We start from the raw sequence: 115343 nt of genomic DNA, 5'->3' as shown, positions 1-115343 counted from the left end.
ATTGGCACAACTACGCCATTGCGCATAAAAGGAATAAGGATAATGAGCAATAGGAGTGAAATGATAATAGTTAAACCTACATTGCCCCAAAAATACCGGCCAAAACCCTTAAAGTTTTTTCGAAGATTTGGAATGATATAATAAATAGCGCAAAAGGCAAAGAAAATATTTACCGGTGGTACAAGTAACCAAACGATCAGCAATTCATAATCGATTTTTAAAGAGAGTACTGCCGCAAATACCATGAGCGTAATCAGCCAGATTTTTGTACTCACGAATATCTCTGAAACAATATTTTTATTATAAGTTTTTAAAAAATGGATTCTATTAAAAAGCTCCATGCCACGCTCGTTAAAATAGGCGTAAGCGTTAAAAAGCAGGTAAATAAAAAATATATAGGTAAAAGCTTCTCCAAAAAACATGTCATAACCGCGGTCTATATCATCATATTCCACCAGACGGTAAGCTTCCGAATAGGTATTGGCTATCATCCATCCAATAATAGAAAACGCTGTAACAGCAATGGTCATGATCAGGTTCATGGTTAAGTTACGGCCCTTTGCCAGTTGAGGCATTGAAACAAAATTGAAAAGCAAAAAACTGAAGTAAATGATACTGATCTTAAATATTTCGGGAAGAAAGAAATTTGCCATGATGCTGTATTCAACTGAATTTTCAGAAAAACGGTACGATCCGCCAGATCCGTAAGTAATTTGTGTACAAATACTGATCAATGCAAGAATGTATAATGTTGTAGAAATCCAAAACTCAAGCTGGTTGATGTTTTTAGATTTGATAGCAGATGAATTACCTGAAAGAATTTCCATTTTTGTTTTAATTAATGGTACAATTTTACAAAGAGAATCGGCTACAATATTTAAAATGTGATAGATGGGGCTAAAAATGTGACGAATGATCAGGATTTATACGATTGTGGGATTTTAAGATTGAGTTTTTTCGTTCATCGTGCAGTCAGATGTTACCATCTGATTGTTCGCGAAAATCAATTGTTCAACTTTGTGTCGGATAGCAATATCGAACACCACGGATAAACAATTTTATTATCTTTGAAACGGATTGCTGGATTGGCTTCCCTATCATCCACTATACATTTTCCATCTTACATTATTATATATGACCGTTTACGGAATTCCAAATTGCAATACAGTTAAAAAATCGCTCGATTGGTTAAAAGCACATCAGGTAGATTTCGAATTTCACGATTTTAAGAAAAAAGGCATTACCGAAGAAAAATTAAACGAATGGTGTAATACTTTCGGCTGGGAAACGGTATTGAACCGTAAAGGTTTAACCTGGAAAAAACTCACCAAAGAGGAGCAGGCAAAAATTGATAACCAGAATTTGGCAATCGCTTATTTAAAAGAAAATACCAGCGCTATAAAACGCCCGATTATTGAGCAGAATGGCAAAGCCATATTAATTGGATTTGACGATGACAATTATTTAAAAACACTAGCCTGATTCATTTGTTCTAATGTTAAAGTTTGTTAAAAGCAGATTTTAAATGTCGAACTAAGTTACTTTTGAGTATGTACAAACTGATCATTTTTCTATTACTTGCCTTACCTATGGGCGTTTTTGCACAAACGGTAACTACGGGTACAGTTTTCGATTATTCGAAAAAAACACTCTCACTGCCTGGCGTTTCCATCAGAAACCTGAACAGTAAAAAATCTACCAGTACCAACAAAGAGGGTAAATATACCATTGCAGCCAACATTGGTGATCTGATTGAATTTTCTGCCGTAGGTTACCATACCGACACGCTTTATTTAACCAATCTCCTAAACAGGACCATCTACCTGCCTGTTAAATCAAATAGTTTAAAAGATGTTGATATTACCGCAGTGCGGATGAACAGCCAGGTAACCGATGCAAAGGATCCACTGGCAGAGAAATATACTTTATTAAATACCGGGGGCAACCTAAACCGTAAGCGCATGAAAGATAAGGTTGGAGGTTTAAACCTGAATTTAGGTTATGGTAAATATAAAAGACAACAGCGTAAAGAAGCCGATTTAGAAGAAAAGGAAATGTACCAGGATGAAATCGACGAAAACTTTACGCCAAAGGCCATCACTGATCTTACCAAGCTGGAAGGCGAAGAACTTAAAAACTTTATGATCATTTACAGGCCTTCGATCGAAGCCGTAAAGGCCGAAAGACCGTTTAAATATTCGTTTTACATTTCACGTGCCTTTGTAGCGTGGAAAAAATTAACTCCGCAGGAAAGAAAATTGCAAGATCTGCCAAAATTAAAGGCTAATTAAGTCTTTTTACAGATGTTAATTACATTATAACCATTATTGGTAACATTATAACCACATATAAATCTATATGTGGTTATTTTTTATATTTACAGCAGTATTACAACCTTATTATGATCATGAAATTGACTAAACTGATTAATTTTGGTTTGGTTTGTTGTGTTTTTGCTTTTTCAGCATCGGCCCAACAGGCTACACCCCCTGTACCAGCAACCAACTATAATCCTGCTGAAGCATTTGGACCACTATTTTATACCCAAAACGGAAATGAATTCCGCTCGGCAATTGGTGCACCAGGGCCAAAATACTGGCAAAACCACGTAGATTATAACATTACCGCCAACCTTGATGAAATCAAGAATATGGTGAGCGGAACAGTTACCATTACCTACAAAAACAACAGTCCTGATAAGTTGCCTTATTTATGGTTACAATTAGATCAGAATACCTTTAAAGAAACTTCGCGTGGTTATGCCATTACCCCTTCACGCAGCCGTTACGGTGCTCAGGGTGAAAAATTTGATGGTGGCTATAAAATCCAGAACATCAGCGTAGCACAAAAAGCAGGTGCTGTAAAATTCACATCTATTGTTGAGGATACCCGTATGCAGATCCGTTTAGATCAGCCTTTGGCCGCTAATGGCGATTTGGTAACCATCAAAATGGATTATTCATACATTGTACCAAAAGAAGGATCGGACAGGACCGGGCATTTAACCACCAAAAACGGAGAAATTTTTGCCATTGCACAATGGTTTCCACGTATGTGTGTATATGACGACGTAATCGGTTGGAATACTTTGCCTTACTGGGGAGGTGGTGAGTTTTATTGCGAATATGGTGATATTAACTTTGCTATTACTGCACCTGCAAGTCATATTGTGATGGGTTCAGGCGAATTATTAAACCCTGCTGAAGTTTTCACTCCGGAGCAATTAAAAAGGTGGAATGCAGCTAAACTGAGCGATGCTACCGTGCACATCCGTAGCGAAGCTGAGGTAACCGATCCGAAATCACGTCCGGCGAAAGATAAATTAACCTGGAAGTTTAAGATTACCAATGCGCGCGATGCGGCCTGGGCTTCATCAAAAGCATTCGTTTTAGATGCGGCAAGGTATAAACTGCCTAGTGGTAAAACAGGTTTGGCTGTTTCTGCGCAACCGGTAGAGAGCAACGGTGTTGATTCTTATGGTCGTGGGGTAGAATATGTAAAATCTACAATCGAACATTATTCATCAAAATGGTTCGAATATCCTTATCCAATGGCTGTTAACGTAGCGACCAATATTGGTGGTATGGAATATCCTGGCATTGTTTTCTGTGGATGGACTGCTAAAAAAGCCAGCGCATGGGGAGTAATCGATCACGAATTTGGGCACACCTGGTTCCCTATGATCGTGGGTTCTAACGAGCGTAAATACGGTTGGATGGACGAAGGATTTAATACTTTCATCAACGGTATTTCTAAGAAAAACTTTAATAATGGAGAATACGCTGGTCCTCCGGCTGATCTACATAGAATTGGTAAAAGTGTAATCGGTAACCCGATTTACGAAAACATCATGCAGATGCCTGATGGTATGGCCGAAAGAAATATTGGTGTTAACCTGTACAGCAAACCAGGATGGGGCCTGGATATTTTGAGAAACCAGATCTTAGGCGAAGACCGTTTTGATTATGCTTTCCGCCAGTACATTAAAAACTGGGCATTTAAACATCCAACACCATTTGATTTCTTCCGTTCGATGGAAAATGGAGCGGGCGAAGATTTAGCCTGGTTCTGGAGAAGTTGGTGGTTAAATAGCTGGAAAATGGATCAGGGCATTGCTGGTGTTGAGGCCGTTAAAAAAGATGATAAATTGGTAGGCTATAACATTAAAGTGGTGAACTTAGAGAAAATGCCGATGCCGATCATTCTTCAGATCAAAACCAAAAGCGGAAAAACTGAAACCGTAAAAGTTCCTGTTGATGTTTGGATGAAAAATGCGAGCTGGTTGGTTCGTTTCCCAACAACAGAAGAAATTGAATCGGTTACTTTGGATCCGGATAAAGTATTGCCAGATTCAAACCCTGATAACGATACGTGGACCGCTACGGGCAACTAAGCTAATGTCATTAAGTTAAGCGCCGCGATTGTCAGTCTGAGCGTAGTCGAAGACTTCTCGAGATTGATAAATCGCAAATAAATGCCCTTAGAATACGCTCAGGATGACATCTTTTAGAGATTTATCCTTTAATCAATGACATTGGGGCAACTAGCTTACCTTAAATAATTCCAGACCTCCTGATTTTAAAAGATCAGGAGGTTTTTTATTGCAAACTACCGACGGTTTACGAGAAACTATCAGATAATTTAGCGATCATAAATTTTACAGATATGGAAAAACCTACATTAGAAATCACCAATCCAGAAGGCATATACGATCCGCGTCCACATGGTTATTCTCATCTTGCCTCCGTTCCTGCAAATAGTCAGCTGGTATTTGTTGCCGGTCAGGGCGGTAGCAGAACAGATGGTATTTTAAGTGATGATTTTAGGACGCAGGTAAGCATCGTTTTCGAAAATATTGCCTTAGCTTTAAAAAGCAAAAAATTAACGATGGCCAACATTGCAAAACTGACTACTTTGGTAGTAGATTATGATGAGGCTAAGCATCACGTGTTGATCGATGAATCGAACAGAATATGGCCTGATCAGAAATTCCCGGTAAATACCCTTATCCCGGTACAAAGACTGGCCTTAAACGGTATGATGATCGAAATTGATGCTACCGCTGTTGGTTAATTTATAAACCCGGTTGCAATTATTGTTAACTGATATTATTTTTTGGGAAATGAAAGGTTCTGTTTCTCTTGGAGTTTTCAGTCCCGCTTTCCGTTCAAAGTCCTCGCTTCGCTGCGGGCTTCCACTTCAATCAGGTTTAAAAACATCAGTTCGATACCTTTAGCGCCATGCTGGAAGCAGACCGTTCATCCTAAACCTGACAGGAGCGGGCATCCCGATAAAATCGGGATAAAGCGGATGGCAGGGCTGCATTTGCCAGGAACCATTGTACGTTTGTTTCCAAAAAAAATAAAATATGATTAATTTGGTGTTACTAAAGCATGAGGTGATGTTCCGGATATTTTAAAACTTTGAATTAAAAATTAACATTGATAACCGAAAATTTATACGGATGGAAAAAGGAGAACGCAAAAATGTTTACCAAGTTTACAATAAGATAGGCTACTGGTTTGCCGAAAACCGTTATGCCGATTCGGTAGAAAAAGCTTATTTAAATGATATCCTCCAATACTTTCCAAAAAATGCAAAGGTTTTGGACCTGGGCTGCGGTAATGGGAAACCTATATTGGAATATTTTATCAACCATGGGATAAATGTTTTAGGAGTTGATGCCAGCGAGCAAATGATTGGGCTGGCAAAAATCAATTTCCCTTCTAACAGGTTTCTGCTAAAAGATATGCGTGAACTGGATCTTGATGAAAAATTTGATGCGATAATTGCCTGGCATAGTTTTTTTCATCTCCCTGCCGATGACCAGCCGGATATGTTTGCTATTTTTAAACGTCACCTTAAACCCAGCGGTATTTTACTGTTTACATCTGGAACGGAAAGGGGAGAAGTATGGGGCATGAATGGTGGCGAAAATCTTTTTCATGCTTCTTTGGCTACTGCTGAATATCAAACCTTGCTTCAGGCAAACCAATTTGAAGTGCTCAGGCACAAAATAAACGATCCCGATTGCGGCGGTGCAAATGTTTGGATGGCTCAGTACAAACCCTGATAATTTTGCTTTAACTTTGCTCCATGGCCGAACAGCAAAAAAACAATCCCTTACACGGTATCACCTTAGAAAAAATAGTAACCGATCTGCAAACGCATTACGGTTGGGAAAAACTGGGATCATTAATCAGGATCGATTGTTTCAATAATAATCAAACCATCAAATCGAGTTTAAAATTTTTAAGAAGAATGCCCTGGGCCAGAAAAAAGGTAGAGGATTTATACCTCGATACTTTTAATAAATGATGGAATGATTGCTTTTAGAATGATAAAATGAGTGAGTGGGCGAGTCTAATCCAATATTCTCTCATTCGATCCTTCTGTCATCCAATCATTGAGTCATTCTCTCATTCAATCATTTCTATTTCCCTTGCAACCTTTTCTCTAAAGCCATCGTCATCTTGATCTAAACCTTATCAAATGAAAAATATTTTCTACTGTTTTTTGCTTACGCTTATGTTAAGCAGCTGTGCCCTTGGAGTCGCGACAACATTTTATTCCATGTCGAGAGGTAAATTAGATGTTCCTCAGAAAGAAACTTATAATGTGGTTTATCAGGCTAATTTTGGCGATCGATTAAGTGCTGATGTTGCCTATACCAATGAAAGCGGAAAACAGACCGAATTAAAAGAAGTAAACGGGGCCTGGGAAAAGGCTGTTACTTTAAAATCGGGCACACACGTTCAGCTTAAAACTTTAGCTACCGCTAAATCAAAATCAAGGGGCGAATACAAAATCCTGGTGGATGGTAAAGTAGTTTCTGAATACGTTTTGAGTGGGAAAAGACTCAATTATACTTTCTCATTTGATTTACCTTAAGAAGCTAAATTTTACTCAATTATTCTTGCATCCAATCATTCTCTAATTCAGTCATTTAATAATTAATTATTCATAAAATCTTCATATTGATTTTCGAGATTTAATAAACAAAATAACAAGGTTTATTCATCATTAATCAATGTAAAAATGAAAGCAATTAAAGTTTTAGTAATCGCCATAATAGCCGCTTTTACCATTAATACCGTAAGCGCTCAAACCACCACTCCGGCAAAAGCAGGAACAGAAAAAACACAGACCAAAAAAGGTCATAAAAAACACCATCATAAAAAACATACAAAAAAAGTAGCTAAAGCTTAAAAAAGGAAAGTCTTTCAGGTAAAACTGGAAGACTTTTTTGTTTGTTGCCCCAGACCTCTGAAGTTGTCTCTTTCCCACAGCCTCTTTTAAACTCCGGAAGAAAAAAAATATTTTTCTGTCACACTTTCCACTTTTTCGTGTCTTATAGTTGAAACCCTGAAAAAGGTTAATCAAACAAATTAATAAAAAACAGAATTTTAGCTATGAAAACCTATTTATGGATGTTGCTGTGTGTATTATCTACGAAGGCTTTCGCACAACAGCCGGGCAATATAAATGGAAAAATTGTGGATGGGAAAACGAACCAGCCCATTGAATATGTGGGGATTATCTTATCAAATAAAGCCGATTCGGCCAAAAAAGTAGGTATGGTAACCAACAAAGCCGGAGAATTTTCTTTTAGTGCGGTTGCCAATGGTGACTATAAAATCAGGATTTCTGCAATGGGCTACAACCCCATCACCAAAAACATCAATGTGAACGGAAAGGCTGTTCACATTGGCACTCTAAAATTGCTGGAAGATGCCATTGCCCTAAAAGATGTGGCGGTAAGTGGCCGTTATGCTTTGGCTACGGTAAAAAAGGATACGGTAGAATTTAACGCCGACGCTTATAAAACCAGGCCAAATGCGGCTGTAGAAGATTTGCTGAAAAAACTGCCTGGTGTAACCGTTGATAAAGATGGAAGTATTTTGGTGCAGGGGCAAAAAGTTACGCGCTTAACGGTTGATGGTAAAGATTTTTTCGGCACTGACCCTAAAACGGCAACCAAAAACCTTCCTGCCGATGCCATTGCGAAAGTTCAGCTGATTGATAGTAAAACACAAGAAGCGAAGGCAACCGGAATTGATGATGGTCAGCGTGAAAAAGTGCTGAACTTAACCATTAAAGAAGATAAGAAAAAAGGATGGTTCGGAAACGCTAACCTTGCAGGAGGAACAACTGATAAATACGGAAGTTATTTAAGCGCCAATCATTTTAATAAAAACCTGCAGTTTGCTGTTTTGGGTATGAGCAACAATACCAATGATGCCAGTTTCGGTTATGACGACCTCAGTAGCTTCAGTGGAGGCAACATCGGCAATATTTTCGCGCCACCGGCCGGGGGAAGTTTCTCAATCAACAACAATAACGGTAAAACTACCATTGGTGGCAGCGGTGTTTTTGATAACAATGCCATCGGATTGTATACCACCCACAGTGGGGGCGTAAATTATAGCAACTCCTGGGGCAAAAATAACAAGCTGGCTATTAGCGGAAGTTATTTCACTTATTTTTCTTCTGGTTTAGGTAATAGACTATCCAATATTCAGGACTTGAGTGCTGGCGATATTTTGCGTACGCTGGATAATACCGACCGCAATAGCAATAACCAGGCACACCGCTTTAATTTTAAGGCAGAATATCATCCCGATTCGTTAACAGACATGGTATTCCGGCCTAATGTAATTTTGAACAGTACCACCAATATCAATAACCGCACCTTCAACGCTAACTTTGATGCTGCAGGAAAAGCAAATGATGGAAGTCAATATTATAACCAGCATAATTTCACTCCATCTTTATTTGGAGAGTTTACGGTATTGAGGAGGTTGGCGAATAAAAAAGGCTCGGTCTCGCTCCGGTTAAACGGTACACAGAATACCTTTAATTCTGATTGGTTAAATCAATCTTTGCTCAACCAATATATAAATGGGGATACTACGGTTACCAATATCAACCAGCAGGCCAATCAGGAAAATGCCTCAAAAACCTATACCATTAATGGCAATTATGCCAGGCAGTTAAGCCAAAAATGGAGTACCAACCTTGCATATAGTTATACAAGAAGCGTTGTTGACGCGCAGCAGATCACCTTTGATTATAATCCAACTACCGATCGTTACGAAACCATTGTTCCATCTTTAACCAATACTTTTGATAACCATAACAGTTTGCAAACAGCTGGATTGGGTTTTATTTATACCGGAAAAGACTGGACATATAATTTCGGGTTAAATGCACAGGAGAGTTTATTGAATGCCAATGCATTTAATAACATAGGTGCCAACATTGGCAATATTGAAAAATCATATTACAATCTATTACCAAGGTTAACGGTCAACTTTAAAAACAAGGCCAACCAAACCATCGCCATCAATTACCGGGCGAGCGTTAATTTGCCCTCAGTAACCGATCTGCAACCTGTTCAGAACAATACCAATCTGTTATATCAAAGAATAGGAAACCCTGATCTCGAAGCCAGGAAAAACCATCGCCTGTCGGTGAACTTTAATACTTTTAGTCCGGATAATAACCGCTATTGGAATGGTTATTTTCTTTACAACCTATCATTTGATGATACCGGAAATGATATTACCTATAATAACGGCATCCAAACCGTTAAGCCTGTTAATGTGGACGGTAATTATTATTTACGCGCCGGGACATTTTTTGGTATGCCATCGAAACTTAAAGGTTTAAGGATGAATTACGGTGCAAATTTCTTTACCGAGCATAGAACAAACTTTATCAGCGGCACAAAAAACATTACAAACAGGTTTGAAATCGGTCCGAATATTAACTGGAGTTACGATATAGATGATAAATTTAATGCAGGTATTTATGCTTATCTGGGCTATACCAGGGTAAATAACACGGCAGAATCAGCCATCAACAATAAATATTTCAGTCTCGAAAATACCCTCAACCTCAGTTACGAGTTTATAAAAGATTTAAGGGTAGAGGCAGATGTAAACCACATTGGCTCTGCAGGCCGTGCCGATGGCTTTAACAATAATTACTTTTTGCTTAATGCCGGTATCAATAAATATTTGATGAAACGAAGGGTAACCTTAAGCTTAAAGGGTTTTGATATTTTAAACCAGAATACCAGTATCGATAGGATTGTAAACAGTAGCCGGATAGAAGATGTTCGTTACAACAATATCACCCGTTATTTTTACCTGTCGTTAAATTATAAATTAACCAAGGTTGGGGCGAATAACGAAAGAAGTAATCCGCGTAATACGGTGAATTAGTTTATTTTAAGCCCTTAACATTTCTATCAGAATAGAATGTTGAGGGCTTTTTATGTTTTTATATAATTAAGTTTTAAAAGCAAATTTACCATTTGCTTTTTTTATATGCCTTTAGAAAAACACCGGGCATTGGCCACCGAAATTATCGATGAGCAGTATTTTGAAGTTTTTTTAGACTGCTCCTTGACCATTTACCAGGAAAGAGATGTAAAAGGTTTATTTGGAAATGCCGGCCTAAACCTGATTAAAAACTTTACCGGTGTTATGTTAAGTTCGAACGGGCTGTCAACGTTATAAGAAGTATAACTTTTATTCCTAAAGTGAATTTTTAAAGTTTTTTATCTGTGTTAGGTTAAAAATCTTAACGCAAACGTTTGTTAGTTGTTTTATCCCTGGATGAACATCTATTTTCTTAGACAGATTTCTTTAATTATTGGTTCTAAAAAACAATTTCAATAATATTAAGAGGATGTTCTCTTAATAAGTTTCTATCGCTATCCGGTAAGAGGTATAAAATTGGCCAATTTCCTTATTTATAATCAAACGTTTGCGTGGTGTTTGAAGATTTTGCATGCTTCAAATCGTTTAAATTAGGTTTGAAAATAGAAAATATGGAGTTTAACCAGCCTCTGCAAGTATTTGTTTTTCAACGAGCGAGCAAAAATAACATTCTGAAATTCTTATGTATTTAAAAAAGATAGTTAGCCTATGATTTAAAAAGCAAATCTGGATTATCTCGCAACAACCTATCAACTAACTTAAAAACAACAATAATATGAAGATTAAATCTTTACTGATTTTTGGTGCAGTTGGCTTATTATGGCTTAACGAAAGTAAAGCTTTTGCCGATCTAAACCATCACACAAACCTTAATCACGAGGCAATGGGGCCGAACCACTTCGCCGATATTACCGTTAAAGGGAAAATAACCGATAAATCTGGTCCGGTTCCTGGAGCAACCATCACTTTAAAATCAAATCCGGGTATCGGCACCTCTACTAATGGATCTGGTAATTTTGCAATCACTGTGCCTGCTGATGGCATTTTAATTATTAAATCTGTCGGTTATAAAACACAGGAAATTCCTGTGCAGGGCAAAACTACAATCAACATTAGCCTTGAAGAAGAAAATAATAACCTTAGCGATGTAGTAGTGGTTGGTTATTCGTCAAAAAAGCAGGGAGAATTGTCGAGTTCTGTTTCAGTTATTTCTGCAGAAAAATTAAAGGGTGTAGCCTCTAATGATGTAATTTCTATGATTCAGGGTAAAGCCCCGGGTGTAGTGGTTTCTTCTGGCTCAGGAGACCCGACTTCTGCACCTAAAATGACAATAAGAGGTATTGGAAGTATTAATGGCGGAACAGCACCGTTGTTAGTGGTAGATGGAAATATTCTTGGTGCTTATGGTACCGAAGGTGCTACCTATAGTCCAAATGATGTGGAATCTGTTACTATCTTAAAAGACGCTGCGGCTACCGGATTGTATGGCTCACGTGCAGGTAGTGGCGTTATCATCGTAACTACTAAAACAGGTAAAGCGGGAGAAGCAAAAATAGAATTCAGTTCAACAGTAGGTTTTAACTCACCTTCTACCGGTCATTTCAAATTGATGAACAGTCAGCAATTGTATGATTATCAAAAAACATTTTCCAACCCCGATCCATCTGTTTTAAAAAATGATACCAATTGGTGGGATTTGGCTACCCAAAACGGAATGACGCAGAATTATACCCTGTCTGCATCAGGAGGTACAGAAAAAACAAGGTATTACATTGCCGGTAACTTTTATAGAGAACAGGGTACCGTAATCAATAACGATAAAAATGCCTATAACTTAAGGGCGAATTTAAATAGCCAGTTAACCAAAAAACTTAAATTGAGTTTATTGTTGAACGGGGTATTTACCAGAAATAACTATGCTAACAGTAATTCTTTAGGCGATGGATACCTGAACCTCCCTTTCGACCCTGCTTACAATGCAGATGGAACACCTGTTGATCCACGGATTACACCAACCTGGAAAGGCCGCGATGTAGAAAATTTTCTTCATTCTACGCAATATAATCTTTCCTATCAAAGAAGTTTAAACTTAAGTGCCGATGTAAATTTAGATTATAACATTGTAAAGAACTTAACTTTTTCCAGCTACAACAGAACCACTTTTTATAACACCTTTGCAGTAGATTATTATGATAAAAGAACTAAAGAGGGGGGTGCAACCAACGGCTCACTTTATAACTCCACAACATATAAAAACAGGTTATTAAGCTCAAACAGACTGAAATATGAGAATAGTTTTGGCGAAAATCATTTAACCGTACTGGCTGTTGGCGAAACGGAAAAATCGTACTATGATGATGCTTACTCAAATGGGAAAAATTTACCTGCCGGCCGTCCGGTAATGTCTACCGCAACCGATATTATCAGCAATCCATCCGGTGGGACAAATGAGTATAATTTTAGCAAATATTTAAGCCAGGTTGATTACAATTATGCAGGTAAATACTTTGCAATTGCCTCCTTTGTGCACGAAAATTCTTCGCGTTTTGGTTTAAATAAAAGTGGCGGCGATTTTTATCAGTTAGGTGCGTCATGGATTTTGAGCAATGAACAATTTTTAAAAGGCGTAAAACCAATTAGTTTCTTAAAATTAAGAGCAAGTTATGGTACAACGGGTAATGCCGAAATTGGTGATTATCCTTCATTAGGATTATATGCCATTGATGCGTCGGCCAGTTATGGCGGTCTACCCGGTGCAAGGCCTGATCAAAAAGGCAATCCCGACTTAACCTGGGAAAAGCAAAAAACAGCCAATATTGGTTTAGATATCGGATTTTGGAATAGGATAGATTTAACTGTTGATTTATATGATAAACGCTCTGATGCGCTATTGTTTAAAGTGCCTTTACCTTCAACTGATGGTTACGGATATATTTTCCAAAACGTTGGTGCCTTAAAAAATAGAGGGCTTGAGTTCAGCATCAATACTAAAAACTTTACAGGCCAGTTTCAATGGGAAACCAATTTCAATATGGCCTTTAACCGCAATACCATCTTAGGCCTTACTGAAGGAAAGGATGCTATTAACCCAGGTGGTTCTCAGCCAAAGGCGATAGGTCGCGATATTTATGATTGGAAAATGCCGATTTGGGCAGGAGTAGATCCGAACAATGGCGATCCGCTTTGGGAAAAAGTAATTACTGATGCAGATGGGGTAAACCATATTGCGGTAACCAATACTTACGCTCTGGCTACCCGCCAGTATACCGGTACATCGGCTTCACCGAAATTTACTGGAGGTTTTACCAATACCTTTAGCTATAAAGGTGTTTCACTAAGCGCATTTTTCAATTTTGTTTATGGTAACGAAGTGTATAACAATAGCCGTGCTTATTTTGATAATGATGGTTTGTACGAAAGTTATAATGCGATGGTATTAAAGTCGGGATGGAGCAGATGGGAAAAAGTTGGTGATGTTGCTACACACCCTAAACCGGTTTTAGGTGGTAACCATGATTCTAATCAACAATCATCACGTTACCTGGAAGATGGAAGTTATATCCGTTTGCGCAACGTTACACTCGGCTATCAAATTCCAACCAGCTGGTTAAGTAAAATTAAAATAAGTAGTGCCCGGATTTTTGTTAGTGGAGATAATTTATGGACAGGGACTAAATTTTCGGGTATAGATCCTGAAGTTGTACTGGCGCCAGATGATAATGATCCAAATGTTGTCCCGGGAAGTTCAAGTTTTAGATACCCGATCAGCAAAAAAATATTGTTTGGTGTAAACATTAGTTTATAGGAGAGGAAAAATATGAAAGCGAATCAAATTAAAATATATATAGTTGCACTTGCACTTATTTTTAGTGTAAGTAGTTGTAAAAAGGAAGTAAAACCATCAACAGCCATTGATGACGAATCTGCATTGACGAACCCTGGTGACATTGAGACTGCAACGATTGGTACTTATGCTGTACTGAGAAATGCTACTTATGTGAGAAGTGCTCATTTTTTAACAGAATTTCAGGGGGATAATGTGGCTCAGGGACAGCCATCTTCTGATGATCTTTCGAGGTGCTACCGCTATACCCATATTCCCACAGGGACACATGGTGCTAACTTTTGGAAACAGGCCTATTACGTTATTGTTGCTGCAAATAAGATTATAGCAGCTATTCCAGATAATTCGGGTGTAGATTTAAAACAGCTTAAAGGCGAAAATCTTTACCTAAAGGGAATGATGGAGTTTAACCTGGTTCGGGTATTTGGAAGGCCATATACACAGGGCAACGGCGAAAATCCGGGAGTTCCCGTTTTAAAGGAGGGTGTGCCTGCAGGTACACCAGCAAGAAATACCGTTAAAGAAGTATATGCCGCAGCTATTGCAGATTTATTAAAAGCAGCCGATTTGATGACTGTAGCAAAAGCGGATATTTTTGCATCGAAGGAAGTTGCTTATGCTTTGCTATCTCGTATTTACTTAAATATGGGCGATAATGCCAATGCCATAAAATATGCCGATCTGGTAATTGCTTCTGGTCGTTATAAATTGCTTCAGGGTGCAGATTATGCCAGTTACTTCACTAAAACTCCGGAAGCCAATCCGGAAACTATTTTTGCCATCCGTTATGCCAAAACAGAAGATCAGGATTTTGGTGCCATTGGCTCCATGTACTACAGCGGTACACCAGGTGCATTATCTACCCCGGGTGCTCAGGGCAATACCGGCTATGGCGAAATTTATGCTTCTCAGCAATATGTGGCAGAGCTGGATAAAAATCCGGCAGATTTAAGACACAGTTTTATTGCGCCTTATAAAATTAACGGTGTGTTGCAGGTAAATACTAAGATAGCCCCAAATGTACCGATGTATTATGTAACCAAATACAATTTACAGGAAGGGATCGCAAATTTAAGCTCACCGGTTTACCTGCGTTTGGCAGAAATGTATCTGAATAAAGCTGAAGCAAATGCCAAACTCGGCAATGCACAATTGGCACTTGATGATGTAAACCTGATCCGTACCAGGGCCGGAATTCCGGTTTTAACACTTGAAGGCATTGCTGCAGCAAATAAAACGGCTTTGGATGTTGTTTTAGAAGAACGCAGGCTTGAATTTGCTTTTGAAGGACAGCGCGCGTACGATCTGTTCAGGAATAACAGACCGATGACAAGAAATTATCCGGGTACGCACGCCTTAAATAACACGCCCAATACAAACATCACGCAAACCATTTTGCCTACCGATGCCCGTGTTATTTTTTACGTTCCGCAGTATGAGATAGACAATAACAAAAATCTAACTCAGAATCCTTAGCTCATTCGTGATAATAATGAGGGCTTTATCACCATTGAAATCAAAATTTAAGAGATGAAAAATATAAAAATATATGCCATTTGCCTCCTTTTTGCAGGTTTGGCAATAAGTTGTAAAAAGGACAAAAGTGCTGAACTTACGTCCAATTTAGAAGAGGTTGTGTTAGACCGCTCGGGCTGGAGTGCCACAGCTTCAAGCCAAGAAACAGCTAATCTGCCGGTAACCATTTTGGATGGTAATACGAATACTTTTTGGAGTTCGAATGCTACTGCTGCATTTCCACATTGGTTATTAATCGATATGAAAAAACAGACGGTAGTAACAAAAATCGGTTTAACTACAAAACAGGGCGATCCGAAAGGTTTTACCAAATTTAGGCTGGAAGGCAGTAATGATGGATCCAGTTTTACAGCTATTGGCGAGCTTACTTTTAATCCTGCCACTTATACCGAACAGGCATTTGCCTTATCGCCCGCCAGGAATGTGCGTTACCTTAAATTAACCGCTTTAGAAAAAGCCGCAACGCAAACGAGCAATGTTACTTTTTTAGCAGAGTTTAGCGTGACCGGCCTGCAGGAAAGAAAACCGCTTACCGATATTGCGTTGAGCAAAACAGGATGGACGGCAACAGCTTCGAGTGAAGTAAATTATCCTGGCGATGAAACTAATTTAGCAGCTTATGTGGTAGATGTAATTTCGGCCAAAAGTCCAACTGCGCCAACTGTTCCATCATTCTGGCAGGCCGATTACGATATATTGCATCCATATCCACATTGGATTATTGTTGATATGAAAAAGGCAAGTTTACTTTCTTATATCGGTCTTAATGCCCATACCGATCCAAAACAAGGTTTTAGCAAATTTTCTATTTCGGGAAGTGTAGATGGCGTTACCTTTACTCAATTGGGCGATGACCGGAATTTCAATCCAACTACAGTTAATGAGCAAAAATTTGCTGTTTCGCCAACAGCTCCGATCCGTTATGTGAAAATTACGCTGCTAGAAGGTACCAGTTACCCTTGCCTGGCAAATTTTGAGGGATATGTGAAACTCTAAAATTGTGGTGATTCGAAGAAAGCGATCTTAATTTTGATCGCTTTCTTTGTTTATGGCGCTTTTGTATTATAGGTTAGTAACGGATAAACAATATCTTTGAGGGTGTATTTTGTCCCTTATCTATGAAGAAAATTTTACAAATCATTCTTACGTTAGCCTTAATTACATCCGGTTTTAGCTGCAAAAAAGGCAATATTAAAAACCTGAACAGCATTGCCTATGGCTCATCATTCGGCATGTGCGCAGGCTATTGTTCCAACAACTTACTCATTAGCGATTTAAAGCTTACCTTTTCCAAATCGAAGAATGGCCAGTCTGCCGATACCAAAACCTGTAGCAAGACCATTTCGGAAGCGGATGTTACCGCCATTAAAAATGAGTTGAACATCAGTAAGATTTCGAACCTGCCAGAAGTGATCGGTTACCCAGATTGTGCTGATGGCGGAGCCGAGTGGATCTCGATCAATGCCGACGGTAAGCAATACAAAGTAACTTATGAGTATGGTAAAGCCCCAAAAGAACTGGAGGCCGCAGTTGCGCGGTTAAAAGTACTTAAAGATAGTTTTAAGGATTGCAATTAATAGCGCGCGGGCTCTCATTAACTTGAATCCGTCCTTTTCAATGACGATAACTTGATTTTTTTAAACCTGAGGGGAAAACGTAAATAGCAGTGATTTGCTGTGCCACCTAAACCCGATATACGTGGATGCCGGTTTTTCATCGGCAGAAACATTAGCGGGACGGAACCCAGACTAAGGATTGCTGCAGTTGCTTTCCAAGATATCAGTTGTTAACTATGAGATGATGTTATAATTGATTCAATGTTTAAGCTGAGATAGATTGCTTCATGCCATCACAATTCCTCCGCTTCGGTTCGGCAATGACAATGACCCGGAAGAAAAATTACAACTCCTTAATCCTGAACTGAAAACCGGTAATTGCCAACTGAAAACTTTTTACGCTAACCCCTTGATTTTTAAAAAGAATTGTTCTACTTTTGCAGTCCGTTTTATGGGCTATCTGTAAGGATGCCGGGGGAGCGGTAAATTTTTTAAATAAAAAACATAAAAAAGCACAATGCCAACCATTCAACAATTAGTTAGAAAAGGTAGAGTAGCACTGGAGTTCAAGAGTAAGTCTCCAGCGTTGGACAGCTGTCCACAGCGAAGAGGTGTATGTACACGTGTGTACACCACTACCCCTAAAAAACCAAACTCAGCAATGCGTAAAGTAGCCCGTGTTCGTTTAACGAACGGTAAAGAGGTGAATGCTTACATTCCTGGAGAAGGTCACAACTTACAGGAGCACTCAATCGTATTGATCCGTGGTGGTCGTGTTAAAGATTTACCAGGTGTACGTTACCACATCATCCGTGGTGCATTAGATACATCAGGTGTGGCTGGTCGTAACCAACGTCGTTCTAAATATGGTACTAAACGTCCTAAGCCAGGACAAGTAGCTGCGGCGCCAACAAAAGGTAAAAAGAAATAATCGGGAGGAAATAAGAAATGAGAAAGTCAAAACCAAAAAAGAGAATTATTCTTCCTGATCCAAAATTTAATGATGTTCAGGTAACTCGTTTTGTAAACAACATGATGTACGATGGAAAAAAATCTATCGCTTATTCAATTTTTTATGATGCTGTTGAAATTGCTGAGAAAAAAGCAGGTGAAAACGGTTTAGAGATATTCAAACGCGCATTAACTAACATTATGCCAGCTGTAGAGGTTAAATCTCGTCGTGTTGGTGGTGCTAACTTCCAGGTTCCAACTGAGGTTAGACCAGAGCGTAAAACAGCTTTAGGTATGAAATGGTTAATTTTATACGCTCGTCGTCGTGGTGAAAAAACCATGAAAGAGAAATTAGCTGGTGAAATCGTAGCTGCTGCTAAAGGTGAAGGTGCTGCTGTTAAGAAGAAAGAAGATACGCACAAAATGGCTGAGGCTAACAAAGCGTTCTCTCACTTCAGATTCTAATTTAGGATTAACAGATTAGTAAGATTACACAGATTTAATTAGAAGATTATACTGATTAGATAAATTACACCGATTTGTTTTAACATAATCGGTGTAATCATTTAAAATCAGATAAATCAAAAACATAACATGGCAAGAGATTTAAAATTTACAAGAAATATTGGAATTGCGGCTCACATTGATGCGGGTAAAACTACAACAACTGAGCGTATCCTTTATTATGCTGGTGTAAGTCATAAAATTGGTGAGGTGCACGAAGGTGCTGCAACAATGGACTGGATGGCACAAGAGCAAGAGCGTGGTATTACCATTACTTCTGCTGCAACTACAGTTAACTGGAAATACAGAAACCAGAACTATCACATGAATATTATCGATACACCCGGACACGTGGATTTTACCGTAGAGGTAAACCGCTCGTTACGTGTATTAGATGGTTTAGTGTTCTTGTTTTCGGCTGTTGATGGTGTTGAGCCTCAATCAGAAACCAACTGGCGTTTAGCGAATAACTACAATGTTGCCCGTATCGGTTTCGTGAATAAAATGGACCGTTCTGGTGCTGACTTCTTAAAAGTTGTTAAGCAAGTTAAAGACATGCTGGGTAGTAACGCAGTTCCTTTGCAGTTGCCTATCGGTTCTGAAGATAACTTCAAAGGTGTGGTTGATTTGATCAACAACCGTGGTATCGTTTGGAATGAACACGATAAAGGTATGACCTTTACTGAAGTGCCAATTCCTGATGATATGATTGATGAGGTTGCGGAGTGGAGAGAGAAACTGTTAGAATCAGTTGCTGATTATGATGAGTCTCTTATGGAGAAATTCTTCGATGCTCCTGAAACCATCACTGAGCGCGAAGTTTTAGACGCTTTACGTGCAGCTGTTTTAGATGCTAAAATCGTTCCGATGGTTTGTGGTTCATCTTTCAAAAACAAAGGTGTTCAAACCATGTTGGATTACGTGATGGAATTATTGCCTTCACCTCTTGATTCAGAAGGTGTAACAGGTACTAACCCAGATACAGGTGCTGAAGTTTTATTAAAACCAAGTATCAATGAGCCATTTGCAGCTTTAGCATTTAAAATTGCAACTGACCCATTTGTAGGCCGTTTATGTTTTATCCGTGTTTACTCGGGTAATTTAGAAGCTGGTTCTTACGTTTATAATACACGTTCAGAAAGCAAAGAGCGTATTTCACGTATCTTCCAAATGCATGCTAACAAGCAAAATCCTGTACCTAATGTGGCTGCTGGTGATATTGCTGCTGTAGTAGGATTTAAAGATATCAAAACTGGTGATACACTTTGTGAAGAGAAAAACCCAATCATTCTTGAGTCGATGAACTTCCCTGAGCCAGTTATCGGTTTAGCTATTGAGCCTAAAACTCAGGCTGACGTTGATAAATTAGGTATGGGCTTATCTAAATTAGCTGAAGAAGATCCTACATTCAGAGTTCAAACAGATCAGGAAACTGGTCAGACTGTAATTTCTGGTATGGGTGAGCTTCACTTAGATATCTTAATTGACCGTTTAAAACGCGAATTTAAAGTAGAAGTTAACCAGGGTGCGCCGCAGGTAGCATACAAAGAGGCAATCTTCGGTACTACTGAACACCGCGAAGTTTACAAAAAACAATCAGGTGGTCGTGGTAAATTCGCCGATATCAAAGTTGTAATCTCTCCAATTGATGCTGACTTTGAAAAAGGTGGTTTACAATTCGTCAATGAAATTGTAGGTGGTTCAATTCCTCGTGAATTTATTCCTTCAGTTGAAAAAGGATTTGCATCTGCAATGTCAAATGGTGTGTTAGCTGGTTATCCGCTTCCTGATATGAAAGTACGTTTGATTGATGGTTCATTCCACGCAGTCGATTCAGATGCTTTATCATTCGAGCTTGCAGCCCGTATGGCATACCGTGAGGCTTTACCTAAATGTAAACCATCCTTGATGGAGCCAATCATGAAAATCGAAATCTTAACCCCTGAAGAAAACATGGGTGATGTTATCGGTGATATGAACCGTCGTCGTGGTCAGTTACAAGGTATGGATACCCGTAATGGATCTCAGGTAATTAAAGCATTGGTTCCACTTTCTGAAATGTTTGGTTATGTAACGCAGTTACGTACCATTACTTCAGGCCGTGCAACTTCTACCATGGAATTTGATCACTATGAGCCAGCGCCTAAAAACGTTCAGGACGAAGTAGTAGCTAAATCTAAAGGCAGAATTAAATCTGAAGACTAGTTAGAACAAGTATTTTAGTATCAAGTGTCAAGACGGATTGTTCAATCTTGATACTCGGTAATTGTATCTTGATACTACAAATGATAAATCCGGTTTCTGTTGTTAATAGCTCTAACAGGAAACCATAAATAAAAATAAGATGAGCCAAAGAATCAGAATTAAATTAAAATCTTACGATTACAACTTAGTAGATAAATCTGCTGAGAAAATCGTAAAAACTGTTAAACCTACGGGTGCAGTGGTTAGTGGTCCGATTCCACTTCCTACAGAGAAAAAAATCTTTACTGTTTTACGTTCTCCACACGTAAACAAAAAAGCTAGAGAGCAATTCCAATTGTGCGCCTACAAACGTTTATTGGATATTTATAGCTCTAACTCTAAAACAGTTGATGCTTTAATGAAACTTGAATTACCTAGCGGTGTTGAAGTTGAAATCAAAGTTTAATTGATTTTAAAAGAACAGAAAAGGTCTCGATGAAAATCGGGGCCTTTTTTTATATACCCAAACTCCAAAACAAAAATTGAGCTGGCTGGTTCTACTGATATGACGAGTAAAGATAAGAAACAAGAAGGGTTACCTGTTGAGGGACAGGATTTTGCTGATCCTAAAGAAGAACTGACAGATAAACCATCCTCACATGGTGAGGTGGCCAATCAAAAAGGTGGTGATTTTTCTGAACTGGAAGAAAGCAGAATGGAAAATCCACCTAAACATCGTGATGAAAACGGGTCAACCAAAGACGATTTGGATAGTGGTACTGAGATTGATCAAAGTGAAGGTGTGCAGTAACTGCAATTGATTGCAGGACTGGTAACGCTAGAGGAAAAGACTGGGCAATAATAATAGGATCTGATTAAACTTTTTTATCGTACCAATGTTGTTAAAGGAGATTGACTACAAAGAAAATGGCTATGGAAAGTAATGAAAACAAAAATGTTGATCCTAATGGGGATGTTAACCACAATGACGAGTATATAGAGTGGGATAACGGAGAGGCTACTTATGGCCATAAACGCACTGATTTTAAACGTAAAGACGAACCAGAGGCTTCTCATTTATTGAAAACAGAAAATGATCCTAAGCATGCCGTAAATGAAAATTTAAATAACTCGAATTTAAGTCGCGGTGAAGACATTGGAAACAGAAACAAGAATAACGAGAAGGGGTTAAGGGGTAAAGATTTATGATTTAATTATAAAGAGACTATTCTTATAGAATAATCCCTTTACAAGATTTATGCCTTTTCCGGTAGATGGAAATTATTTAGGATTCGACAACTGTAATGCGTTAATCAAGTAGCGAATGCCCTCAAATAGTTAGTCAATGATTTTTTTTAATCTTTGTCGCGAATCCTACAGCGCAGCAAATTTCAGTAACTTATAGCCAATTCACAAAGTAATATGGTTTTAATACATTGATATATGTCAAATATGATGTGTTTTTTTGTGTTCGATTAATTATTAACCCGAAATTGGTTAATAAAATGCCGTTGAAGATTTTCTGTACATATTTTCAACTTACTGTCTTCACCCTGATCTATAGCCCATCGGAAAAATAGTTACTCAACCGAGCCTTAAGTAATCTTAACGAAGACAATTTATTTCAGGGTCTGTCTCATTGTGGAGATAATTGCAAGGAGGTGTCACCCTCAACGTAGTTGAAGAACATTTATTAGCAATTTACCAAATATCAAGAAGTCTTGGACTACGCAGAATGCCATCGCATTACTTAATTTAATAACATGATTAATATAAATCATTCGTTTGCCGATAATCCCGTCTTATTCTTTCTGCATAATTATTAACCTCATCCAGATATTCAGGAACTCTTTTCTTAAAATCATCAATTAAAGATTTTCCGTCCGTTGTACGCTTTTTTGTGACATATTTAAGGCCATAGAAGGCTGTTGCGCCTAAAATTGCATATTTTAATAATCCCATAATCGTCTCTTTTATATTCCCGTATTTAATGCATGGTTTTCATCATCTTCATTGATGCCTGTATTCGTTTTAAAATCATCAGATGAACTTCCGGTATGACTTTCAGCACTCTTTATGCCAGGGTTTTTATCAGCACTGTTATAGGCATCATCGCTAAGCGAATCTTTACCCTGTGTGCCAGAATTATCGAAACCATCCTTTGCTAAAGGATTGCCTTTAATCAGTTCATCTGGTTCCTTTCCATAAGCGGTTACAACATGAGTATCGTTGCTTTCTTCGAATGCTTTTTGGACATCAGATTTTTCTGATTGCTCATCACCTGATCCTACATAACCTTCAATATGCTCTTTTTTGTTATATATGCTCGTTTTCATAGAAATAAATTAAATGTCACTTAAACAACGTTTCTGAAACAAAAAGGTTTGTATTTTATTATTGAGTTCGTGACATAAAACTTAGGATATATTTAATTTAATCATGGATATTTAACTTCACATTAATAAGCTGAAAGTTACCGGGCAATTGCTGTGATTTTAGCAAATAGCTGATGAATTAATATTTGAGTATGAGCAAGGCAGAGCAAAATAGGGTTAATCAACAATATGCCGGTCAAAAAGCATGGCTTAAGTGGGGGCCATACCTTACCGAGCGACAGTGGGGAACCGTGAGGGAAGATTATAGCCCCGGTGGAAATGCCTGGGATTATACAACGCATGATACGGCGAGGAGTAAAGTTTTTAGGTGGGGAGAGGAAGGTATTGCGGGCATAAGTGATGATCAGCAAGTGCTTTGTGTAGGATTAGCTTTGTGGAATGGCAAGGATGCTATTTTAAAGGAACGGCTTTTTGGTTTGAATAATGGAGAGGGGAATCATGGGGAAGATGTAAAGGAACTTTATTATTATCTGGATAATACACCCATGCATACCTATATGCAGATGTTGTATAAATATCCACATTCTGCTTTCCCTTATGCCAGGCTAGTAGAAGAAAATGCCAAACGATCAAGGCAGGAGCCTGAATTTGAATTGATGGATACAGGCATCTTTGATGAAGATAAATATTTTGATGTTTTTATCAGTTATGCAAAAAATGATGTAGATGATTTGCTCATTAATTACACCATTTTCAATAGAAGCAATGAAGATGCCGGGCTTCATATTTTACCACAATTATGGTACCGTAACAACTGGAATTTGAATGGCGAAATCGCTAAACCTGCAATTAGCAGCATCGGACAAGATAAATTGCTTTTACATTCAGAAAAGCATGGTAAATTGTATTGTTATACGGATGGCAAACCTGAATTTTTATTTACCGATAATGAAACCAACAATGAACGTTTGTATCAATCGGCCAATGCATCAGATTTTGTAAAGGATGGTATAAACGATTATTGATACACGGAAATAAGAAAGCGATAAATCCTGCCAAAACAGGAACCAAAGTAGCAGTTCATTATACCAAAATTATTCCGGCAAAACAAAGCATCAGCATAAAATTAAGATTAAGCCGTAGTCAGTTAAAAGCACCATTTGAAGATTATGATCAGATTTTTGAAGATCGTAAAAAAGAAGCCAATGAGTTTTATGCCGATAAATACGCGGTGGATGGTAATGATGAAGAAAAAATGGTGCAACGACAGGCTTGGGCCGGTATTTTGTGGAATAAACAGTATTATAATTATGATGTAAATGCCTGGCTAAAGGGCGATGTGGGTTTACCTAAACCGGCAAATGAAAGAGCCTGTGGTAGAAATTACCACTGGAGCCATTTTATGGCCAATGATATTATTTTAATGCCTGATAAGTGGGAATACCCTTGGTTTGCTGCCTGGGATCTTGCTTTTCATTGCATAGCGCTTGCGCCTGTAGATCCCGATTTTGCCAAACAGCAATTGCGATTGTTATTAAACAATAGTTATATCCATCCAAACGGACAGTTACCCGCATACGAATGGGATTTTACAGATGCAAATCCGCCAGTGCATGCATTAGCTTCTTACAAGGTTTACCTGGTAGATAAGAAAATAAAAGGAACCGGTGATTTAAAGTTTTTAGAAGAGGTATTTCAGCGCCTGCTTCTCAACTTCACCTGGTGGGTTAACCAAAAAGATAGCGAGGGTAATAATATTTTTGAAGGCGGCTTTCTGGGGCTTGATAATATTGGAGTGTTTAACCGCAGTGAGCCAGTACCCGGAGGTGGGTTTTTGGAGCAGGCTGATGGCACCAGCTGGATGGCGATGTACGCTTTGAATATGCTCCAAATAAGTATAGAACTTGCCTTGCAAAATCGATTGTATGAAGACATGGCTATAAAATTTGCACAACATTTTTTATTCATTGCCGGATCAATTGATAATATGGGCGATCATCACATTGGATTATGGGATGATCATGATGGTTTTTACTACGATTTATTACGTAATCCTAATGGAGATTGGGATCGGTTACGACTTCGCTCTCTTGTCGGTTTGATCCCCATGTTCGCGGTAATCGTTTTTAGCGATAAAGATTGGAAAGACTTGCCAAGACTTAGGTCTCATTTGGAAGCTTTTATGCTTCAACGACCTGATTTGGTACAGCTAGTGAGCCATTGGGCAGATAAAAGTGGAAATGATAAACACCTGTTTTCGCTTTTGCGTGGCCATAGGATGAAAATGCTTTTGCGCAGAATGTTGGATACTACCGAGTTTCTCTCTGATTTTGGTATTCGATCAGTTTCTAAAATTTATGAAGAACATCCTTATAGTTACTGGTTAAATGGAAGCGATTATTCTGTAAAATACATTCCTGCAGAAAGTGATACCGGTATGTTTGGTGGCAATAGCAATTGGCGTGGACCAATTTGGATGCCTTTAAACTATTTATTAGTTGAATCCATAAAACACTTTCACGAATATTATACAGACGATTTTAGGGTAGAATACCCCACCGGCTCCAACGAATATTTCTCATTAAACGAAATCGCAGATTTATTGGGCAAAAGGATGAAGAATTTATTCCTTAAAAATGAAAAAGGCGAGCGTGCGGTATTTGGAGATTATCCCAAATTAAACCACGACGAACATTTTAAAGATTACATTTTATATTACGAATACTTTAACGGTGAAAATGGAGAAGGCCTGGGGGCTAGCCATCAAACGGGGTGGACTGCTTTGATTGCCCTTTTATAGAATTAAAACTATCCATGCGATGTATTACACTTGGCAGGCATAAAAAATCAGAGGTTTTAAAAACGAATCTTTTTATTAAAGCACCTGAATCATTAACTTCGCCCCAAATTAATTGAACGCATGGAATGGAAATATTTACTTTCGAATAAACGGTACGGACAGGAACAATATGGTGCCAGTACCGATCGTGCGCGTTCAGATTTTCAGCGCGATTACGACCGTTTAATTTTTTCATCCCCGTTTAGAAGATTGCAGAATAAAACCCAGGTTTTCCCATTACCTGGAAGTGTTTTTGTGCACAACCGGTTAACCCACAGCTTAGAAGTGGCAAGTGTGGCCCGTTCAATGGCAAATATATTTTTAAAAAGCATAGAAGAACATCAGCCGCAACTCATTAAAGATGTTCCTTTAATTAATGAAGTAGGTAATATTGTGGCTGCGGCTGCTTTAGCGCACGATTTGGGTAATCCAGCTTTTGGACATTCAGGAGAAGCAGCCATCTCGCGCTATTTTACCGATGGTGATGGTAAGGTTTACCAGAAAGAAATGAGCGAAACGCAATGGCACGACTTGATTAATTTCGAAGGAAACGCCAATGCCATCCGCATTCTTACTCATCCGTTGAAGGGAAAAGGAAATGATGCTTATGCGCTTACTTATTCTACTTTAGCCTCTATTGCCAAATATCCATGTGCCTCAATTGCAGGCAAACAAAAGGGGCTTTTGCACCGTAAAAAATATGGTTTCTTCCAGTCAGAAGAAGAGAGTTTCAAAAAGATTGCAGCCGAACTTCACCTGGAGCAGGAAGATAATGAATACCTCATTTATAAACGCCATCCTTTAGTTTACCTGGTAGAAGCTGCCGATGATATCTGTTACAGTATCATTGATCTGGAAGATGCACACCGTTTAAAAATCCTGTCGTACGAAGAGGTAAAAAACTACCTGTTGCCTTTTGCCAATTCAATCACAATTGAAGAGCGTTTAAAAAACGATTACGAAGACGATGATGCCAAAATTGGCCTGCTCCGCGCTAAAGCGATTAATACCTTAACAAACCAATGTGCAGCCATATTTTTTAGAGAACAAGAAAAACTACTAAAGGGTGAACTCAACCATAGTTTAACCGATTTACTGCCCGAACCCTATATCTCGGCCTGGAAAGCTGTAGAAAAAATCTCAGTGGAACGCATATATAATTTCTCGTCGGTTATACAGAAAGAGGTGGCAGGTTATAAAATTATGGCTGGTTTATTAGAAGAGTTTGTTCCTGCACTTATTCATAACAATACACACTATTACAAAAAACTGGTTAAACTTATTCCTAAACAATATCATACCGATTTGACCGATATTTATTCTATTATACAGAGTGTACTAGACTTCGTTTCTGGAATGACAGACCTATATGCTGTAGATTTATACCGGAATATTAAGGGAATATCCTTTCCTTCAGAAACCTAAAGCTGTAGTTTTTAGGTAAAATAAACCACTCGCAATTCATCAATTGAAGGAACTGGATTTGGCTTTGATTGAGTTCAGGTTGCCAAATGTCGCTGCAGCTATCATTGACAGGCTCCAACAGAATGGTCGTCATTCCCGCGCATGCGGGAATCTTAAAGCGCTTGCACTACGATTCCCAATCGAGTTGGGAATGACGATCTCACGCTGCCTACTATTTTGCCAAAAAGATCTGTGTTTTATATTGATTTTATGAAATAATTAACCCTCAGGATGACAAACTTTGTTTCTGATACAACCAGTGGTGTCAGAATGTTGCCATCTGACACTAATTCGAATAATCTAATGATTGTTACAGATGCAAGCAAATTTCTTCGTGTTGATCTTTGCATCTGTGGTTAATCTTTTATCTTCCCCTGCCTTCGTCCCATTTATTCCGTTCGTCCTGAAGCTCACGGGCAAGTTTCATTTCTTTATCTTTTGCCTTTACTTTATGCGCCTGAAATTCATCGGCTACTTCCTGGTAAAGTGCTGTTCTGTACTTTGCTTCGTGCCTTAATTTGCCAGATTGGAAAATAACAAAGGCTAAACCTATGCCTAACACAATAATAATTGTCCACACAATGGTATTATAAGTGCCTTTATCAAAGGCAATTCCTAAAAACTTAATTTCGTTAACCGAAGCGGTAGCGTTGGCCAGCGAGTTTTCTTTTCCGGTTACTTCACCTTTTAAACTCGAAATATTGCCGGCCTGTGCTTTAATTTCCTGCCTGGCTTCCTGCAATTGCTTGCGTTCCTTTTTCAGCGTGTCGTTAACACTTTTCCATAAAGAAGATAACCGGCTCGGATTAATCAGCCTTGCGCCATACAAACTTTTAGATTTCGATAACATAAAGTTATACTGCCCGTTTAACGAAGGGTCTGTATTCTTCGTCGTGTCTGGCTTAACCTGCCCAAACGCAACGTTTAAAAATAGCATAGCGCCTAAAAAAAATAGGATGTGTTTAATTTTCTGCATAGTTTAAATATAGGTGTTTGAATGTAAAACTACATTTTTATCTATTTCCCGTTTAATATTTTTAAGTTAAGTTTAGGAACGGTAGAACAAAAATATTTGTGTTTAACATGTTAAATAACAATTTTATCTAAGTTTTATTATAAAATTATTTGCGATAGGTTACATTTGTTTTATGCAAATAGGAATTATTGGTTTAGGCGATATGGGCAAATTGTACGCTGTATCGTTTATAAATGCAGGTTATAAAGTATTTGGGGCAGATATGCCTTTGCGTTTTGCAGATTTAAAAAATGAGCTGGAGCCAAAAGGAATCGAAGTTTTAATTGATGGCCATGAGGTAGCACGTAAATCTGACTTTATCATCTATTGCGTTGAAGCCGAAAAAATTGATGAAGTGGTAGCCGTTTTTGCACGTTCTACTAAATATGGTGCAATTGTTTCTGGCCAGACATCAGTTAAGCATCCGGAAATTGCGGCTTTTGAAAAATACCTTCCAAACGATACCCAGATTGTAACCTGCCATTCTTTACATGGTCCTGCTTTTAGTCCTGAGGGGCAAACGCTTGTGGTGGTACGTCATCGTGCTACAGATGAAGTTTATGCGCAGGCCCTTGAGGTTTATAAATCTTTAAAATCGAACATTATTGAAATGGACGATTATAGGGAACACGACCGTATCGTGGCCGATACACAGGCTGTAACGCACATGGGCTTCGAGAGCATGGGCTCTGCCTGGAAAAATGCCGGTTTCTTCCCCTGGGATAATCCTGCCTATGCAGGTGGAATCGATAACGTGAAAATATTGACCACGCTCAGAATTTTCAGCTATAAATCTCACATTTATGCAGGTTTGGCCATTTTAAACCCTTATGCACAAAAACAGGTGAAATATTATGCCCAGGCAGAATCTGAACTGTTTAAACTGATGATCTGTGAAAATGAAACCGAATTCAGGAAAAAAATTTACGCGGCCCGCGATTTCGTTTTTCATGAAAGTAGGTCGCTTCTACTATTGGACGATAACATCATGAAAGAATTCAGTCTATCGGATGCCAGCCATAAACAAAAACCTAATTCGCATTTAAGTTTGCTGAGTATGGTATATGCCTGGTATAAAATGGGCGTAAACCCTTACGATAACCTGATCTGCCAAACACCACCTTTTAAACTGAGATTGGGTATTGCCGAATATCTTTTTAAGAACAAAGAAATGCTGGAAGAGTCGATTAATACCGCTTTATATGATAAATCTATCCGTGGCGACGATTTGGAATTCCATACTGCTGTGCACGAATGGGCATCGATTATTGGTTATGGCGATTTAAAAGGTTACAAAGAACATTTCGAAGCTGCCAAGTCATTTTTCGCGAACCGTTTAAATGATGGTAGGGATTTAAGTGCAGAGATGATTAAGCGATTAGGTAAGTAGCTATTAAGGATGAAGACCATTCCGAATAAACCTGAATTGGTTTCGCTGTTGCAACAACAATTAAGAGCGATAGAAATACTTTGTGTTGAGTACGATAACGGAACTGATATTGTTATTCCATCAATTGCCGAAAAAATTGCCGTGATTTTCCATAACGCTGATCATTCAAAAGCATTGGTGAGTCAGCTTAAATTAAGTCATCTTGAGCTGTATTGCAGTTCTGAGATTTACAACTCCAAAAGCCTCACCAATTTTATTGGCTTATTAAAACTGGAGCACAGTGCGGGAAAGGGTTGGGGCTATGTCGCCAGGTTAGACCATGCTGCTTTAAAAGCCGTGACACAAGAAAACTGGTGGAACAATAAAAAAGTAATTATTGATTCTGATGGTTTACCTTTTACCAGAGCTAAAATAATAAAATCGCTGGCCAGTTCCAATCCACTGTCTCTAAATACTTCAGGCTGGACGGTTAAAGATGCCAATGGCAACAAATCAACGATTTCTCCAATAGCCGAAACAGTTAGGCAAATTGCTTTTGAGCTGTTGGAAAGTTTCCGGGATGTTGATGTAAATAAAGAAAGTAAGCTTTATTATAAATCTTAATTAAGCTCAACAAAAATTGACAATAAAACAATCTCAACAATCAAACAATTCTGCCTTTTATTTTTATAATCACTTTAACTTTAAATATCGATAATAAGAAATCAGAAAAGCTGTTAAGTCTGTTTTAGATGCTTTAGGCTTAAATTATAATGTTGATAAGCCTCAAGCCCTGGAGCAGTATAATGCCGATCTGGAAGAAGGGACTTCTGAAATTGAAAAGGGAAACTTTATTTCTGCTGATCAGTTGAAAGCCGAAGCCATTAAATGGTAGTTGTTTGGAATTATAGAGGAAGATTAGAACTAAAAAAGGTTTTTGATTGTTAAATCAATAAGTTCATCACGCACTAGTATGGCATATTTTAAAGAGTCTAAAGCAATGTAATTGCGCTTAGTGAAAATCCCGAGAAATATGCTTTGGATAAATATAAAATAAATAATGATGGCAGTTGGCGGGCCTTCGAAAAATATTGTTACCGTATATCATATAAAATTACTGCTAACCAAATCCGTATAGTCTAGTTACGCCATACCATTAAATCTCCTTTGCATTATTGGCATCTCCTGTACGCCTTTCCATTTTCCACCTCCATCTTACATCATCCATATAACATATAGACTTTATTTTATTCCTTTAATCCTTCGTTTAGGCAAAAACAGTACATTATATTTGCCCGCATGTCGGTATTGCTGTTTACACTTATCGTTTTATTAGGTGCCTTTTTAGCCGGATTATTAGGCTCGCTAACCGGTTTAGGCGGTGGTGTAATTATTATTCCATTGCTTACTTTGGCCCTGGGTGTTGATATTCATTATGCCATTGGCGCATCTATTGTTTCGGTAATTGCTACCTCATCAGGGTCGGCTGCAGCTTATGTAAAAGAGGGTATCACGAATATCCGGATCGGGATGTTTTTGGAAATCGCGACCACAATAGGGGCGGTTTGCGGAGCAATAGTGGCTGTTTATCTAAATGCCAATTACATTGCCATTCTTTTTGGCTGCATCCTCATCTTTTCTGCCATCATGACTTTAAAGAAGAAGGTAGACCATACCACTTTGGATGATACCGATAAATGGGCCAAATTTTTTAAACTGAACGGCTCGTTTCCTGATAAAGGCATTGATCATCCTTATGCTGTAAAACATGTACCAGGCGGTTTTCTGATGATGCTTTTTGCAGGAACATTGTCTGGTTTGCTGGGTATCGGGAGCGGAGCCCTAAAAGTAATTGCGATGGATAACATTATGCGTTTACCCTTTAAGGTATCAACCACCACAAGCAATTTTATGATGGGCGTTACCGCTGCAGCTAGTGCGGTGGTGTACCTGCACCGCGGGCAAATTGATCCAGGTATTGCTATGCCGGTATGTATCGGGGTTTTAACAGGTGCTTCTTTAGGATCTAAAGTTTTATTAAGGACCAAAACCGATAAACTGAAAATTGTATTTGCAATAGTAGTGGCCTTTTTAGCCCTGCAGATGATTTATAAAGGAATAAGCGGATTATAATGGATACAGCAAAAAAAGAAAATCTGAACGATAAAGATATCCAGGTAATTCTGGGTACACTTCTGCGGGCGGGCGTAATTATTTCAATGAGCATTGTATTAATCGGTGGCGCCATTTTCCTCATTCATAATAAAGGGGCTTTTACCAACTATAAAGTTTTTAAACCCGAACTAAACAATTTTTCTTCCATAGCTGCAATTTTTAAAGGTGTATTAACTTTCCAGGGCGATGCCATTGTGCAGTTTGGTATCCTGATGCTTATTTTTACGCCGATTGCACGCATTGTTTTTGCTATCTTCAGCTTTTTAATAGAACGCGATTACCTTTATGTACTGATTGGGATCATCATTTTAACCATCATAACCATCAGTTTAAATGGTGGTTTGGCACATTAACTTGGTTTAAAAATTATTTTATTGAAAAAACTATTAAGATTTTAATTTAAACGCGTAAAATTGTGGCTTAAAATTAAATCTAATGGCAAAATCTGGAAAAGTTGTTCAACTGTTTCAAAAACCAGAGAATTTTATCAAAACCCGTGCTAGAGAACTGGAGTTGGGTAACTGTTACATCAGTCGCGATTGGGAAGAAGCGGGTCTTGCAAATGCAATGGTTAGCCGCAGGCATACTAATGGGAATTTTACCTTAGGTATGTACCTTGTAGATATGAAATGCTTAGGGGTTAAGGATACTACTTTTAAGTTTAATGTATCAGAAGAAGAACTGGAAGATTGTGTGGATTACATACAGGGCGATGAAATAGAATATGATAAATTACATAATATCATCTATGGTGCTGAAGCTTTTGCTAATGATTGTGGTTTTAAACCACATAAAGATTGGGCAATAACACAATTTATATTAGAAGAAGACGATGATCACATCCCGTTAATTGATATCGAATTTGGAGAAGATGGCGTACCTGCATATTTTGTTGGACCAAATGATAATCCTGCCAAAATAAAGCAAATACTGGCTACCTTAGATAAAAATGTTGGAGCGGGTAATTATCTGTTTTATTATGAAGATGAGTTTGAGGATGATGAAATTATTGAAGACGATAAAGAGCAAAGTTTTAAGCTGATATACTACACTTTCACTGGCGCTTACCGTGATAAATTTGGGGAAAGCGAAGCCGCTACCTTAAATAAAGATCATATTGCCGAAATTTGGGACCAAAAGGTGGATTCCGGACTTTACAGCCTCAATGATGAACTGGATGATCGTATTATTGAATGTGCCAAAGAATATGGGTCGATTTTTGATGTCAAAAGTGTCGAAAGTCTTAATCAGATTCATTCTTTTCTTATCAAAAACCCCGATATGCCATTATTTTACGCAGAATTATTTTTGCAATATAAAGTTTTTGGACTTCATACAAAGGCTGATGCCATAGCTAAAAAGGGGATGCAGCTTTTTCCTGATTTCTTATACTTAAGACTTTATGTGGCCCATGCCGCGATGGTTGATGGTGAATTGGACAAGGGCTTAAAGTTATTGAATAAAAAGCATAACCTTGATGAAGCATTCCCACAGCGAACAGCATTTGCAGAAGGCGAGTTTATGCTTTTTTATGCTGCATTATGTCAATATTTTTTAGCTAAGGATAATTTAATTGATGCCATAAACTGCAGCGATGCGCTGATTATCGAGATTTATAAATATGCTTGTAGTGAGAATGCAATACTTGATCTTTTACCGCGGATAAAAGCCAAACTGGGAGAGCCATACTAAAGGCAAAAATTGATCAAATTAAAGTGTTTTTAAACCTTAAGTAAGATCTAAAATGCTTTTAATCAAATTTATAGCTATTGCTTTAAATGCTCCAACAGCCCATTAACCTTCCTTTTCAGGTTAAATCCCATCATATCAGCAATTTATTTGAAAAAATATTTAGCTAACTATTTGAAAATTAATAATTCTTGTCTATCTTTGCCGTCCCTTTCGGGGGATGTACAACCACCTTGAACGAAGCCCTACTGCTTCGATGGGTGTTAAAAAGAAAAGATAAAATGTCAGGAATTATTGGAAAAAAAGTAGGAATGACCAGTATCTTTGATGCCGAAGGAAGAAACATTCCTTGTACGGTAATCGAGGCTGGGCCTTGTGTAGTTACACAAGTAAAGACCGAAGAAAAAGACGGGTATTCATCAATCCAACTGGGTTACGATGAGAAAAAAGAGAAAAACACAACTCAACCGTTAAAAGGCCATTTCGCGAAAGCAAACACAACTCCGAAACGCAAGCTGGTAGAATTCGATTCGTTTACAACTTCACTTAATTTAGGTGATGTAGTAACCGTTGACGCATTCGCAGAAGGCGATTTTGTTGATGTTGTAGGTACCTCAAAAGGTAAAGGTTTTCAAGGTGTTGTAAAACGCCACGGATTTGCCGGTGTTGGTATGCAGACTCACGGTCAGCATAACCGTTTACGTGCCCCAGGTTCATTGGGAGCATCATCATTCCCATCACGTGTATTCAAAGGAATGCGCATGGCAGGAAGAACAGGTGGAGACAGGGTAAAAATTCAGAACCTACAGGTTTTGAAAGTTTATGCTGAGCAAAACTTATTAGTAGTTAGTGGTTCCATTCCAGGAGCTAAAGGTTCTTACGTAATCTTAGACAAGTAATCAGATGGAAGTTAAAGTATTAAACATTTCAGGTAAAGAAACAGGTGCCAAGGTGCAACTTCCTGAATCGGTATTTGGTATCGAGCCTAACGACCACGCGATTTATTTAGATGTAAAACAGTATTTGGCTAATCAACGTCAAGGTACTCACAAATCTAAACAACGTAATGAGATTGCTGGTTCAACTCGTAAACTATACAAACAAAAAGGTACAGGTGGTGCAAGAGCAGGTAGCATTAAATCTCCGTTATTTAACGGTGGTGGTCGTGTTTTCGGTCCTCAGCCACGTGATTATAGCTTTAAATTGAACAAGAAATTAAAATCATTAGCACGTAAATCTGCTTTAGCTTATAAAGCCAAAGATAACAACGTGGTAATTGTAGAAGATTTCAACTTCGATACAGCTAAAACTAAAAACTATACCAGTTTATTGACTGCGTTAAACGTGGGTACACAGAAAACTTTATTGGTTTTACCTGCGCAAAATAATAATATCTATTTATCAAGCAGAAACATTCAGAAAACTAAAGTAATCTCGGCGGCAGATTTAAATACTTATGATGTATTAAACGCTGGTGTACTTGTGTTAACTGCTGATTCTGTTAAAACTTTGGAGGAGGCGTTTGCCAAATAATATGGAAATTTTAAAAAAACCAATATTAACCGAAAAAGCTTCAGCTTTAACTGAGAAATCTAACCGTTTCACATTTAGCGTTAACCACAAGGCTAACAAAATCCAAATCAAAGCTGCTATTGAAAAGTTGTACGGTGTAACTATCGTTGCAGTTAACACAATGGTTGTTGATGGAAAAGCTAAATCTCGTTACACTAAAGCAGGTTTTGTTTCAGGCCGTAGCCCGAAATACAAAAAAGCAATCGTAACGTTAAAAGACGGCGAAACAATAGATTATTACGCAACCCTTTAATTTAATAATTCATTATAACTATGGGCTTAAGAAAATTTAAACCAGTTACTCCAGGTACCCGCTTCAGAGTTGGTGCTAGTTTTACGGAGATTACAGCAACCAAGCCCGAAAAATCATTGGTTGTATCATCAAAAAAGTCTGGTGGACGTAACAATACAGGAAAAATGACTATGCGCTACATGGGCGGTGGTCACAAAAAATCATATCGTTTAATCGACTTCAAACGCGATAAATTCGATATTCCTGCAACAGTAGCTACTGTTGAATACGATCCAAACCGTACTGCCCGCATCGCATTATTATACTATGCAGATGGCGAGAAGCGTTATATCATCGCTCCTGAAGGATTGCAAGTTGGTTCGGTATTATTGTCGGGCGACACAGCATCACCAGAAGTAGGTAACACTTTAAAATTATCGAACATTCCATTAGGTTCTATTATCCACAATGTGGAGATTCACCCTGGAAAAGGAGCACAATTGGCTCGTAGTGCAGGTGCTTATGCACAATTAGCTGCCCGCGATGGTAAATATGCTACTTTAAAAATGCCTTCAGGCGAAACCCGTTTAATCCTGACTACTTGTCTTGCTACTATCGGTGCTGTATCTAACTCAGATCATGCAAACGAAGTATTAGGTAAAGCAGGTCGTAAACGTTGGTTGGGCCGTCGTCCGAGAACTAGACCGGTAGCGATGAACCCTGTCGATCACCCAATGGGTGGTGGTGAAGGTAGATCATCAGGTGGTCACCCACGTTCAAGAAATGGTGTTTTAGCTAAAGGCTTCAAAACCAGAGAACTTAAAAAATATTCTAATCGTTACATCATAGAGAGAAGGAAGAAATAATGGCTCGTTCGATAAAAAAAGGACCTTATATTGACCATAACGTAGAGAAAAAAGTAAACTCTATGAATGATTCAGGCAAAAAGTCTGTAATCAAAACTTGGTCTCGCAGATCAATGATATCACCAGATTTCGTGAATCATACATTTGCTGTACACAATGGAAATAAATTTATCCCTGTGTACGTTACAGAAAACATGGTTGGTCACAAGTTGGGAGAATTTGCTCCAACCAGAACATTCAGAGGACACGCTGAAAAGAAAAAATAATTAGACAATGGAAGCAATAGCAAAATTAAACAATTGTCCAACCTCACCGCGTAAGATGCGTTTGGTTGTAGATCTTATCAGAGGTGAACGTGTTGAGAAAGCATTAAGCATTTTAAAGTTTACCAATAAAGAAGCAGCAATAAGAGTTCAGAAATTATTATTATCTGCTATCAAAAACTGGGAAGCTAAAAATGAAGGTACCACTGCTGAAGAAAACCAACTTTTTGTAAAAACAGTAATGGTTGATGGTGGCCGTCAGTTAAAACGCTTACGTCCGGCTCCTCAGGGCCGTGGATATAGAATTCGTAAACGTTCTAACCACGTAACGCTGATTGTAGATAGTAAAAGTACAGAAACAACTCAAAACTAATTAGGAAATGGGACAAAAAGCAAATCCAATAGGTGCCAGGTTAGGAATTATCAAAGGATGGGATTCTAACTGGTTCGGTGGCAACAACTACTCCGATAAATTAGTTGAAGATGAGAAAATAAGAAAATACCTTTCTGCCCGTATCGCAAAAGGCGGTGTTGCTAAAGTGGTAATCGAACGTACGTTAAAACGTATTACAGTTACTATCCACACAGCTCGTCCGGGTATTGTAATCGGTAAAGCAGGTGCTGAGGTTGATAAAATCAAAGAAGAGTTAAAGAAATTGACTAAAAAGGAAATTCAAATTAACATCTTTGAAATTAAACGCCCGGAACTTGATGCACAATTAGTTGCAGAAGGTGTTGCAAAACAATTAGAAGCAAGGATCTCATTCCGTAGAGCAATGAAATCTTCTATCGCATCAACCATGCGTATGGGTGCTGAAGGTATCAAAATCATGACTTCTGGTCGTTTAGGTGGTGCTGAGATGGCACGTACTGAGCAGTACAAAGAAGGAAGAGTGCCTTTACATACATTCCGTGCTGATATCGACTACGCTTTAGCTGAAGCCTTAACTACTTATGGTAAAATAGGTGTTAAAGTTTGGATCTGTAAAGGTGAGGTTTATGGAAAACGTGATTTGTCTCCAAACATTGGTGCAACAAACAACGGTCCAAAAGGCGCATCAGATAAGCCAGCTTTCGGTGGAAGAGATAACCGCGGTGGTGGAAGAGATAACCGTGGCGGTGGTAACGACAGACGTGGTGGAAACCAAGGCGGTGGTCGTGGTCCAGGCCAGGGTGGTGCAAACAGAGGTGGTGGCGCAGGCGCTAACAGAGGTCCTCGTAAATAATTGATTTATTAACATCGTTTAACGATTAGAACAAAATAAAATGTTACAGCCAAAAAGAACGAAGTTCAGGAAGATGCAAAAAGGCAGAATGAAGGGTTTAGCTTCTCGTGGAGCTGAGTTAGCATTCGGATCTTTCGGTATCAAATCTCTAGAAGCTACTTGGATCACAAGTCGTCAGATAGAGGCTGCCCGTATTGCCGTAACTCGTTTCATGAAACGTGAAGGCCAAGTATGGATCAGGATCTTCCCGGACAAACCGGTAACTAAAAAACCTGCTGAGGTACGTATGGGTAAAGGTAAAGGTGCTCCTGAGTATTGGGTAGCAGTTGTAAGACCTGGACGCGTAATTTTCGAAGCTGAAGGTGTGCCTTTAGAAGTTGCTAAAGAAGCATTGCGTTTAGCCGCTCAGAAATTACCGATCCAAACCAAATTCGTAGTACGTAGAGATTACGTAGAAGCATAGTAAAGTGTTGAGGTGAATGTTGTAAATACTTGTTTATTATAACCGCTACACTCAACGTAAAAGAAAAAGAAAAATGAAAAATTCAGAAATCACAGGGCTTTCAAAAGAAGAATTAGTAGCTAAGATTGCGGAAGAAAAAGAGAACTTATCAAAATTGAAGTTTGCTCACACTATTTCAGCTATCGAAAATCCTTCACGTATTGCAAAAGTAAGGAAAGACATAGCCCGTTTAAACACTGAGTTGACTAAAGTGAAAAACACTGAGTCAGCTACTGAAACTAAATAATTTGAGAGTCGACATGGAAAGACAATTAAGAAAAACAAGAACCGGGTTAGTGGTAAGCAACAAGATGGATAAATCTGTTGTAGTGAGCGTGGAACGTAAAGTAAAACACCCGATTTATGGTAAGTTCGTAAAGAAAACTACCAAATTTATGGCTCACGACGAGAAAAATGAATGTGGTATCGGTGATACTGTATTGATTATGGAAACTCGTCCTTTGAGTAAAAACAAGAACTGGAGATTGGTACAAATTTTAGAAAGAGCTAAATAAGATGGTACAACAGGAATCAAGATTAAACGTTGCTGATAACAGTGGCGCAAAAGAAGTATTAGTAATTCGCGTGCTAGGTGGAACCGGCAAACGTTATGCTTCAATTGGTGATAAAGTAGTTGTTACCGTAAAAAGCGCGTTACCTTCTGGTAACATTAAAAAAGGTACAGTTTCTAAAGCAGTTGTTGTAAGAACTAAAAAAGAAATCCGTCGTAAAGATGGTTCTTATATCCGTTTTGACGATAATGCTGCTGTATTATTGAACGCACAGGATGAGCCAAGAGGTACACGTATCTTTGGCCCGGTTGCGAGAGAACTACGTGAAAAACAATTCATGAAAATTGTATCATTAGCACCGGAGGTATTATAAAATGGGAAACAAAGTAAATACACCATCAAAACTTAAAATCCGCACAGGAGATTTAGTTAAAGTCATTGCTGGCGATTCAAAAGGTCAACAAGGAAAAGTACTTTCAGTACTTATAGATAAAAACAGAGCCATTGTGGAAGGCATTAACTTAGTATCTAAGCATACTAAACCAAATGCTGCTAATCCAAACGGTGGTATTATTAAAAAAGAAGCTGCTCTTCACATTTCTAACTTGATGTTGGTTGATCCAAAATCTGGTAAAACTACCCGCGTAGGTCGTAAACTTAACGCAGATGGTAAGTTAGTTAGAGTTGCTAAAATTTCAGGAGAGGAGATTAAATAATGGCTACACCAAGATTAAAAAGCAAATACAAAGAAGAAGTTGTAAATGCACTAAAAGAAAAATTTCAGTACAAAACTGTAATGCAGGTTCCTAAATTGGAAAAAATCTGTATCAATCAGGGTGTTGGTCGTTTTTCTGTTACAGATAAGAAAATTATGGATACCACTATCGTTGAGTTGACTACCATTACTGGTCAGCAAGCGGTTCCGGCTAGTTCAAAGAAAGATATCTCTAACTTTAAATTACGTAAAGGTATGCCGGTAGGTGTACGTGTTACTTTACGCGATAACAACATGTACGAGTTCTTAGATCGTTTGATCTCTGTAGCTTTGCCTCGTATCCGTGATTTCAAAGGTATTAATGATAAAGGATTTGATGGAAAAGGTAACTATACATTAGGTGTTACTGAACAAATCATCTTTCCTGAGATTAATATCGATAAAATCAATAAAATTTTAGGTATGGATATAACTTTCGTAACTTCGGCAAAATCTGACGTTGAGGCTCTTGAGTTATTGAAACAATTCGGATTACCATTTAAAAATCAAAAAACAGCAGAATAATGGCAAAAGAAGGTGTAAAAGCACGCGAAGTTAAGCGCCAAAAATTGGTAGCTAGATACGCTGAAAAACGTGCAGTATTAAAAGCTGCAGGAGATTTCGAGGGTTTAGATAAATTACCTAAAAACTCATCTCCGGTACGTTTACACAACCGTTGTAAATTAACTGGTCGTCCTCGTGGATATATGCGTACCTTTGGTATTTCAAGGGTAACATTCCGCCAGATGGCACTAGACGGTAAAATACCAGGTGTTAAAAAAGCATCCTGGTAATATAGAATAGTATCAAGTACTGCAGTATCAAGTATAGAGCAGCAAGTATCAGGACCATATTGGACTTGATACTTGTATCTTATTACTTGATACTTATGTCTTACTAAAAAAGAATTTTAACCGGTAGCAGGTCCCACAGCTGGGTAGCAGAAGGAAACCACTATCAAAAACAATAAAAAATGAATACAGATCCAATAGCAGATTATTTAACAAGAGTAAGGAATGCCATTAAGGCCAACCACCGTGTTGTAGAAATTCCTGCATCAAACCTTAAAAAAGAAATTACTAAAGTTCTTTTTGACAAAGGTTACATCGCGAACTACAAGTTTGAAGATACTACAGTTCAAGGCACTATTAAAATTGCTTTGAAATACAATCCAATTACTAAAGTTCCTGCTATTCGTACATTAGTGCGAGTAAGTAAACCAGGTTTGAGAAACTATGCTGGTGTTGAAAATATGCCAAGAGTATTAAACGGTTTAGGTATCGCAATCTTATCTACTTCTAAAGGTGTAATGACCGATAAAGAAGCAGCCAAATTAAACATTGGTGGTGAGGTATTGTGTCACGTTTATTAATATTAGGAGAACAGCACAATGTCAAGAATAGGAAAAGCCCCAATTACAATCCCTGCAGGTGTTACAATTACCGTATCAAAAGATAACGTAGTAACTGTAAAAGGACCAAAAGGTGAATTAACACAAGCAGTAGATTCAGATATCACTGTAAGTCAGGAAGATGGAATTTTAACAGTTCAACGTCCATCAGATCAAAAGAAACACAAAGCATTACACGGTTTATATCGCTCATTGCTTAACAACATGGTTGTTGGTGTTACAGAAGGTTATAAATTAACTCAGGAATTAGTAGGTGTTGGTTACCGTGCTACAAACACAGGTAATACATTAGATCTGGTTTTAGGTTATTCTCACCATTATGTATTCCAATTGCCAGCGGAAATTACCGTAACTACGCAATCAGAAAAAGGTCAGACTCCTAAAATCATTTTAGAGAGTACCGACAAGCAATTGATCGGTCAGGTAGCAGCGAAAATCCGTTCGTTACGTGCACCAGAGCCATACAAAGGTAAAGGTATCAAGTTTGTAGGTGAAGTGTTAAGAAGAAAAGCAGGTAAATCAGCATCTAAAAAATAGTAATCATGGCAGGTAAAAAATTATCAAGAAGAGATCGTATTAAAAAAGGGATCAGAAAAAGACTTACCGGTTCAGAAGAACGTCCAAGGTTATCTGTATATAGAAGCAATAAAGGGATTTATGCGCAGGTAATTAACGATGTAACCGGTACAACAATAGCATCAGCATCATCATTATCGAAAGATTTTACTGGTACTGGAAACAAGAGCGACCAATCAGTTGCAGTAGGCAAATTAGTTGCCGAAAAAGCAATTGCAGCAGGTGTTAAAGAAGTTGTTTTCGATAGAAATGGCTATTTATACCACGGTCGTGTAAAATCGTTGGCAGAGGGTGCCCGCGAAGCTGGTTTAGTATTTTAATCTGAAGAAAAAGTAAGATGTCAACTATTAATATAAAAAGAGTAAAAACCACCGATATCGAATTAAAGGATCGTTTGGTTAGTATACAACGTGTTGCCAAAGTAACCAAAGGTGGCCGTACTTTCAGCTTCTCAGCAATTGTTGTTGTAGGTGATGAAAACGGTGTTGTTGGTTTCGGTTTAGGTAAAGCGAAAGAGGTAACTGAAGCAATCGCTAAAGGTGTGGATGATGCTAAAAAGAATTTGGTAAAAGTTCCAATTTTAAACGGTACTGTTCCTCACGAGCAAATCGGTAAATTCTCAGGTGGTTTTGTTTTAATCAAACCAGCTGCAGTAGGTACCGGAGTAATTGCTGGTGGTGCGATGCGTGCCGTATTAGAGAGTGCTGGTGTACACAACGTATTGGCAAAATCTAAAGGATCATCCAACCCACACAACGTGGTAAAAGCAACTGTTGATGCATTAACTAAAATGCGCGATGCTTATACAGTAGCTCAAACCCGTGGTATTGATTTAAACAAAGTATTTAACGGATAATATCATGGCTAAGATCAAAATAACACAAGTAAAAAGCGTTATCGACAGAAGCGAGCGCCAAAAAAGAACCGTTCAGGCTTTGGGTTTATCTAAAATGAACCAGAGTGTTGAGGTTGAAGCTACACCACAGATTATCGGTATGGTTCGCAAAGTGAACCACTTGGTAGCAATCGAAGCAATTTAATAAAGTTTTAAAGGTAATATTGGCTAAAACCGGTATTACCTTTATATATGTTTAATCGTTGTACCTGTTTAGTGAAAGCGAAGGGCAACACAAATTCAAAAAGATGAATTTAAGTAATTTAAAACCTGCAGTAGGTTCTACAAAAAACAGCAAAAGAATTGGTCGTGGTACAGGTTCTGGTCGTGGCGGTACTTCAACCCGTGGTCACAAAGGTGCGGGTTCTCGTTCAGGTCACAAAACCAAAATCGGTTTTGAAGGTGGTCAAATGCCTTTACAACGTCGTGTGCCTAAGGTTGGTTTCAAACCAATCAACCGTACTGAGTATGTTGGTGTAAACTTAGATGTTTTACAAGCTTTAGCTGAAAAACACAGCTTAACAACTATCGATTTTGCTGCTTTACAAGCACATGGTTTAGCTTCTAAAAACGACTTAGTTAAAATTTTAGGTCGTGGTGAAGTTAAAGCAAAGCTGGAAATTACAGCACATGCGTTCTCTGCAACCGCACAAAAAGCTATTGAAGCTGCAGGTGGTTCTATTGTAAAATTGTAATTATTAAATGAAGAAGCTATTTACTACTTTAAGTAATATCTGGAAAATTCAGGAATTAAAAGAGCGTATATTGTTTACGCTCTTAATTCTTTTGGTATACCGTTTCGTATCTCACGTGGTTTTACCAGGTGTAGATCCAACTGCTTTAGGCAATAACGAAAAATCAGGAATCTTAGGCTTACTAGATATGTTTGCCGGAGGTTCTTTCTCTCGTGTGTCTATTTTAGCATTGGGGGTAATGCCTTATATCTCTGCATCCATCGTGGTGCAACTATTGGGTATTGCTGTTCCTTCTTTCCAAAAAATGCAGAAAGAGGGCGAAAGTGGTAGAAAGAAAATGAACCAGATTACCCGTTACCTTACGGTAGCGATCACAATCGTTCAATCTGTTGGTTACGTTAAAACGCAAGTTCCTGCAGAAGCTATTTTGTTGCCAAATACTTTATTTTTAGTGTTATCTACATTTGTATTAACAGCAGGTACATTATTTGTAATGTGGTTAGGTGAAAAAATTACAGATAAAGGTATTGGTAACGGTACATCACTAATCATCATGGTTGGTATTATTGCCCGTTTACCTGTTGCAATTTCTCAAGAATTTAGTGCGCGTGTAGGCTCATCTAGTGAAGGTGGAGGCCCTGTTGCATTGGTTTTAGAGATCGTTGCTTTATTTGCGGTGGTAATGTTTACCATTTTAATTGTTCAAGGTGTACGTAAAGTACCTGTACAATACGCTAAGAAAATTGTTGGTAACCGCCAGTTTGGTGGTGTTCGTCAGTACATTCCTTTAAAGGTTAATGCTGCTGGTGTGATGCCGATCATTTTTGCTCAGGCGTTAATGTTCATTCCAGGTGCTTTAATGCAGTTTGTTCCTTCATTACAAGGTTCTTGGTTAATCCAGTTCAGTAACACAACTTCGTTGGCTTATAGCTTAACGTTCGCATTTTTAATTATCGCATTTACTTTCTTCTATACTGCCATTACAGTTAATCCAACTCAGATGAGTGATGATATGAAGAAAAACGGTGGTTTTATCCCAGGTATTAAGCCAGGTTTTGCAACATCAACTTTTATTGACGATGTAATTTCTAAAATCACTTTCCCAGGTGCAGTATTTTTAGCGATCATTGCTATTTTACCTTCTTTAGCAGTTAAGTTTGGTATTAAACAAGAGTTTGCGCACTTCTTCGGTGGTACTTCTTTATTGATTTTAGTGGGTGTTGTATTGGATACTTTACAGCAGATCGAAAGTTATTTATTGATGCGCCATTATGATGGTTTGATGAAAACGGGTAGAGTTACTGGCAGAACAGGAGTTCCTGCTGCAAGTAGCAACGCAGCGTTGTAGTGTAACGGATGTCTAAAATTTATTACAAATCTCTTGAGGAGATCGAGTTAATAAGAGAAAGTTCCATGCTTGTTTCTAAAACTTTAGCCGAAGTGGCGAAAGTGATAAAAGCAGGCATGACTACTATCCAGTTAGATAAACTAGCCTATGAGTTTATAAGTGACCACGGAGCGATTCCGGCATTTTTAAACTATAATGGTTTCCCTAATTCTTTATGTATTTCGCCAAATGAGCAAGTTGTTCATGGTTTTCCAGGCGAATACGTAATCAAGGAGGGCGACTTAATTTCGGTTGATTGTGGGGTAATTAAAAACAATTATTTTGGCGATTCTGCTTACACTTTCTCTATCGGGGAAATTGATGCAGAAAAACAGAAGTTGGTTGAGGTTACTAAACGTTGCCTGGAATTGGGTATAGAAAAAGCTGTTGTTGGTATGCGTATCGGTGATATCGGTTTCGCTGTTCAGCAGTATGCAGAAGCTAATGGATTTGGCGTAGTAAGAGAACTTGTAGGACATGGTGTTGGTGTAAAACTTCATGAGAAGCCAGAAGTTCCGAATTATGGGAAACGTGGTGCAGGACCAAAACTTGAAGAAGGGATGGTAATTGCGATAGAACCCATGATCAATGCAGGCATAGCCGGTGTTAAATTCCATAACGATGGGTGGACGGTAACCAGTAAAGACAATAAGCCATCGGCACATTTTGAACACACAGTAGCCGTAAAAAAGGGCAAAGCAGATGTTTTATCAACGTTTTCTATAATAGAAGAAGTTTTACAACAAAAAAAATAAATAATTAAAATTTTTTATTTAATTTTGCAACCCTGTTTAGAAGCAGCTAATTAAGTAACAATCAATAAAATATGGCTAAACAAGCCTCAATTGAACAAGACGGAGTAATAAGAGAAGCATTATCCAATGCAATGTTCCGGGTAGAACTCGAGAACGGGCATGAGATTATTGCGCATATTTCAGGAAAGATGAGGATGCACTACATCAAAATTCTTCCTGGAGATAAAGTTAAATTGGAAATGTCTCCTTATGATTTAACAAAAGGACGCATTACTTATAGATACAAATAAAATGAAAGTTAGATCATCAATTAAAAAGCGTAGCGCTGATTGCAAGATTATTCGCCGTAAAGGAAAACTTTACGTAATCAACAAGAAAAATCCTAAATACAAGCAACGTCAAGGGTAATTAAGAATATTGTAATCAACCGCACAACGGTGGCCCGCCGTTCGGAATTACTTAAAACATAAATAAATATGGCAAGGATTTCAGGTATTGATTTACCAAGAAACAAAAGAGGAGAGATCGGTTTAACCTATATCTACGGAATTGGTAGAACAACTGCTCAACGTATTTTAACTACGGCAGGTATCGATTTAAACAAAAAAGTACAAGACTGGTCTGATGATGAGTTATCAGCAATCCGTACAATGATTAACGATGAGATTAAAGTAGAAGGTGCTTTACGCTCAGAGGTTCAGTTAAACATCAAACGTTTAATGGATATTGGTTGTTACCGTGGTTTACGTCACAGAAAAGGTTTACCTTCTCGTGGTCAGCGTACTAAAAACAACTCACGTACTCGTAAGGGTAAGAGAAAAACAGTTGCTAACAAGAAAAAAGCTACTAAGTAATAGATAGATAGGAGAAGTGAGATTTTAGATATGAGCACCATGTCTTTAAAATCTGCTCAAATCTGGAATAAAAGAGAAAAAGTAGGATACTGAGTATCGGGGTAGAGAAAGTCTCATATCTCAAGTCTCATATCTAAAATCTAAAAGATAAAATGGCTAAGAGTAAAAAAGTAACAAAAAAACGTATCGTTGTAATTGAGCCTGTTGGTCAGGCGCATATCAATGCTACCTTCAACAACATCATCGTTACCTTAACAAACAACAACGGACAAACTATTTCATGGTCTTCTGCTGGTAAAATGGGCTTTAAAGGTTCTAAAAAGAACACCCCTTATGCAGCTGGTCAGGCAGCTTCAGATTGTGGTAAAGTTGCGTTTGATTTAGGTTTACGTAAAGTTGAAGTATTTGTAAAAGGTCCGGGTTCAGGTCGTGAATCTGCAATCAGAACTTTGCAAGTAGCAGGTATCGAGGTAACATCTATTAAAGATATTACTCCACTTCCTCACAACGGATGTCGTCCTCCTAAAAAGAGAAGAGTTTAATTAATTTTAAAGCTAAGAATCTCCAGCTTCAGGTTGGATGATACTTTAAAACAGAAAAAAAATGGCAAGATATACAGGCCCAAAATCAAAAATTGCACGTAAATTCAGAGAACCAATCTTCGGTCCTGATAAAGTGTTAGACAGAAAAAATTATCCTCCTGGGCAACATGGCTCATCTAAAAGAAGAGGAAAACAATCTGAATATGCTATCCAGTTAATGGAGAAACAAAAAGTAAAATACACTTATGGTGTATTGGAAAAACAATTCAGTAACTTATTTAAAAAAGCATCTTCACGTGCTGGTATCACCGGTGATAACTTACTTCAGTTATTAGAGGCACGTTTAGATAACACAGTTTACCGTTTAGGTATTTCAACAACCCGTTCTGGTGCACGCCAGTTAGTTAGCCATAAACACGTTACCGTGAATGGTGAAGTTGTAAATATCCCTTCATATCAGTTAAAAGCTGGTGATGTGGTTGCTGTTCGTGAAAAATCTAAATCTTTAGAATCAATTAGTAACTCAGTTGCAGGTAGAACTATTAATAAGTTTGCTTGGTTAGAGTGGAATGCCAGTGAATTAACCGGTAAATTCTTAACCTACCCTCAACGTGATGAGATTCCTGAAAATATCAAGGAAAACTTAATCATCGAGTTGTACTCAAAGTAATAAATGATCTGGTTAATTACCTCAAAAGGGTAATTAACTTTTTTCATATTACTATATATTCAATAACGAATTTAAAAAAATATAAATGGCAATTTTAGCATTTCAGAAACCAGACAAAGTGATCATGCAGAAATCAACCGATTTCGATGGCACATTTGAATTTCGTCCTTTAGAGCCCGGTTTCGGTGTAACAATTGGTAATGCCTTAAGAAGAATTTTACTTTCTTCGTTAGAAGGTTATGCTATTACTACTATTCGTTTTTCAGGCGTATCTCACGAATTTTCTACCATGAAAGGTGTTGTAGAAGATTTAACTGATATTATCTTAAACTTAAAACAAGTTCGTTTTAAGAAAACAGGTGATTCAGGTGATTCTGAAAAAGTTTTCATCATCGTTAATGGTCAAGATCAGTTTAAAGCTGGTGATATCACTAAATTCTCTAACAACTTTACAGTTTTAAACCCTGAGCATGTAATTTGCAATATGGATAAATCTGTTACTTTGGAAGTGGAATTAACCATCAATAAAGGACGTGGTTATGTACCTGCTGAAGAAAATAAAGTTGCTGATGCTGTTGTAGGTGTAATCGCAATCGATTCGATTTATACTCCAATGAAAAATGTAAAATACACGATCGAAAACTTTCGTGTTGAGCAAAAAACGGATTATGAAAAATTGGTTTTAGATATCTCTACTGACGGTTCAATTCATCCGGAAGAAGCATTAAAAGAAGCGGCTAAGATCCTTATCCAGCACTTTATGTTATTCTCTGATGAGAATTTGGTATTAGAATCTCAGGCTAAAGAAGAAACTAAAGAAGTTGACGAGGAAATTTTACACATGCGTAAAATCCTTAAAACTGAATTGGTAGATATGGATCTTTCAGTTAGAGCATTAAACTGCTTAAAAGCTGCTGACATCCGTACTTTAGCTGATTTAGTTTCTTACGATGTTGCTGATATGTTAAAATTCAGAAACTTCGGTAAGAAATCTTTAACAGAGATCCAGGAATTAGTAAAATCAAAAGGTTTATCATTTGGTATGAACCTGTCTAAATTTAAGTTAGACGAAGAATAAGCGCATGGCGCTCCGCGCTAAGCGAAATAAACTATTAGTTCACAGTGTATAATTCCCTCTGAGACAGAGACGGTATACACTTAATCAAAAAACAATGAGACACGGTAAAAAAGTAAACCACTTAGGTAGAACCGACAGCCACAGAAAAGCGATGTTAGCTAACATGGCTACATCACTTATTAAAGCAAAAAGAATTACTACAACTTTAGCTAAAGCTAAAGCTTTACGTACTTATGTTGAGCCATTAATCACTAAAGCGAAAAATGACACTACTCACTCACGTCGTACAGTTTTCTCTTACCTACAGGATAAAGAAGTAATCACTATTTTGTTCCGTGAAGTGGCTGAAAAAGTTGCTAACCGTCCAGGTGGTTATACTCGTATCATTAAATTAAACAATCGTCAGGGTGATAATGCTGAGATGGCTTTAATTGAATTGGTAGACTACAATACAGTTTACGGTAAAGATGTAGAAGTTAAAGAAGAGAAGAAAACAACTCGTCGTGGTAGAAGTAAAGCTACTGCTGCACCTAAAGCTGCTGAAGCGAAAGCTGAAGTTGCCGAAGAAGTTGCTCCTGCTGAAGAAGCTCCTGCTACTGAAGAACCAAAAGGAGAATAATTTTATTCGCCTTAAGCATACGAAAGTCCTGTTCGAAAGAGCAGGACTTTTTTTGTTTTCTGTCATTCTGAACGCAATGAAGAATCTTTAAGCCATGAAATGATGACCTGAATAAGGTGATAAAAAACCTGGACTAGTTGAAATCTGTAGACATACCAGTTTTCTGTGGTATTAGCAAAGGGATTCTTCGCTGCGCTCAGAATGACAATACCTTAAAACCAATAACTATTGAACCAATGAACCAAACCAATCAAACGTTTGTCTCATTTTTTCATTACATAGCCTTATTTCATTCTGCTATACATAAATTAGCCTAAAACAAATTGATCATGAAATTTAGGCTTGTTCTACTGTTCTGTTTATTCGGACAACTATCCCTTAATGCGCAAATACTTAAATATACCAATAGTAACAATGCCTGGAATCCTGATTCTTTGGGTAATCACAGGGCTGTTGTTCAATTTGCTGGCACAGGTAAAATCGCACATGCAAAAATTGATTGGCGCAGGAGGGATGAACATCCTGAATTAAAAGGGATCATCATTCAGGATGCCAATGGAAAAACTGTTTCGCTTGTAGTTACGGATAAGCTAACCAGAGAAAGTGCGGATATTTATTTCGAAACTTCTGGCGCTGGGAAATATTATGTGTATTACCTCGCTTATAAAAATGAGGGGAGGAGTAATTATCCAAAGGGCGTTTATATTAAACCTAAACAAATTGATGAGAGTTGGTTAAATAGGGCGAAAAAAGTTAAAGTAAACACTGCTGTGAAGGAGATCCAGTCTATCGATGCTTTTAACTCCTTTTATCCCATGGAAGTAATTGCTACAGGCAAAGAAACAGCTGCATTAAAGGCCAAACATGCTTCGGAAGCTTTTGTCGTTTTTCCCGAAGACAGAATGTTTCCAATTAAAATGCAGAATGATTTACCTTATCGTTGGATACAAAAGGGTGCTGCAAATACTTTTACAGGTTCAGCAAGCAGAGGCGAAAATTATGCCCTACAATTAGGCGTATTTGCTTTGAAAGATCTAAATAACCTGACAGTAAGCTTTGGTGATCTAAAAACTGCCACCGGAAAAGTAATCTCTTCGAAATACATCAACTGTTTAAATACGAATGGAATAAGTTATGATAACAAGCCATTGGTTAAAACGGTAAATATGGCCTCCGGTAAAATTCAACCGATGTGGATAACAATTAACATTCCTAAAAATACAGCTCCTGGTATTTATGCAGGTAAATTCACGGTTAAAGCCAATGGAAAAGCTAAAGTAATTGGTGCCAGAATTACTATTGGTAACGAAGTTTTGGCTGATGCCGGGGTAGGAATGCCAAACAAACAGACCCGTTTAAGCTGGTTAAATTCTACTATGGCGCAAGCTAATACCGTAGTGGCTCCTTATACGCCCTTAACAGTTGAAGGTAATGTAATTTCTCTTTTAGGTAGAAAATTCGAAATCAATGCAGATGGTTTTCCTAAGCAGATCCAGACTTTCTTTAATGCTGAAATGACCGCTTATAAAGAAAAACCAAATAATATCCTGGCCGAGCCGATTCACTTTCATTTTTTTAATACACCAAAAACGCAGGAGAAATTTGCACCAGGTAATTTCCAGATTACCAGTAAAGAAGCTGGGACAGTAAAATGGTCGGCGACTAACATCTCTGAAAACTTGAAAATGGATTTAGAAGGTGCTTTGGAGTTTGATGGTTATGTGCATTACGTTGTTAAGGTTACTGCCTTAAAAGATGTTGAATTTAGCAATGTTGATTTTCATATCCCTTTTGATAAGGGTTCTACTAAATACTTGATGGGTTTAGGAGAGAAAGGTGGTGTTAGACCAGATACCGTAAAATGGAAATGGGATGTAGCCAATAAAAACCAGGATGCAGTATGGGTCGGAAACGTGAATGCGGGCCTGTATTACAACTTGAGAGATGAGAATTATATCAGGCCATTAAACACCAATTTCTACCTTCAGAAGCCTTTATTGTTGCCTAAATCGTGGGGAAATGGGTATAAAGGAGGGATCCAGATCAATGTAAAAGGCAGTTCGATGCTGGCCGATAACTTTACAGGGCCAAGAAGCATGAAAAAAGGTGATGTATTGTACTACAATTTTAATTTACTGATCACACCGTTCCATTTACTTAACACCGATTTTCAATGGGACAACCGTTTTTATCATAAATATGGCGATTTAGATTCTATTAAATCGACAGGTGCAACCGTAGTGAACATTCACCATGCTACACCGATTAATCCCTGGATCAACTATCCATTTATTGAGTGGAAAAAGATGAAAGGTTATATTGATAATGCACATTCAAAAGGATTAAAAGTGAAAATTTATAACACTGTTCGAGAATTATCTAATCATGCATACGAGTGGCCTGCTTTACGGAGTTTAGGTGCCGAAGTATATTCTCCAGGTAATGGCGGTGGTTTTAGCTGGTTACAGGAACATTTAGATTCGAACTATATTGCAGCCTGGTTTGTGCCTGAAATTAAAGATGCTGCTGTAATTAACAGTGGAATGAACCGTTGGCATAATTATTATGTAGAGGGCATGAACTGGCTGGTAAATAATGTTGGCATTGATGGGGTTTATTTAGACGATGTGGCCTTCGATCGCGTAACCATGAAGCGGATTAAACGTGTGCTGACACAGCATAACCATCCGGGCATTATCGATCTGCATTCAGCAAATCAATACAATAAAAGTGATGGTTTTAACAATAGCGCCATTTTATACCTGGAGCATTTCCCTTACCTGAACCGTTTATGGTTTGGCGAATATTTCGATTACCAGAAAAACAATCCCGATTTCTTTTTAACAGAAGTAAGCGGCATTCCGTTCGGTTTAATGGGTGAGATGTTGCAGGATGATGGAAACCCTTGGCGCGGCATGATTTATGGCATGACAAGCCGTTTGGGCTGGTCGGAGAAAAGCGATCCAAAACCGCTGTGGAAAGCCTGGGATAACTTCGGTATTAAAGGATCTGAAATGATTGGTTACTGGAGCGAAAACTGTCCGGTTAAAACTGATAACCCAAAAGTATTGGCAACGGTTTACAAACAAAAAGGTAAAACGATGATTGCTTTGGCTAGCTGGGCAGAAGGAGATACTAAGGTTAATTTAGCTATTGATTGGGCTAAGCTTGGTTTAGATGCATCTAAAATAAAAATTACTGCTCCTGCAATTGATAAATTTCAAACTGCAGGAAGTTACCCTGAAGGTGAATCGGTTCCTGTTGAAAAAGGAAAAGGTTTGATTTTGATAGTGGAGTAATTTTATTTGTCAAGGTTTGTGTCTTCACGAGCCACGTAATTTCTGTTAAAGATAATATTTTTACCGTCATTTCGAGCGGAGTGCAATGCAGTCAAAAAATCTGTCTAGGTAGATCTCTCCATTCCGCTGTGCTCCAGTCGAGATGACGATTTTTTTAGAAATTATATCTTCACATTTTCCATGCGCCGTGGTTTTGTTTCCCCCACGAACCACACGAATCAATAAAAAAGGTCAAGTTTTTAACTTGACCTTTTACGTTTAATAACGTTGTTATATCTTCACATTTTCCATACCATACTGTTTCAGTACATCGGCAGGAACACCGGCCCATTGGTTTGGTGCATTACCCACATAACCAATGTCTTTTACGCCCATTTCTGTAGTGTAAAAACCCGATGCCGTTAAATTTCTCATTCTATTGAAAAAGGTTACGCCTGCCTGCATTTCTGGCCTGGCTTTTTTAGGGTATGCAATTTCATCAACGATCGAGATCTGCTGATCTGCCGAAGCTTCAACAAAAGGTTTTTGAAATTTATTAAAGCTGTATACGTCCAGCCATTTCAGGCCGCCACGCATAGGTACTTTATGTTCAGGAATATCTTTTACTATAAATTCGATAAACTCTGGCACTTTGGCATCGGATGCACTGCCCGAAACCTCGTCCTTAGGAATAATGATATCGGCCAAAACCGTAATGGTGGCCATTTCATGTTTAGTGAAAAAAGTTTCTGATTTCAGGTTTTTATCACGGTCTAGTTCCCATTGCTCCCTCCCTGCTTCTTTTGCACTTTCTTCTGGTGCGGCAACTTCGGTTTTTGTTTCGGGCTGCTTACAGGCATCAAGCAACACGGTTGTGCTTATGGCTGTTAAGCCTAGTGCTTTTAGTGAATCACGTCTGTTCATTATGGTAATTCTTAAATGTTCTGTTTTTTCTTTTGAGCTAAAATATATTCTGCAGTACGCATCGAAAGGGCTAAAATCGTCCAGGTGGCATTTTTGTCACCCTGTTGCACAAACGGTCCTGCATCTACTACAAATAGATTTTTACAGTCATGTGCCTGGCAGTATTTATTTAGCGCTGATTTTTTAGGATCATCACCCATGCGGATGGTACCTACTTCGTGGATGATTTTTCCAGGGTTGAGTAAGCCATAATTGGTATCTGCGCCTTGAATTTCGGAAGTCACTACTGCCCCCATCTCTTTCATAATCGAAAGAAAGGTTTCCTGCATGTGTTTAGCCTGTAGAATTTCATCTTTGTCCCATTTATAGTTAAATCTTAAAACAGGGATACCATATTTATCTACTGTGTTCGGGTCGATTTCGCAATAGTTAGTTTCTCTGGCAATTGCAGTACCACGGCCAGCCATGCCAACACCGGTTCCATAAAACCGGCGGTAATCATCTTTTAATGATTTTCCATAACCTCCCGCTTCTTTCATTTTACCATCTCTGCCAGGCACCATTCCGTTCATTTGAGCCACACCACCACCAAAACCGTAAGCAGGCATACCCATTCCGCCCCAATATTCGATATGGTAACCGCGTGGGAAATTCAATTTCCTGTTGTCTAACCACCACGGAGAATAAATGTGCACACTGCCTACACCATCTTCATTATAACGTTTCCTATCCATCAATTGTGGCAGGAATCCCGAAACACTTGCCCCGGTAGAATCGTGCAGGTACTTACCAACCACGCCACTGCTGTTAGCCAGGCCATTTGGATGTGAAGTTGATTTTGAATTTAATAATATACGTGCAGATTCGCAGGCACTGGCACCTAAAATAACCAGTTTGCCGTTTACCTGGTATTCTTGCAAATCTTTACGGTTCACATAAGAAACACCTTTAGCCGTACCATCCTTATCCGTAATCACTTCGCGTACCATCGCATCGGTAATCACAGTCAGGTTCCCTGTTTTTACTGCCGGGTTTACCAGACATGATGAGGACGAAAAATCGCCATAAACTTTACAACTTCTGCCGCATTGGCCACAGTAAAAACAAGGTGCGCGATCATTGTTATTCGGTAAAGCTTCGGTTAATACGGAGCCGCGACCGGTAATTACCTTTACCCCAGCTTTTTCTGCTCCTTTTTTAATGAAAAGCTCATTTAACCTTGGTTTAGGTGGTTTCATAAAGATGCCATCAGGTTCATTTTCTAAACCTTCAGCTGTTCCGTAAATACCGATCATGCGGTCAACTTTATCGTAAAATGGTTTTACGTCAGCATAGGTTATCGGCCATGCATCGGTTAAACCATCTTTAGGTTTAAAATCGTCAGGCCCCATCCGCAAAGAAATCCTTCCCCAGTGATTGGTACGGCCACCAAGCATGCGAGAACGGAACCATTCGAATTCGCTTTTGTTTTTCTGGGTATAAGGCTCGCCTTCTAATTCCCATCCTCCGTAAGAAGCATCAAAATCACCAAATGGACGAACAGTGCCTGCCCCACGGCGTGGCGACTCCCATGGCCATTTTAATTGATGTGAATCTAATCGTGGATCGAAATTTTGACCAGCCTCAAGCAATAAAACCTTTTGACCAGCATGCGCCAGGACATAGGCTGCCATCCCGCCTCCAGCTCCTGAGCCAACAACAATGGCATCATAAACAGTAGGCGATTTTTTTATCTGAAAGTCACTCATGTATTGTGATTAGCTATTTAAATATCCTAATCTAGAATTTAATTTTCTGAAAAAAAAGCGTTGCGCTACTTTGGAATCAATATAGATAATGGTGCCCTTTTGTATTTCTAAATCGTATTATGTCATTCATTTAAATCAATACCAACGATTTTTCTGGTTGAAAATGGCTGTACATATTACATTTTACCTCTTCCATCATTTTTTATGGTCGCTCTATTGTTACATTATTATAAGTATATGCCGCTCCAGATAAACTTGATTATCTTTGTATTTTAAATTAATGTCAGTGACAGAATATATCAACCAATTTATTACAGCTTTAAGAGAAAGTTTAAATGCTGAAACTTTTGCGAAAATTTCTTTGGGGAACTACAAAGGAGCAGAGGAAGCCTTAAAGCAATTGCTGATCCGTAAGGTGGTGATCAAACGCGAAGATAAACTGGCTTTTACCTATCGTTATAAAACACGCGACGTGTTAAAAAACTATGCTATAAATGAAGCAATCGATTTAATTGGGGGTTATCTGGAGAATGGATTTAAAATAGCTACGCTGTTTACCACAGAAAATGACCTGATATTGGAAGAACTGAACAATGGAAAAATTGTATTGAGGAAAGGTAAAGCCTCAAGTGTAGTAGCGCCATCAGTCTATCATGACAAAGAAAAAACCAGGTTGATCAAACCTGATTCGAAATCATACTTAACGGAATTAAAGATTACCGACACAGATGGTAGGGTTTTTAAAAATGCGCAGGATAAATTCAGGCAGATTAACCATTACATTGAAATTTTAAGTTCTTTAATAAAAGAACTGCCAGAAGGGACGATTAAAAAAGTGGCTGATATGGGCTCGGGTAAAGGTTATCTAACTTTTGCAATGTACGATTACCTGCATTCGGTTTTAAAGTTGGAAAGCGAGGTGATAGGAGTAGAGTACCGTCAGGATATGGTTGACTTGTGTAATCAGGTTGCTGTTAAATCTGCTTTCGATAGATTGAATTTTGTACAGGGAACTATTGAAGATTACCAAGCTGAGGATGTAAACCTTTTAATTGCATTACATGCCTGCGATACAGCAACCGATGATGCCATTTATAAAGGGATTAAAGCGGATGCCGAACTGATTGTGGTTGCACCATGTTGTCATAAACAGATCCGCAGGGAAATAGAGAAAAGCAAAGTGAAAAATGATGTTTCTTTTTTAACCAAATATGGGATCTTTTTAGAACGTCAGGCCGAAATGGTTACAGATGGGATCAGGGCTTTGATTTTAGAGTATTTCGGTTATAAAACAAAGGTTTTCGAATTTATCTCTGATGCACACACACCAAAAAATGTGCTTGTAGTGGGGCTGAAGGGCAAAGCGCTAAGCGCAGAGCGGAAAGCAGAAGTTTTGATGAAAATTAAAGCCAGCAAGGCGTATTTCGGAATTGGTTATCATCATTTGGAACGGTTGCTGGAGTTATAATTTAACCGCAAAGAACGCTAAGTTTTTCGCAAAGAAACGCAAAGCTGTGATGGCGACGGAAGTGTTCATGTTGTTTTTCTGGCAGAAGACTAAGGCTTCGCTAATTCTATCTGAACTTATTTTATTCGGAGCAGGTTTAAACCCAAAGAGCGTAAATAAGATGAGGAGAGCGTGTAGCTTTTGCATATACAATTAATGACATATCGAATAATTCACTATTTTGGTCGGTGTGACACCAACCAATAGAATGGAACTTACAGATGTAATAAAATCAATGCGATTAATGCCGGGATAGATTGCACATAAAGGATTTTTTTACTGGCTGTTGCAGCGCCATAAATACCTGCAATGATTACGCAGGTTAAAAAGAATATGGCTACATATAGGCGCCAATGAGGATCGCTGATACATAACGACCAGATTAAACCTGCGGCTAAAAAGCCATTGTACAAGCCCTGATTGGCAGCCAAGGTTTTTGTTGGCACAAATAAATCTTTCGGGATGGTTTTAAAAACTTTTGGCGCTCTGGTGGTCCAGGCGAACATTTCCAACCAAAGGATGTAGATGTGGATCAAGGCGACTAAGCCGGTTACGATTTGTGCTGCTATTTGCATTTTATAATGGATTATACAGATTTAAGTGATTGAAACGATTGATTGTAATTTAAAGATATAAAACTTTGAGGCATTTAGATGATCTACTTAATATTCCTGCTTGTGTTTTTATCACCGAAGCGCAAAAAACGCTGTTCAATAAACCCGATAATAGCGAACACGAGTGAAACGAAGTAAAGCGGTTAGCGGGGCAGGTGCTCCCGACGAGATTAGAACGCTCATTTTCAAATCACCTTAAAGAACTTCTCTTTAAGCTTTAGTCTTTCTGCTTTCACCTTTGGTCTTTAGTCTTACCCTCCCTTACTTCCATCTTCCATCCTGTATCTTTCATCATTTTCTGTCATGCTGTCAGTAAACTATAGCTTCTTTTTTTACATTTTAACAGTCTTTTACCCATATTTTCTGCCAAAAACCAATTGGCACAAGCATTGTTTAATAGCAGTAGAAATTATAATACTTTAAAAAGAGAAATTAAAAATACAATGGGAAAAATTATTGGAATAGACTTAGGAACAACAAACTCTTGCGTGAGCGTAATGGAGGGCAATGAGCCTGTAGTTATCGCAAACAGTGAGGGTAAACGTACTACACCGTCTATTGTTGCTTTTGCAGAAAACGGTGAGCGTAAAGTTGGCGAGCCTGCTAAACGTCAGGCTATAACCAACCCAACAAAAACGATATATTCGATTAAGCGCTTTATGGGCAGCAGCTACGACGAAAGTGCGAAAGAAGCTGGCCGTGTACCTTATAAAGTAGTAAAAGGTGATAACAACACACCACGTGTTGAAATCGACGACAGAAAATATACTCCACAAGAGATTTCTGCAATGATTTTGCAGAAAATGAAAAAAACTGCTGAAGATTTCCTGGGTCAGGAAGTTACTGAAGCGGTTATTACTGTACCGGCTTACTTTAACGATGCACAACGTCAGGCTACCAAAGAAGCGGGTGAAATTGCTGGTTTAACGGTAAAACGTATCATTAACGAGCCAACTGCAGCTGCTTTAGCTTATGGTTTAGATAAAGCACACAAAGACATGAAAATTGTTGTGTTTGACTGTGGTGGTGGTACGCACGACGTTTCTGTTTTAGAATTGGGTGATGGCGTTTTCGAAGTAAAATCTACAGATGGTGATACACACTTAGGTGGTGATGACTTTGACCACATCATTATTGATTGGTTAACTGATGAGTTTAAATCAGAAAACAGCATGGACCTTTCGAAAGATCCAATGGCGTTACAACGTTTAAAAGAAGCTGCTGAGAAAGCTAAAATTGAGTTATCAAGCACAACTTCTACTGAAATTAACTTACCATACATTACTGCTGATGCCAGCGGCCCTAAACACCTGGTGCGTACATTATCTCGTGCTAAATTTGAGCAATTGGCTGATAGCTTAATCAAACGTACTATTGATCCTTGTAAATCTGCTTTGAAAAATGCTGGTTTAAGCACAAGCGATATCGACGAAATTATCCTGGTAGGTGGTTCAACCCGTATCCCTGCTATTCAGGAAGCGGTTAAAGCTTTCTTCGGTAAAGAGCCAAGTAAAGGTGTTAACCCTGATGAGGTTGTGGCGATTGGTGCTGCTATTCAAGGTGGTGTGTTAACTGGTGATGTGAAAGATGTACTGTTATTAGACGTTACGCCTCTATCATTAGGTATCGAAACTATGGGTGGTGTAATGACTAAATTAATCGAGTCTAACACGACTATCCCAACTAAAAAATCTGAAACTTTCTCAACTGCAGCTGATAACCAGCCTTCAGTAGAAATCCATATTTTACAAGGTGAGCGCCCAATGGCTGGCCAGAACCGTACAATTGGCCGCTTTATTCTGGATGGTATTCCACCAGCACCTCGTGGTGTGCCTCAGGTTGAAGTATCATTCGATATTGATGCTAACGGTATTTTACACGTAAGTGCTAAGGACAAAGCTACTGGTAAAGAGCAAAAAATCCGTATCGAAGCATCTTCAGGTTTAACTGATGCTGAGATCAAAAAAATGAAAGAAGAAGCCGAAGCTAATGCAGCAGATGATGCTAAGCAAAAAGAAGAAGCTGATAAAATCAACGGAGCTGATGCTTTAATTTTTTCAACTGAGAAGCAATTAAAAGAGTTTGGTGATAAATTATCTGCTGATAAAAAAGCACCAATTGAAGCTGGTTTAGAGAAATTAAAAGCAGCTCACTCATCACGTAACTTTGCAGATATCGATGCAGCACAAGCTGAATTGCAAAATGCATGGAACGCAGCATCTGAGGAAATGTACAAAGACGGCGGTCAGCCTCAAGGTGGTGAACAACCACAAGCTGATGGTCAGCCTCAGGGTGGTGGAGATAACGTTACTGATGTTGATTTTGAAGAAGTAAAAGAAGACGATAAGAAATAGTCTTATAGTCGGAAAGTCTGAGGTCAGTAAAGTCCGAAGATTTGAATATAGAAAGCGTTTCTGATTAAGTTCAGGAGCGCTTTTTTTATTAAATAGATCGTCATTGCGAGAAGGCTTTTCCAGCCGACGAAGTAATCTTTTACGTTAAACCTCGCAGGTTTTTAAAACCTGCGAGGTTTATTAAACAGATTTAAACTAAATTTTCTTCAATAACACCCTGCAATTCTTTTTCATTCACCGATAATTCATAAAGCAGTTTAAACTGGTTTTTGACACGGTCTAAGTTTTGGTTAGGATAAGTCGTCGGATAGTACTTGTTCCCACTTAGAAAGTCGGTTAAAAAGCGCAGGGCCTGCATGTAGGTCATGTACTTACCTGAGAATAAAATAAGCTCTTTTTCCGTTTCAGTTAAAATGCTTTTCATTTCCGATAAATAGCCTTTTATCATCGCTTCGAAATAAGGCAAACGTATTTTGATTTTATCCAGGTCGGTTTCATTTTCAGAAAAAGCACAAAGATAGGTACGCATCATATCACCCAGATCGGAGATAAACTTTCCGGGCATAATGGTATCCAGATCGATTACGCAAACCCCTTCGTTTGTTTTGCTATCCAGCAACACATTGCTGATTTTGGTGTCGTGATGCATCACACGGTCAGGAAAATCATCTCTATGGACGTATGAGTTATAATAATCTAAAATATACTTATGTGTTAAAGCATTTGAAAGTTGTGCTTTGGCAGCCTGTTTTAATGTTTCATCAGCCTGATTTAAGGCAAACATAAACTGCTCATACCTTAAGCCTAAATCATGGAAACCCGGTATAGTTGGCCGGAGTATTCTGGCATCAAATTTATCCAACAACCTGCTCAGTTTACCAAATTGCCTTGCAGCCTCGTAAGCCTGCTTAGGATCGGCCAAAACATCCAAAGAGATGGTATTGGGCACAAAGGGCAACATCCGCCAATATTCATGACGGATGTGCGCCATTTCTTCACCCCTTGTAGTAGAAACAGGTTTTATAAAAAGATATTCAGGATAATTAAAGTTGAGATAATCTCCAATTGCCTTAAGGTTATTGGCAATGGCCTGGGGTGATTTAAATACCGAGGTGTTGATGTTTTGAAGGATGTATTTATTTCCTTCAGTTGATAGAGAAAGCAAATAGGTACGGTTAATTAAACCCATACCTATTTGCGTGATTTTTGTATTTTCTTTAGTATATCCGTAGGCTTCTAAAACTTCGGAATCTAAATTTAATTCCATAGTTTTTCCGGATATGTTCCGTTCTTAACCAATTGGTCAATACTATCCTGAACATAAGGTTTGTCTTCTTTGTAAGTTACACCGAACCATTTATTAGGTGTTGGCACCACTTTAAAGGTTGCAATATTGTTTTTTACCAGATTTTCGCCAATTAACGGGATAAAGAATTCTGCTTTAGGTTTATCTTTATTTGCTTCTGCAAATTCCCTGAACATTTCTTCGGTAATTTTAAAAACAGCCGGTGTAAAACCCCAGAAATTCATTGAAACGGGTGTTTCATAAGCTAAAGGAAATTCTTCGCCATTTTCTTCGTAAAAAATACTGCCATCTTTAGGATAAACTTTAGTACGTTCTACAATTTCTTCTAAGTTACCTGATGCATCTACTTTACAAACACCACGCGAAACTGCACCGAACTCTGATAAGGTTTTACCAATTTCGTAACCAATAATAGAATAATTGCTATCCGTCACTTCTGTAGTCAGGAAATCAACCATTTTTTTAAAGGCATCGAAACCATAATAATCATCAGCATTAATTACACAGAACGGTTCTTTAACTACGTTTCTGCCCGATAGGATTGCGTGTGCAGTACCCCAAGGTTTTTCTCTATAAATTTCTTCTTCTATTCCGAACTGTTTTAAATCGAAATTTTGGAAAACATAGTCTGTTTCTATCCTTCCTGCAAGTTTAGGTTCAAAAATCACTTTAAAGTTATCTACAAACTCTTCTTTAATGATAAATACAACTTTACCGAAACCGGCTCTTATTGCATCATATATTGAATAATCGATAATCGTTTCGCCATTTGGGCCAAAACCATCAATCTGTTTCATACTTCCATAACGGCTTGCCATACCGGCTGCCAATATTAATAGGGTGGGTTTCATTTATTACTGGTTAATTTTTGTTAGTGCCGAACTTTTTGATGATTAATGGAATAATCCTCTCTGGTTCGTATGGCGAAATTAATAATTTGAGCGTTTTAAAGGTTAAATAATTTGTTTAGAATCCAAAAAGTCCGCCACCGGTTTTTGACCGTGTTTTCTTGCCGGTAAGCATGCCAAAAATACCGCGAACAATTTCTTTACCAATTTGGCGGGTTATTGTTGCGCCCATTACCTGTTCAACCAGGCTTTTTTCGCCAGGTTTAGGTTTGCTTTCCTGCTCGGCCTTTTTTTGGGCTTCGGCTTCTTCTTTTTGTTGTTCTACAGCAGCAGTCTGGTCGTTAATGCGTCTGGTTAAAATTTCGTAGGCACTTTCCGGGTCAATTGCGTCTTTATATTTGGTATACATCGGACTGGCGTGAACCACCTGATCAAAATCTGCAGCAGTTAACGGTCCCATAACGGCCCTTGGCGGAGTAAGCATGGTTGCAGAAACTTCAGTTGGAATACCTTTTTCATTTAAAACAGTAACCAAAGCCTGTCCGGTTCCCAATGAGGTCAATATTTTATCAATCTCGTAAAAGTCTGATTTTGGATAAGTATTCACCGTCTTTTTTAATGCATCTACATCGTTAGGTGTAAATGCTCTTAACGCATGCTGCACACGGTTACCCAACTGGCCCAAAACACTTTCAGGAACATCGCCAGGGGCCTGAGTACAAAAGAAAACACCAATTCCTTTCGAGCGGATTAACCTGATAATGGTTTCTATCTGTTCTAAAAATGCTTGAGATGAGTTTTTGAACAGTAAATGTGCTTCATCAAAAAAGAATACAAGTTTTGGCTTATCTAAATCGCCAACCTCTGGCATAGTATTAAATAACTCAGCCAACAGGCTGAGTAAAAATGTTGAATATAATACAGGCTGGTTCTGAACATCGGCAATGTTTAGTAGGCTGATGGTGCCTTTGCCATCAACCCGCTCGAAAAGATCTTCAATATCAAATGATTTTTCACCAAACATACCGCCTAATCCCTGCTGTTCAATGGCAACGATTTTCCTAAGCATGGTACCCGATGTAGCTGTTGAAATACTGCCATAACTGCTTTTAATTTCGGCAGCACCAGCACCTTCCGAGAGATAAGAAACCAGTTTCTTTAAATCATTTAAATCAATAACCGGCATTTTATTATCGTCGGCATATTTAAAAATAACCGCCATCACACCTGCCTGTGTATCGTTTAAATCTAAGATTTTTGATAAAAGTGTAGGGCCAAACTCAAGGACTGTTGCGCGCATCTGCGAACCTGTTTTGCCCGAGAGGGAATAAATCTCAACAGGGAAACCGGTTGGCGAGAATGCTTTATTGAGTTGGTTCGCCCTTTCCTCAATTTTAGGGTTAACTGATCCGGGCTGGTTCAATCCTGATAAATCGCCTTTAACATCCAGCATAAAAACGGGAACTCCGGCATCCGACAGTTGTTCTGCTAACAATTGTAATGTGCGCGTTTTACCAGTTCCGGTTGCCCCGGCAATTAAACCATGTCTATTCATCATTTTTAATGATAAATTAACTTCAGCTTCACTGTAAACCTGTCCGTCTAAAATTCCGGCGCCTAAATAAATATACGAACCCGAAGGAGCATAGGATGCCTTTATTTTTTCGATGAATTTTGAAGAAAGATCGCTCATTTTTTAAAATTAGATGGCCAATTTAAGAAACATATCTTAAAAAGGTTATGTTTTTGTTAGCACTTTTAATCTGAAATACTGCACAAACGGTTGTTTAATATTGCTGATTAAGTTGCTTATAATAATTTAGTTCGTTCTGAAGTATTGTTATTTCCTGTTGCATATTTTGCAATTGATTGAGCAGATGAGAAACAGCATGGATGCCTTCCAAATTAATCTGCAGATCGTTTGCCAAACGCAGGTACTGCTCCAGCTTTGATAATTCATCAACTGGCAAAAAGACAGATTGCTTTTTAATGGTGGTACGGATGAGGCCAAAATCTTCGAGAGAATGGATAAAATTGATCTCTACGTGGTGATAGGCGCAAATTTCTTCTACAGGAATTAGATAGGTTTCCATAATGGTTAGAATTTGGAAAGTTTTTCGAATAGTTCTTTTTGTTCAGCATTTAAATGGGTGGGTATTTTAACCTGCCATTTAATATACAGATCGCCAAATTGATTATCTTTTTTGTAAACCGGAAAGCCTTTGCCTTTTAATCTTAAAGTGGCATCGGGCTGTGTTCCCTCCGGCACTTTAAGTTTAACTTTGCCATTCAAGGTTTCCACAATTTTTTCGCCCCCTAAAATGGCGGTATAGAGGTCTATTTCCTCCCGGATATAAATATCGTTCCCTTTCCGTTTGAATTTAGGATCATCGGTAATACTGAATTTTATAAATAGATCGCCTGGAGGGCCATTATTAACTCCCGGCGCACCATAGCCTGGAAGTTTGATCTTTTGTCCGTTTTCTACACCTGCCGGAATAGTAATGCGTACCTGCCTGCCATTAACCGTTAGGGTTTGTTTGTGCGTGGTATAGGCATCGAGTAGGTTTAACTGTAAATCGGCATTGTAATCCTGGCCTTTAAAAGGTGAGTTTCTGCTGCTTCTACCACCGCCTCCGCCAAACATGGAAGAAAAGAAATCAGAAAAATCTTCGCCGCCAAAACCACCAGAATAGCTATTACCACCATAACCCTGACCTTGCGACTGGTATTGCCTTTGCTGCTGTTGCTGGGCATCTAACTGATCGGCATGCTGCCAGTCTTTGCCGTATTTATCGTATTTCTTTCTCTTTTCGGGATCGCTTAGAACTTCGTTAGCCTCGTTAATTTGCTGAAATTTTTTATTGGCTTCTTCATTGTTGGGATTGAGATCTGGATGATGTTTTCGGGCTAATTTTCTATAAGCTTTTTTAATATCCTCAGTGGTTGCATCTTTCTTTAAATCGAGGATTTTATAATAGTCTATGTAGTCCATAATGGCTTAACAAATTAATAAAGGGAATGTTCATTTTTATTGTATAAATGTAAGGTTTTAGGATGGAAATGTGGATAGGACTCTAAGACTGACCAACCGCTTGATGTAATTTATTGCAAAAAACCAGGCAGAAAGCCATGTATAAAATTTTACGTTTTTTGCTACAGAAAGAATAGAGATATTGGAAGCTGTTTCATAAATATAGATTGTCATCTTGAGCTTGTCGAAGGACCAATTAAATGTCTTACAAGGCGTTTAGATACTTCGTCGGGCTCAGTACAAGCTAGGTTCAACGTGACAAATGCGAAATGAATTACAATTTATGATACAGCCTTTTTACATTTTGGAACTATAAGCCTCTGACTCCGATCTCCTTACTTTTCGGACTTACGGATACATACTCCTGATTCTCGCAACAGAATTAGTAACCATTTCTTTTAATACCTCCACATTGATATCACTCATTTTTTTAACGTACACACAAGCCTTGGCAGTTTTGTGTTTTCCGAATTTAGCCAGCAATTCTTCGCGGTTTTTGAACTCAGATGATAAATATAAGGCTATGGCATCTTTTCGAGGGGAAAATCCAAAAAGAGGTGCGTCGCCTGCTCTGCCGCTTTCGTATTTGTAATGGTAACTGCCAAAACCAACAATGGCCGTTCCCCACATTTTCGCTTTAAAGCCTGTGGTTTCAACAATAATATCCAAAAGGTTAAAACAATCAGCTCTTTTATTTTCGTCTGCAATGGTATTTAAAAAATCTGGAACGCTGAAATCGTTTTCTGTCGTTTTATTCTGTGCCATATCATGAATTTTATAGAAGTTTACCCAAATAATTTCAGTTTCGTGATGATAGTATTTAATAATGCTTCCATTCCTTACTTATCGTGTGCCACATAGTGATTTACTATGGAATCAATTTATTTGCCGTGATTTTAATGGATGTGAAGAAACCAGCTCAACACGTAAATGCTTTTAATTAGCTTGACGTAAAACAAAATAGCCACCTGTGCGATGGCTATTGGTAAGAAGAATTGTAGCTTCTTTATGGTGTGCCTGCCCTCCGCGGATCTCCCGCTCACAGGACTTTTTTATCTTTCCTTATATGCATAACAATTTAGGCAATAGTTGGTTTTGTTCCGCAAAATAATTTTACACATCGTGTGGAAAATGTTAGTATCTCCATAAAATTTGGCAAATGAGATTAAAAAGGGTAAATCCCAGCGTATTTCCACTAAATTTTTAAAGAAAAAACTTTTTTGAATATTTGATGTTTGTGATTTGGTTGTTCTATAGGGTTTGGGTAGTCCTTCATATCGAAAATTATCAAATATAAAATCATGGTGGAATTAAATAATGAGCTTTTTTGTGCACTAGGCGATTTGTCTGCTGACGGATATTTTATTTTTGAACCCCAACAGCAGAAATTTTTATACCTCAACAAGTCCTTTGCCGGAATTTTGGAATTGGAAACAGATCAGATTTTTGATCATCCGCAAATACTTTTAAATCATGTACACCCCGAAGATTTAGCACACGCAATATCCTGTTATGAAGAGTGTATGGAGGATGGGAAAGAAAAAAAATACGAATTCCGTTTGTTATTTACTGGTAGGGAGAAATATGTGCGCATTATTGTTTTTGCCGTTCAGGATAGAAAAGATAAACATTTAATCGGTACTGTAGAAGATACTACGGTGGCTCGGCATAACAAAATCCATATCGAACAGATCAATGCCCGTAAAAATATCACACTGGAAGTATTGGCACACGATTTAAAAGAACCGCTGGGCATGATGAAATTAACCGCTTCATCAATGGAAGATAGTATTGCACAAATGGGTGACGAGCAGATGATGAATTCGCTTTCCTTTATAAAAGACATGTGCGAACGTAATTTGCTGCTGGTACGAAGCATGATTAACCGGGAGTTTCTAAAGTCATCGGTTATAGAAATCGGTAAAGAAAGGGCCGACCTGGTATGGGAGCTTAGAGATGTGGTTCGTTTTTACAAACGGTCTAAATTGGGTAAAGTTAAAAATATCAAGTTTACCAGTTCTGCAGAGCAGATTTACCTCTATTTAGATAGTATGAAATTTCTTCAGGTGATCAATAATTTAATTTCCAACGCACTAAAGTTTACTGATGATAATGGCTACATTGCCTTACATGCCGAAGAGTTGGAAAACACGGTGCTGATTACAGTAACAGACAATGGAATCGGAATCCCAGAGGAATTACAGCCCGGACTTTTTGATCACTTACCAGAAACGTTAAGACCCGGTTTAAAGGGTGAAGAATCTGGCGGTTTCGGCATGGGCATTATCAAAGCAATTGTTGATTTACATCAGGGGAAAATCTGGTTTAAGAGTAAAACCGGTGTCGGAACTACCTTCTATATCGAGCTGCCAAAGTAGCTGTTTTTAATTTTAAAATACCGTAAGTTATATTTGGATTATGATTAACATTATTCTTGCGGACGATCACCATATCATCCGGACCTCACTTAAAGCACTTATAGAAAAACACGAAGGCATCAATGTTGTTGCAGAAGTGTCAGACGGTTTAGCAGTTTTGGAGCTTCTCGAAAAAGGAATAAAAGCTGATATTATTTTATCAGATATTGTAATGCCAAGGCTAGATGGAATAGCTTTAGCCAATACGATTAAAGAGCGCGGATACACCACAAAGGTTGTTGTTTTATCCATTTTAGATGATGAAAAATATGCCTCAAATGCCTTTACATCAGGGGCTTTTGCTTACCTGTCAAAAGATATCGAAGAAGACGAACTGCTGTTTTGCCTAAAGCATGTAATGAAAGGAAAACGCTATCTTTCTTCTAATTTATGCATCTCCATTTTAGAGCGTTTTAATACCCAGTTAAATATCCTTTCGCAAAAAATGAATACTGGAATCAACTTTTCTGAACGCGAAATTAACGTGTTAAAACTTATCGCCGATGGGCTGACGAATCAGGAAATAGCTGATAAATTGTACTTAAGCAGGCGGACGGTAGAGAGCCAAAGGGAAGCCTTAATCAGTAAAACGGGGGCGAAAAACTCCGCTTCTTTAATTCGTTTTGCCATGCGAAATGGTTATGTAGCCTAGTGTTTTTTATCGTTTTAGCGCATTTTTTTTAGTGTTTTAAATAAACCGTAAAAAATCGGGTATTTCTACAAATAACATTGTATGGTACTGTTTGTTGAATATTTACATCAGAGCTAAAACGAATCAATCATGGAGACATTAAATTTCAATTGTGACATATACCAATACCGGCAACCACTTTTCGATCGCGCATTAGCCTATACGCATGATGAAGATGATGCTGCTGATTTAGTTCAAGACACCTTTATGAAAGCATTTAGGTTTTCGGCTAAATTTGAAATGGGAAGTAATGTGCGGGCCTGGCTTTTTACCATCCTGAAAAATACCTTTTTAAATCATTATTATAAGGTAAAGCGTAAAAATGAAATGATCCAGCAGGAAGAGGATTTAACTTCTGTTCAACTGGTTCCAAGTGCATCTTCGAATGCCGGCACCGCAAAGTTTATGATGGAGGATATCCAGAAATCGCTAAATGCCTTGCCTGAAGATTGTCGTTTTTGCTTTTGCCGTTACTTTGAAGGTTATAAATACCATGAAATTGCTGCAGAGCTTGACATCCCACTGGGTACCGTAAAAACCAAAATACACGTGGCCAGAGGTCTGCTGAAGAAAATGCTTAAAAATTATAAATCTGGTTTGGCGGCCTGATATCTTTGATTTATTCGATAAATTCGGGTATAAATACGTGATATGAACTAAGCTACTTAAACTAGATTTGTTGCACATGAGCAACGTGTTAGTTAAGAAAATTCTTATAGTTGATGATGACGAGAACATTCACGATATTATAAAATTAATTTTCGAGGAAGAACATTATCATATAAAAGGTATTTTGAATCCTGGTAATTTAGAAGAAACAATCGCTGATTTTTTACCAGATATTATTTTATTGGACATACTTATTGGTAAGTATGATGGTCGGGATATTTGTAATAAATTAAAGCATAATCCTAAAACAGCATACTTGCCGGTTATATTGCTTTCAGTTTTGAATATGGATGATCTAAATTGTTCGCCAAATGATACCATTGAAAAACCTTTTGATATTGTGAATCTCCAGCAGAAGGTGAAGGCATTGCTGGATAGACCTTAAAGCTTATTTGAACATAAAAAAGGGATAGACTAAAAGCCTATCCCATATCTAAACTCAAACATGCGCTCAAACATGAATGAATCTTAACAACTAAACATTTCAGTTTAGTATTGGTTTTAAAAAAACAGGTTTATCTGTTACATTTTGCATAATTTTTACCTGATTTTTTGTTTTAGTTCTATTTTTAATTCTTTGATCTGTTCTTTTGCCTGTCTGTTCTCCAGGTAAAAATAAATGGCACCCGCTAAAAATATTTTTCCTAATACAAATACTGCAATAAATATCCATTTCCAGGCTTTATTTACGCGCATCTGGTTAGATTCTGATTCTACCTGTATATACTTTTTCTGACTGCTTTCCTGTTCAGATTTTTCATGCCTGTATTTGGGCTCAAAAGTGGTTTGGACAGCTTGGTTACGGCGTTGGATTTCATTAATCTCATGCTCAATTTTAGACAAAGTGCCTGCAGGCGGCTCGATACTCATGCTTTGTGCTAATACTTCCATATCATATTCGAGCTGTTCCAAAGCTTGCTTGAATGCAGGGGATTCTTTTTTCAGCGATAAAACTTGCTGTACCTCTTCTTCGGTGGCAATCCCCATTACATAGGTCTCCATTAAACCGCTTTCAATAATTTTATTAATTTCCACTTTTCCTCCTCATTTTATCGATTGATAATTTTAACTGATTGCGGATTTCGCTTTCATCACAGCCAATTGCTGCTGCCAGGTATGAAATTGATTTTCCATGGTAATATATTGCACAGAATATCTGTTTCTGTAAATTATCTAACAAATCCAGCCTTCCCTTGTTTAATGGTGGCGCCGGTTTTAACTGATGATCTTTTGCCGTAAACAAAGTTAATTTACTTTGTGCATATTGACGCAATTCCAGCCAGATATTTAACCTGCTTTTTTCTTGTAAAATAACAACGTCCTTAACAAATGAAGTAAGAATAGCAACCAGATGCTCTTCTGATTTTTGATGATTTTGGACGATGCCGTTAATATAACCAAGCAGCATGGGCGCATACTGATCATAAAACCAACGGATGTCTTTTGGCTCTGCAGAAGGATTGTTTGAAACTGCTTTGAACATAGGCTGTTTGAAAGTTTTATGCTAAATGAGATGCAAGATAAGACCAAATTTTAAATTATCTGAATTATCTGACCAAAAGTGGCCTAATATTTAGAATCAAAAAATATAACAGTCTTCTGTTTTTGGCTTTTAATGCTGAGATTTATAAAATGAAAATAGCTACTTATAATGTAAACGGTGTAAATGGCCGCTTACCTGTGCTGTTACGTTGGCTGGAAGAAACCCAGCCAGATGTAGTATGCCTTCAGGAATTAAAGGCCCCCCATGAAAAATTCCCTGAACAGGCGATTAAAGATGCAGGTTATAATGCGATCTGGCATGGACAGAAAAGTTGGAATGGAGTAGCTATACTTGCCAGAAATTTAGAAATAACAGAATTGAAGCGTGGTTTGGATGGAGATCCTGAAGATCTGCAGAGCAGGTATATAGAGGCAATGGTAAACGGTATAGTAATTGGCTGTTTATACCTGCCAAATGGCAATCCGGCACCTGGCCCTAAGTTCGATTATAAACTGCAATGGTTTGAACGTTTTGCCGCACATACTGCTACGTTATTGGCGCAAAATATTCCTGTGGTTTTGGCAGGCGATTATAATGTGATTCCAACTGAACTGGATGCCTATAAACCTGAAAGATGGGTCGAGGATGCTTTATTTCGTCCGGAAACACGTCTGGCATTTAAAAATTTAATTGCCCAGGGCTGGACAGATGCTATCAGGAAATTATATCCTACTGAAATCATCTATACTTTTTGGGATTACTTCCGTAATGCCTATGGCAGAAATGCCGGACTAAGAATTGATCATTTTTTAATAAGTCCGCAGGTGAGCGATCGCTTAAAATCAGCAGGTGTGGATAGGAATGTTAGGGGGTGGGAAAAAACAAGCGACCACGGACCTGTTTGGATTGAACTAAATGATTTGTAACTCAGATTAAAATTGTTTTAAATCGGTAACATCTAAAGTTGTTCCAATTAATTTTAACGTTTCGCCGTCCTCTTGTGATAGTATTCCATTGGCTTTAATCCATCGGATTTTCCCATCCGGGCGGCGAATACGGTACACAACATCATAACTGTTTTTTTCTTTGGTAACGGTAAGCTCTATTTCATCCTGAACATGATCAAGATCTTCCGGTAAGATTAAGCCCAGAACGGTTTCATAGCTTAAAACACCATCTGGCGGATAACCAAAGTTCTGTTTAAACGACCGGGTTGAACGAAGTATGCCTGTTGCTATACTCAGCTCCCAAAAACCAAGGCCAAGGTGGTCGAATACCACATCCCAATGACCATCGCAAATAATGGATAGGTCAATATTTTTTTTGTTCATAAATAAAAGGATAAACTATTTGGGTAAATTACATAAACAATGTAAAGATATTTCGAATTTTAATAAAAATAAACTTAAAAATCAGGAGGTTACCTCAATGCTGAACAAAATTAGCTTAAGCTAAAATGATTGGAGGTATAGAGGAAAAAAGAGAGGCTGTATCATCAAAAAATAGAATGTCATCCTTGAGCTTGATGAAATTGGGCTCAACGTGGACAACCTCAGAGATTTTTTTGTGATACAGCCTCTTCCGTATTATTAAATATTAAACTTAATGCTGATTGATGTCTTTTGACCTTTCAATCAGTTGTTTTTGATCCGTTAAATCTTTATAATAAAAATAAGCCGTGAACCCCAAAATGAGGATGATGTTGCTAAACTTAAAACTATGATCAAGCCAATAATCAAAAGGCGGGGTATTGCCACTAAAACTTTGATTGATACTGGGCCAGGAATTTATCGTAAAAATGATAAAAACCATCAGCAAAAACTTCAGCAAAGTACTGATGATAATTTTTTGATGATTTACTTTTTCCATTATTTAAATTCCCTGAAATCCTGACCGTTGGTGATGTTCAATAAGCTTTCATAAATTAGGCTGATCACATTGTCAACATCTTCTTTGTGTACCATTTCTACAGTTGTATGCATGTAGCGTAGTGGCAGCGAAATTAATGCAGATGGTACGCCACCATTAGAGTAGGCAAAAGCATCGGTATCGGTTCCGGTAGAACGTGATGAAGCCTGGCGCTGGAAAGGAATATTGTTTTTCTCAGCAGTTTTAATCAATAATTTGTTCAGATTGGTTTGTACAGCAGGGGCATAAGAGACCACCGGACCTTTACCTGCAGATAAATCGCCCTGAACATTTTTGTTGATCATTGGGGTAGTGGTATCGTGCGTTACGTCTGTAATGATGGCCACATTTGGTTTAATGCGCTGGGCAATCATCTCGGCACCGCGTAAGCCAATTTCTTCTTGCACAGAGTTTACAATGTATAATCCGAAAGGAAGTTTTTTCTTGTTCTCTTTTAGTAAACGCGCAACTTCGGCAATCATAAAGCCACCCACACGGTTATCTAAAGCACGACCCACATAGTAGCGGTCGTTCAAAACCATAAACTCATCTTCATAGGTAATTACGCAGCCTACGTGGATGCCTAATTTTTCCACTTCTTCTTTTGATGTGCAACCGCAATCTAAAAAGATGTTTTTTAACTCCGGAGCCTGTTCTTTCTCGCCATGGCGTGTATGGATAGCTGGCCAGCCGAATACTGCTTTAACCAAGCCATTCTCAGTATGGATGTTTACGCGTTTCGAAGGCGCAATCTGATGGTCAGATCCGCCATTACGGATCACGTAAATTAAACCATCATTGGTGATGTAATTTACATACCATGAAATTTCATCGGCGTGGGCTTCTATAACTACTTTAAAATCAGCTTTAGGGTTAATAACACCTACAGCGGTGCCGTAATTATCGATAAAATGTTCATCGATATATGGTTTTAAATAATTTAACCAAAGTTTTTGTCCTTCCCATTCATAACCGGTAGGAGCAGGGTTATTGATGTATTCTTCAAGAAATTGCAGCGATTTTTTAGTAACCACAGCAACATGTTTTTTCTTTTCGTCGTCTTTTTTTTTAGCCATTTTAATAGATATGAGATTTGAGTATTCAGATTTGAGACATCATACTCATTTTAAATTTAACTTGATAATTCTTTTTCCATTACCACAAAATCATAACCATCTTTAAAAAAGGTTTTATCTGTTTCGTGGAAGCCAAATTTAAAATAAAATTCCTTAGCATTTATACGGGCATTACACCATAGTTTTGTCGCTTTTTGAATTTTACAAAAATCAAGAATATAAGCCATTAGCTGTGAGCCGTAACCTGCATTTTGAGTACCCGGCAGAATGGCCAGTTTACGGAACTGATAAATATCTTCATCATGAAATAGAGAGACTACACCTGTTAACTTATGATCAAGGTATAATCCAAAATGGATGCCATCAAAATCATCGGGTAACTTTACATGATCGAAAGGTAATTCCGGATACATAGCCTCATGCCTGATCCGCCAGGTTAAAGAAGGGAATATTTGCTCAATTTGAACCATATTTATAATAAAAAGCTAAAGCCGATTTTTCCGCCAATTCCGTAATAGGTATCGGTTTTGTTAATTGCAGCAAGAGGACCTAAAGCCAACTCGAAGTTAACTTTTCTGCCAACAGTGGTTTGAAATCCCCACTGTGGCATAATATTGATCTGGTAACCATATACGGTATCGCTCTGTGTGGGGATAATGGCTAATACATCAAGACCTAAATAACCAGCACTGTTATTTAAGGTTCTTTTACCTTTTTTAATCCTTCTGTTAAAATTGTAATAATGCCTAAATCCGGCATTAAGGGCAGGATAAACTTTAAAATCTGTGTCTGTTTTAAAACTGAAATTATAATTGTTATCAATTGAGATCTCCGTTTGATAAATAAAAACGCCTTGGGCCCCTGCACCAAAATAAACTGAAGTTGTTTTACCCACTTTTTGCTCTCTTTCGTAACCAAGTCCCAATATGGTCAACCTGATTTTATTTAATGACTTTACTTCGGTTGGCTGTTCTACTTTTGTACTGTCCTGCGCTTTTGCTTTACCGAAAATGACCAGAAAGATTAATAATACTGAAAGTGTGATTGCGTTTTTAGATTTCATAAAATTTATAAGGGTTATTTAAGTTGTGATTTTTTCCTTCCGTAAAACTGATAAGTTAAAATATTAAGGAGAATTATAGCCGTCATTCCATAGCAGAATAAGTTCCATCCGCCCTGGTCCCAAAGCCACAAACCTAGCGCTGATCCACAGCTGGCACCAATAAAACTAACCGACATAAAAATGGTATTCAGTCGGTTTCTGGCTTCTGGTATTAAGGTATAAATTCGGGTCTGATTGGTTACATGTATGGCTTGCTGACCGATATCGATCAATATAATACCAATTACAAACAGATATAAATGGCTGCCGGTAAAATAAAACAAGGCGATGCTAACGATTTGTAATATAAAACCAATCATTAAATTTTTACGCGGATTATTACCATCGCTTAATTTTCCAACTAATGGCGCAGCCAATGCGCCTGCCGCCCCGGCTATTCCAAATAACCCAATCTGTAAAGTCTGGAAATTAAAAGGTGGGTTAGCTAGAAATAATACCATGGTTGTCCAGAATGCACTAATAATGGCGAATGCCAGGAAGTTAATTATCGAAGTCTCCCTTAAGGCGGGTTGGGTTTTAATGTAACTGAACATCGAACGCATGAGTTCTTTATAGGAGCCTTTAAAAGCAGGATAACTTTGTGGAAAACGTTTGGCCATTAAAAGAATAAGCATGCCGCAAATTCCTGCAGCGATATAATAAACGGCTCTCCAGCCTAGCCAAAAGCCAATACTGCCACTTACGGCGCGTGAGGCTAAAATTCCAACCAGTAAACCACTCATAATCACGCCAATGTTAGCTCCGCGGTTTTCATCGGTACTTAAATTGGCTGCCAGCGGCAAAATTAATTGTGGTACAATAGAACAGGTTCCGATCAGGATAGAAGCCACTTCCAATATGAAAAAGGTATGTGAAAGCGCGGCCACCAGCAAGGCAAAAATAGCCAGGCCGGTAATGATGAGGATCTGTTTTTTACGCTCGAACATATCACCAAGTGGTACTAAAAGGAAAAGGCCTAAAGCGTAACCGATCTGTGTGAGGTAAGTAATTTTTCCTGCATCGGGTTCGGTAAGATTAAAATCTTTAGCAATCAAAATTACCAGAGGTTGGCAGTAATAAATATTTGCAACAATCAGGCCTGTGCAGAAAGCCATGAGCAAGATGTCTGTCCGGGATAGTTTTTGAGTAATCTGCATGTGAGTCTTGAGTCGGAAGTCCACAGTCATGAGTCTTAACAGGCAAGTTGATTACTACCTGACTATGGACTAATGACTATGGACTATTTTCTACAAAGGTATATTTCCATGTTTCTTCCTTGGATTATTCACCACCTTATTTTCTAACATCTTAAAGGCTTTTATCAACTTTGTACGGGTTTGGGCTGGTTCAATCACTTCATCAACAAAACCACGTTCAGCAGCGCGATAAGGGTTGGCAAAGATATCTGAATACAATTTCTCTTTCTCGAGCCATTTTTCTTCCGGGTTTTCTGCTGAAGTAATTTCTCGTTTAAAAATGATTTCTGCTGCGCCTTTTGCACCCATTACAGCAATTTCTGCACTTGGCCAGGCGTAGTTCATATCTGCACCAATATGTTTGCTGTTCATTACATCATAAGCACCCCCATACGCTTTTCTGGTAATTACACTAATGCGTGGTACAGTAGCTTCACTAAAAGCGTATAATAATTTTGCCCCATTGGTGATAATACCATTCCACTCCTGGTCTGTACCCGGTAAAAAACCCGGAACATCTTCAAATACCAACAACGGAATATTAAAGCAATCGCAAAAGCGGACAAAACGTGCGGCTTTGGTTGAAGAATTGCTATCTAAAACACCCGCCAAATAAGCGGGCTGATTGGCCACGATACCAATACTTCTCCCTGCGAGTCGGGCAAAACCCACCACGATATTTTCTGCGTAAGCGGCATGTACTTCTAAAAAGCTGTCGGTATCGGCCACGGCAGCAATCACTTCACGTATATCGTAAGGCTGTGAAGCATTTTCCGGCATAAAAGTGTTTAGTTCAGGTCGGTTTTCATCAGCTGCTTCATAAGGTAAATGATCGGCTATCTCCTCGCAATTTTGTGGCATGTAGCTCAATAGTTTTTTCACGTGTTGAATAGCCTCAATTTCATTGGCACAGGCAAAATGGGTAACGCCTGATTTTGTAGCATGTGTGCCGGCACCACCTAATTCTTCTGAAGTTACCTCTTCATGTGTTACTGTTTTAACCACATTGGGGCCGGTAACAAACATATAGGATGTATTTTCTACCATCAAAATAAAATCGGTAATGGCTGGCGAATAAACAGCTCCGCCTGCGCATGGGCCCATGATGGCTGATAATTGTGGAATTACCCCCGAAGCTTGTACATTTTTATAAAAGATATCGGCATAGCCGCCCAAAGAAACAACACCTTCCTGGATACGCGCACCGCCGCTATCATTTAAGCCAATTAACGGAGCTCCGTTTTTCATGGCCATATCCATTAGTTTGCAGATTTTTTCGGCATGGGTTTCAGAAAGTGAACCGCCAAACACGGTAAAATCCTGAGAGAATACATAGGTTAACCTGCCATTAATTGTTCCATAACCTGTTACCACACCATCGCCCAGGTATTTTTCGCGTTCCATACCAAAGTCGGTGCTCCGGTGCGTAACCATCATGCCAATTTCTTCGAAACTGCCTTCATCCATTAAAAAATGAATACGCTCGCGGGCGGTGAGTTTACCTTTTTTATGCTGGCTGTCGATACGGGTCTGTCCGCCGCCAAGATTGGCCTGGTTGATTTTATCTTTAAGTAATGCTATTTTTTTATCCATTGCTGAAGCTATGAGATTTTAAAATTAAAAATTACCAGCGGTAATGCAATGGGGCAGGTTGTTATTTATCTGGGTGCCAAAGTATAGATTTTAATAATGTGAAAATAAATCAATAAAGATTTCTTTCCGCTCTATGCCGCGGGGCATCAAACTTTTTGAGCATCAAAAGTATGCAAAAATGCTTTGTCAATCCAGTAATGTGGCTCTCCACCACCCCACGCTCATCAAAAAAACAGCGACACTTTGTTTTGCGCGTTTCTGCTAAGTGAAAGTTTGAAGGGTATTTTCACAAAACCACTGCGTTTCAGGTTTGGTGGTGCCATTTGTATTGTTCTGCAACTGTTTTTATGATTCTTCTGCCACTTGGAATTGACATCGTCCTTCGGTAAAATCTTGCTTTATTGAAGTTGGTTGGCAAAATGCCGAAACTATTCTTGAAAAAGATTTATCCACGCGGTAGGAATTTATTATTTGTAATGAAAGGTCGGTGGGAATTTATTAACCCAAAGAACCACTCTCCTTGTTTATAAACCTGACAGCAGCGGTATCCTTGTTGGCTTCGGTTAATTTTAATGTTGTAATAGATGTTGCCCAAAAAGATTTAGCGGATGGCAGGACTGAACTGACCGAAATAGTGGAACCTACTGTTTTCAAAAAGTATACCGAACCCCTGCATCGTCTGAATGATGCCTGCATTTTACTTAAATTACATTTTTTTTACAGCTTATAGTATTGAAAAACCAATAATCCGTTTACATTTGTAATCATAAGGATTAAAACAGCATTAGAATTTAAATGTTTTTAAGGAAATACAAGTATTTAATCGTTGCCACTTTTATGGTCATCTTCACGGCGAAGATGGGTATATCCGGTGCACCGGTATTTTTTACGAGTATTGATAAGGAAATTATGAATGCTGTAATCATGCAAATTGAGTTAGAGCATGAAGGCGGAAAGGATGCCGCCAAAGACACTGCAAAGTTTACTGATTTCAAACTTATCGAACTTAATCATCCTATCTTTTCTTACGAGTTCTCTTCAAGCCATTTCTTTTTGAAGAGCAGTTTTATAGAACATTTTAAAAGATATGTAGACCCATATCACCCTACGGTACCAACACCTCCGCCTAACTTTATCTAGTTTTTATTATTTGGGGTATAAATTGCCTGCTCAATGGTATTGAGTGTTATTGCTATGTTTAAATTTATGTAGTACGTAAATTCTTTTTGTAGCTTGTTTTTTATCCCCTACGATTTTATTCGTTAAAATTTACTAGATAATTATATCGTTATGCAAAAGTTTAACCCGGCCTTTTCAGGTTCGGATGTGAAAAAATATTTTCTTAAAAAGAATTTAAAGAAAGATTTACCTTCAAGTATAGTTGTGTTTTTAGTGGCCTTACCGTTATGTTTGGGTATTGCCTTAGCTTCTGGCGCACCTTTATTTGCCGGTTTAATTACCGGAATTATAGGGGGGATTGTGGTTGCCTCGTTTAGCGGATCGCAATTAAGTGTTAGTGGCCCTGCAGCAGGTTTAACGGTTATTGTTTTAGGTGCAATAACTTCATTAGGAAGTTATCCTACGTTTTTACTTGCTGTAGTATTGGCAGGGGTATTTCAGATGATTTTAGGCCTGGTTAAAGCCGGAACCATTGGTAATTACTTTCCTTCGAGTGTAATTGAGGGAATGCTTGCTGCCATCGGACTGATTTTAATCTTAAAACAATTACCACATGCACTGGGTGTAGATACTGATTTTACCGGCGATGAAGGTTTCTTTCAACAAGATCACGAAAACACTTTTTCTGCGATTAGCGCGGCAATGAGCCATTTTAGTTTGGCTGCAGTAGTTATCAGTCTATTATCAATAGCTATATTGATTTTGTGGCCTAAGTTTCCAAAATTGGCGGTTGTACCTGCTCCATTATTGGTGGTAACTTTAGGAGTTCTTGGAACTATACTTTTTGCCGGGACAGATCATCCTTTACGTGCTGATCAAATGGTGAAAATCCCGGTGGTAAATGGTTTCGGCGAATTTTTAGGACTATTTACGACCCCTGATTTTTCACAGCTGGCCAATAAAAATGTGTATATAGTGGCTATAACCATTGCTGTTGTGGCGAGTTTAGAAACTTTACTCAGTATCGAGGCTGTGGATAAAATCGATCCGATTAAACGTATAACACCAACAAACAAAGAGTTGATTGCACAGGGCATAGGGAATATTACCAGCGGTATGGTGGGTGGTTTGCCTATGACATCAGTAATTGTGCGGAGCTCGGCAAATGTAGGGGCAGGTGGCAGAACCAAGATGTCTGCTATTTTTCATGGTATTTGGTTGTTATTGTCGCTGTTGTTTATTCCAGGGTTGATTAACATGATTCCATTATCGTGTTTAGCCGCAATTCTTTTGGTAACGGGATACAAGTTAACGCGGATCAGTTTATTTAAACACATGTACCACAAAGGTTGGGATCAGTTTGTACCATTTGTGATTACAGTATTAGCTGTATTATTTACCGATCTGTTAAAAGGTGTGGCTGTGGGTATGTTGGTCTCAGTTTTTTATTTATTACGTACCAATATGCGCAACCCCTTTTTTTACAGAATTACGAACGAAGGCGACAAAAAGAATATCAGGATTAAACTAGCAGAAGAGGTTTCTTTTTTAAATAAAGCAGCGATACAGGTCGTTTTAACGAATATCCCTAAAGAAACAAATGTAATTATTGATGGTTCGAATGCCAGGTATATTGATCCTGATGTATTGGAAACCATTTACAATTATAAACATAATGCTTATACAAAAGGCATTGTCGTTACCTTGGAGAACATCCAAAAACATTATACAGTACCAAAATTAAATATTAAAGTAGAAGAAGATATTAATAAATTATAGTTATGTGCGCAAAAACAATAGATACAGAAGATATAACTTACGAGAACTTATTACAGGGTAATAAAGACTGGGTTAAAGATACAATAGACAACGATCCTGCCTTTTTTGATAAATTATCAGAAGGCCAGAGCCCACCGGTTTTATGGATTGGCTGTTCAGATAGCCGTGTACCGGCCAACCAGATTACGAATACCAGACCTGGTGACATTTTTGTACATAGAAATATAGCCAATGTGGTTGTACATACCGATATGAACCTGCTTTCAGTACTGGATTATTCTATTAATGTATTAAAGGTTAAACATGTTATTGTTTGCGGCCATTATGGTTGCGGTGGTGTTAAAGCTGCTTTGGGTAATAAACAAGTGGGTATTATTGACAACTGGCTGAGAAATATCCGCGATGTGTACCGTACACACGAACGTGAGATGGCTACCATTAAAGATCCGGAGCAACGTTTTGACCGTTTAGTGGAGTTAAACGCCATCGAGGGTGCAGCAAATGTGACCAATACTTCGATTGTACAAAGTGCCTGGGCAAATGGACAGGAATTAGCTGTACATGCCTGGGTTTATAGCCTGAAAACAGGAATCATCAAAGACCTGAAAGTAACTTGTACTTGTCTTGATGATGTTGCCCCTGCATTTAAGGTAGGATAAAACACCCCATAGGTGTTATTTTTTAGTTGTTAGGGAAAGCTTCCGGTTTTACATCGGGAGCTTTCATTTTTCTGTACTGTTCGGCATGTTGCCTGCATGGCCTTTATTGCCTTTTTCGGCATCTTCTCTGGCTTCTTCGGATCCAAAATCACCTCTTCCAAAATTTCTACCCAGATTACCGGCATCGCTTTCTACCGTATTTTTCTTTTCGTTATCGTTGCTGCGGTGGCGGGGTACCAACTGATCGGGCATATTGGTTTTATCTGCCGAGTTATCTGCATTTTTATCAGATAAATTCTCGTTATTATCTTTTGTGTTTTTCATAATCTTACTTAAACTGCTTATATAAAACAGTAAAAAAGAAGATTGGTTTTACATCTTTAAATAGGCAGATCGTGTGTTTGATAAATTTATGTGTTACAATCCCTTATCTCCTCAATCTGGTTTGCAAACGAGTATCACAAATAAAAAAGACCAGACAATAATGTCTGGCCTTATATTTAATATTAATCTTCTGCTAAGAAGGGATAACGGTAATCAGTTGGAGGATTAAAAGTTTCTTTAATGGTACGTGGAGAAACCCAACGCAATAAATTAATCATTGCCCCGGCTTTATCATTGGTACCTGATCCTCTTGCTCCGCCAAATGGTTGTTGCCCAACTACGGCACCTGTACATTTATCGTTAATGTAAAAATTACCAGCAGAGTTGCGTAAAGCATAACTGGCTTTTTCTATAGCATATCTATCTTGTGATAAAATAGCTCCTGTTAAGGCATAGGGTGAAGTGGTATCGATTATTTCTAAAATCTGGTCAAATTCCTCATCTTCGTATACGTAAACAGATAATACCGGACCAAAAAGTTCCTCACACATGGTGGTATATTTCGGATCATCAACCACTAAAACAGTAGGTTCGATGAAATAACCTTTGCTCTTGTCATAGTTTCCACCGGCAATAACTTCTACACCTTTATCTTTTTTAGCCTGATCGATATATTTAGCCAGTTTATCAAAAGAACGCTCATCAATAACGGCATTAATAAAGTTACAGAAATCTTCTGTTCCGCCCATTTTAAATGAAGCTAAATCTCTGATCATTAATTTTTTAATCTCAGGCCACAGGCTTTTTGGAATATAAGTACGGCTGGCTGCAGAACATTTTTGTCCCTGATATTCGAACGCGCCCCTAACAATTGCAGTAACTGAAGCAGCAACATCTGCACTTGGATGAACCAGGATAAAATCTTTACCACCAGTTTCGCCAACGATGCGAGGGTATGATTTATATTTATGGATGTTTGTTCCAATTGTTTTCCAAATTTCCTGAAAAACTTTTGTTGAGCCTGTAAAGTGAATGCCTGCAAAATCAGCATGATTAAAAACCACATCGCCAACTTCAGGACCATCTGCAAAAATAAGATTAATTACGCCGTCAGGTAAGCCTGCTTCGCGAAAAACATTCATAATTACATTAGCCGCATAAACCTGGGTATCTGCAGGTTTCCACACCACCACATTACCCATCATGGCTACACAAGCAGGTAAATTACCAGCAATTGCAGTAAAGTTGAAAGGTGTTAAAGCAAATATAAATCCCTCTAAAGGACGTTGTTCTGTTCTGTTCCACATGCCATTTGGAGATACCGGTGGCTGTTGGCCATAAATATCCTGCATATAACTTACGTTAAAACGCAAAAAATCCACCAGTTCGCAAGCGGCATCAATTTCAGCCTGATAGGCGTTTTTACTTTGCCCAAGCATGGTTGCCGCATTAATTTGGTAGCGGTATTTTGTAGCAAACAAATCAGCAGCTTTCATAAAAATAGCAGCTCTATGTTCCCAGGCTAAAGCTTCCCAATCTGCCTTGGCAGTCAAAGCAGCATCTATGGCTTGTTTTACATGGTTTTTATCGCCATAACTAAAGGAAGCCAGTACATGTTGATGATCATGTGGAGCTACAACTTTCTTTTTATTTTTAGTATGTACCTCTTGTCCGCCAATAAACATCGGAATATCCAATTGTTTAGCACGCGCCTCGGCAATAGCTTCTTTTAAAAGCGAACGTTCTTTTGTGCCTGGTGCATAGCTATTAATGGGCTCGTTAACCGGGGTAGGTACGTTAAAAAATCCTTTAAGCATATTTTATTTTTTATGATTTGTGCAAAGATAATGCTTTTTGGGGTAGGCAATTCTATTATTCTGTAAAGAAAATAGGGCAAAGGTTTGACCGCAATAGTCCGTAGATAGAAGTTTTAAGACCGAATCAAATGAGCAGGTAATTTTAAAGAAGTTGTGGTTAAAATCCGGGTAGTTTAGGCTTTGCAGGAAGAGTTGACAACTTTACCAGCAAGTTGATAAGAAAAGTTGTCAACTCTGAAATTAATACACCAAAGCCAAATACTGCCCATGATGACTCGCACTGCCCGGTTCAGTGCGTTTATAATCATACGGATGATTTGGTAACTCGTAAATGGCTATTTTAATTTCTTCTAACTTATTGTAAGCAGGCGTAGCAATGGTATGTATATATTTTGATTGTATGTTACTTTTAGTAAAGTAAGTGTCTTTATCAATACCTACTGTGCCGTTTACCTGATCTGCGGTTGGATAAATCGTACAGTATAAGCTTTTGGGAGCGAAATTCCGGATGCCTGTTTTTCGGTTATGAATTTTGTAAGCCGATTCTTTCATGCTCCATAACAGCCATACCATTTCATCAGGATTTTTGGCTGATGTAATCAATAACTGTTCTTCTGCTGTGAAAATTTTATCGAGGTAATTTTTGCGCCTCCAGTTACTCTGGATTTTAGCCAGATCCAAATCAACGATGTCGTTACCCAGCATGCGCTTCCAGTTTTTGAGCTATAATTTCGGTTGTAGCTTTTACTGTAAGCATTTTAGCCATCGAATCATTGTCTATTTCGATGTTGAATTTCTCTTCAATATCCAGGACAATATCAACCAGGTTAGCCGAATTTATTTTCAAATCATTAATAAAATCGGTGTTTTCGTCAATCTGAGCCAAGGCTGTTGACTCTTCGCTGTAAGGTTCGATAATTGTTTTTAAGGTTTCGATGATTTCTTCTTTATTCATGGGTATACTTTTTAAAAATAATGCAGGCATTAATATCGCCAAAACCAAAACTTGCTTTGGCTAAGATATTAAATGGTTGATGAATTAAGGCTTGCGGAATGCATTTCTCATCAATTAAGGCTTTAATCTCAGGGTTTAAATCTTCGCAATTAATATTGGGAAATATAAAACCCTCTGTAAGCTCAAGTACCGAAGCAACACATTCTATACTCCCTGATGCTGCAATACAATGACCAATCATACTTTTCAAAGAATTGATATATGGAAAATCATCAGCGGGTAATTGTAGGGCTACTTTCCAGTTTTCTATTTCCAGCGCATCTTTATTAGTCGCGGTAAGGTGACCATTAATTACATCTATTTCGTATGCTTCTATACCCGCATTTTGCAAAGCAGCCTTTATGCAATGCTGAACTGCAATAGGGTTAGGGGCTGTCATGGTGCCTAATCCCCGCTGACCACCAGAATTGATATGCCCACCGAGCACTTCGCCATAAATTCTGGCTTTTCTAGCCATTGCACTTTCTAGCGATTCTAATACCAAAGCACCGGCTCCGCTTCCAGGTACAAAGCCACTTGCTGTTGAACTCATTGGGCGGCTACCTTTTTCAGGGGCATCATTATGCTTATAAGTACAAACTTTCATGGCATCAAAACCACCCCAAATATAAGGCCCGCTGTCGCTGGTACTTCCTGCTAACATTCTTTTAGCCTGACCGGTTTTAATTCTTTCGTAGGCCAGCAATATACTTTCGACTCCTGTTGCGCAGGCAGATGAATTAGTGCTTACCTGGTTTCCTAAGCCAAGTTTCCCGCTGATAAAAGCGCTTACGCCGCTGGCCATGGTTTGTATCACGACTGAACTGCCTAGTTTTTTAATTTCAAGCGCATCTATCTTATTAATTGCCCATCTAAATTTATCTATACCAGAAGTACCGGTTCCGAAAATGGTGCCACTATCCCAGTCGGGTTCGTCATTATTTTCGATGGTTAGGCCTGCATCCTTCCAGGCATCTAAACCTGCAATAACACCATATATAATGCCTGTGCTGTTTAGGTTTCGTAATTCGAGCGGTGTAAAATATTGGTTGATTCGCTCTTCGCTAAGTGATGGTTTGCCTGCTATCTGGCAAGAGAAATTTAAGGCTTCCAAATCTGGCTGATGACAGATCCCGGAGAGTCCTTTCTTTATGGCATCTGAAAATTCAGCCAGGGTAGTGCCATTGGGTGCGCATACGCCTAAGCCTGTAATTACAACTCTGTTATTCATTTTCTTTCGAAATTAACATGCCGGAAATATTTCCTTTGCAAACCATCTCGCCTGCTACATTTTCCATTTTTACCTTGCAACTCAGTTTATTGAACCTGAAATATACTTTCTCGCTCGTTACCGTAACTTTTTCACCAGGTGCAACCGGTTTTAAAAAATCGATCGCGCTTGAGGTCATGGCAATGGCTATGTTTTGATCAGTTTCAATGCTTTTTAACAGGTAGATGCCCAAACAAACCAAACCAATCTGTGCCATGGTTTCGGTAAGGATTACTGCGGGGGTAAGGGGACGGTTTTTAAAATGACCTTCATAAAAAGGTAGATCTTTAGCATAAGTATAAGTGCCTTTTGCTCCATTTTCATCAACATGTAATAACTCATCAACAAAAAGAAAAGATTTACCATAAGGCAGTTTATCTAATATTTCTTGTGGATTCATAAGTTGAATTATTGAATAATTAATTGAGTGAATTATTGAATGGTTACCATTGTAGAAGTATGCGTTGTGCTGAAAATCCCGGTCCGAAGCTTAACATCAGCCCTTTTTCTCCGGGCATTGGCTTTTTATCCATAATCCGTTCCAAAACATACAACACTGTTGCACTACTCATGTTTCCATAAAGCCTTAATACCTCTTTTGTTTCGTTTATATTTTTGCCAAGCTGTCCGAATAACTCTTCCACAATCTGGATAATCTTTTTGCCGCCCGGATGAAAGATCAAATGTTCTATATCATTAATTTCGAATCCGTTTTTCACCAAAAATGGATGGATGATATTGGGGAAATGATTGGCAATGGTTTCAGGAACGGCTACATCCAGTATCATTTGCAGTCCGGTATTGGTGAGTTTAAATCCCATCATCTCTTCAGCATCATAAAAATGGTACATTTCTTCAGCCAAAATCTCTGGTCCGCTATCATCATCATTCGAACTTAACAGTACACAGGCGGCACCATCGCCAAATATTGCGGCACTTACAATGTTGGCCATCGAAAAATCATTTAATTGAAAGGTTGCCGTTGGCGATTCTACTGCAATAACTGCTGCACGTTTGCCTGGATTAGCTTTCAGAAAATTCTTGGCGTAAATCATACCTGATACACCTGCTGCACAACCCATTTCAGTTACGGGTAAGCGAACAATGTCCTGACGCAGTTTGAGCAGATTGATCAGATAAGCATCTAAAGAAGGAATCATGATTCCGGTGCAGCTTACCGTAATGATATAGTCTAAATCCTGTGCCTGCCAACTGGCTTTTTCGAGTGCAGTTTTTAAACATTCAGCACCCAGCTTTATCCCTTCTCTTACGTAAATGTTGTTTCGCTCTTCAAAACTTAAATCGCTAAAAACCTCTTCGGGCGACATGATCGAGTACCTTTTATCTACTGCTGCGCTTTCAAAAATCTTTTTTACCTTTCTGATGAAGCGATCATCCTGACCTTTTAGCCAAATATCCAGAAATGGTAAAATCTCCGCGGTTGACCGCCAAAATTCGGGCAATGCTTTACTTACTGCTTTTACGGTTACGCTCATGTTGTTTTAATTATCCATTGGTAGCGGAAAGCCCATTTCCATTTTATGGAACTCAATTTTAAGTTTAATTGTTTGCTGTATTTAATTAAATCTGCTCTTTTAAATCCACGTAGAATGGAGACTAAACCGTCCTCTCTCGACATATTATTTAAACGGAAAACATAACACAAAGCTTTAAAAAGGTAATATGCTACTGCACTTCTTTGCAGGTCATTTATCACAATACCCATTGTTGCCGATCTTTTAAAATTGTTTAGCAGATTAATAATTTCTTCATCTTTAAAATGATGTAGCGTTAACGTACAGAGCATAATGTCGCAGGGTTCATCTTTATTTAAATCCTCAAAAATGTCGCTGCAGGCATATGTGATGTTCGGGTAGTTTGCAGACAAACTTTGTGCGTGATTTATGGTGAATTTATTGGCATCTATCCCTTTTAAAATAAAATGTAAACCTTGGTTTTTTGCATAATCGGCCAAAGTGCGTAACATATCTCCATTTCCACAGCCTATATCGGTAATACGTATAACCTGATCAAATGGTTTGTTGTTAATTAAGGTTTTAACCCCATTTAGCGTAACTTTATTACCACCAAGGAGTTGGTTAATACTGGCTATTTTGTCAAGTGCATCGCGTAATATTTCACCTTCCATAGCGAAATCATCCATAATCTCTGGTGCTGTGCTTCTAAATGTGGTATCTACTGGCATTTATGATTAAATTGTGATGGGCTTGCCATGTGTTTGTTTAATTATTTTATGGAGCAGAAAGGGCATTTTAATCAATGCATTGATGGCTAAACTTTCGAATTTAGTATTTCTCAGCAAAGAAGATAAGATTCTCCCCATTTTCAAGCGGCTATTAAATTCCCTGTTCCAATGTGCGGCGTAACTTTCTTCCAGTCCTTCACGCGAACTGATGTAACCTTCGATTCTTTGATGCAAAAGTTCTGAAACAATTTTGGCAGCGTGAATAGCCATGGCCATACCGTTTCCGCAAAGCGGATGGATTAATCCCGCAGTATCACCAATCATTAAAACATGGTTATGTACGGGCGCTTTACGCTCAAAAGAGATCTGACTAATGGTTAACGGAGCATCAAATAAACTGGTTGCATTTTCAAAAATAGCCTTCAAATGCCTGTTTTTGTAAAGTACGTTTTCCTGGAAGGTAAGTAGATTTTTGTGCTTCTTGAAACTTTCATAGTTGGTCAGATAACAGATATTTAACCGATCATTTTCAACCCTTGAAACGCCGCAATAGCCACCTTGAAAATTATGCAGGCTAACCAGGTTATTCGGAAAATCGGCCTTGTAATGTGCTTTAATTGCCAGATAGGGCGATTGTTTATTAATGAAACTCCGGTTTAACTTAATATCAATGGCTGATCTTTTTCCATACGCGCCAATAACGTAAGCTGCCATAAAAACGTTATTAGCAGTTGCTACTGTAAATTGATTATTGGCAAAATTTATTTCTACAACACGGTCATGAACGATGCTTACCTTTCTCCTGATCAGTTCGGTATACAAATAATGATCGATGGTATACCTGCTTAAACCAAAACCACCCAGCGGCAATTTTGTCTGTATACTTTTTCCAAGATTTGAGGTGAAAAGCAGGTCGCTGATGAGTGCAGGTGCAAGATTTTCGATATCCAGGCCTAGCCATTCAAAATAAGGGTTTACCTCGTTTGAAATATATTCGCCGCAAACTTTATGGTGGGGATAAGTATCTTTCTCGATCAATGTAACCTTTAAACCCACCTTATTCAGGTGAAGTGCTGCTGTTAAACCTGCCAATCCACCACCAATAATTAAAATTTCTGTTTCGGCCTGCATAAAATGAGATGGAACGCTAATATAACACTTTAATGAGGCGTTTGTTCCACCTTAGATTTTTTAACCATACAGAACATCATGTTTTCACTAAGACTAAAGCATTAAAGAAATAGTTTTACGATTACATCATAGTTTTAACCACATAGGTCGCCGGGAGAAGACACCGAGGTCACGGAGCTGGGCGTGTAGATAGCGTGCTGGTAGATATTATCATCTGATAGGAATGTTATCAGTTTGAAACTGGGTTCAAAACCTTTAATAATAGCACTGCAAGTTCTGATTAAACGGGATTGCAGTGGTATACTTTTGTTTTTCTATAACAAAAGATTTAGCGGAAAGCCCGGCTAACATTAATTATGTTTGCTGGCCCTGCTTTCCTAATTATTAGGATGTATTTATCACTTATATAAGAATCGCTTAACGATTTTCATCGTTAAAAACGATGGGTTATCCAAAGCTCCATAGCAATGAGTATTAGTGCCTTTTTTATCTATCACTCCGTTCTTCCATATTCAAATCGGTATCAAACGGACTTTTAGTAAAGGGATAAATAGATTGTTTAACAAAACCCTTCGGATAAGAGGCTTCATGCACACCTGTTCCGGCTGGCCATTCTTTGCCTGGTAAATAATAGGTGCCGAACATCATATCAATAAAAGGGAATATGGAAGCGAAATTATGCCCATAATATTCAGGATCTTCGCAATGGTGCCAATGGTGATATTGAGGGGTAGTAAATATGTATTTTAGCGGGCCAAAGTTAATCCTGGTATTGGCATGGATCAGCACGGCATGGATAGCAATAAATATAATGTACACATTGAAAACGGTAGATGAAAAGCCTAGCACATAAAGTGGTATGAAAGTCATAGCCCTAGTAAAAAAGATGTCGATAAAATGGGTACGGCTTCCGGCCAGCCAATCCATATTTTGTGTAGAATGGTGTATGGAGTGGAAGCGCCAAAGGGCTACACGGGTGTGGAAAAAACGATGTGCCCAATACTGAAACAAATCGGTACTGAAAAAAGCCAAAAATAAAGCAACTATGAAGGGGAGGCCCTGCACCCAGCTATGCAATTTATCTAATCCTATCCAACCAAAAAATAATACGGCAGGCTTTTGCGTAATGATACCGAAAAACTGGATGAACAAATGGCTGATAACAAAATAGGTCAAATCGGTACGCCATTCTTCGTGGAATTTGGTTTGCCCATTGTTTTTTGGAAAGAATAATTCTAAGGGGACAAAAATGGCCACCATTAAAAGCAAATCTAAAATCATCCAATCCAAGCCAAAATGCCAGTTCGATTTGGCAACATCCCTGCCTTCTACGCTTAAAGCACCCAGTATTACTGCCAGGGCGCCAAGCACAAAGCCCGGCCAGGCCCATTTTAGTTTTTTGCTAAGGATTAAGCTTAATAATGAAAAAAAGAAACAGCCTATAACACCAGCAAGCATTAGAATTTCCATGCTGTTTTTTGTATATATTTCACGGAATTCGGGCGTGGTTAGCTTTTCCGGATAATGAAAACACAGGATGCCTAAAAGCGCTAATGCAGCTAAAAAAATAGAAATATATCCACTAATCTGGCCCTGGCCCACTACTAATCTTTTGTTTGGTGACATTAAAATATGTTTTGGTAGATAACAATGATAATAAAAAAAGATAAATTATGGTTGAATAAATTTGTTAGCTGGTCAATGGTTCACTGTTTAATGGTTAACTGACAACAAACGCCCTGCGGCGAACGCCCGATTTAACCCTGTATATTTTTGTTATTTAAAGAGAATAATTATTTTACACCTGAAATAACCAAATATTAGCTGGTAAAGCCTTAATCTACCTATGTCATATCGCTCAAAAATCATATTATCAATTATAATTGGCTGCTTTTTCACCTTCCCCCGCGCCTGGGCGCAACAGCTTATTAAGGGACAAGTAGTTAATGAAACTAATAAAGGTATCGCATCCGTATCCATTTATAATAAGCAGAAATTAATTGCCCTGAGCGATTCTGAAGGAAACTTCAGCTTTAAAATAGATTCCTTAAATAAAGGTCAGTCGCTTTCCTTCAGTTCGGTGGGTTACGAAAGCCATTCCGTTAAAGTTGATGAGCGCAGCAGTACCAGTGACCTCATGGTTAAGCTAAAAGACAAATACATTAAACTGGACGATGTACATATTTATGCAGCCAATTTTGCTTCTACTTTAATTAAAAATGCAGTCGCGCACCTTGCCGATACTGGGGTGGTGAGCGAAAAATTGTTATGCAGGCAGTATATGGTAAAAGATGGTAAGTATTATAGTTATGCCGAGGGATTATTTAACCTCCATACTGATGAATATAAAAACGATATCAGGTTACAGCTTGAAGGATTAAGAAGGCTTAAGGAGCTCAAAAAAACAGGAGGTGTGAAGATTAACTACGCTGTTGATTTAAGAATTGAGCTCAAATCTTATTTTGTAAGTAATCTCAGCGATAATATGCTCAGCGAGGATAATGATTACGAAATTGAAGGACAGGTTGAGTATGAAGGGTCAAAATGTTATAAGATCTCTTTCACAAGGGTAAGAAATGTATTGTATAAACGCAAGAATGGATGGATTTTTATCACAGTAGATAAACACCTGATTAAAGGAATGGAAAGCAATATTGCTACAATAAACAAAAGCATGATCTGGATAAACAGGCAAAACTATACCATCGATAATGGTTTGTCGAAGTTATCTTCTACGTATTTAAAGTGTAATGTAGTGGCCGGGTTATTTTCGGAAGGAGAACCTTCGGCAGAGATGGAACTGATTTTTCTGGAAAATATCGATCCGGAACTAAAAAACAGCAACAACTATTCTACCTTAAAACTTAGACAGGATTTTTATCAATATCCTAAAAAGAACAATGCCGGGTTTTGGGTAGTACTTTATCAAAAACATAACTTAACGATTCCGGAGGTAATTGTCGAAACCTATAAATCGGATCAGGATATTTTGGAACAATTTTAAATTCATCGGATCATTCGTTCATTGGGGTTAATCGGTTAATTGTACTCTAAACGCCCAGCTCCAAACACTCAAACTAGTTTCGATTATTGATCATTGGAAATTGATTATTGGTCATTCCATCATCCATCTTCCATTTTACATCTTTCCAAACCATTTCCCTCACTCAATGGTTGCCTTATTGGGCATTAGACCAGGTTATGCCTTTCTTTTTTAAATAATCAGTATTTTTGAAACCACGAACATGCTACTTAATTATCTACGCCTTTTATTGCTTCCTTTTTCAATCATTTACGGAATAGTCATTATTCTCCGTAAAAAACTTTACGACTGGGGATTTATGCGATCTGTAAAGTTTGATCTGCCGGTAATCTGTGTAGGCAATTTGGCTGTTGGCGGATCGGGTAAAACACCAACAACAGAATATTTGGTAAGGTTGTTGGCCGATTACAAGATCGCCATTTTAAGCAGGGGTTATGGCCGTAAAACGAAAGGTTTTATATTTGCAGATAGTGCTGCAACTGCCGAAACGATAGGAGATGAACCTTTACAGTACTACCAAAAATTTGCGGCTGTTACCGTTGCGGTTTGCGAAGACCGCGTGAAAGGGATTAAGCAATTAAAAGACAATCATGATTTAATTATCCTTGATGATGCCTTTCAGCACCGCGCTGTAAACGCAGGATTTAATATTTTGCTTTTCGAGTTTAGAAAGCTGGGTACTTTACAGTTTTTATTACCTGCCGGTAATTTAAGAGATGTTTTCTCTTCCCGTAAAAGGGCAGATGTTTTGTTGGTCACGAAATCGCCTGTTCCGCTGTTAAATGTTGCCCGGCAAGCCTCGATAAATGAGTTACAGCCAAACGCAAATCAACCTGTATTACATTCTTATCTAAAATATGGCGATCTTATCCATTTATACCATAACGAATGCCAAACGCTGGAGTCTGTTAAAGGTTTCGAAATTTTCCTGCTCACCGGAATAGCAAATCCCAATCCGTTAATAGAAGAGCTTGAAAAATATGCAGGAACCATTAAACACAAAGAATTTCCTGATCATTATGCTTTTAAAAATGATGATATTGATAAGTTTAAATCGGCTTTTATGGCCAGTGTTAAAAAAGATAAAATCATTATCACAACAGAAAAGGATAGCAAGCGTTTAAGAGCTACCGGATTTAAAGATTTACTGGTAGATTTACCTGTATATTATTTACCCATTGAGGTTGAATTATTTGAAGAAGATAAGATTAACTTTGACGAACTCATTTTAAAATATGTTAAGAGCAATAGAAGAAACCGTTGAATATATAAAACGTAAAACAGAAAACTTTAAGCCAGAAATAGGCATTATTTTAGGTACTGGCTTGGGTGGCCTGGTAAAAGAGATCGAAATAGAGCATCAACTGATGTATTCTAATATTCCAAATTTTCCAATTTCTACTTTAGAGTTCCACAGCGGGAAACTAATTTTTGGAACATTGAACGGGAAAAAGATTATTGCCATGCAGGGGCGCTTACATTATTACGAGGGTTATAGCATGCAACAGATCACCTTCCCGGTTAGGGTGATGAAAGGTTTGGGTATCGAAAACTTAATTGTATCTAATGCTGCGGGCTCATTAAATCCTGAGTTTAAAAAGGGTGATTTAATGATTATCGATGATCATATTAATTTGCAGCCAGATAACCCGTTGCGCGGTTTAATTGAGAGCGAATTAGGTCCACGTTTTCCAGATATGAGCCAGCCTTATAAACGCGATATCATAGCCAAAGCGCTGGAGATAGCTAAAGATGTTGATATTAGGTGCCATAAAGGGATATACGTTGCGGTTTCTGGTCCGAATTTAGAAACCAAAGCCGAATACAAATACCTGCGTTTAATTGGCGCTGATGCAGTTGGCATGAGTACCGTGCCCGAAGTTATTGTGGCCAACCACGCTGGTTTACCTGTTTTTGCCATCTCCGTATTAACGGATGAAGGTTTTCCAGAAGATCTGCAACCCTTTAATTTAGATGAAATTTTAGCTGCAGCAGCTAAGGCCGAGCCTAAAATGACTGAGATTTTAACCCGCTTAATTTCTGAACTATAAGATGCATAAAGCCGTTAAAATCTGTTTTTTTCTGTTCCTGCTGCTAGGCATTAACAAAGCATTTGCACAAGATTTAAAAACGAGTGTGGGTACCAATAAGGAACTCGATTCTGTTCGGAAAAAATTAGATTCGGGAAAGGACTCCGTTGTTTTTACCGCAAAATATATCCGGTTTACTAAGTTATCCTTAGCTAAAGATAGTATTGTGCTGCTGCCCTTAGATACTTCCACAACCAATATTCAAAATTATAGTCCGCTTTTACAACCCTTGCACCCAACCATTAGCAATGGTAATATGGGCCTGGCAGCGAGGCCTTTATTGTACGAGCCAAGTAAAAGGATTGGTTTTGATGCAGGATTTCATTCACTTGATTATTATGCTTTAACACCAGAAGATATTATTTACTACCAGGCCAGAACTCCCTTTACCAGCTTATATTTTGTGAGTGCAGGTCAAAAAGAACAGCTTTTCAGGGCTATACATACGCAGAATATTAAAAAAAACTGGAACGTTGGAGTTAATTTTAACCGGGGCGATTCTAAGGGTTTTTATGCCAGGCAGCGGGGCGATAATCTGAATGTCGCTGTATTTTCCTGGTACCAATCGCCCAGCAAACGTTATAATATGTGGGCATCGGCAATTTTTAATACCATGCGTGCTTACGAGAATGGCTCTACGGTAGCTACAGGTTTATTCGATCCGGGCTATTCTAAAATTGACAGAGAGGCGGAACCCATAAATTTATCAGATTCAAGAAATTTGTACCGTAAAAACACCGTTTTCTTAAAGCAAACCTATTATGTTGGCAGGATAGATACCTCTGCGAATGTTAACAATGCGGTTTTACCAACCAATAAGGTTTCGTATACATTTGAGTATAATAACGACAGTTTTGATTTTTACAAAAATGGAACTGATGTTAATAATGTGCTGCCTCCAGGCATTGCGAGTACAATATTTACCAATGATTCGACCCACGTAAAACATATCAAAAATGAATTTATTTATAGTTTCTTTTTAAGACCCAAAAACAGTTCGGTTATTAAAAATGAATTAAAGGTTGATGCAGGCATAAGACACGATTATTACAGACATGAATATCTTGGTATGAAACAAGATGGAACCAATTATGAACACAGTAGATTTGCTTATCAGAACATTACCATTTTAGGTGCAGCGGGTTATCGGTTCTCTAACAATATCGATTTCAATTTAGATGTACAGCAAATTTTGCAAGGTGAAAATGCCGGCGATTATTTATACGAGGCAAAAAGTAAAATTCTTTTAGGTAAAACCATTGGGAGAATAGAATTGGGTGCATACGCGCAAAACCAAACCCCGGCGGCTATTTTTAATTACTATCACGGCAATCATTACCAATGGACAAACAGTGATTTTAAGAATACTAAAATCGCCAATTTATCATTCAACTATATCAATGATAAGTATGGTTTTACTGCGGGAGCCAATTATTACTTAACCAGTAACTATGTTTATTTTGCAGCTGATCAGACCAATAACACAAATGCTATTTTACCAAAACAAGCTACTGCAGATATTAGCTTAATCAGGTTGGATGTATCAAAGAAAACCAGGTTTGGTAGATTTGTGATGGAAAACTATATCGCTTATCAAAAAACAGATAAAAATGCCGTATTAAGAACACCCGAACTTTATACTTATAACAGTATTTATTTTGATAATACGTTTTTCAAAGTATTAAAAGCTAATGTGGGATTTGATGTGAGGTATAATTCAGAATATGCAAATTACTTATATTCACCAGCAACGGCTCAATTTTATATTGATGAGCGTAATCCGACAAATCTGATCTCAAGACCAGTAATTGATGTCTTTTTTAAGGCAAATTTAAAAAGAGCTAATATCTTTGTTAAATATGATTTTGTAAATCAGGGTTTATTTCAACCGGGTTATTACACGGTAAACAGGTACCCTATGCAAGATGCCTTGTTAAAATTTGGGGTAAGCTGGAACTTTTACGATTAATAATTTAAAAAGCATAAAAAAACCTTCCCGGTATAAAATTCGGGAAGGTTTTTTATGTTTAAGGCTTTGCTTAAAATGAATAACCAACTGAGAAGCCTAATACACGGTTAGTTAATTTACCATCTCCAGATCTAGAATCTTTAGGTACCAGGTTTGATAAACCTAAACCATAATTAGCACCCACTAAAAATCCAGAGTTGGTACGATATGCTAAACCGAAGTTGGCACCAAACTCTGTAGACGAATAGTTTTTATCGGTGGTTGAACCAAATTTTAAATCATTTTCATCAGATATTGTTCCTGCAGCAGCGCCACCAGTTGTAACTGTTTCGAATTTGTTTTTTCCTGATATGTTAAATCCAATATAAGGGCCTGCTGAAATTTGTACAGCACCGGCATCACCTGTAGGAATTCTGAAAACTGCATTTACAGGTACTTCAATAGCCATCAAATTTACTTTGTTAGTGGTTGTATTGGTAATGCCACCAACTGTTCTCGTTTCCTCAAATTTGCTGCCTTTATTCTGTAAGGATACACCAGGTTGAATGAAGAAATTGTTTCCTACACCGAAATCAGCAAATGCAGTAACATTAAAGCCAACATTGTCCTTGGCATTGTCGTTGAATGATGTACTGCCATCAGTACCGCTTGCGTGAAATCTTGCCAAGTTTACTCCGGCTTTTATTCCAAATCTCGCATCACTACCCGTCATGGTATTTTGTGCGAAAGCACCTGTTGCCAATAAAATGATTGATGCGCTTAATAGTAACTTTTTCATGATATTTTTCTTTTATAAAAATCTTGTTTAAATTTTCAGGTTTAATCCTGTTTGTTAATTGTCCATGCTAATCCAAAAGCTGTGCCAAAGTATCAAACGTGTTACATTTTAGTGGCTAAAATATTGGCTACCAGTATGATTCTTGTAAAGATTAAGAGTGGTTATGATCCAGATCGGAAATGGTATGAGCAGCCATTTAGTGTATACATAACAGGAATATAGCAGAGAATTAACAATTTTTTAAACTCAAAAGAAAAATGTCAGGAGTTAAATTCTGATTGGTTTTATGTTTTTTGAGGTTTCTTTTTTGCCGCCGGGAAAAGTACATTGTTTAAAATTAAACGGTAACCCGGAGAATTGGGATGCAGACTTAAATCTGTTGGTGGATCGCCAACAGCGTGCTGATAATCTTCCGGATCGTGCCCGCCATAAAAAGTAAACTGGCCTTTGCCAATTTCGCCATGTAGATATCTTACCTCTGCTGCGCCTTTATTTTCACCTAAAACGGTTACATTTGTTTTTACTAAGCTTTTTTTAAATGCTGTGGTTTGTCCCATAAAACCTTTAATTACCTTATCATGATCCTGGGTAAGCATGGTTGGAACAAGATCCCACTTGGCAGAAAAATCGAATAAAGTAAAATAATCGTTTGTTTGGTTCAGTGTACGGGTTTGAGTAACATCTATATCCGAAAACTCATAGTTCATCGGGTTGTTGTCTAACTTGAAATTCTGGAAGGCCAGCGTTTTGTTGAAATCAAGTTTCGATTGCGCATTAGGGTCGGCAGGATCACCATCAAACATCTGTGCACAAATGTCTACCCCTTCGGCAGCCAGGGCAATGTCGAAACTATCAGTACCAGAGCACATGGCAAACATGAAACCTCCACCGGCACAGTACTCCTTAATATGTTTGGCAACGGCTAATTTCATTTCAGAAACCTTTTTATAGCCCATACGTTTAGCTAAAGTTTCCTGATTTTTGACGTCTTCCTGGTACCAGGTTGCATACCTGAAATTGGCCCAGAAACGACCATATTGCCCGGTAAAATCTTCGTGGTGCAAGTGTAGCCAATCGTATTTGCTCAATTTATCCTGAAGAATATCGTCATCGTAAATTACATCGTATGGAATTTCTGCGTAGGTTAACACGAGTGTAACCGCATCATCCCACGGCAATTTGCTTTTTGGAGAGTAAACTGCAATTTTTGGCGTTTTCTCCAGTTTAACCATTTCCATGTTTACAGATGGGTCGCTGATTTCATTTAGCAAACTCACTACTTTTCCATCAGCCATAACTTCATAAGAAACCCCGCGGATTTTTAATTCATCCTCCACCGCTTTATTATATTTGATTAAAAAACTACCGCCACGATAGTTTAAAAGCCAATCAACCTCCAATTGTTTGCTGATGGTCCAATAGGCAATACCATAAGCTTTAAGATGGTTTTTTTGGTCTTCATCCATATAAATTAACAAGGAAGAAGCCCTAAGCCCAAGGGAGCAAAGCAGGCAAATGAGTAGGATATAATATTTCTTTATCAAATCGGTATGCTTAAAACACTAAAATACCGCATTTAAACTGTATAGAAAAATTTAATGATGTCATAAGTTATACAATTTTGTTATTTTTGCCCTCTACTAAAAAAATATGAAAGTTTTTTAGGGGGAGAAAAATTAAAATTAGTACCGATATTGATATGAGTAAAGCAATAATAAAAACAGAAAAAGGCGATATGACCGTAGAATTCTACGAAAATGATGCGCCAAAAGCCGTTGCAAACTTTAAAAAATTAGCTAAAGAAGGCTTTTATGATGGTGTAACTTTTCACCGTGTAATTCCTAACTTTATGGTTCAGGGCGGATGTCCAAATTCAAAAGACCCGGCTAAAGCACATTTGGCAGGTACTGGTGGTCCAGGTTATAAAATTGATTGCGAATTGGACGGAGAAAATCAATACCACGATCGTGGTGTTTTATCTATGGCCCACGCTGGCCGTAATACTGGTGGTTCGCAATTTTTTATCTGCCATAGCAGAGCAAATACTGCTCATTTAGACCGTAACCATACTTGTTTTGGTAAAGTTATCGAAAATGTAGATCTTGTTGATGATATCCGTCAGGGCGATAAGATTGTAAATATTGAAGTTTTAGAAGGTTAGTGCGCAATGCGTTTGGCGATAAGCGTTTGAGGCGCTAATTGCTCACATTTAGATTTTAAAACAATAGAAATACGTTATGCGTTTGGCGGTAGGCAATTTATTGCGCCATACCCCAACCGCTAACCGCTAAACACACATGATATGAATTTAAGAGGAATTGTAGCCGTATCCGGCAGACCAGGTTTATTTAAACTGGTTGGACAAAATAAAGTAGGTTACATTTTAGAGGGCTTAGATGCTCAAAAAACTAAAGTTGTAGCCAACATCACCAACACAAAATTAGCTTCATTAGAAGATATTACCGTGTATGGTGAAGAGGAAGAAATTAAACTGGCTGATATTTTTGCTAAAATTTCTGCTAAAGGATCTACTCCTGACTTGAAAGGCGATTTGCGTGCATATTTTCTTGAAGTAGCTCCAGGTCACGATCAGGAGAAAGTTTATGCTTCTGATATGAAGAAAATCATTACCTGGTATAACTTATTAAAAGATCTGCCTTTATTTACTGAAGAAACTCCGGAAACTCCTGGTACACCAGCAGAAGTTAAGTTATCAGAAGAAAAAGCAGCTTCTGATAAAAAACAAAAAGCTACAGGATCTAAAACTTCGGCAAGTGCTAAAGCAACTACTAAAACTTCGGCTCCAGCTAAAAAAGCAAGTATGACCAGTAAAAAAGGCGTTTAAGCTTTATTTAATTATTATAGAGAACACCAGGCTATTTGTCTGGTGTTTTTTTATGGGTTTAATCTAAGAAATACCAAAGCAAAGCTACAATCACTAAAGAGACAATAATGCTGATCCATAAGTATTTATTATTGCGGTTTTGATCGCTTTTATATCTGTATTCCCGTTTATATTTATCTAATATCATAATTTCTTTTATTTAATGATGATTTTAATTCGTCTTTTCCATATCTCATTCACATAGTTCTTACCTCAAAAATTTCATCTCTAAGCATGATGATAAGGTTCTCCTTTTAAAATGCTGAAACCCCGGTAAAGCTGCTCTACAAAAAACAATCTGATCATCTGATGAGAAAAGGTCATATCAGATAAGGAAATTAAACCATTTGCTCTTTTGTAAATGGTTTCATCAAATCCGTATGGCCCCCCAATGATAAAAATTAAATGTTGTACACTGCCCACCATCTGTTTATTCAGGTAGTTTGAAAATTCTACAGATGAATATTTTTTCCCTTTCTCATCCAGCAAAATAACAACATCGCCATTGTTGATTTGTTTGTGGAGAAGTTCTGCCTCCTTTGCTTTTTGTTGCGCCTCACTCAGGTTTTTAACATTTTTTACATCAGGTATGGCCAAAAAGATAAAATTAACATAATGCTTCAGGCGGTTGATGTATTTATCAATTCCTTCTATTAGGTATTTATCTTCTGTTTTGCCAATGGCGATCAGGGTAATCTTCATTTAATATTTTGCCTATCTTTAGAATTTCGAGATTCAAACTTAGAGAAAATTGTAACAAAAAAGACAATCTATCCATCTGATAACTTCTGAAATATATACTGAATAAAAATTATGCTGAAACAAAAACAAGAAATAATAGCCGGTTACCATGATAAAATAAAAGATGTTACGACAGATATAGATCAAACAAAAAAACTGATCGATCAACTTTCTTTCCTCCGCATAGGATTGTTTTTGGCCGAAATTTTATTTTTCGTTTTGCTGCTGCGCTCGGCAGACGACAGCTTACGTACATTAATCCAAATTTGTTTATTACTGCCTGTAATTGCTTTCGCCTATGTTGTGCGCAGACAAAGCCAGCTTGATCGTGAAATCGACTATAAAAAACAACTTCTGTGGGTTTATCAGAACGAATGGAATATTTTAAATGGTGCCGCTAACGGATATGACCATGGTAAAGCTTTCGAATCTGAACAACATCCTTACACTTCCGATCTTGATATTTTTGGTGCCTCATCGCTATTTGCCCTGATTAACCGTTGTAGTACCAAAAGTGGAAATAACCTGCTGGCTAAAAATTTCGCAGAAAAATCGACCAGGGCTGGGATATTACGCCGTCAGGAAGCCATAAAAGAGATAATAGATAAGATAGCAGAAACTTATAGTTTTAGGGCTAACCTCCATGGTTACGATCCTGATAAAATAGAACAGATCAAAACGCAGTTAAAGAGTCAATTGGGTGCGCAATTGGGCTTTGTTCAGGGAGCCTTTATGAGGTTTTATGTGAAACTGGTACCCTACATTACTATCGGCCTAATTCTGGCAGCAGTTTTAATCAGTAGTCTTTTCTGGAAGGTATTGGCGCTTTTGCTTGTGGTCCACATCGGGTGGAATGTATTACTGGGCTCAAAAATCAACAAAGTGTTTTATAGCTTTGGCGGGAGTTCGAACCTGCTGAACGGATATGCAGGCGCTATTTTATGGACAGAAAATCAACAATGGAAAAGCAGTTATACGCTAAGTTTACTCGATTCAAAAATTCCGGTTAGTAAAGAAATTAAAGGTCTTACAAAGATTATCGAAAATTTTGATGCGAGACTGAATATCGTTGTGGGTGGAATACTGAATGCCCTTTTACTTTGGGATTTAAAATGCTGCATCAATTTAGATATCTGGTACAAATCATCATCAAAAGATGTAATTGCTGCGCTTGATCATCTGGGCGATTTTGAAGAACTGATTTCGTTAGCAACAACGGCCTATAATCAACCAGATTGGATATTTCCAGTGATTAACGATCACTTTGCATTAGCCACTACTCATATTGGCCATCCGCTTATTAATAAGCAATTACGGGTGAGCAATGATTTTTGTGTGGAGGCAAAACCAACTGTTGATATTGTAACGGGCTCTAACATGGCAGGTAAAAGTACTTTTTTACGTACGCTGGGTATCAATATGGTATTGGCTTACGCAGGTGCGCCGGTTTGTGCCAAAACAATGCAATTATCTGTTTTTTCGATCAACACCTATATGCGGATTAAAGATTCGCTGAACGAAAGTACCTCTACTTTTAAGGCAGAGCTTAACCGTTTGAAGATGATTTTGGATAATGTTATAAAGGATAAAGATACTTTTGTATTAATTGACGAAATGCTGAGGGGTACAAACAGCCGGGATAAATATTTAGGATCAAAGGTTTTTATACAAAAGCTGATTGCCGAAAAAACTCCTGCACTTTTTGCAACCCACGATTTACAATTAGCAGATCTGATTATTGATTACCCCGAAACTGTTCGTAATTTTCATTTCGATATCCAGATTGCCGAAGGCGAAATGAGATTTGATTATCTGCTAAAATACGGACCGTGCAAAACTTTTAATGCAGCTATTTTGCTGAAAGAGATTGGTTTAAAGCTGGATAATGTTAAATAGTAACATTTATATGTGATGTCAGATGTTTCCATCAAACACGTAAATATTTGGACCAGTCAGGTAGTAACACCAGAATGCACTGAAACAGTTACCTGATTAAGGTTATTGAACCTGTATATTTAATATTGTTATTCGATAAGTTAGTGCCAGTAATGACATAATAATACACGCCAACAGGGAGTTCGTTACCCTTAAAAGTACCATTCCAGTTTTCGAATATGTTCTCAGTAAAGAAAACCTGAGTGCCTAAACGGTTGTAAATCTGTAATCTATATTTTTTGAGGTTTGTTACACCAACAACCAGTTCATCATTAATCCCATCGCCATTTGGTGAGAATGCATTTGGAACAAATGTAGATGCATTTTTTTTGATAATGAGGTCGCCTTGCGTGATTGAATTTGAGCAGCCGTTTTTAGAAAATGCGGTTAAAGTAATCTGGAATAATCCATCGGTTTGATAAATGTGGGTAGGGTTTTGTTCTGAAGAAATAATTCCATCACCAAAATTCCATTCATAAAAATCGCTGTAAAGCGATGTATTGGTAAATGTTATGGGTACTGGAGCAGAAAACTTAACGTCGAAGGTAGGTTCGGTATAAAATTTAGCCACTGGAATTCTGGCAATTGCGGGAACAATGATCGTTGCGGGTTCGGAGTTACAAGAGCCTGATGTTAATATAACCTGATATTGTCCTGCCACATTAAAATCTGTTACCGGTATTTCAACGGCATTTGTGGTGGCGGAATAATTGTTTGGCCCGCTCCATGCATAAGTGATACCTTCCTTTGCCGGTACAGATAATTTTATGATGTCTTTTAAACAAAAGAAGGGTTGATTAATATTTATTTCTGGTTTTTCCGGCTTCAACTCTACCAAAATATCTTTTGTAAAGGTAGAAGTACAGCCATTATTGCTTTCAACTGTTAGTGTGATTGTTTTAAGTCCAGGATCTGTAAAGGTTAATATCTGACTGTCGTTATTGATGGCTACCTGGCTTTTTATGCCCGGACCAAAATCCCAGCTGAGTTTCGTATAGTTTTTAGAAGCATTGATAAACGAAAAAGATTGGTCTGATTCGCATTTATGATTAACCTCAATCGAAAATAGTGCTTCTGGCTTTAAATCGACCGATAAAATATCGATTGAATTTACTTCGCTCACACAATCTCCAACCTGAACATAAAGTTTATATGTTCCAACTATTTCTGGTCCGCTTACCTGGATTTCGGGGTTTTGGTTTGTTGAAACAAAACCGTTTGGCCCTGACCAGTGGTAGCTGGCTAAATTTAAAAAAGGAGTGCTTAATTTTAATACATCTCCCTGGCACAAATTAACCTTGGAAGCGCTTATGATAGGTTTTTCGGGTGTGTTTGCTACAATAAAAGTTTGCGTAGTAACTACATTGCAACCGTTTGTGCCTTTGGCTTCCAGAACTACAATTTTCTCACCTGGTGTATTGTATGTTACGGTAAATGGCCCGGCTGTTGTGGCCGAAGCCAGGTTTGCTCCTTCACCAAAAGACCATTTTAAGGAGGCGAAGTTCGATGCTTTACTTTCGAAAGTATAAGCCTGGCTATCGGTACATGGGTTTAGTTTTTTAACATCAATTTCGGCAGTTGGACCCGCAAAATCTGCCGTGCCGCCGAATTCTAAGGTAAAACCATTATTCCCCCCCGAAAAATTATCGATTAATATAGCATAAACATGGTCCTGTTGCAGTTCTACATATTTTACAAACCCATTTTGGCCGGCAGGGCAACCTAGCGCTTCAGTCAAATCAGTTTCAGTCATACTTAGGCCGGTTTTATAATAGGACGGGCTACAGGTTACGCCACTTCCTGATGCACACCGGATAGCATTTGCCGCATTTATTTTACTGCAATCCCCGTTCAGGCCTAAATCGTAAAAAACCCAGTCAATATCGTTTGTAGTTACCGTTGGGGTGATTACAAAAGTAAAATCGCCGGGTACAGAAGCTTTAAACATATACCAGGCAGAGTTAGATTCTGTACCTAAACAGGTTCCAGCCGATTCGTGATTATTTGCCCCCGAACCAGTTACATTTAACTGTGTAAATGTTTCTTTGGTACACAACACTGAAAATGTCCCACAATCTTGTCCAGGTTGGATTGGTGGGAAATAATTATCGATACAAAGCTTAAAGGTACCGGTAGCATCATTCGCTGCACTCACCCTGATATAGTAAACCTGCCCAACCGTTAAAGCACCCTTGTACAAAGAAATAACATTATTTGATGTCGCCTGCGTGCCAGGCTGTTCGGCAATAGAATTAGTAGCTGGATCATACGAATATAGGGCAAGTAAAGGACCGATTAAGGTATTTGTACTATTGGCATCAATATTTCCGCTAACAGAAATGTTTACGTCAAACTTAGATGCAGTAAACTTATACCAAACATCTTTTCCAACAGCCAGCCAGTTTAAAGCTTTATTATAACTGCTTGGTGTAGCTTCTAAATTATTAAATTCGGCATCGCCACTACAATATGCACTGGTATTGGTAATATTAATGGCATTTATCAATTCATCATTAATGGGTGGGGTAAATTTTCCAAAGGCAGAGAGATTTAGTAATGCCAATAGGAAAGAAATTAATGAGTAGCGCATAGGTAAAAATATCAAAAATTGTTTTTATTTCGAATCATTTTAATTGTTAATGATTTGTTAATATTAAACTCGCAACTTATGGCAAATAATGGATAACAATGGTTAAGGCAAGCGATTTCGGTTCGGATTTTTTGTGGGGAGTAGCTACTGCTGCAGCGCAGATAGAAGGCACAGCAACCCAGTACGGTAAAGGCCCTTCCATTTGGGATACTTTTACGGCGAAAAACGGCAAAATAAAGAAAAGCCACAAATTAGATCCCGCCTGCGATTTTTATCACCGATATACCGAAGATATAGCTTTAGTAAAATTACTAGGCTTTAAAGTTTTTAGGTTTTCTATTGCCTGGTCCAGGATTTTGCCCGGCGGAAGGGGAGAAATAAATCAGGAAGGTATCCGTTTTTACCACAATCTTATTGACGAATGTTTAACTCATGGAATTACCCCATACGTTACGCTTTATCACTGGGATTTACCGCAGGCGCTGGAAGATGAGGGCGGCTGGACAAGCTTCAGCATCAATGCTGCCTTTAATGCCTATGTGAGCATCTGTGCATTAGAATATGGAGACAAAGTAAAAAATTGGATTGTGTTGAACGAGCCTTTTGGTTATACATCACTAGGGTATATGCTTGGTATTCATGCTCCCGGTAAAACAGGTTTAAGCAATTTTTTCCCTGCGGTATTACATACGGCTTTGGCACAGGCAGAAGGTGGTAAAATTTTACGTGCAGAAATTAACAGAGCCAATATTGGCACTACTTTCTCCTGTTCAGAAATTATCCCTAATACACAAAGTGATAGCGATATCCTCACCGCTAAACGCGTAGACTGCCTGATGAACCGTTTGTTTGTAGAACCTACACTAGGCATGGGCTTTCCTACTGCAGATTGGGATGTACTGGAGAAATTTCAGATCGAATATGGTACCTGGCGACTGCAGGAAAGGATGAAATTTGATTTTGATTTTATCGGACTTCAAAATTACTTTCCCCTGGTGGTAAAATACAATGCTTTTATCCCGGTGATACAGGCTTGGGAAGTAAAGGCTAAAAGCAGGAAAAAGCCACACACGGCCATGGGCTGGGAGATTAATGCCGATAGCTTTTATAATATTATAAAACAGTTTGCAGCCTATCCAAATATCAAAAATATTATCATCACCGAAAACGGTGCAGCCTATCACGATAAATTGACTGATAAAAGGGTAGAAGATCCGGAACGGATCGAATATTTTAAACTTTACCTGGGCGCGCTGCTAAAACTCAAAAATGAAGAGATAAATGTTACCGGTTATATGGCCTGGACACTCATGGATAATTTTGAATGGGCCGAGGGTTTTACGGCAAGGTTTGGACTGGTCTATAACGATTTTAAAACTCAGGAACGTACTATTAAAGATTCGGGCTACTGGTGGAAAGAATTTCTGAAAAGCTAGTTGATCGTTTACTCTTTTCACTTTCATAATTAAACAAATTCTTATGTTTGGAATATGAATGATAAAACAGTAGTATATAGCACCTATTATAATCCAATGGAGGCCAATATTGTTAAAGCTAAATTGGAGGATAGCGGATTTGCCTGTTTCCTGGCCGATGAAAATGTTGCAACGCTAAATCCGCTTTATAACCAGGCCATTGGCGGTGTTAAACTCATTGTTTTTGAAAGAGATATAGAAGCCATCAATGCTTTACTGGCTGAAGACAATAGTTTGGCTTTTGAATCACCAGATGAAATTATTGATGAAGAAGCATCAGAAGAAGGTAAAACAGTTTGTGAGAAATGTGGATCTACCAATGTGGGCTATGGAATGGCTACTGATAAAAAATATAGTATTTGGGCAACTATCCTTGCTTTTTTAACGCTTACAACTCCAATTAAAGCCAATAAGTGCCATCATTGTTACGATTGTGGTTATGAGTTTGAGTAGATTGATTTCTTCGATGTAATTACGTCATTGCAAAAGAAACGTACAATTTTTTGAAGCGCAAGGTCAGAGGCAACTATTAAGACCTGTTCCCGTGCTCCGCTGTATCCTTACGCTGCGCTTCAGGGATGCCGCTGCGCCCGGGGCTAGAAGGTTCTTTTACTGCAAGCAAGGTAAAATTTCTCCTCATGGTGATCCAGGGAATATTTGTGTGAAAAGCACCTCTGTCTCTGCCATCTAAACCCGATATACGCGAATGCTGGTTTCTTCAACCAGCAGCAGCATTAGCGGGACTAACCCTAACCTAGAAACTACTGCAATTGCTTTCCAAAGAAAATAAAAAGGTTAATCCTAAAGGATAGATTTGTCAATCCTGAGCCTGTCGAAGGACTTTTTGTAATGATTTTAAGGCATTTCGACAAGCTCAATGTGACAAATTGGAGAAACAGATATCATTTTAAACGGTATCTGGTAAAAGAACAAAAAATCCCGCTTTGAATTAACAAAACGGGATTGATATTCTTTTCATCCAGACCTCGGACTTCTGACTCTAGACTTCGGACTATTAAAGCGCTGCCTTAGCTGCTGCTTCAGCCCTGATAATATTTAACGCACCACCAGCTTTAAACCAATCGATTTGTTGTGCATTATAACTGTGGTTAACGGCAAACTGTTCGGTAGCGCCATCAGCATGGTGCAATACCAATGTTAATGGTTGATCAGGTGTGAATTCAGTTAAGCCTAAAATATCGATCGTATCATCTTCCAGAATTTTATCGTAATCGTCTTTATCCGTGAAAGTTAAGGCCAGCATGCCTTGTTTTTTAAGGTTGGTTTCGTGGATACGGGCAAAAGATTTTACCAATACCGCGCGAACACCCAGGTGACGTGGCTCCATGGCTGCATGCTCACGGGATGAACCTTCGCCGTAGTTTTCGTCGCCTACTACAATTGATCCCAAACCAGCAGCTTTATAATCGCGCTGGGTTGCAGGAACAGGGCCATATTCGCCAGTTAATTCGTTTTTAACGTTATCTGTTTTATCGTTGAAGTAATTAACTGCACCAATTAACATGTTGTTAGAGATGTTATCAAGGTGACCACGGAATTTTAACCATGGACCAGCCATTGAGATATGATCTGTTGTACATTTACCTTTGGCTTTGATTAAAAGTTTTAAACCTTTTAAGTCAGTGCCTTCCCAAGGGCTAAATGGATCTAATAATTGTAAACGGTGTGAAGTTGGAGAAACCAGCACCTGAACTGATGAACCATCAGCAGCCGGAGCCTGGAAACCTGCATCTTCTACAGCGAAACCTTTTGTTGGCAATTCAAAACCAGTAGGTGGATCTAATTTAACCTGTTCGCCTTTATCGTTAGTTAAGGTATCCGTTAATGGGTTAAATCCTAAATTACCCGAAATGGCTATAGCAGCAACCATTTCTGGTGAAGCTACGAAAGCGAAAGTATTAGGATTACCATCAGCGCGTTTTGCAAAGTTTCTGTTAAACGAGTGTACAATGGTGTTTTTTTCTGCTTTCTCTGCACCTGTACGATCCCACATGCCGATACATGGTCCGCAGGCATTGGTAAAGATCGTTGCGTCTAAATCTTCGAAAGTTTTTAAGAAACCATCGCGGTCTGCCGTGTAACGTACCTGCTCAGATCCCGGGTTGATACCGAAAGCCGATTTGGTTACCAAACCTTTTGCAATAGCCTGGTTGGCGATTGAAGCTGCTCTTGATAAATCTTCGTATGAAGAGTTGGTACAAGAACCAATTAAGCCCCATTCTACTTTTAACGGCCAGCCATTTTTCTCTGCCTCCACTTTCATCTGCGAAACCGGAGTGGCCAGATCTGGTGTAAAAGGACCATTTAAGTAAGGTTCTAAAGTATCTAAATCGATCTCAATAACCTGATCGAAGTAATTTTCAGGATCAGCATATACTTCAGCATCACCGGTTAGGTAAGCCGCAATTTTGTTTGCTTCGTCAGCAACTTCATTTCTGCCGGTAGCACGTAGGTAACGCTCCATGCTTTCATCATAACCGAAAGTAGAAGTAGTTGCACCAATTTCGGCACCCATATTACAGATGGTACCTTTACCGGTACAACTCATTGAAGTGGCACCATCGCCAAAATATTCTACAATAGCACCGGTACCACCTTTTACAGTAAGGATACCTGCCACTTTAAGGATTACATCTTTGGCTGCAGTCCAGCCATTTAATTTACCGGTTAGTTTTACACCGATTAACTTAGGGAATTTAAGCTCCCAGGGCAAACCTGCCATTACATCACAGGCATCAGCACCACCAACACCAATCGCAACCATGCCTAAACCACCTGCATTTACTGTGTGCGAATCGGTACCGATCATCATTCCACCCGGGAAAGCATAGTTCTCTAAAACTACCTGGTGGATAATACCAGCCCCTGGTTTCCAGAAACCAATACCGTATTTATTGGATACAGAAGATAAGAAATCAAAAACTTCTGCACTTTCTGTTTTGGCATGAGGTAAATCTATGGCAGCGCCTTCTTTAGCCGTAATCAGGTGATCGCAGTGAACTGTTGAAGGAACTGCAACCTGTGGACGGCCCGCTTGCATAAACTGCAATAAAGCCATCTGCGCCGTAGCATCCTGCATCGCTACGCGGTCTGGTGCAAAGTCTACGTAATCAGAACCACGCTTAAACGCCTTTTTAGGATCTCCATCCCAAAGGTGTGCATACAATATTTTTTCAGATAATGTTAAAGGCCTGCCAACAACTTTACGTGCAGCCTCTACGCGGCTGCCAAAGTTTGCATACACCTTTTTAATCATGTCTATATCAAAAGCCATACTTTAATTTTTTTATAATTATTGTCAATAAGATACTTTCTAAAGTAAACAATTTTAAACAGATTTATTTTTGAGATTTGTCATAATATCTTATTTAAAACCATTCTATGCAACTCTTCTGTAAAAGAAAAGGCTACCAGATTCCTCAGGCAGCCTTCTCTAGGAATTAACAAATAATATACTTTTTTGTTTCTTATTGTTTTGTAGAAATAGGGGTAAACTTGGTTAAGTTAATGCCCTCTACTGCCATTTTATATTCTTCAATGCTCGGAATACGACCCAAGATAGCTGAAAGAACGACTACCGGGGTTGAAGCCAGTAAAGACTCTCCTTTTTTACCATCTTTATCTTCTACCACACGGCCCTGAAATAAACGGGTCGACGTAGCCATTACCGTATCGCCTTTAGCCGCTTTTTCCTGGTTACCCATGCACAAGTTACAGCCCGGGCGCTCTAAGTACATGATGTTCTCATATTCTGTACGTGCTGTGCTTTTAGGTAATGCATCGCTGAACTCAAATCCAGAATATCTTTGTAAATATTCCCAATCACCTTCTGCTTTTAATTCATCGATGATGTTGTAGGTAGGAGCTGCAACTACCAGTGGCGCTTTGAACGCTACTTTACCAGTCTGTGTCTCTATATTTTTTAACATTTGGGAAACGATTTTCAAATCGTCTTTATGCACCATGCATGAGCCAACGAAACCCAGATCTACTTTTTTATCGCCACCGTAATAAGTTAAGTCTCTGATGGTATCGTGTGTATAACGTTTAGAAACATCAGCGTTATTCACATCCGGATCGGCAATCATTGGTTCTTCAATTAGATCCAGATCGATTACAACTTCAGCATAATATTTAGCATTATTATCCGGCATTAAAGCTGGTTTGATACCGGTTTTAATTTCTTCAATACGTTTGTTTGCTTTATTAATCAAACCTTGTAGAACCTGGTTATGGTTATCCATACCTTTATCTATCATAATTTGAATACGGTTTTTAGCAATTTCCAATGATTGGATTAAAGTATCGTCTTGCGAAATACAGATAGAAGCTTTTGCTTTCATTTCAGCAGTCCAATCAGTAAAGGTAAAGGCCTGGTCGGCTAATAAAGTGCCTATATGTACCTCAATGATACGACCCTGGAATACATTTTCGCCATCAAACTGCTGTAACATTTGCAATTGCGTAGCATGAACCACATCACGGAAATCCATGTGTTGTTTCATTGCCCCTTTGAAGGTTACTTTTACTGACTCCGGAATTGGCATAGAAGCCTCACCTGTTGCCAATGCCAATGCTACTGTACCAGAATCGGCACCGAAAGCCACACCTTTAGACATACGGGTATGCGAATCGCCACCGATGATGATTGCCCACTCATCAATGGTAATATCATTTAATACTTTGTGAATAACGTCGGTCATCGAATGATATTCCCCTTTAGGGTCGCGGGCAGTAATTACCCCAAAATCATTCATGAACTTCATCAGTTTAGGGATATTTGCCTGTGCTTTTTTATCCCAAACAGATGCTGTATGGCAACCTGACTGGTAAGCGCCATCTACAATAGGAGAAATCACTGTAGCAGCCATTGCCTCTAATTCCTGAGCCGTCATTAAGCCGGTAGTATCTTGCGAACCCACAATGTTTACTTCTACACGAACATCAGAACCAGCATGTAACACTTTACCTTGTGTTAAACCTACTGCATTTCTGTTAAATATTTTCTCTACAGCAGTTAAACCTTGCCCTTCTACAGATACCTCTTTAGCCGGAGCAAATACTACCGGAGCTTCGATGCCTAAAGTTTTAGCTGCAAAAGTTTGGATTTTTTTACCGAAAACAATGGCATAAGAACCGCCTGCTTTGATAAATTCCATTTTTTGAGGAGTCAATGCTTTCGAAATATCAATTAGCTCCTGGTCTCCATTATATAATTTTTTAGTTCTGGTATTGATGGTAAGTACCGTACCCGTTTCTATGGAGTAAACTTGCTCTAAAATTGGCTCGTCATTTTCGTTACGGATAACATTTCCGTTCTCATCGGTTTTCTTTACCCAGTTTTTAAGGTCGATACCAATACCACCAGTTACATCAACTGTGGTTAAAAAAATTGGAGAAATACCATTGGTACCACCTACAATTGGCGCTATGTTTACAAATGGGATATAAGGGCTGGATCTTTTGCCTGTCCAAAGTGCCACATTATTTACGCCCGACATACGAGAGGAACCTACACCCATGGTGCCTTTTTCAGCTACCAGCATTACACTTTTATCTGGGTGTTGCGCCTGCAATGCTTTAATTTCTTCCTGAGCCTCTGGCGTAATCATGCATTTACCGTGTAATTCACGATCAGAACGGGAGTGTGCCTGGTTACCCGGAGATAATAAATCTGTAGAAATATCGCCAATCCCGGCAATAAAGGTTACCACTTTAATCTCTTCTGCTACTTCAGGAAGTTTGGTGAAAAATTCTGCCTTGGCATAACTTTCTAATATTTCTTTAGCAATGGCATTGCCATTGTTGTAAGCTTCTTTTAAACGATCTGTATCGGCATCGTACAAGTAAACCTGTGTTTTAAGAACATCTGCAGCTTTATGGGCTTTATCACCATTGTCGGCCAAAGCAATGTCTAACAGCACTTTGATAGAAGAGCCACCCTTCATGTGTGATAACAATTCGAAGGCAAAATCAGGTGTGATTTCTGCAACGATAGTTCCGCCTAAAATAATTTCTTTTAAAAACTCTGCTTTTACACCAGCTGCTGCGGTAGTGCCCGGCAAGGTGTTGTAGATGAAAAAATTAACAGCATCTGCCCTGTTAAAATTATTTACATTTTTGATTTGATCGATGATTTCACTTAATAATTCAGCGCCATCAATAGGTTTGGGATGAAGACCTTGAGCTTTTCTGTCTTCAATCTCCTGGATATAATCGTTATAAATACTCATCTTAGATATCTATTCTTTTTGCTATAGGCTTGCGCAACAAAATACACAATCGCTTTTCATCAAAAGAATACTGCTTTTATATATTAATTTGTGGTTTTTTGACCAAAAAACTCAATTTTTTGACTGAAGCCAAAAATAGCAAAAAACAACTTTTAAATGTAATTTGCACAGGCGATTAAGTAATTTGGAATTGTTCTAAACAACCGCTAAAGGTGTAAATGATAGGCCTTAAAAGCATATAAAATATGAAAACAGAATGTGGATTGATGATTTTAATCGCCTGATATTTCCGATTAAAGTAAAGGTTTATCACGGAGCGCTGAATCATTAATCTAAACAGGTATTGTTATCAATGTTATAATAAAAACCTAAACTTTTTGTTTTTATATTCCCTGCAGTATCAATGCTTACCCGATATGGTTCTGTTTTTACCGGGCATTTGTGAAACTTTGCAAGATAAAACTCAAATCCTTTTTTGGTTTTTCTGTAAGATCCACCAATACCCCAGGTGTACTCAGCCTTTAAGTTATCGAGTTCGGCAAGTAATAAAGCTTCTTCCAAGCCATCAATTTTTCCAATAAATCTGATCAACTCTGCTCTGTTTGTAACCAATTTCACCCGGTCGTTTTCAATGTAAGCAATATAAAAATAACCTTTCCACATTTTGAATAAAAAACCTGATTTTGGCTGATCAAACCTATTGTTCATTAAATAGGAAAGATTTCCATGTCCTGTTATAATCTCAGTTTCTGGATGAATTTTGCCACTAAAATCCTGCCGGATGCAGGCCCAGTATTGATAATCTTTATTCGGTCGTATCCCCTTGATCAGGTTCTCTGTTGAATTTAAACCGGGAGGTATTATCTCAAAACCTTGTTCAATACGAGTATTGCAGGCTATCAGAACCAGGGAAAAAATCAGTAGATAATATTTTATCTTCAGGAGGCCGTTTAGCATATCAGTTTTCATCTGATGATGAAAAAGAACTGATTATTCCATAAACGTTCATTAACGGACATATTTGTGCGATTTTGAACAGTTGTTTATTTAATAGTATATTAATGTATTGATATATAGCTTGTTGAAATGTGTTTAGAGCCTTGGCATAAGATTAGCTTAACGCTAAAGCGTTGAAAAAGTAAAACCTTTTTCAGAAAAATAAGCCAATACTTTGGGAAGTGCGTAAGATAAACGGTCGAATGCTTTTAAACTATCGTGGAATACAATTATAGAACCATTTTCGGTATGTTTAATCACATTTTGATAACATTTTTCGGGTGAGAGTTTAGTGTCGAAATCGCCGCTAAGCACATCCCACATTACGATTTTGAGATTTGAGATTTGAGATTTGAGATGTAAGTCAGTTTGTGAATTTTGGGATATTGACTCCGGACTCCGGACTTCGGACTTCAGACTCAGGATCTGGCTCTTCTTAATCCTCCCATAAGGTGGGCGGAAAAGATCGGTTTGGGTAAGTTGCTGGCATTTTAGCGTGTTTTCGAGATAGGTTTTATCATCGGTTTTCCAGCCTTTTAAATGGTTGAAAGTATGGTTTCCAATGGCATGTCCGTCGGTTTTTACGCGTTCAAAAACTTCGGGGTGTTTAATGATATTATCGCCGATGCAAAAAAATGTAGCTTTAGCATTGAAGACTTTTAAAGTTTTTAATACAAAGTCTGTAACATTGGGTATGGGTCCATCGTCAAAGGTCAGATAAATAACTTTTTCGGTGCGGGATTTATTCCATAACAGTGATGGATAATACCATTTTAGCAGAAGCGGTGATTTGATCAGGTACATTTAAGTTCAAAGTTAGTAAATGCCTGAACAGATTGAAATTATTAAAGTTGTTTATATAGATTTGAAACAAATTATGAAGATGTTTACCAAGAATAAGTTAATTACCGGATCTGCGTTATTAGTGACATTAAGTTTTAGTCAGCAAATTAAGGCTCAAGAAGTGATCAGCATTCAACAAGCAGTCGAAAACACATTAAAAAACAATCTAAACATCAAACAGGCTGCATTTAATGCCGCGCTTAGCGAAGAAAATGTGCGCCAGTCTAAAAATGCTTTATTGCCTACTGTAAATGGTTCGGTTAACCAATCTATGCAATGGGGAAGGAGCCAGGTAACATCAGGGTTGTTTCTAAATACACAAAATTATACCTTAAACCCTAATGTATCTGCGAATGTGCAGGTATTTGGAGGTGGTGCTCAACTGAATCAGATCAGACAGAATAAGTTATTGTTAGCTGTAGATCAAACCAATGTAGAAAAGGTAAAAAATGATCTTATTCTGCAGGTCGTAACCGCTTACCTGCAGGTTTTAAATAGCCAGGATCAGGTCAAAGCTACACAACAACAATTAGACGTTGCTAATTCTACTTTAAAAAGAGAACAAGCGCTTTTGGATGTTGGTAATAAAACTTTAGCCGATATTTCCCAGGCAAAATCGCAGGCTGCAACCGCTGAGCTTAATCTAACCAATGCGCAGAATCAGTTGACAATATCCTATTTAACTTTAGGACAATTAATGGAAATTCAGCCACCAATGACATTTAAGGTGCAGCCACCATTGGTTAACGAATTGAATAACATTCAGAACAATTATGTGCCAAGTGATATTTACAGCCAGGCTTTAAATACCTTCCCCGATATCAAATTGGCAAGTTTAAATACAAAAGCAGCAGAAAAAGCAATTGATGTTGCCAAAGGGAGTTATTATCCTAAAGTTACATTTGGAGGAGGCTTAGGATCGTTCTATCAATATCAGTTTGCTTTCCCTGGAAACAATCCATTTTTTAGTCAACTGTCTGACAACTTCGGGAAATCAATTAATATGGGTATTTCAATTCCTATTTTTAATGGTTTTACCACCAGGTCGACCGTAAGAAAGGCTAAAATAGTATTCGAGCAGCGAAAAACAGATGAGCAAATCTCTAAAAACAACCTGATCAAAGTAATCAATCAGGCTGTTGCCGATTTAAACGCCGCACAAAGCAGGTATTCTTCTACCCAAAATGCTTTTCAGGCTCAAAAGGATGCTTTTTATGTTATCGAACAACGTTATGCTGTTGGTTTAGTAAACTCTTTAGATTACAGTACGGCACAAACCAATAAAAATAAAGCCGAAATAGATTTTATCTTAGCAAAATACGACTTACTGTTCCGTGCCAAGGTAATTGATTACTATTTAGGCAAACAGATTGTTTTTTAAGAAAAAGACTAAAGCTGGAAGCAAATTGAATTTAACATCAAAACCTTTCAACCTTACAACGTTTTTTTAACCTTAAAACATTACAACTTAAAATAAACGAAATACAATACAAATTATGAAACTGAAGCATATTATTATTACCGTAGTTACTATCGTAGTTCTTCTGGTTGTGCTCAAACTGACCGGAGTGATAGGTGGAAATAAAACCGAAAAAGTA

The 115343-nt window shown here is 38.2% G+C and carries 119 protein-coding genes (2 of these 119 running past the window's edge); 79 read left to right on the top strand and 40 right to left on the bottom strand.

Features of this window, described 5'->3' with window-relative positions:
* Window positions 1-827: the 5' portion of a sensor histidine kinase gene (locus FFJ24_RS17705; protein WP_210419389.1), read on the bottom strand. Its footprint begins 712 nt before the window's first position; 827 of the gene's 1539 nt are visible here — the first part of the coding sequence; it begins with the start codon at window positions 825-827; the stop codon falls past the left edge of the window.
* 307 nt (window positions 828-1134) lie between these two features.
* Here FFJ24_RS17705 and FFJ24_RS17700 point away from each other — a divergent pair, with 307 nt between their 5' ends.
* The 20 genes from FFJ24_RS17700 (at window position 1135) to FFJ24_RS17610 (ending at window position 22013) form a co-directional block, all read left to right on the top strand.
* Window positions 1135-1482: a Spx/MgsR family RNA polymerase-binding regulatory protein gene (locus FFJ24_RS17700; RefSeq protein ID WP_138818445.1), complete on the top strand. Its 348-nt coding sequence runs from the start codon at window positions 1135-1137 to the stop codon at window positions 1480-1482.
* A gap of 68 nt (window positions 1483-1550) precedes the next feature.
* The gene (locus tag FFJ24_RS17695) at window positions 1551-2291 is read left to right on the top strand and encodes a carboxypeptidase-like regulatory domain-containing protein (protein WP_138818444.1); all 741 of its coding nucleotides are present in this window, start codon (window positions 1551-1553) and stop codon (window positions 2289-2291) included.
* Window positions 2292-2407: 116 nt separating this feature from the next.
* A complete protein-coding gene (locus FFJ24_RS17690) occupies window positions 2408-4393 on the top strand; it encodes a M1 family metallopeptidase (protein ID WP_138818443.1) in 1986 nt (661 codons plus the stop codon).
* Between the two features lie 272 nt (window positions 4394-4665).
* Entirely contained in the window at window positions 4666-5073 is a 408-nt protein-coding gene (locus FFJ24_RS17685) for a RidA family protein (RefSeq protein WP_138818442.1), read from the top strand.
* A gap of 391 nt (window positions 5074-5464) precedes the next feature.
* A complete protein-coding gene (locus FFJ24_RS17680; RefSeq protein WP_138818441.1) occupies window positions 5465-6073 on the top strand; it encodes a bifunctional 2-polyprenyl-6-hydroxyphenol methylase/3-demethylubiquinol 3-O-methyltransferase UbiG in 609 nt (202 codons plus the stop codon).
* Window positions 6074-6096: 23 nt separating this feature from the next.
* On the top strand, window positions 6097-6318 hold the full coding sequence (locus FFJ24_RS17675; RefSeq protein ID WP_121283883.1) for a VF530 family DNA-binding protein: 222 nt from the start codon (window positions 6097-6099) through the stop codon (window positions 6316-6318).
* 174 nt (window positions 6319-6492) lie between these two features.
* Window positions 6493-6891 (top strand): hypothetical protein, encoded by a 399-nt coding sequence (locus tag FFJ24_RS17670; RefSeq protein ID WP_138818440.1) that lies wholly within the window; start codon window positions 6493-6495, stop codon window positions 6889-6891.
* 147 nt (window positions 6892-7038) lie between these two features.
* Entirely contained in the window at window positions 7039-7209 is a 171-nt protein-coding gene (locus tag FFJ24_RS26150) for a hypothetical protein (RefSeq protein ID WP_168202500.1), read from the top strand.
* A gap of 203 nt (window positions 7210-7412) precedes the next feature.
* Window positions 7413-10229, top strand: a complete 2817-nt coding sequence (locus FFJ24_RS17665) for a TonB-dependent receptor (RefSeq protein WP_138818439.1) — start codon at window positions 7413-7415, stop codon at window positions 10227-10229.
* 90 nt (window positions 10230-10319) lie between these two features.
* Complete coding sequence (locus FFJ24_RS17660) at window positions 10320-10526, top strand: adenylyl-sulfate kinase (RefSeq protein ID WP_256377634.1); 207 nt, start codon at window positions 10320-10322, stop codon at window positions 10524-10526.
* Window positions 10527-11004: 478 nt separating this feature from the next.
* Entirely contained in the window at window positions 11005-14034 is a 3030-nt protein-coding gene (locus tag FFJ24_RS17655; RefSeq protein ID WP_138818437.1) for a SusC/RagA family TonB-linked outer membrane protein, read from the top strand.
* Between the two features lie 12 nt (window positions 14035-14046).
* Window positions 14047-15549, top strand: coding sequence for a RagB/SusD family nutrient uptake outer membrane protein (locus FFJ24_RS17650; protein ID WP_138818436.1), 1503 nt, complete (start codon window positions 14047-14049; stop codon window positions 15547-15549).
* 54 nt (window positions 15550-15603) lie between these two features.
* Entirely contained in the window at window positions 15604-16605 is a 1002-nt protein-coding gene (locus FFJ24_RS17645) for a discoidin domain-containing protein (protein WP_138818435.1), read from the top strand.
* Window positions 16606-16727: 122 nt separating this feature from the next.
* Window positions 16728-17186 carry a hypothetical protein gene (locus tag FFJ24_RS17640; RefSeq protein ID WP_138818434.1) on the top strand — a complete coding sequence of 153 codons (459 nt, stop codon included), beginning with the start codon at window positions 16728-16730 and terminating at the stop codon, window positions 17184-17186.
* A 496-nt stretch (window positions 17187-17682) separates the two neighbouring features.
* Window positions 17683-18096 carry a 30S ribosomal protein S12 gene (gene rpsL, locus FFJ24_RS17635; RefSeq protein WP_008244597.1) on the top strand — a complete coding sequence of 138 codons (414 nt, stop codon included), beginning with the start codon at window positions 17683-17685 and terminating at the stop codon, window positions 18094-18096.
* 17 nt (window positions 18097-18113) lie between these two features.
* Entirely contained in the window at window positions 18114-18581 is a 468-nt protein-coding gene (gene rpsG / locus FFJ24_RS17630; protein WP_056097505.1) for a 30S ribosomal protein S7, read from the top strand.
* Between the two features lie 129 nt (window positions 18582-18710).
* A complete protein-coding gene (gene fusA, locus FFJ24_RS17625) occupies window positions 18711-20825 on the top strand; it encodes an elongation factor G (RefSeq protein WP_138818433.1) in 2115 nt (704 codons plus the stop codon).
* A 139-nt stretch (window positions 20826-20964) separates the two neighbouring features.
* On the top strand, window positions 20965-21270 hold the full coding sequence (gene rpsJ / locus FFJ24_RS17620; RefSeq protein ID WP_008244591.1) for a 30S ribosomal protein S10: 306 nt from the start codon (window positions 20965-20967) through the stop codon (window positions 21268-21270).
* 99 nt (window positions 21271-21369) lie between these two features.
* The gene (locus FFJ24_RS17615) at window positions 21370-21615 is read left to right on the top strand and encodes a hypothetical protein (RefSeq protein WP_138818432.1); all 246 of its coding nucleotides are present in this window, start codon (window positions 21370-21372) and stop codon (window positions 21613-21615) included.
* Window positions 21616-21737: 122 nt separating this feature from the next.
* Complete coding sequence (locus FFJ24_RS17610) at window positions 21738-22013, top strand: hypothetical protein (protein ID WP_138818431.1); 276 nt, start codon at window positions 21738-21740, stop codon at window positions 22011-22013.
* Window positions 22014-22571: 558 nt separating this feature from the next.
* Here FFJ24_RS17610 and FFJ24_RS17605 read toward each other — a convergent pair.
* Window positions 22572-22766: a YtxH domain-containing protein gene (locus tag FFJ24_RS17605; protein WP_138818430.1), complete on the bottom strand. Its 195-nt coding sequence runs from the start codon at window positions 22764-22766 to the stop codon at window positions 22572-22574.
* Between the two features lie 11 nt (window positions 22767-22777).
* Window positions 22778-23140 carry a hypothetical protein gene (locus tag FFJ24_RS17600; protein WP_138818429.1) on the bottom strand — a complete coding sequence of 121 codons (363 nt, stop codon included), beginning with the start codon at window positions 23138-23140 and terminating at the stop codon, window positions 22778-22780.
* A 191-nt stretch (window positions 23141-23331) separates the two neighbouring features.
* Between FFJ24_RS17600 and FFJ24_RS26520 the strand changes: the two genes are divergently transcribed.
* From FFJ24_RS26520 to FFJ24_RS17590, 3 genes are all read left to right on the top strand, one after another.
* Entirely contained in the window at window positions 23332-24165 is an 834-nt protein-coding gene (locus FFJ24_RS26520) for a hypothetical protein (RefSeq protein WP_246862644.1), read from the top strand.
* Window positions 24162-25940, top strand: coding sequence for a hypothetical protein (locus FFJ24_RS17595; RefSeq protein ID WP_246862643.1), 1779 nt, complete (start codon window positions 24162-24164; stop codon window positions 25938-25940). Before FFJ24_RS26520 ends, FFJ24_RS17595 begins: the two co-directional genes overlap by 4 nt.
* 120 nt (window positions 25941-26060) lie before the next feature.
* Window positions 26061-27404, top strand: a complete 1344-nt coding sequence (locus FFJ24_RS17590) for a deoxyguanosinetriphosphate triphosphohydrolase (protein WP_138818428.1) — start codon at window positions 26061-26063, stop codon at window positions 27402-27404.
* A 403-nt stretch (window positions 27405-27807) separates the two neighbouring features.
* On the opposite strand, the gene FFJ24_RS17585 is transcribed toward FFJ24_RS17590, so the two are convergent.
* Window positions 27808-28419: a hypothetical protein gene (locus FFJ24_RS17585; protein WP_138818427.1), complete on the bottom strand. Its 612-nt coding sequence runs from the start codon at window positions 28417-28419 to the stop codon at window positions 27808-27810.
* A gap of 172 nt (window positions 28420-28591) precedes the next feature.
* Here FFJ24_RS17585 and FFJ24_RS17580 point away from each other — a divergent pair, with 172 nt between their 5' ends.
* From FFJ24_RS17580 to FFJ24_RS17410, 35 genes are all read left to right on the top strand, one after another.
* Window positions 28592-29848 carry a prephenate dehydrogenase gene (locus tag FFJ24_RS17580; protein WP_138818426.1) on the top strand — a complete coding sequence of 419 codons (1257 nt, stop codon included), beginning with the start codon at window positions 28592-28594 and terminating at the stop codon, window positions 29846-29848.
* A 9-nt stretch (window positions 29849-29857) separates the two neighbouring features.
* A complete protein-coding gene (locus FFJ24_RS17575; protein ID WP_138818425.1) occupies window positions 29858-30451 on the top strand; it encodes a hypothetical protein in 594 nt (197 codons plus the stop codon).
* A gap of 675 nt (window positions 30452-31126) precedes the next feature.
* The gene (locus FFJ24_RS17570; RefSeq protein ID WP_138818424.1) at window positions 31127-31960 is read left to right on the top strand and encodes a sulfite exporter TauE/SafE family protein; all 834 of its coding nucleotides are present in this window, start codon (window positions 31127-31129) and stop codon (window positions 31958-31960) included.
* A complete protein-coding gene (locus FFJ24_RS17565; RefSeq protein WP_138818423.1) occupies window positions 31960-32355 on the top strand; it encodes a DUF1634 domain-containing protein in 396 nt (131 codons plus the stop codon). Before FFJ24_RS17570 ends, FFJ24_RS17565 begins: the two co-directional genes overlap by 1 nt.
* A gap of 82 nt (window positions 32356-32437) precedes the next feature.
* Window positions 32438-33694, top strand: coding sequence for a hypothetical protein (locus FFJ24_RS17560; RefSeq protein ID WP_138818422.1), 1257 nt, complete (start codon window positions 32438-32440; stop codon window positions 33692-33694).
* Between the two features lie 278 nt (window positions 33695-33972).
* Window positions 33973-34590, top strand: a complete 618-nt coding sequence (rplC, locus tag FFJ24_RS17555; protein ID WP_057932251.1) for a 50S ribosomal protein L3 — start codon at window positions 33973-33975, stop codon at window positions 34588-34590.
* A gap of 4 nt (window positions 34591-34594) precedes the next feature.
* Entirely contained in the window at window positions 34595-35224 is a 630-nt protein-coding gene (gene rplD, locus FFJ24_RS17550; RefSeq protein WP_138818421.1) for a 50S ribosomal protein L4, read from the top strand.
* 1 nt (window position 35225) lies between these two features.
* Window positions 35226-35516 carry a 50S ribosomal protein L23 gene (gene rplW, locus FFJ24_RS17545; protein WP_025145221.1) on the top strand — a complete coding sequence of 97 codons (291 nt, stop codon included), beginning with the start codon at window positions 35226-35228 and terminating at the stop codon, window positions 35514-35516.
* Window positions 35517-35536: 20 nt separating this feature from the next.
* A complete protein-coding gene (gene rplB / locus FFJ24_RS17540; protein ID WP_138818420.1) occupies window positions 35537-36361 on the top strand; it encodes a 50S ribosomal protein L2 in 825 nt (274 codons plus the stop codon).
* On the top strand, window positions 36361-36627 hold the full coding sequence (gene rpsS / locus FFJ24_RS17535) for a 30S ribosomal protein S19 (RefSeq protein ID WP_010599906.1): 267 nt from the start codon (window positions 36361-36363) through the stop codon (window positions 36625-36627). Before rplB ends, rpsS begins: the two co-directional genes overlap by 1 nt.
* Before the next feature lie 7 nt (window positions 36628-36634).
* On the top strand, window positions 36635-36997 hold the full coding sequence (rplV, locus tag FFJ24_RS17530) for a 50S ribosomal protein L22 (protein ID WP_138818419.1): 363 nt from the start codon (window positions 36635-36637) through the stop codon (window positions 36995-36997).
* Window positions 36998-37004: 7 nt separating this feature from the next.
* Complete coding sequence (gene rpsC / locus FFJ24_RS17525) at window positions 37005-37850, top strand: 30S ribosomal protein S3 (protein ID WP_090501104.1); 846 nt, start codon at window positions 37005-37007, stop codon at window positions 37848-37850.
* Between the two features lie 40 nt (window positions 37851-37890).
* Window positions 37891-38313, top strand: a complete 423-nt coding sequence (gene rplP / locus FFJ24_RS17520; protein ID WP_010599903.1) for a 50S ribosomal protein L16 — start codon at window positions 37891-37893, stop codon at window positions 38311-38313.
* A 73-nt stretch (window positions 38314-38386) separates the two neighbouring features.
* Window positions 38387-38599: a 50S ribosomal protein L29 gene (rpmC, locus tag FFJ24_RS17515; RefSeq protein ID WP_025145217.1), complete on the top strand. Its 213-nt coding sequence runs from the start codon at window positions 38387-38389 to the stop codon at window positions 38597-38599.
* 13 nt (window positions 38600-38612) lie between these two features.
* Window positions 38613-38867, top strand: coding sequence for a 30S ribosomal protein S17 (rpsQ, locus tag FFJ24_RS17510; protein ID WP_010599901.1), 255 nt, complete (start codon window positions 38613-38615; stop codon window positions 38865-38867).
* Between the two features lies 1 nt (window position 38868).
* On the top strand, window positions 38869-39237 hold the full coding sequence (gene rplN, locus FFJ24_RS17505; RefSeq protein WP_010599900.1) for a 50S ribosomal protein L14: 369 nt from the start codon (window positions 38869-38871) through the stop codon (window positions 39235-39237).
* 1 nt (window position 39238) lies between these two features.
* Complete coding sequence (rplX, locus tag FFJ24_RS17500; protein WP_138818418.1) at window positions 39239-39580, top strand: 50S ribosomal protein L24; 342 nt, start codon at window positions 39239-39241, stop codon at window positions 39578-39580.
* On the top strand, window positions 39577-40143 hold the full coding sequence (gene rplE / locus FFJ24_RS17495; RefSeq protein WP_138818417.1) for a 50S ribosomal protein L5: 567 nt from the start codon (window positions 39577-39579) through the stop codon (window positions 40141-40143). The genes rplX and rplE overlap by 4 nt, the downstream gene beginning before the upstream one ends.
* Complete coding sequence (gene rpsN, locus FFJ24_RS17490) at window positions 40143-40412, top strand: 30S ribosomal protein S14 (protein ID WP_025145214.1); 270 nt, start codon at window positions 40143-40145, stop codon at window positions 40410-40412. The genes rplE and rpsN overlap by 1 nt, the downstream gene beginning before the upstream one ends.
* 179 nt (window positions 40413-40591) lie before the next feature.
* Window positions 40592-40990 carry a 30S ribosomal protein S8 gene (rpsH, locus tag FFJ24_RS17485; protein ID WP_010599896.1) on the top strand — a complete coding sequence of 133 codons (399 nt, stop codon included), beginning with the start codon at window positions 40592-40594 and terminating at the stop codon, window positions 40988-40990.
* A gap of 18 nt (window positions 40991-41008) precedes the next feature.
* Window positions 41009-41566, top strand: coding sequence for a 50S ribosomal protein L6 (gene rplF / locus FFJ24_RS17480; RefSeq protein WP_090501107.1), 558 nt, complete (start codon window positions 41009-41011; stop codon window positions 41564-41566).
* A 5-nt stretch (window positions 41567-41571) separates the two neighbouring features.
* Window positions 41572-41925 (top strand): 50S ribosomal protein L18, encoded by a 354-nt coding sequence (rplR, locus tag FFJ24_RS17475; protein WP_090501109.1) that lies wholly within the window; start codon window positions 41572-41574, stop codon window positions 41923-41925.
* Window positions 41926-41942: 17 nt separating this feature from the next.
* Window positions 41943-42461 (top strand): 30S ribosomal protein S5, encoded by a 519-nt coding sequence (gene rpsE, locus FFJ24_RS17470; protein WP_010599893.1) that lies wholly within the window; start codon window positions 41943-41945, stop codon window positions 42459-42461.
* Between the two features lie 4 nt (window positions 42462-42465).
* Complete coding sequence (rpmD, locus tag FFJ24_RS17465; protein ID WP_010599892.1) at window positions 42466-42645, top strand: 50S ribosomal protein L30; 180 nt, start codon at window positions 42466-42468, stop codon at window positions 42643-42645.
* A 103-nt stretch (window positions 42646-42748) separates the two neighbouring features.
* Window positions 42749-43195: a 50S ribosomal protein L15 gene (gene rplO, locus FFJ24_RS17460; RefSeq protein WP_025145210.1), complete on the top strand. Its 447-nt coding sequence runs from the start codon at window positions 42749-42751 to the stop codon at window positions 43193-43195.
* Between the two features lie 7 nt (window positions 43196-43202).
* Window positions 43203-44543, top strand: a complete 1341-nt coding sequence (gene secY, locus FFJ24_RS17455; RefSeq protein WP_121283861.1) for a preprotein translocase subunit SecY — start codon at window positions 43203-43205, stop codon at window positions 44541-44543.
* Window positions 44544-44551: 8 nt separating this feature from the next.
* On the top strand, window positions 44552-45337 hold the full coding sequence (gene map / locus FFJ24_RS17450; RefSeq protein WP_138818416.1) for a type I methionyl aminopeptidase: 786 nt from the start codon (window positions 44552-44554) through the stop codon (window positions 45335-45337).
* Window positions 45338-45408: 71 nt separating this feature from the next.
* Window positions 45409-45627: a translation initiation factor IF-1 gene (infA, locus tag FFJ24_RS17445; RefSeq protein ID WP_010599888.1), complete on the top strand. Its 219-nt coding sequence runs from the start codon at window positions 45409-45411 to the stop codon at window positions 45625-45627.
* 1 nt (window position 45628) lies between these two features.
* Complete coding sequence (gene rpmJ, locus FFJ24_RS17440; RefSeq protein ID WP_010599887.1) at window positions 45629-45745, top strand: 50S ribosomal protein L36; 117 nt, start codon at window positions 45629-45631, stop codon at window positions 45743-45745.
* A gap of 68 nt (window positions 45746-45813) precedes the next feature.
* A complete protein-coding gene (gene rpsM / locus FFJ24_RS17435) occupies window positions 45814-46191 on the top strand; it encodes a 30S ribosomal protein S13 (protein ID WP_010599886.1) in 378 nt (125 codons plus the stop codon).
* A gap of 152 nt (window positions 46192-46343) precedes the next feature.
* Window positions 46344-46733, top strand: coding sequence for a 30S ribosomal protein S11 (gene rpsK / locus FFJ24_RS17430; protein WP_010599885.1), 390 nt, complete (start codon window positions 46344-46346; stop codon window positions 46731-46733).
* A 61-nt stretch (window positions 46734-46794) separates the two neighbouring features.
* Entirely contained in the window at window positions 46795-47403 is a 609-nt protein-coding gene (gene rpsD / locus FFJ24_RS17425) for a 30S ribosomal protein S4 (RefSeq protein ID WP_029282720.1), read from the top strand.
* Window positions 47404-47488: 85 nt separating this feature from the next.
* Window positions 47489-48481, top strand: coding sequence for a DNA-directed RNA polymerase subunit alpha (locus FFJ24_RS17420; protein ID WP_025145205.1), 993 nt, complete (start codon window positions 47489-47491; stop codon window positions 48479-48481).
* A 94-nt stretch (window positions 48482-48575) separates the two neighbouring features.
* Complete coding sequence (rplQ, locus tag FFJ24_RS17415) at window positions 48576-49100, top strand: 50S ribosomal protein L17 (RefSeq protein WP_138818415.1); 525 nt, start codon at window positions 48576-48578, stop codon at window positions 49098-49100.
* Window positions 49101-49429: 329 nt separating this feature from the next.
* Window positions 49430-52399, top strand: coding sequence for a glycoside hydrolase domain-containing protein (locus FFJ24_RS17410; protein WP_138818414.1), 2970 nt, complete (start codon window positions 49430-49432; stop codon window positions 52397-52399).
* A gap of 270 nt (window positions 52400-52669) precedes the next feature.
* Here the strand turns inward: FFJ24_RS17410 and FFJ24_RS17405 are convergent, their stop codons facing one another.
* Window positions 52670-53302 carry a gluconate 2-dehydrogenase subunit 3 family protein gene (locus FFJ24_RS17405; protein ID WP_138818413.1) on the bottom strand — a complete coding sequence of 211 codons (633 nt, stop codon included), beginning with the start codon at window positions 53300-53302 and terminating at the stop codon, window positions 52670-52672.
* A gap of 11 nt (window positions 53303-53313) precedes the next feature.
* Complete coding sequence (locus tag FFJ24_RS17400) at window positions 53314-55050, bottom strand: GMC family oxidoreductase (RefSeq protein WP_138818412.1); 1737 nt, start codon at window positions 55048-55050, stop codon at window positions 53314-53316.
* A 280-nt stretch (window positions 55051-55330) separates the two neighbouring features.
* Here FFJ24_RS17400 and FFJ24_RS17395 point away from each other — a divergent pair, with 280 nt between their 5' ends.
* Window positions 55331-56518, top strand: a complete 1188-nt coding sequence (locus tag FFJ24_RS17395) for an SAM-dependent methyltransferase (RefSeq protein ID WP_138818411.1) — start codon at window positions 55331-55333, stop codon at window positions 56516-56518.
* A gap of 254 nt (window positions 56519-56772) precedes the next feature.
* Here the strand turns inward: FFJ24_RS17395 and FFJ24_RS17390 are convergent, their stop codons facing one another.
* Window positions 56773-57132, bottom strand: coding sequence for a DUF1304 domain-containing protein (locus FFJ24_RS17390; protein ID WP_138818410.1), 360 nt, complete (start codon window positions 57130-57132; stop codon window positions 56773-56775).
* Window positions 57133-57614: 482 nt separating this feature from the next.
* On the opposite strand from FFJ24_RS17390, the gene dnaK reads away from it, so the two are divergent.
* Window positions 57615-59525: a molecular chaperone DnaK gene (dnaK, locus tag FFJ24_RS17385; protein WP_138818409.1), complete on the top strand. Its 1911-nt coding sequence runs from the start codon at window positions 57615-57617 to the stop codon at window positions 59523-59525.
* Between the two features lie 190 nt (window positions 59526-59715).
* Here the strand turns inward: dnaK and FFJ24_RS17380 are convergent, their stop codons facing one another.
* From FFJ24_RS17380 to FFJ24_RS17355, 6 genes are all read right to left on the bottom strand, one after another.
* Window positions 59716-60792: a phosphotransferase enzyme family protein gene (locus FFJ24_RS17380; RefSeq protein WP_138818408.1), complete on the bottom strand. Its 1077-nt coding sequence runs from the start codon at window positions 60790-60792 to the stop codon at window positions 59716-59718.
* Window positions 60783-61682: a sugar phosphate nucleotidyltransferase gene (locus FFJ24_RS17375; protein WP_138818407.1), complete on the bottom strand. Its 900-nt coding sequence runs from the start codon at window positions 61680-61682 to the stop codon at window positions 60783-60785. The genes FFJ24_RS17380 and FFJ24_RS17375 overlap by 10 nt, the downstream gene beginning before the upstream one ends.
* Window positions 61683-61797: 115 nt before the next feature.
* Entirely contained in the window at window positions 61798-63372 is a 1575-nt protein-coding gene (locus FFJ24_RS17370) for a helicase HerA-like domain-containing protein (protein ID WP_138818406.1), read from the bottom strand.
* A gap of 94 nt (window positions 63373-63466) precedes the next feature.
* The gene (locus FFJ24_RS17365) at window positions 63467-63772 is read right to left on the bottom strand and encodes a chaperone modulator CbpM (protein ID WP_138818405.1); all 306 of its coding nucleotides are present in this window, start codon (window positions 63770-63772) and stop codon (window positions 63467-63469) included.
* A 5-nt stretch (window positions 63773-63777) separates the two neighbouring features.
* Window positions 63778-64674: a DnaJ C-terminal domain-containing protein gene (locus FFJ24_RS17360; protein WP_138818404.1), complete on the bottom strand. Its 897-nt coding sequence runs from the start codon at window positions 64672-64674 to the stop codon at window positions 63778-63780.
* Between the two features lie 387 nt (window positions 64675-65061).
* Entirely contained in the window at window positions 65062-65478 is a 417-nt protein-coding gene (locus FFJ24_RS17355; protein ID WP_138818403.1) for a DUF1801 domain-containing protein, read from the bottom strand.
* A 536-nt stretch (window positions 65479-66014) separates the two neighbouring features.
* Between FFJ24_RS17355 and FFJ24_RS17350 the strand changes: the two genes are divergently transcribed.
* From FFJ24_RS17350 to FFJ24_RS17335, 4 genes are all read left to right on the top strand, one after another.
* A complete protein-coding gene (locus FFJ24_RS17350; RefSeq protein WP_138818402.1) occupies window positions 66015-67091 on the top strand; it encodes an ATP-binding protein in 1077 nt (358 codons plus the stop codon).
* Window positions 67092-67131: 40 nt separating this feature from the next.
* Complete coding sequence (locus FFJ24_RS17345) at window positions 67132-67782, top strand: response regulator transcription factor (RefSeq protein WP_138818401.1); 651 nt, start codon at window positions 67132-67134, stop codon at window positions 67780-67782.
* Between the two features lie 129 nt (window positions 67783-67911).
* Window positions 67912-68430 carry an RNA polymerase sigma factor gene (locus FFJ24_RS17340; protein ID WP_138818400.1) on the top strand — a complete coding sequence of 173 codons (519 nt, stop codon included), beginning with the start codon at window positions 67912-67914 and terminating at the stop codon, window positions 68428-68430.
* Between the two features lie 76 nt (window positions 68431-68506).
* Window positions 68507-68875: a PleD family two-component system response regulator gene (locus FFJ24_RS17335; protein WP_138818399.1), complete on the top strand. Its 369-nt coding sequence runs from the start codon at window positions 68507-68509 to the stop codon at window positions 68873-68875.
* A gap of 155 nt (window positions 68876-69030) precedes the next feature.
* Here the strand turns inward: FFJ24_RS17335 and FFJ24_RS17330 are convergent, their stop codons facing one another.
* Window positions 69031-69525: a hypothetical protein gene (locus FFJ24_RS17330; protein WP_138818398.1), complete on the bottom strand. Its 495-nt coding sequence runs from the start codon at window positions 69523-69525 to the stop codon at window positions 69031-69033.
* On the bottom strand, window positions 69515-69973 hold the full coding sequence (locus tag FFJ24_RS17325; RefSeq protein WP_138818397.1) for a hypothetical protein: 459 nt from the start codon (window positions 69971-69973) through the stop codon (window positions 69515-69517). The genes FFJ24_RS17330 and FFJ24_RS17325 overlap by 11 nt, the downstream gene beginning before the upstream one ends.
* Before the next feature lie 149 nt (window positions 69974-70122).
* On the opposite strand from FFJ24_RS17325, the gene xth reads away from it, so the two are divergent.
* Complete coding sequence (gene xth / locus FFJ24_RS17320) at window positions 70123-70899, top strand: exodeoxyribonuclease III (RefSeq protein ID WP_138818396.1); 777 nt, start codon at window positions 70123-70125, stop codon at window positions 70897-70899.
* 6 nt (window positions 70900-70905) lie between these two features.
* Here xth and FFJ24_RS17315 read toward each other — a convergent pair whose 3' ends face one another.
* The 7 genes from FFJ24_RS17315 to FFJ24_RS17285 form a co-directional block, all read right to left on the bottom strand.
* Window positions 70906-71304, bottom strand: coding sequence for a PAS domain-containing protein (locus tag FFJ24_RS17315; RefSeq protein ID WP_138818395.1), 399 nt, complete (start codon window positions 71302-71304; stop codon window positions 70906-70908).
* 271 nt (window positions 71305-71575) lie between these two features.
* Window positions 71576-71842, bottom strand: a complete 267-nt coding sequence (locus tag FFJ24_RS17310) for a hypothetical protein (protein WP_138818394.1) — start codon at window positions 71840-71842, stop codon at window positions 71576-71578.
* Window positions 71842-72957 carry a M42 family metallopeptidase gene (locus tag FFJ24_RS17305; protein WP_132398600.1) on the bottom strand — a complete coding sequence of 372 codons (1116 nt, stop codon included), beginning with the start codon at window positions 72955-72957 and terminating at the stop codon, window positions 71842-71844. The genes FFJ24_RS17310 and FFJ24_RS17305 overlap by 1 nt, the downstream gene beginning before the upstream one ends.
* 56 nt (window positions 72958-73013) lie before the next feature.
* Window positions 73014-73427 carry a GNAT family N-acetyltransferase gene (locus FFJ24_RS17300; RefSeq protein WP_246862642.1) on the bottom strand — a complete coding sequence of 138 codons (414 nt, stop codon included), beginning with the start codon at window positions 73425-73427 and terminating at the stop codon, window positions 73014-73016.
* A 2-nt stretch (window positions 73428-73429) separates the two neighbouring features.
* Complete coding sequence (locus FFJ24_RS17295; protein ID WP_138818392.1) at window positions 73430-74020, bottom strand: hypothetical protein; 591 nt, start codon at window positions 74018-74020, stop codon at window positions 73430-73432.
* A gap of 14 nt (window positions 74021-74034) precedes the next feature.
* Entirely contained in the window at window positions 74035-75174 is a 1140-nt protein-coding gene (locus FFJ24_RS17290) for an MFS transporter (RefSeq protein WP_138818391.1), read from the bottom strand.
* 132 nt (window positions 75175-75306) lie between these two features.
* Complete coding sequence (locus FFJ24_RS17285) at window positions 75307-76848, bottom strand: acyl-CoA carboxylase subunit beta (protein WP_138818390.1); 1542 nt, start codon at window positions 76846-76848, stop codon at window positions 75307-75309.
* A 795-nt stretch (window positions 76849-77643) separates the two neighbouring features.
* Here FFJ24_RS17285 and FFJ24_RS17280 point away from each other — a divergent pair.
* The 3 genes from FFJ24_RS17280 (at window position 77644) to can (ending at window position 80405) form a co-directional block, all read left to right on the top strand.
* The gene (locus FFJ24_RS17280; RefSeq protein WP_138818389.1) at window positions 77644-77988 is read left to right on the top strand and encodes a hypothetical protein; all 345 of its coding nucleotides are present in this window, start codon (window positions 77644-77646) and stop codon (window positions 77986-77988) included.
* Between the two features lie 150 nt (window positions 77989-78138).
* Window positions 78139-79746, top strand: a complete 1608-nt coding sequence (locus tag FFJ24_RS17275) for a SulP family inorganic anion transporter (RefSeq protein ID WP_138818388.1) — start codon at window positions 78139-78141, stop codon at window positions 79744-79746.
* Window positions 79747-79748: 2 nt separating this feature from the next.
* Entirely contained in the window at window positions 79749-80405 is a 657-nt protein-coding gene (gene can, locus FFJ24_RS17270) for a carbonate dehydratase (RefSeq protein WP_138818387.1), read from the top strand.
* Window positions 80406-80468: 63 nt separating this feature from the next.
* Here can and FFJ24_RS17265 read toward each other — a convergent pair whose 3' ends face one another.
* From FFJ24_RS17265 to FFJ24_RS17220, 10 genes are all read right to left on the bottom strand, one after another.
* Window positions 80469-80729, bottom strand: a complete 261-nt coding sequence (locus FFJ24_RS17265) for a hypothetical protein (protein WP_138818386.1) — start codon at window positions 80727-80729, stop codon at window positions 80469-80471.
* 182 nt (window positions 80730-80911) lie between these two features.
* Window positions 80912-82546, bottom strand: coding sequence for an L-glutamate gamma-semialdehyde dehydrogenase (gene pruA / locus FFJ24_RS17260; protein WP_138818385.1), 1635 nt, complete (start codon window positions 82544-82546; stop codon window positions 80912-80914).
* 240 nt (window positions 82547-82786) lie between these two features.
* A complete protein-coding gene (locus FFJ24_RS17255; RefSeq protein WP_138818384.1) occupies window positions 82787-83251 on the bottom strand; it encodes a 4'-phosphopantetheinyl transferase superfamily protein in 465 nt (154 codons plus the stop codon).
* Window positions 83241-83501, bottom strand: coding sequence for an acyl carrier protein (locus FFJ24_RS17250; RefSeq protein ID WP_138818383.1), 261 nt, complete (start codon window positions 83499-83501; stop codon window positions 83241-83243). The genes FFJ24_RS17255 and FFJ24_RS17250 overlap by 11 nt, the downstream gene beginning before the upstream one ends.
* Complete coding sequence (locus FFJ24_RS17245) at window positions 83494-84771, bottom strand: beta-ketoacyl synthase (RefSeq protein WP_138818382.1); 1278 nt, start codon at window positions 84769-84771, stop codon at window positions 83494-83496. The genes FFJ24_RS17250 and FFJ24_RS17245 overlap by 8 nt, the downstream gene beginning before the upstream one ends.
* Complete coding sequence (locus tag FFJ24_RS17240; RefSeq protein WP_138818381.1) at window positions 84764-85210, bottom strand: 3-hydroxyacyl-ACP dehydratase FabZ family protein; 447 nt, start codon at window positions 85208-85210, stop codon at window positions 84764-84766. Before FFJ24_RS17240 ends, FFJ24_RS17245 begins: the two co-directional genes overlap by 8 nt.
* Window positions 85211-85253: 43 nt before the next feature.
* The gene (locus FFJ24_RS17235) at window positions 85254-86306 is read right to left on the bottom strand and encodes a type III polyketide synthase (RefSeq protein WP_138818380.1); all 1053 of its coding nucleotides are present in this window, start codon (window positions 86304-86306) and stop codon (window positions 85254-85256) included.
* Window positions 86303-87016, bottom strand: a complete 714-nt coding sequence (locus FFJ24_RS17230) for a methyltransferase domain-containing protein (protein ID WP_138818379.1) — start codon at window positions 87014-87016, stop codon at window positions 86303-86305. Before FFJ24_RS17230 ends, FFJ24_RS17235 begins: the two co-directional genes overlap by 4 nt.
* A gap of 6 nt (window positions 87017-87022) precedes the next feature.
* Window positions 87023-88147 carry an NAD(P)/FAD-dependent oxidoreductase gene (locus FFJ24_RS17225; protein WP_138818378.1) on the bottom strand — a complete coding sequence of 375 codons (1125 nt, stop codon included), beginning with the start codon at window positions 88145-88147 and terminating at the stop codon, window positions 87023-87025.
* A gap of 486 nt (window positions 88148-88633) precedes the next feature.
* The gene (locus tag FFJ24_RS17220) at window positions 88634-89773 is read right to left on the bottom strand and encodes a sterol desaturase family protein (RefSeq protein ID WP_138818377.1); all 1140 of its coding nucleotides are present in this window, start codon (window positions 89771-89773) and stop codon (window positions 88634-88636) included.
* A gap of 220 nt (window positions 89774-89993) precedes the next feature.
* Between FFJ24_RS17220 and FFJ24_RS17215 the strand changes: the two genes are divergently transcribed.
* From FFJ24_RS17215 to FFJ24_RS17200, 4 genes are all read left to right on the top strand, one after another.
* Window positions 89994-91151, top strand: a complete 1158-nt coding sequence (locus tag FFJ24_RS17215; RefSeq protein ID WP_138818376.1) for a carboxypeptidase-like regulatory domain-containing protein — start codon at window positions 89994-89996, stop codon at window positions 91149-91151.
* 241 nt (window positions 91152-91392) lie between these two features.
* Window positions 91393-92454 carry a tetraacyldisaccharide 4'-kinase gene (gene lpxK / locus FFJ24_RS17210; protein ID WP_138818375.1) on the top strand — a complete coding sequence of 354 codons (1062 nt, stop codon included), beginning with the start codon at window positions 91393-91395 and terminating at the stop codon, window positions 92452-92454.
* The gene (locus FFJ24_RS17205; RefSeq protein ID WP_138818374.1) at window positions 92426-93241 is read left to right on the top strand and encodes a purine-nucleoside phosphorylase; all 816 of its coding nucleotides are present in this window, start codon (window positions 92426-92428) and stop codon (window positions 93239-93241) included. The genes lpxK and FFJ24_RS17205 overlap by 29 nt, the downstream gene beginning before the upstream one ends.
* Before the next feature lies 1 nt (window position 93242).
* Window positions 93243-95249, top strand: coding sequence for a putative porin (locus FFJ24_RS17200; RefSeq protein ID WP_168202499.1), 2007 nt, complete (start codon window positions 93243-93245; stop codon window positions 95247-95249).
* A 70-nt stretch (window positions 95250-95319) separates the two neighbouring features.
* On the opposite strand, the gene FFJ24_RS17195 is transcribed toward FFJ24_RS17200, so the two are convergent.
* Together FFJ24_RS17195 and FFJ24_RS17190 are read right to left on the bottom strand one after the other, a co-directional pair.
* On the bottom strand, window positions 95320-96027 hold the full coding sequence (locus FFJ24_RS17195) for a porin family protein (protein ID WP_138818373.1): 708 nt from the start codon (window positions 96025-96027) through the stop codon (window positions 95320-95322).
* Between the two features lie 284 nt (window positions 96028-96311).
* Window positions 96312-97493 carry an asparagine synthetase B gene (locus FFJ24_RS17190; protein WP_138818372.1) on the bottom strand — a complete coding sequence of 394 codons (1182 nt, stop codon included), beginning with the start codon at window positions 97491-97493 and terminating at the stop codon, window positions 96312-96314.
* A 233-nt stretch (window positions 97494-97726) separates the two neighbouring features.
* On the opposite strand from FFJ24_RS17190, the gene FFJ24_RS17185 reads away from it, so the two are divergent.
* Together FFJ24_RS17185 and FFJ24_RS17180 are read left to right on the top strand one after the other, a co-directional pair.
* A complete protein-coding gene (locus tag FFJ24_RS17185; RefSeq protein WP_138818371.1) occupies window positions 97727-98188 on the top strand; it encodes a peptidylprolyl isomerase in 462 nt (153 codons plus the stop codon).
* A 141-nt stretch (window positions 98189-98329) separates the two neighbouring features.
* Entirely contained in the window at window positions 98330-98872 is a 543-nt protein-coding gene (locus FFJ24_RS17180; protein WP_138818370.1) for a DUF5606 domain-containing protein, read from the top strand.
* Window positions 98873-99139: 267 nt separating this feature from the next.
* Here the strand turns inward: FFJ24_RS17180 and rlmH are convergent, their stop codons facing one another.
* Entirely contained in the window at window positions 99140-99613 is a 474-nt protein-coding gene (gene rlmH, locus FFJ24_RS17175) for a 23S rRNA (pseudouridine(1915)-N(3))-methyltransferase RlmH (protein WP_138818369.1), read from the bottom strand.
* 111 nt (window positions 99614-99724) lie between these two features.
* On the opposite strand from rlmH, the gene FFJ24_RS17170 reads away from it, so the two are divergent.
* A complete protein-coding gene (locus FFJ24_RS17170; protein WP_138818368.1) occupies window positions 99725-101548 on the top strand; it encodes a DNA mismatch repair protein MutS in 1824 nt (607 codons plus the stop codon).
* Window positions 101549-101636: 88 nt separating this feature from the next.
* On the opposite strand, the gene FFJ24_RS17165 is transcribed toward FFJ24_RS17170, so the two are convergent.
* Complete coding sequence (locus FFJ24_RS17165; RefSeq protein WP_138818367.1) at window positions 101637-104177, bottom strand: PKD domain-containing protein; 2541 nt, start codon at window positions 104175-104177, stop codon at window positions 101637-101639.
* Window positions 104178-104275: 98 nt separating this feature from the next.
* Here FFJ24_RS17165 and FFJ24_RS17160 point away from each other — a divergent pair, with 98 nt between their 5' ends.
* A complete protein-coding gene (locus FFJ24_RS17160; protein WP_138818366.1) occupies window positions 104276-105613 on the top strand; it encodes a GH1 family beta-glucosidase in 1338 nt (445 codons plus the stop codon).
* 54 nt (window positions 105614-105667) lie between these two features.
* The gene (locus tag FFJ24_RS17155; protein ID WP_138818365.1) at window positions 105668-106105 is read left to right on the top strand and encodes a putative signal transducing protein; all 438 of its coding nucleotides are present in this window, start codon (window positions 105668-105670) and stop codon (window positions 106103-106105) included.
* 562 nt (window positions 106106-106667) lie between these two features.
* Here the strand turns inward: FFJ24_RS17155 and FFJ24_RS17150 are convergent.
* The 4 genes from FFJ24_RS17150 to FFJ24_RS17135 all read right to left on the bottom strand — a co-directional run bounded on the left by FFJ24_RS17150 (window position 106668) and on the right by FFJ24_RS17135 (window position 113706).
* A complete protein-coding gene (locus FFJ24_RS17150) occupies window positions 106668-108947 on the bottom strand; it encodes an aconitate hydratase (protein ID WP_138818364.1) in 2280 nt (759 codons plus the stop codon).
* 193 nt (window positions 108948-109140) lie between these two features.
* On the bottom strand, window positions 109141-111906 hold the full coding sequence (locus FFJ24_RS17145) for a bifunctional aconitate hydratase 2/2-methylisocitrate dehydratase (protein WP_138818363.1): 2766 nt from the start codon (window positions 111904-111906) through the stop codon (window positions 109141-109143).
* A 327-nt stretch (window positions 111907-112233) separates the two neighbouring features.
* The gene (locus tag FFJ24_RS17140; RefSeq protein WP_138818362.1) at window positions 112234-112875 is read right to left on the bottom strand and encodes a hypothetical protein; all 642 of its coding nucleotides are present in this window, start codon (window positions 112873-112875) and stop codon (window positions 112234-112236) included.
* A gap of 153 nt (window positions 112876-113028) precedes the next feature.
* On the bottom strand, window positions 113029-113706 hold the full coding sequence (locus tag FFJ24_RS17135; RefSeq protein ID WP_138818361.1) for a polysaccharide deacetylase family protein: 678 nt from the start codon (window positions 113704-113706) through the stop codon (window positions 113029-113031).
* 19 nt (window positions 113707-113725) lie between these two features.
* Between FFJ24_RS17135 and FFJ24_RS17130 the strand changes: the two genes are divergently transcribed.
* Together FFJ24_RS17130 and FFJ24_RS17125 are read left to right on the top strand one after the other, a co-directional pair.
* Entirely contained in the window at window positions 113726-115126 is a 1401-nt protein-coding gene (locus tag FFJ24_RS17130; protein ID WP_138818360.1) for a TolC family protein, read from the top strand.
* A gap of 115 nt (window positions 115127-115241) precedes the next feature.
* Window positions 115242-115343, top strand: partial view of an efflux RND transporter periplasmic adaptor subunit gene (locus FFJ24_RS17125; protein WP_138818359.1) — the 5' end (the start) only. The gene runs 1239 nt beyond the window's last position; the window shows 102 of its 1341 coding nt (coding positions 1-102); the start codon lies at window positions 115242-115244; its stop codon lies off the right edge, out of view.

This window comes from Pedobacter sp. KBS0701, from assembly GCF_005938645.2.
Classification (GTDB): Bacteria; Bacteroidota; Bacteroidia; order Sphingobacteriales; family Sphingobacteriaceae; genus Pedobacter.
Note: the sequence above shows the minus strand (reverse complement) of the source record. Positions and strands in the feature narration are given on the sequence as shown.

What these genes read in the sequence shown, in the direction of transcription:
- FFJ24_RS17700 (WP_138818445.1), top strand. Translation starts at nt 1,135, where the DNA reads ATGACCGTTTACGGAATTCCAAATTGCAATACAGTTAAAAAATCGCTC.
- FFJ24_RS17695 (WP_138818444.1), top strand. Translation starts at nt 1,551, where the DNA reads ATGTACAAACTGATCATTTTTCTATTACTTGCCTTACCTATGGGCGTT.
- FFJ24_RS17690 (WP_138818443.1), top strand. Translation starts at nt 2,408, where the DNA reads ATGAAATTGACTAAACTGATTAATTTTGGTTTGGTTTGTTGTGTTTTT.
- FFJ24_RS17685 (WP_138818442.1), top strand. Translation starts at nt 4,666, where the DNA reads ATGGAAAAACCTACATTAGAAATCACCAATCCAGAAGGCATATACGAT.
- FFJ24_RS17680 (WP_138818441.1), top strand. Translation starts at nt 5,465, where the DNA reads ATGGAAAAAGGAGAACGCAAAAATGTTTACCAAGTTTACAATAAGATA.
- FFJ24_RS17675 (WP_121283883.1), top strand. Translation starts at nt 6,097, where the DNA reads ATGGCCGAACAGCAAAAAAACAATCCCTTACACGGTATCACCTTAGAA.
- FFJ24_RS17670 (WP_138818440.1), top strand. Translation starts at nt 6,493, where the DNA reads ATGAAAAATATTTTCTACTGTTTTTTGCTTACGCTTATGTTAAGCAGC.
- FFJ24_RS26150 (WP_168202500.1), top strand. Translation starts at nt 7,039, where the DNA reads ATGAAAGCAATTAAAGTTTTAGTAATCGCCATAATAGCCGCTTTTACC.
- FFJ24_RS17665 (WP_138818439.1), top strand. Translation starts at nt 7,413, where the DNA reads ATGAAAACCTATTTATGGATGTTGCTGTGTGTATTATCTACGAAGGCT.
- FFJ24_RS17655 (WP_138818437.1), top strand. Translation starts at nt 11,005, where the DNA reads ATGAAGATTAAATCTTTACTGATTTTTGGTGCAGTTGGCTTATTATGG.
- FFJ24_RS17650 (WP_138818436.1), top strand. Translation starts at nt 14,047, where the DNA reads ATGAAAGCGAATCAAATTAAAATATATATAGTTGCACTTGCACTTATT.
- FFJ24_RS17645 (WP_138818435.1), top strand. Translation starts at nt 15,604, where the DNA reads ATGAAAAATATAAAAATATATGCCATTTGCCTCCTTTTTGCAGGTTTG.
- FFJ24_RS17640 (WP_138818434.1), top strand. Translation starts at nt 16,728, where the DNA reads ATGAAGAAAATTTTACAAATCATTCTTACGTTAGCCTTAATTACATCC.
- rpsL (WP_008244597.1), top strand. Translation starts at nt 17,683, where the DNA reads ATGCCAACCATTCAACAATTAGTTAGAAAAGGTAGAGTAGCACTGGAG.
- rpsG (WP_056097505.1), top strand. Translation starts at nt 18,114, where the DNA reads ATGAGAAAGTCAAAACCAAAAAAGAGAATTATTCTTCCTGATCCAAAA.
- fusA (WP_138818433.1), top strand. Translation starts at nt 18,711, where the DNA reads ATGGCAAGAGATTTAAAATTTACAAGAAATATTGGAATTGCGGCTCAC.
- rpsJ (WP_008244591.1), top strand. Translation starts at nt 20,965, where the DNA reads ATGAGCCAAAGAATCAGAATTAAATTAAAATCTTACGATTACAACTTA.
- FFJ24_RS17615 (WP_138818432.1), top strand. Translation starts at nt 21,370, where the DNA reads ATGACGAGTAAAGATAAGAAACAAGAAGGGTTACCTGTTGAGGGACAG.
- FFJ24_RS17610 (WP_138818431.1), top strand. Translation starts at nt 21,738, where the DNA reads ATGGAAAGTAATGAAAACAAAAATGTTGATCCTAATGGGGATGTTAAC.
- FFJ24_RS17605 (WP_138818430.1), bottom strand. Translation starts at nt 22,766, where the DNA reads ATGGGATTATTAAAATATGCAATTTTAGGCGCAACAGCCTTCTATGGC.
- FFJ24_RS17600 (WP_138818429.1), bottom strand. Translation starts at nt 23,140, where the DNA reads ATGAAAACGAGCATATATAACAAAAAAGAGCATATTGAAGGTTATGTA.
- FFJ24_RS26520 (WP_246862644.1), top strand. Translation starts at nt 23,332, where the DNA reads ATGAGCAAGGCAGAGCAAAATAGGGTTAATCAACAATATGCCGGTCAA.
- FFJ24_RS17590 (WP_138818428.1), top strand. Translation starts at nt 26,061, where the DNA reads ATGGAATGGAAATATTTACTTTCGAATAAACGGTACGGACAGGAACAA.
- FFJ24_RS17585 (WP_138818427.1), bottom strand. Translation starts at nt 28,419, where the DNA reads ATGCAGAAAATTAAACACATCCTATTTTTTTTAGGCGCTATGCTATTT.
- FFJ24_RS17580 (WP_138818426.1), top strand. Translation starts at nt 28,592, where the DNA reads ATGCAAATAGGAATTATTGGTTTAGGCGATATGGGCAAATTGTACGCT.
- FFJ24_RS17575 (WP_138818425.1), top strand. Translation starts at nt 29,858, where the DNA reads ATGAAGACCATTCCGAATAAACCTGAATTGGTTTCGCTGTTGCAACAA.
- FFJ24_RS17570 (WP_138818424.1), top strand. Translation starts at nt 31,127, where the DNA reads ATGTCGGTATTGCTGTTTACACTTATCGTTTTATTAGGTGCCTTTTTA.
- FFJ24_RS17565 (WP_138818423.1), top strand. Translation starts at nt 31,960, where the DNA reads ATGGATACAGCAAAAAAAGAAAATCTGAACGATAAAGATATCCAGGTA.
- FFJ24_RS17560 (WP_138818422.1), top strand. Translation starts at nt 32,438, where the DNA reads ATGGCAAAATCTGGAAAAGTTGTTCAACTGTTTCAAAAACCAGAGAAT.
- rplC (WP_057932251.1), top strand. Translation starts at nt 33,973, where the DNA reads ATGTCAGGAATTATTGGAAAAAAAGTAGGAATGACCAGTATCTTTGAT.
- rplD (WP_138818421.1), top strand. Translation starts at nt 34,595, where the DNA reads ATGGAAGTTAAAGTATTAAACATTTCAGGTAAAGAAACAGGTGCCAAG.
- rplW (WP_025145221.1), top strand. Translation starts at nt 35,226, where the DNA reads ATGGAAATTTTAAAAAAACCAATATTAACCGAAAAAGCTTCAGCTTTA.
- rplB (WP_138818420.1), top strand. Translation starts at nt 35,537, where the DNA reads ATGGGCTTAAGAAAATTTAAACCAGTTACTCCAGGTACCCGCTTCAGA.
- rpsS (WP_010599906.1), top strand. Translation starts at nt 36,361, where the DNA reads ATGGCTCGTTCGATAAAAAAAGGACCTTATATTGACCATAACGTAGAG.
- rplV (WP_138818419.1), top strand. Translation starts at nt 36,635, where the DNA reads ATGGAAGCAATAGCAAAATTAAACAATTGTCCAACCTCACCGCGTAAG.
- rpsC (WP_090501104.1), top strand. Translation starts at nt 37,005, where the DNA reads ATGGGACAAAAAGCAAATCCAATAGGTGCCAGGTTAGGAATTATCAAA.
- rplP (WP_010599903.1), top strand. Translation starts at nt 37,891, where the DNA reads ATGTTACAGCCAAAAAGAACGAAGTTCAGGAAGATGCAAAAAGGCAGA.
- rpmC (WP_025145217.1), top strand. Translation starts at nt 38,387, where the DNA reads ATGAAAAATTCAGAAATCACAGGGCTTTCAAAAGAAGAATTAGTAGCT.
- rpsQ (WP_010599901.1), top strand. Translation starts at nt 38,613, where the DNA reads ATGGAAAGACAATTAAGAAAAACAAGAACCGGGTTAGTGGTAAGCAAC.
- rplN (WP_010599900.1), top strand. Translation starts at nt 38,869, where the DNA reads ATGGTACAACAGGAATCAAGATTAAACGTTGCTGATAACAGTGGCGCA.
- rplX (WP_138818418.1), top strand. Translation starts at nt 39,239, where the DNA reads ATGGGAAACAAAGTAAATACACCATCAAAACTTAAAATCCGCACAGGA.
- rpsN (WP_025145214.1), top strand. Translation starts at nt 40,143, where the DNA reads ATGGCAAAAGAAGGTGTAAAAGCACGCGAAGTTAAGCGCCAAAAATTG.
- rpsH (WP_010599896.1), top strand. Translation starts at nt 40,592, where the DNA reads ATGAATACAGATCCAATAGCAGATTATTTAACAAGAGTAAGGAATGCC.
- rplF (WP_090501107.1), top strand. Translation starts at nt 41,009, where the DNA reads ATGTCAAGAATAGGAAAAGCCCCAATTACAATCCCTGCAGGTGTTACA.
- rplR (WP_090501109.1), top strand. Translation starts at nt 41,572, where the DNA reads ATGGCAGGTAAAAAATTATCAAGAAGAGATCGTATTAAAAAAGGGATC.
- rpsE (WP_010599893.1), top strand. Translation starts at nt 41,943, where the DNA reads ATGTCAACTATTAATATAAAAAGAGTAAAAACCACCGATATCGAATTA.
- rpmD (WP_010599892.1), top strand. Translation starts at nt 42,466, where the DNA reads ATGGCTAAGATCAAAATAACACAAGTAAAAAGCGTTATCGACAGAAGC.
- rplO (WP_025145210.1), top strand. Translation starts at nt 42,749, where the DNA reads ATGAATTTAAGTAATTTAAAACCTGCAGTAGGTTCTACAAAAAACAGC.
- secY (WP_121283861.1), top strand. Translation starts at nt 43,203, where the DNA reads ATGAAGAAGCTATTTACTACTTTAAGTAATATCTGGAAAATTCAGGAA.
- map (WP_138818416.1), top strand. Translation starts at nt 44,552, where the DNA reads ATGTCTAAAATTTATTACAAATCTCTTGAGGAGATCGAGTTAATAAGA.
- infA (WP_010599888.1), top strand. Translation starts at nt 45,409, where the DNA reads ATGGCTAAACAAGCCTCAATTGAACAAGACGGAGTAATAAGAGAAGCA.
- rpmJ (WP_010599887.1), top strand. Translation starts at nt 45,629, where the DNA reads ATGAAAGTTAGATCATCAATTAAAAAGCGTAGCGCTGATTGCAAGATT.
- rpsM (WP_010599886.1), top strand. Translation starts at nt 45,814, where the DNA reads ATGGCAAGGATTTCAGGTATTGATTTACCAAGAAACAAAAGAGGAGAG.
- rpsK (WP_010599885.1), top strand. Translation starts at nt 46,344, where the DNA reads ATGGCTAAGAGTAAAAAAGTAACAAAAAAACGTATCGTTGTAATTGAG.
- rpsD (WP_029282720.1), top strand. Translation starts at nt 46,795, where the DNA reads ATGGCAAGATATACAGGCCCAAAATCAAAAATTGCACGTAAATTCAGA.
- FFJ24_RS17420 (WP_025145205.1), top strand. Translation starts at nt 47,489, where the DNA reads ATGGCAATTTTAGCATTTCAGAAACCAGACAAAGTGATCATGCAGAAA.
- rplQ (WP_138818415.1), top strand. Translation starts at nt 48,576, where the DNA reads ATGAGACACGGTAAAAAAGTAAACCACTTAGGTAGAACCGACAGCCAC.
- FFJ24_RS17410 (WP_138818414.1), top strand. Translation starts at nt 49,430, where the DNA reads ATGAAATTTAGGCTTGTTCTACTGTTCTGTTTATTCGGACAACTATCC.
- FFJ24_RS17405 (WP_138818413.1), bottom strand. Translation starts at nt 53,302, where the DNA reads ATGAACAGACGTGATTCACTAAAAGCACTAGGCTTAACAGCCATAAGC.
- FFJ24_RS17400 (WP_138818412.1), bottom strand. Translation starts at nt 55,050, where the DNA reads ATGAGTGACTTTCAGATAAAAAAATCGCCTACTGTTTATGATGCCATT.
- FFJ24_RS17395 (WP_138818411.1), top strand. Translation starts at nt 55,331, where the DNA reads ATGTCAGTGACAGAATATATCAACCAATTTATTACAGCTTTAAGAGAA.
- FFJ24_RS17390 (WP_138818410.1), bottom strand. Translation starts at nt 57,132, where the DNA reads ATGCAAATAGCAGCACAAATCGTAACCGGCTTAGTCGCCTTGATCCAC.
- dnaK (WP_138818409.1), top strand. Translation starts at nt 57,615, where the DNA reads ATGGGAAAAATTATTGGAATAGACTTAGGAACAACAAACTCTTGCGTG.
- FFJ24_RS17380 (WP_138818408.1), bottom strand. Translation starts at nt 60,792, where the DNA reads ATGGAATTAAATTTAGATTCCGAAGTTTTAGAAGCCTACGGATATACT.
- FFJ24_RS17375 (WP_138818407.1), bottom strand. Translation starts at nt 61,682, where the DNA reads ATGAAACCCACCCTATTAATATTGGCAGCCGGTATGGCAAGCCGTTAT.
- FFJ24_RS17370 (WP_138818406.1), bottom strand. Translation starts at nt 63,372, where the DNA reads ATGAGCGATCTTTCTTCAAAATTCATCGAAAAAATAAAGGCATCCTAT.
- FFJ24_RS17365 (WP_138818405.1), bottom strand. Translation starts at nt 63,772, where the DNA reads ATGGAAACCTATCTAATTCCTGTAGAAGAAATTTGCGCCTATCACCAC.
- FFJ24_RS17360 (WP_138818404.1), bottom strand. Translation starts at nt 64,674, where the DNA reads ATGGACTACATAGACTATTATAAAATCCTCGATTTAAAGAAAGATGCA.
- FFJ24_RS17355 (WP_138818403.1), bottom strand. Translation starts at nt 65,478, where the DNA reads ATGGCACAGAATAAAACGACAGAAAACGATTTCAGCGTTCCAGATTTT.
- FFJ24_RS17350 (WP_138818402.1), top strand. Translation starts at nt 66,015, where the DNA reads ATGGTGGAATTAAATAATGAGCTTTTTTGTGCACTAGGCGATTTGTCT.
- FFJ24_RS17345 (WP_138818401.1), top strand. Translation starts at nt 67,132, where the DNA reads ATGATTAACATTATTCTTGCGGACGATCACCATATCATCCGGACCTCA.
- FFJ24_RS17340 (WP_138818400.1), top strand. Translation starts at nt 67,912, where the DNA reads ATGGAGACATTAAATTTCAATTGTGACATATACCAATACCGGCAACCA.
- FFJ24_RS17335 (WP_138818399.1), top strand. Translation starts at nt 68,507, where the DNA reads ATGAGCAACGTGTTAGTTAAGAAAATTCTTATAGTTGATGATGACGAG.
- FFJ24_RS17325 (WP_138818397.1), bottom strand. Translation starts at nt 69,973, where the DNA reads ATGTTCAAAGCAGTTTCAAACAATCCTTCTGCAGAGCCAAAAGACATC.
- xth (WP_138818396.1), top strand. Translation starts at nt 70,123, where the DNA reads ATGAAAATAGCTACTTATAATGTAAACGGTGTAAATGGCCGCTTACCT.
- FFJ24_RS17315 (WP_138818395.1), bottom strand. Translation starts at nt 71,304, where the DNA reads ATGAACAAAAAAAATATTGACCTATCCATTATTTGCGATGGTCATTGG.
- FFJ24_RS17310 (WP_138818394.1), bottom strand. Translation starts at nt 71,842, where the DNA reads ATGGAAAAAGTAAATCATCAAAAAATTATCATCAGTACTTTGCTGAAG.
- FFJ24_RS17305 (WP_132398600.1), bottom strand. Translation starts at nt 72,957, where the DNA reads ATGGCTAAAAAAAAAGACGACGAAAAGAAAAAACATGTTGCTGTGGTT.
- FFJ24_RS17300 (WP_246862642.1), bottom strand. Translation starts at nt 73,427, where the DNA reads ATGGTTCAAATTGAGCAAATATTCCCTTCTTTAACCTGGCGGATCAGG.
- FFJ24_RS17295 (WP_138818392.1), bottom strand. Translation starts at nt 74,020, where the DNA reads ATGAAATCTAAAAACGCAATCACACTTTCAGTATTATTAATCTTTCTG.
- FFJ24_RS17290 (WP_138818391.1), bottom strand. Translation starts at nt 75,174, where the DNA reads ATGGCTTTCTGCACAGGCCTGATTGTTGCAAATATTTATTACTGCCAA.
- FFJ24_RS17285 (WP_138818390.1), bottom strand. Translation starts at nt 76,848, where the DNA reads ATGGATAAAAAAATAGCATTACTTAAAGATAAAATCAACCAGGCCAAT.
- FFJ24_RS17280 (WP_138818389.1), top strand. Translation starts at nt 77,644, where the DNA reads ATGTTTTTAAGGAAATACAAGTATTTAATCGTTGCCACTTTTATGGTC.
- FFJ24_RS17275 (WP_138818388.1), top strand. Translation starts at nt 78,139, where the DNA reads ATGCAAAAGTTTAACCCGGCCTTTTCAGGTTCGGATGTGAAAAAATAT.
- can (WP_138818387.1), top strand. Translation starts at nt 79,749, where the DNA reads ATGTGCGCAAAAACAATAGATACAGAAGATATAACTTACGAGAACTTA.
- FFJ24_RS17265 (WP_138818386.1), bottom strand. Translation starts at nt 80,729, where the DNA reads ATGAAAAACACAAAAGATAATAACGAGAATTTATCTGATAAAAATGCA.
- pruA (WP_138818385.1), bottom strand. Translation starts at nt 82,546, where the DNA reads ATGCTTAAAGGATTTTTTAACGTACCTACCCCGGTTAACGAGCCCATT.
- FFJ24_RS17255 (WP_138818384.1), bottom strand. Translation starts at nt 83,251, where the DNA reads ATGCTGGGTAACGACATCGTTGATTTGGATCTGGCTAAAATCCAGAGT.
- FFJ24_RS17250 (WP_138818383.1), bottom strand. Translation starts at nt 83,501, where the DNA reads ATGAATAAAGAAGAAATCATCGAAACCTTAAAAACAATTATCGAACCT.
- FFJ24_RS17245 (WP_138818382.1), bottom strand. Translation starts at nt 84,771, where the DNA reads ATGAATAACAGAGTTGTAATTACAGGCTTAGGCGTATGCGCACCCAAT.
- FFJ24_RS17240 (WP_138818381.1), bottom strand. Translation starts at nt 85,210, where the DNA reads ATGAATCCACAAGAAATATTAGATAAACTGCCTTATGGTAAATCTTTT.
- FFJ24_RS17235 (WP_138818380.1), bottom strand. Translation starts at nt 86,306, where the DNA reads ATGAGCGTAACCGTAAAAGCAGTAAGTAAAGCATTGCCCGAATTTTGG.
- FFJ24_RS17230 (WP_138818379.1), bottom strand. Translation starts at nt 87,016, where the DNA reads ATGCCAGTAGATACCACATTTAGAAGCACAGCACCAGAGATTATGGAT.
- FFJ24_RS17225 (WP_138818378.1), bottom strand. Translation starts at nt 88,147, where the DNA reads ATGCAGGCCGAAACAGAAATTTTAATTATTGGTGGTGGATTGGCAGGT.
- FFJ24_RS17220 (WP_138818377.1), bottom strand. Translation starts at nt 89,773, where the DNA reads ATGTCACCAAACAAAAGATTAGTAGTGGGCCAGGGCCAGATTAGTGGA.
- FFJ24_RS17215 (WP_138818376.1), top strand. Translation starts at nt 89,994, where the DNA reads ATGTCATATCGCTCAAAAATCATATTATCAATTATAATTGGCTGCTTT.
- lpxK (WP_138818375.1), top strand. Translation starts at nt 91,393, where the DNA reads ATGCTACTTAATTATCTACGCCTTTTATTGCTTCCTTTTTCAATCATT.
- FFJ24_RS17205 (WP_138818374.1), top strand. Translation starts at nt 92,426, where the DNA reads ATGTTAAGAGCAATAGAAGAAACCGTTGAATATATAAAACGTAAAACA.
- FFJ24_RS17200 (WP_168202499.1), top strand. Translation starts at nt 93,243, where the DNA reads ATGCATAAAGCCGTTAAAATCTGTTTTTTTCTGTTCCTGCTGCTAGGC.
- FFJ24_RS17195 (WP_138818373.1), bottom strand. Translation starts at nt 96,027, where the DNA reads ATGAAAAAGTTACTATTAAGCGCATCAATCATTTTATTGGCAACAGGT.
- FFJ24_RS17190 (WP_138818372.1), bottom strand. Translation starts at nt 97,493, where the DNA reads ATGGATGAAGACCAAAAAAACCATCTTAAAGCTTATGGTATTGCCTAT.
- FFJ24_RS17185 (WP_138818371.1), top strand. Translation starts at nt 97,727, where the DNA reads ATGAGTAAAGCAATAATAAAAACAGAAAAAGGCGATATGACCGTAGAA.
- FFJ24_RS17180 (WP_138818370.1), top strand. Translation starts at nt 98,330, where the DNA reads ATGAATTTAAGAGGAATTGTAGCCGTATCCGGCAGACCAGGTTTATTT.
- rlmH (WP_138818369.1), bottom strand. Translation starts at nt 99,613, where the DNA reads ATGAAGATTACCCTGATCGCCATTGGCAAAACAGAAGATAAATACCTA.
- FFJ24_RS17170 (WP_138818368.1), top strand. Translation starts at nt 99,725, where the DNA reads ATGCTGAAACAAAAACAAGAAATAATAGCCGGTTACCATGATAAAATA.
- FFJ24_RS17165 (WP_138818367.1), bottom strand. Translation starts at nt 104,177, where the DNA reads ATGCGCTACTCATTAATTTCTTTCCTATTGGCATTACTAAATCTCTCT.
- FFJ24_RS17160 (WP_138818366.1), top strand. Translation starts at nt 104,276, where the DNA reads ATGGTTAAGGCAAGCGATTTCGGTTCGGATTTTTTGTGGGGAGTAGCT.
- FFJ24_RS17155 (WP_138818365.1), top strand. Translation starts at nt 105,668, where the DNA reads ATGAATGATAAAACAGTAGTATATAGCACCTATTATAATCCAATGGAG.
- FFJ24_RS17150 (WP_138818364.1), bottom strand. Translation starts at nt 108,947, where the DNA reads ATGGCTTTTGATATAGACATGATTAAAAAGGTGTATGCAAACTTTGGC.
- FFJ24_RS17145 (WP_138818363.1), bottom strand. Translation starts at nt 111,906, where the DNA reads ATGAGTATTTATAACGATTATATCCAGGAGATTGAAGACAGAAAAGCT.
- FFJ24_RS17140 (WP_138818362.1), bottom strand. Translation starts at nt 112,875, where the DNA reads ATGAAAACTGATATGCTAAACGGCCTCCTGAAGATAAAATATTATCTA.
- FFJ24_RS17135 (WP_138818361.1), bottom strand. Translation starts at nt 113,706, where the DNA reads ATGTACCTGATCAAATCACCGCTTCTGCTAAAATGGTATTATCCATCA.
- FFJ24_RS17130 (WP_138818360.1), top strand. Translation starts at nt 113,726, where the DNA reads ATGCCTGAACAGATTGAAATTATTAAAGTTGTTTATATAGATTTGAAA.